This is a genomic window from Ruegeria atlantica (assembly GCF_013033965.1).
Lineage (GTDB): Bacteria > Pseudomonadota > Alphaproteobacteria > Rhodobacterales > Rhodobacteraceae > Ruegeria > Ruegeria atlantica_D.
In genome coordinates this window covers 1-115,343 of record NZ_WQFE01000006.1, presented here as the reverse complement: position 1 = coordinate 115,343, position 115,343 = coordinate 1, and the positions used below count along the sequence as shown (strand labels likewise).

104 protein-coding genes and 1 pseudogene (1 of these 105 running past the window's edge) are annotated in these 115,343 nt (G+C 56.1%); 46 read left to right on the top strand and 59 right to left on the bottom strand.

What is annotated here, in order from left to right; genetic code table 11:
* On the top strand, window positions 1–806 hold the 3' portion of the coding sequence (locus GOW16_RS12860; protein WP_217354605.1) for a coniferyl aldehyde dehydrogenase. It extends 634 nt beyond the left edge of the window; the window shows 806 of its 1,440 coding nt (coding positions 635–1,440); its start codon lies off the left edge, out of view; its stop codon occupies window positions 804–806.
* A 97-nt stretch (window positions 807–903) separates the two neighbouring features.
* On the opposite strand, the gene GOW16_RS12855 is transcribed toward GOW16_RS12860, so the two are convergent.
* The 5 genes from GOW16_RS12855 to GOW16_RS12835 all read right to left on the bottom strand — a co-directional run bounded on the left by GOW16_RS12855 (window position 904) and on the right by GOW16_RS12835 (window position 5,931).
* The gene (locus tag GOW16_RS12855; protein ID WP_170415576.1) at window positions 904–1,605 is read right to left on the bottom strand and encodes an ABC transporter ATP-binding protein; all 702 of its coding nucleotides are present in this window, start codon (window positions 1,603–1,605) and stop codon (window positions 904–906) included.
* The gene (locus GOW16_RS12850; RefSeq protein ID WP_170415574.1) at window positions 1,605–2,369 is read right to left on the bottom strand and encodes an ABC transporter ATP-binding protein; all 765 of its coding nucleotides are present in this window, start codon (window positions 2,367–2,369) and stop codon (window positions 1,605–1,607) included. The genes GOW16_RS12855 and GOW16_RS12850 overlap by 1 nt, the downstream gene beginning before the upstream one ends.
* The gene (locus tag GOW16_RS12845; RefSeq protein WP_170415571.1) at window positions 2,366–3,652 is read right to left on the bottom strand and encodes a branched-chain amino acid ABC transporter permease; all 1,287 of its coding nucleotides are present in this window, start codon (window positions 3,650–3,652) and stop codon (window positions 2,366–2,368) included. Before GOW16_RS12845 ends, GOW16_RS12850 begins: the two co-directional genes overlap by 4 nt.
* The gene (locus tag GOW16_RS12840; protein WP_170415569.1) at window positions 3,649–4,605 is read right to left on the bottom strand and encodes a branched-chain amino acid ABC transporter permease; all 957 of its coding nucleotides are present in this window, start codon (window positions 4,603–4,605) and stop codon (window positions 3,649–3,651) included. Before GOW16_RS12840 ends, GOW16_RS12845 begins: the two co-directional genes overlap by 4 nt.
* 81 nt (window positions 4,606–4,686) lie before the next feature.
* A complete protein-coding gene (locus GOW16_RS12835) occupies window positions 4,687–5,931 on the bottom strand; it encodes a branched-chain amino acid ABC transporter substrate-binding protein (protein ID WP_170415567.1) in 1,245 nt (414 codons plus the stop codon).
* Window positions 5,932–6,308: 377 nt separating this feature from the next.
* On the opposite strand from GOW16_RS12835, the gene GOW16_RS12830 reads away from it, so the two are divergent.
* The 11 genes from GOW16_RS12830 to GOW16_RS12780 all read left to right on the top strand — a co-directional run bounded on the left by GOW16_RS12830 (window position 6,309) and on the right by GOW16_RS12780 (window position 18,567).
* The gene (locus GOW16_RS12830; protein WP_170415565.1) at window positions 6,309–7,142 is read left to right on the top strand and encodes an FAD binding domain-containing protein; all 834 of its coding nucleotides are present in this window, start codon (window positions 6,309–6,311) and stop codon (window positions 7,140–7,142) included.
* Complete coding sequence (locus GOW16_RS12825; protein ID WP_170415563.1) at window positions 7,135–9,885, top strand: molybdopterin-dependent oxidoreductase; 2,751 nt, start codon at window positions 7,135–7,137, stop codon at window positions 9,883–9,885. Before GOW16_RS12830 ends, GOW16_RS12825 begins: the two co-directional genes overlap by 8 nt.
* Window positions 9,875–11,368 carry a 6-hydroxynicotinate reductase gene (locus GOW16_RS12820; protein WP_170415560.1) on the top strand — a complete coding sequence of 498 codons (1,494 nt, stop codon included), beginning with the start codon at window positions 9,875–9,877 and terminating at the stop codon, window positions 11,366–11,368. The genes GOW16_RS12825 and GOW16_RS12820 overlap by 11 nt, the downstream gene beginning before the upstream one ends.
* Window positions 11,369–11,374: 6 nt before the next feature.
* Window positions 11,375–12,238 carry a UPF0280 family protein gene (locus GOW16_RS12815; protein ID WP_170415558.1) on the top strand — a complete coding sequence of 288 codons (864 nt, stop codon included), beginning with the start codon at window positions 11,375–11,377 and terminating at the stop codon, window positions 12,236–12,238.
* The gene (locus GOW16_RS12810) at window positions 12,231–12,812 is read left to right on the top strand and encodes an amino acid synthesis family protein (RefSeq protein ID WP_170415555.1); all 582 of its coding nucleotides are present in this window, start codon (window positions 12,231–12,233) and stop codon (window positions 12,810–12,812) included. The genes GOW16_RS12815 and GOW16_RS12810 overlap by 8 nt, the downstream gene beginning before the upstream one ends.
* Window positions 12,809–13,390, top strand: a complete 582-nt coding sequence (locus GOW16_RS12805) for an amino acid synthesis family protein (protein ID WP_170415553.1) — start codon at window positions 12,809–12,811, stop codon at window positions 13,388–13,390. The genes GOW16_RS12810 and GOW16_RS12805 overlap by 4 nt, the downstream gene beginning before the upstream one ends.
* Window positions 13,391–13,478: 88 nt before the next feature.
* Window positions 13,479–14,693: an ABC transporter substrate-binding protein gene (locus GOW16_RS12800; RefSeq protein WP_170415551.1), complete on the top strand. Its 1,215-nt coding sequence runs from the start codon at window positions 13,479–13,481 to the stop codon at window positions 14,691–14,693.
* Window positions 14,694–14,760: 67 nt separating this feature from the next.
* Window positions 14,761–16,605, top strand: coding sequence for an ABC transporter permease (locus GOW16_RS12795; protein ID WP_170415549.1), 1,845 nt, complete (start codon window positions 14,761–14,763; stop codon window positions 16,603–16,605).
* Window positions 16,602–17,375, top strand: coding sequence for an ABC transporter ATP-binding protein (locus tag GOW16_RS12790; RefSeq protein ID WP_170415547.1), 774 nt, complete (start codon window positions 16,602–16,604; stop codon window positions 17,373–17,375). The genes GOW16_RS12795 and GOW16_RS12790 overlap by 4 nt, the downstream gene beginning before the upstream one ends.
* Entirely contained in the window at window positions 17,368–18,069 is a 702-nt protein-coding gene (locus tag GOW16_RS12785; RefSeq protein ID WP_170415545.1) for an ABC transporter ATP-binding protein, read from the top strand. Before GOW16_RS12790 ends, GOW16_RS12785 begins: the two co-directional genes overlap by 8 nt.
* 72 nt (window positions 18,070–18,141) lie before the next feature.
* Window positions 18,142–18,567: a MarR family winged helix-turn-helix transcriptional regulator gene (locus GOW16_RS12780; protein ID WP_170415543.1), complete on the top strand. Its 426-nt coding sequence runs from the start codon at window positions 18,142–18,144 to the stop codon at window positions 18,565–18,567.
* On the opposite strand, the gene GOW16_RS12775 is transcribed toward GOW16_RS12780, so the two are convergent.
* The gene (locus GOW16_RS12775) at window positions 18,562–19,674 is read right to left on the bottom strand and encodes a CaiB/BaiF CoA transferase family protein (protein ID WP_170415541.1); all 1,113 of its coding nucleotides are present in this window, start codon (window positions 19,672–19,674) and stop codon (window positions 18,562–18,564) included. The genes GOW16_RS12780 and GOW16_RS12775 overlap by 6 nt on opposite strands.
* Window positions 19,675–19,944: 270 nt before the next feature.
* Here GOW16_RS12775 and fdxA point away from each other — a divergent pair, with 270 nt between their 5' ends.
* Both fdxA and GOW16_RS12765 read left to right on the top strand, forming a co-directional pair.
* Window positions 19,945–20,274 (top strand): ferredoxin FdxA, encoded by a 330-nt coding sequence (gene fdxA / locus GOW16_RS12770; RefSeq protein WP_170415539.1) that lies wholly within the window; start codon window positions 19,945–19,947, stop codon window positions 20,272–20,274.
* 9 nt (window positions 20,275–20,283) lie between these two features.
* Complete coding sequence (locus GOW16_RS12765) at window positions 20,284–21,090, top strand: ferredoxin--NADP reductase (protein ID WP_170415537.1); 807 nt, start codon at window positions 20,284–20,286, stop codon at window positions 21,088–21,090.
* Between the two features lie 76 nt (window positions 21,091–21,166).
* Here GOW16_RS12765 and GOW16_RS12760 read toward each other — a convergent pair whose 3' ends face one another.
* Complete coding sequence (locus GOW16_RS12760; RefSeq protein ID WP_170415535.1) at window positions 21,167–21,937, bottom strand: crotonase/enoyl-CoA hydratase family protein; 771 nt, start codon at window positions 21,935–21,937, stop codon at window positions 21,167–21,169.
* Window positions 21,938–21,946: 9 nt separating this feature from the next.
* Window positions 21,947–22,708: an SDR family NAD(P)-dependent oxidoreductase gene (locus GOW16_RS12755; protein WP_170415532.1), complete on the bottom strand. Its 762-nt coding sequence runs from the start codon at window positions 22,706–22,708 to the stop codon at window positions 21,947–21,949.
* A 208-nt stretch (window positions 22,709–22,916) separates the two neighbouring features.
* Here GOW16_RS12755 and GOW16_RS12750 point away from each other — a divergent pair, with 208 nt between their 5' ends.
* The 4 genes from GOW16_RS12750 to GOW16_RS12735 are packed head-to-tail and all read left to right on the top strand — an operon-like array spanning window position 22,917 to window position 27,976.
* On the top strand, window positions 22,917–24,761 hold the full coding sequence (locus GOW16_RS12750) for a feruloyl-CoA synthase (RefSeq protein ID WP_170415530.1): 1,845 nt from the start codon (window positions 22,917–22,919) through the stop codon (window positions 24,759–24,761).
* Window positions 24,758–26,386 carry an acyl-CoA dehydrogenase family protein gene (locus tag GOW16_RS12745; protein WP_170415528.1) on the top strand — a complete coding sequence of 543 codons (1,629 nt, stop codon included), beginning with the start codon at window positions 24,758–24,760 and terminating at the stop codon, window positions 26,384–26,386. Before GOW16_RS12750 ends, GOW16_RS12745 begins: the two co-directional genes overlap by 4 nt.
* A 16-nt stretch (window positions 26,387–26,402) precedes the next feature.
* A complete protein-coding gene (locus GOW16_RS12740; protein ID WP_170415526.1) occupies window positions 26,403–26,816 on the top strand; it encodes a Zn-ribbon domain-containing OB-fold protein in 414 nt (137 codons plus the stop codon).
* A gap of 11 nt (window positions 26,817–26,827) precedes the next feature.
* Window positions 26,828–27,976 (top strand): acetyl-CoA acetyltransferase, encoded by a 1,149-nt coding sequence (locus GOW16_RS12735; protein WP_170415525.1) that lies wholly within the window; start codon window positions 26,828–26,830, stop codon window positions 27,974–27,976.
* 278 nt (window positions 27,977–28,254) lie between these two features.
* On the opposite strand, the gene GOW16_RS12730 is transcribed toward GOW16_RS12735, so the two are convergent.
* The 12 genes and pseudogenes from GOW16_RS12730 to GOW16_RS12675 form a co-directional block, all read right to left on the bottom strand.
* Window positions 28,255–29,424, bottom strand: coding sequence for an amidohydrolase family protein (locus GOW16_RS12730; protein ID WP_170415522.1), 1,170 nt, complete (start codon window positions 29,422–29,424; stop codon window positions 28,255–28,257).
* Window positions 29,425–29,752: 328 nt separating this feature from the next.
* Window positions 29,753–30,334, bottom strand: a complete 582-nt coding sequence (locus tag GOW16_RS22785) for a hypothetical protein (RefSeq protein ID WP_254429763.1) — start codon at window positions 30,332–30,334, stop codon at window positions 29,753–29,755.
* A 44-nt stretch (window positions 30,335–30,378) separates the two neighbouring features.
* Window positions 30,379–30,549 (bottom strand): annotated as a pseudogene (locus tag GOW16_RS23080) (hypothetical protein); the annotation flags it as partial.
* Window positions 30,524–30,877, bottom strand: coding sequence for a hypothetical protein (locus tag GOW16_RS12715; protein ID WP_170415515.1), 354 nt, complete (start codon window positions 30,875–30,877; stop codon window positions 30,524–30,526). The pseudogene GOW16_RS23080 and the gene GOW16_RS12715, both read right to left, overlap by 26 nt.
* Window positions 30,878–31,017: 140 nt before the next feature.
* Entirely contained in the window at window positions 31,018–32,787 is a 1,770-nt protein-coding gene (locus GOW16_RS12710) for an acyl-CoA dehydrogenase family protein (RefSeq protein WP_170415514.1), read from the bottom strand.
* 12 nt (window positions 32,788–32,799) lie between these two features.
* Window positions 32,800–35,097: a 3-hydroxyacyl-CoA dehydrogenase/enoyl-CoA hydratase family protein gene (locus GOW16_RS12705; RefSeq protein ID WP_170415512.1), complete on the bottom strand. Its 2,298-nt coding sequence runs from the start codon at window positions 35,095–35,097 to the stop codon at window positions 32,800–32,802.
* Complete coding sequence (locus GOW16_RS12700; RefSeq protein WP_170415510.1) at window positions 35,098–36,279, bottom strand: acetyl-CoA C-acyltransferase; 1,182 nt, start codon at window positions 36,277–36,279, stop codon at window positions 35,098–35,100.
* 23 nt (window positions 36,280–36,302) lie between these two features.
* Window positions 36,303–37,952 carry a long-chain-fatty-acid--CoA ligase gene (locus GOW16_RS12695; RefSeq protein ID WP_170415508.1) on the bottom strand — a complete coding sequence of 550 codons (1,650 nt, stop codon included), beginning with the start codon at window positions 37,950–37,952 and terminating at the stop codon, window positions 36,303–36,305.
* Window positions 37,953–37,990: 38 nt separating this feature from the next.
* On the bottom strand, window positions 37,991–39,379 hold the full coding sequence (locus GOW16_RS12690) for an amidase family protein (RefSeq protein ID WP_170415506.1): 1,389 nt from the start codon (window positions 39,377–39,379) through the stop codon (window positions 37,991–37,993).
* 26 nt (window positions 39,380–39,405) lie between these two features.
* Window positions 39,406–39,783, bottom strand: a complete 378-nt coding sequence (locus GOW16_RS12685; RefSeq protein ID WP_170415504.1) for a nuclear transport factor 2 family protein — start codon at window positions 39,781–39,783, stop codon at window positions 39,406–39,408.
* Window positions 39,784–39,831: 48 nt separating this feature from the next.
* Complete coding sequence (gene ribB / locus GOW16_RS12680) at window positions 39,832–40,479, bottom strand: 3,4-dihydroxy-2-butanone-4-phosphate synthase (protein WP_368039895.1); 648 nt, start codon at window positions 40,477–40,479, stop codon at window positions 39,832–39,834.
* A gap of 10 nt (window positions 40,480–40,489) precedes the next feature.
* Window positions 40,490–41,623: an LLM class flavin-dependent oxidoreductase gene (locus GOW16_RS12675; RefSeq protein ID WP_170415502.1), complete on the bottom strand. Its 1,134-nt coding sequence runs from the start codon at window positions 41,621–41,623 to the stop codon at window positions 40,490–40,492.
* Between the two features lie 179 nt (window positions 41,624–41,802).
* Between GOW16_RS12675 and GOW16_RS12670 the strand changes: the two genes are divergently transcribed.
* From GOW16_RS12670 to GOW16_RS12650, 5 genes are all read left to right on the top strand, one after another.
* Complete coding sequence (locus GOW16_RS12670; RefSeq protein ID WP_217354604.1) at window positions 41,803–42,774, top strand: TetR/AcrR family transcriptional regulator; 972 nt, start codon at window positions 41,803–41,805, stop codon at window positions 42,772–42,774.
* Between the two features lie 261 nt (window positions 42,775–43,035).
* Complete coding sequence (locus tag GOW16_RS12665; RefSeq protein ID WP_170415497.1) at window positions 43,036–45,132, top strand: hydantoinase/oxoprolinase family protein; 2,097 nt, start codon at window positions 43,036–43,038, stop codon at window positions 45,130–45,132.
* Entirely contained in the window at window positions 45,132–46,784 is a 1,653-nt protein-coding gene (locus GOW16_RS12660; protein WP_254429762.1) for a hydantoinase B/oxoprolinase family protein, read from the top strand. Before GOW16_RS12665 ends, GOW16_RS12660 begins: the two co-directional genes overlap by 1 nt.
* Window positions 46,781–47,848, top strand: coding sequence for a pyridoxal phosphate-dependent aminotransferase (locus GOW16_RS12655; RefSeq protein WP_170415493.1), 1,068 nt, complete (start codon window positions 46,781–46,783; stop codon window positions 47,846–47,848). Before GOW16_RS12660 ends, GOW16_RS12655 begins: the two co-directional genes overlap by 4 nt.
* A complete protein-coding gene (locus GOW16_RS12650) occupies window positions 47,845–48,582 on the top strand; it encodes a maleate cis-trans isomerase family protein (protein WP_170415490.1) in 738 nt (245 codons plus the stop codon). Before GOW16_RS12655 ends, GOW16_RS12650 begins: the two co-directional genes overlap by 4 nt.
* Before the next feature lie 114 nt (window positions 48,583–48,696).
* On the opposite strand, the gene GOW16_RS12645 is transcribed toward GOW16_RS12650, so the two are convergent.
* Window positions 48,697–49,746: a helix-turn-helix domain-containing protein gene (locus GOW16_RS12645; protein ID WP_170415488.1), complete on the bottom strand. Its 1,050-nt coding sequence runs from the start codon at window positions 49,744–49,746 to the stop codon at window positions 48,697–48,699.
* A gap of 125 nt (window positions 49,747–49,871) precedes the next feature.
* Between GOW16_RS12645 and GOW16_RS12640 the strand changes: the two genes are divergently transcribed.
* Window positions 49,872–50,717, top strand: coding sequence for an alpha/beta fold hydrolase (locus GOW16_RS12640; RefSeq protein WP_170415487.1), 846 nt, complete (start codon window positions 49,872–49,874; stop codon window positions 50,715–50,717).
* 13 nt (window positions 50,718–50,730) lie between these two features.
* On the opposite strand, the gene GOW16_RS12635 is transcribed toward GOW16_RS12640, so the two are convergent.
* The 9 genes from GOW16_RS12635 to GOW16_RS12595 form a co-directional block, all read right to left on the bottom strand.
* Window positions 50,731–51,462 (bottom strand): amino acid ABC transporter ATP-binding protein, encoded by a 732-nt coding sequence (locus tag GOW16_RS12635; RefSeq protein ID WP_170415485.1) that lies wholly within the window; start codon window positions 51,460–51,462, stop codon window positions 50,731–50,733.
* Complete coding sequence (locus tag GOW16_RS12630; RefSeq protein ID WP_170415482.1) at window positions 51,459–52,319, bottom strand: amino acid ABC transporter permease; 861 nt, start codon at window positions 52,317–52,319, stop codon at window positions 51,459–51,461. Before GOW16_RS12630 ends, GOW16_RS12635 begins: the two co-directional genes overlap by 4 nt.
* Window positions 52,320–53,144 (bottom strand): ABC transporter substrate-binding protein, encoded by an 825-nt coding sequence (locus GOW16_RS12625; protein WP_170415480.1) that lies wholly within the window; start codon window positions 53,142–53,144, stop codon window positions 52,320–52,322.
* A 191-nt stretch (window positions 53,145–53,335) separates the two neighbouring features.
* On the bottom strand, window positions 53,336–53,773 hold the full coding sequence (locus tag GOW16_RS23075; protein WP_170415478.1) for a GFA family protein: 438 nt from the start codon (window positions 53,771–53,773) through the stop codon (window positions 53,336–53,338).
* Window positions 53,766–54,215: a MarR family winged helix-turn-helix transcriptional regulator gene (locus GOW16_RS12615; protein WP_170415476.1), complete on the bottom strand. Its 450-nt coding sequence runs from the start codon at window positions 54,213–54,215 to the stop codon at window positions 53,766–53,768. The genes GOW16_RS23075 and GOW16_RS12615 overlap by 8 nt, the downstream gene beginning before the upstream one ends.
* A gap of 77 nt (window positions 54,216–54,292) precedes the next feature.
* Window positions 54,293–54,889, bottom strand: a complete 597-nt coding sequence (locus GOW16_RS12610) for a LysE family translocator (RefSeq protein ID WP_170415474.1) — start codon at window positions 54,887–54,889, stop codon at window positions 54,293–54,295.
* Between the two features lie 5 nt (window positions 54,890–54,894).
* Complete coding sequence (locus GOW16_RS12605; protein ID WP_170415472.1) at window positions 54,895–55,293, bottom strand: RidA family protein; 399 nt, start codon at window positions 55,291–55,293, stop codon at window positions 54,895–54,897.
* A gap of 101 nt (window positions 55,294–55,394) precedes the next feature.
* Window positions 55,395–55,781, bottom strand: coding sequence for a nuclear transport factor 2 family protein (locus GOW16_RS12600; RefSeq protein WP_170415469.1), 387 nt, complete (start codon window positions 55,779–55,781; stop codon window positions 55,395–55,397).
* Window positions 55,778–56,617 carry a PhzF family phenazine biosynthesis protein gene (locus GOW16_RS12595; RefSeq protein ID WP_170415467.1) on the bottom strand — a complete coding sequence of 280 codons (840 nt, stop codon included), beginning with the start codon at window positions 56,615–56,617 and terminating at the stop codon, window positions 55,778–55,780. The genes GOW16_RS12600 and GOW16_RS12595 overlap by 4 nt, the downstream gene beginning before the upstream one ends.
* 122 nt (window positions 56,618–56,739) lie before the next feature.
* Between GOW16_RS12595 and GOW16_RS12590 the strand changes: the two genes are divergently transcribed.
* On the top strand, window positions 56,740–57,186 hold the full coding sequence (locus tag GOW16_RS12590; RefSeq protein ID WP_170415465.1) for an Lrp/AsnC family transcriptional regulator: 447 nt from the start codon (window positions 56,740–56,742) through the stop codon (window positions 57,184–57,186).
* Between the two features lie 13 nt (window positions 57,187–57,199).
* Here GOW16_RS12590 and GOW16_RS12585 read toward each other — a convergent pair whose 3' ends face one another.
* A complete protein-coding gene (locus GOW16_RS12585; RefSeq protein WP_170415463.1) occupies window positions 57,200–58,099 on the bottom strand; it encodes a LysR substrate-binding domain-containing protein in 900 nt (299 codons plus the stop codon).
* Between the two features lie 278 nt (window positions 58,100–58,377).
* Here GOW16_RS12585 and GOW16_RS12580 point away from each other — a divergent pair, with 278 nt between their 5' ends.
* The 3 genes from GOW16_RS12580 (at window position 58,378) to GOW16_RS12570 (ending at window position 60,939) form a co-directional block, all read left to right on the top strand.
* Window positions 58,378–59,229: a GNAT family N-acetyltransferase gene (locus GOW16_RS12580; protein ID WP_170415461.1), complete on the top strand. Its 852-nt coding sequence runs from the start codon at window positions 58,378–58,380 to the stop codon at window positions 59,227–59,229.
* A gap of 6 nt (window positions 59,230–59,235) precedes the next feature.
* Complete coding sequence (locus tag GOW16_RS12575) at window positions 59,236–59,817, top strand: NUDIX domain-containing protein (protein ID WP_170415459.1); 582 nt, start codon at window positions 59,236–59,238, stop codon at window positions 59,815–59,817.
* Between the two features lie 240 nt (window positions 59,818–60,057).
* Window positions 60,058–60,939: a DMT family transporter gene (locus tag GOW16_RS12570; protein ID WP_170415457.1), complete on the top strand. Its 882-nt coding sequence runs from the start codon at window positions 60,058–60,060 to the stop codon at window positions 60,937–60,939.
* Window positions 60,940–61,148: 209 nt separating this feature from the next.
* Here GOW16_RS12570 and GOW16_RS12565 read toward each other — a convergent pair whose 3' ends face one another.
* Window positions 61,149–61,673, bottom strand: coding sequence for a redoxin domain-containing protein (locus tag GOW16_RS12565; RefSeq protein WP_170415455.1), 525 nt, complete (start codon window positions 61,671–61,673; stop codon window positions 61,149–61,151).
* A gap of 57 nt (window positions 61,674–61,730) precedes the next feature.
* Window positions 61,731–62,480 (bottom strand): hypothetical protein, encoded by a 750-nt coding sequence (locus GOW16_RS12560; protein ID WP_170415453.1) that lies wholly within the window; start codon window positions 62,478–62,480, stop codon window positions 61,731–61,733.
* A gap of 86 nt (window positions 62,481–62,566) precedes the next feature.
* Here GOW16_RS12560 and GOW16_RS12555 point away from each other — a divergent pair, with 86 nt between their 5' ends.
* Both GOW16_RS12555 and GOW16_RS12550 read left to right on the top strand, forming a co-directional pair.
* Window positions 62,567–63,109 carry a MarR family winged helix-turn-helix transcriptional regulator gene (locus tag GOW16_RS12555; protein WP_170415451.1) on the top strand — a complete coding sequence of 181 codons (543 nt, stop codon included), beginning with the start codon at window positions 62,567–62,569 and terminating at the stop codon, window positions 63,107–63,109.
* Complete coding sequence (locus GOW16_RS12550) at window positions 63,110–63,808, top strand: MOSC domain-containing protein (protein ID WP_170415449.1); 699 nt, start codon at window positions 63,110–63,112, stop codon at window positions 63,806–63,808.
* Window positions 63,809–63,933: 125 nt separating this feature from the next.
* Here the strand turns inward: GOW16_RS12550 and GOW16_RS22980 are convergent, their stop codons facing one another.
* Window positions 63,934–64,506: a LysR family transcriptional regulator gene (locus GOW16_RS22980; RefSeq protein ID WP_170415446.1), complete on the bottom strand. Its 573-nt coding sequence runs from the start codon at window positions 64,504–64,506 to the stop codon at window positions 63,934–63,936.
* Between the two features lie 128 nt (window positions 64,507–64,634).
* On the opposite strand from GOW16_RS22980, the gene GOW16_RS12540 reads away from it, so the two are divergent.
* Window positions 64,635–65,069, top strand: coding sequence for a RidA family protein (locus GOW16_RS12540; protein ID WP_368039894.1), 435 nt, complete (start codon window positions 64,635–64,637; stop codon window positions 65,067–65,069).
* Window positions 65,070–65,081: 12 nt separating this feature from the next.
* The gene (locus GOW16_RS12535) at window positions 65,082–65,531 is read left to right on the top strand and encodes a VOC family protein (protein ID WP_170415443.1); all 450 of its coding nucleotides are present in this window, start codon (window positions 65,082–65,084) and stop codon (window positions 65,529–65,531) included.
* Between the two features lie 82 nt (window positions 65,532–65,613).
* On the opposite strand, the gene GOW16_RS12530 is transcribed toward GOW16_RS12535, so the two are convergent.
* Window positions 65,614–66,243, bottom strand: coding sequence for a GNAT family N-acetyltransferase (locus tag GOW16_RS12530; RefSeq protein ID WP_170415440.1), 630 nt, complete (start codon window positions 66,241–66,243; stop codon window positions 65,614–65,616).
* Window positions 66,170–67,360 (bottom strand): ABC transporter substrate-binding protein, encoded by a 1,191-nt coding sequence (locus GOW16_RS12525; RefSeq protein WP_170415438.1) that lies wholly within the window; start codon window positions 67,358–67,360, stop codon window positions 66,170–66,172. The genes GOW16_RS12530 and GOW16_RS12525 overlap by 74 nt, the downstream gene beginning before the upstream one ends.
* A 418-nt stretch (window positions 67,361–67,778) precedes the next feature.
* Here GOW16_RS12525 and GOW16_RS12520 point away from each other — a divergent pair, with 418 nt between their 5' ends.
* Window positions 67,779–68,231, top strand: coding sequence for an Lrp/AsnC family transcriptional regulator (locus GOW16_RS12520; protein ID WP_170415435.1), 453 nt, complete (start codon window positions 67,779–67,781; stop codon window positions 68,229–68,231).
* Between the two features lie 122 nt (window positions 68,232–68,353).
* Here GOW16_RS12520 and GOW16_RS12515 read toward each other — a convergent pair whose 3' ends face one another.
* From GOW16_RS12515 to GOW16_RS12500, 4 genes are all read right to left on the bottom strand, one after another.
* Window positions 68,354–69,133 carry an IclR family transcriptional regulator gene (locus GOW16_RS12515; protein ID WP_170415433.1) on the bottom strand — a complete coding sequence of 260 codons (780 nt, stop codon included), beginning with the start codon at window positions 69,131–69,133 and terminating at the stop codon, window positions 68,354–68,356.
* A gap of 11 nt (window positions 69,134–69,144) precedes the next feature.
* Window positions 69,145–70,503 (bottom strand): TRAP transporter large permease, encoded by a 1,359-nt coding sequence (locus tag GOW16_RS12510; protein ID WP_170415431.1) that lies wholly within the window; start codon window positions 70,501–70,503, stop codon window positions 69,145–69,147.
* Window positions 70,503–71,168 carry a TRAP transporter small permease gene (locus GOW16_RS12505; protein ID WP_170415430.1) on the bottom strand — a complete coding sequence of 222 codons (666 nt, stop codon included), beginning with the start codon at window positions 71,166–71,168 and terminating at the stop codon, window positions 70,503–70,505. The genes GOW16_RS12510 and GOW16_RS12505 overlap by 1 nt, the downstream gene beginning before the upstream one ends.
* Window positions 71,169–71,233: 65 nt before the next feature.
* Window positions 71,234–72,472, bottom strand: coding sequence for a TRAP transporter substrate-binding protein (locus GOW16_RS12500; RefSeq protein ID WP_170415428.1), 1,239 nt, complete (start codon window positions 72,470–72,472; stop codon window positions 71,234–71,236).
* A gap of 109 nt (window positions 72,473–72,581) precedes the next feature.
* Between GOW16_RS12500 and GOW16_RS12495 the strand changes: the two genes are divergently transcribed.
* Window positions 72,582–74,177, top strand: a complete 1,596-nt coding sequence (locus tag GOW16_RS12495) for a GMC family oxidoreductase (RefSeq protein WP_170415426.1) — start codon at window positions 72,582–72,584, stop codon at window positions 74,175–74,177.
* A 66-nt stretch (window positions 74,178–74,243) separates the two neighbouring features.
* On the opposite strand, the gene GOW16_RS12490 is transcribed toward GOW16_RS12495, so the two are convergent.
* The 8 genes from GOW16_RS12490 to GOW16_RS12455 form a co-directional block, all read right to left on the bottom strand.
* Window positions 74,244–75,341 carry a M56 family metallopeptidase gene (locus tag GOW16_RS12490; RefSeq protein ID WP_170415424.1) on the bottom strand — a complete coding sequence of 366 codons (1,098 nt, stop codon included), beginning with the start codon at window positions 75,339–75,341 and terminating at the stop codon, window positions 74,244–74,246.
* Window positions 75,328–75,723: a BlaI/MecI/CopY family transcriptional regulator gene (locus GOW16_RS12485; protein ID WP_170415422.1), complete on the bottom strand. Its 396-nt coding sequence runs from the start codon at window positions 75,721–75,723 to the stop codon at window positions 75,328–75,330. The genes GOW16_RS12490 and GOW16_RS12485 overlap by 14 nt, the downstream gene beginning before the upstream one ends.
* Before the next feature lie 65 nt (window positions 75,724–75,788).
* Window positions 75,789–76,193 (bottom strand): DUF2160 domain-containing protein, encoded by a 405-nt coding sequence (locus tag GOW16_RS12480; protein WP_170415420.1) that lies wholly within the window; start codon window positions 76,191–76,193, stop codon window positions 75,789–75,791.
* An 8-nt stretch (window positions 76,194–76,201) separates the two neighbouring features.
* Complete coding sequence (locus GOW16_RS12475; RefSeq protein ID WP_170415418.1) at window positions 76,202–76,999, bottom strand: carbohydrate ABC transporter permease; 798 nt, start codon at window positions 76,997–76,999, stop codon at window positions 76,202–76,204.
* Window positions 76,996–77,859 carry a carbohydrate ABC transporter permease gene (locus GOW16_RS12470; RefSeq protein WP_085807799.1) on the bottom strand — a complete coding sequence of 288 codons (864 nt, stop codon included), beginning with the start codon at window positions 77,857–77,859 and terminating at the stop codon, window positions 76,996–76,998. The genes GOW16_RS12475 and GOW16_RS12470 overlap by 4 nt, the downstream gene beginning before the upstream one ends.
* The gene (locus tag GOW16_RS12465; protein ID WP_170415415.1) at window positions 77,856–78,932 is read right to left on the bottom strand and encodes an ABC transporter ATP-binding protein; all 1,077 of its coding nucleotides are present in this window, start codon (window positions 78,930–78,932) and stop codon (window positions 77,856–77,858) included. The genes GOW16_RS12470 and GOW16_RS12465 overlap by 4 nt, the downstream gene beginning before the upstream one ends.
* Before the next feature lies 1 nt (window position 78,933).
* Window positions 78,934–79,983 carry an ABC transporter ATP-binding protein gene (locus tag GOW16_RS12460; protein WP_170415413.1) on the bottom strand — a complete coding sequence of 350 codons (1,050 nt, stop codon included), beginning with the start codon at window positions 79,981–79,983 and terminating at the stop codon, window positions 78,934–78,936.
* Between the two features lie 82 nt (window positions 79,984–80,065).
* Window positions 80,066–81,805, bottom strand: coding sequence for an ABC transporter substrate-binding protein (locus GOW16_RS12455; RefSeq protein ID WP_170415411.1), 1,740 nt, complete (start codon window positions 81,803–81,805; stop codon window positions 80,066–80,068).
* A 557-nt stretch (window positions 81,806–82,362) separates the two neighbouring features.
* Between GOW16_RS12455 and GOW16_RS12450 the strand changes: the two genes are divergently transcribed.
* Entirely contained in the window at window positions 82,363–83,622 is a 1,260-nt protein-coding gene (locus GOW16_RS12450) for an aminotransferase class V-fold PLP-dependent enzyme (RefSeq protein WP_170415409.1), read from the top strand.
* A gap of 46 nt (window positions 83,623–83,668) precedes the next feature.
* Here GOW16_RS12450 and GOW16_RS12445 read toward each other — a convergent pair whose 3' ends face one another.
* The 6 genes from GOW16_RS12445 to GOW16_RS12420 form a co-directional block, all read right to left on the bottom strand.
* Entirely contained in the window at window positions 83,669–84,595 is a 927-nt protein-coding gene (locus GOW16_RS12445; RefSeq protein ID WP_170415407.1) for a 3-hydroxyacyl-CoA dehydrogenase NAD-binding domain-containing protein, read from the bottom strand.
* Window positions 84,595–85,335: an SDR family NAD(P)-dependent oxidoreductase gene (locus GOW16_RS12440; protein WP_170415404.1), complete on the bottom strand. Its 741-nt coding sequence runs from the start codon at window positions 85,333–85,335 to the stop codon at window positions 84,595–84,597. Before GOW16_RS12440 ends, GOW16_RS12445 begins: the two co-directional genes overlap by 1 nt.
* A gap of 13 nt (window positions 85,336–85,348) precedes the next feature.
* A complete protein-coding gene (locus GOW16_RS12435) occupies window positions 85,349–86,143 on the bottom strand; it encodes an SDR family NAD(P)-dependent oxidoreductase (RefSeq protein ID WP_170415402.1) in 795 nt (264 codons plus the stop codon).
* Window positions 86,140–87,675 carry a choline-sulfatase gene (betC, locus tag GOW16_RS12430; RefSeq protein WP_170415400.1) on the bottom strand — a complete coding sequence of 512 codons (1,536 nt, stop codon included), beginning with the start codon at window positions 87,673–87,675 and terminating at the stop codon, window positions 86,140–86,142. The genes GOW16_RS12435 and betC overlap by 4 nt, the downstream gene beginning before the upstream one ends.
* A complete protein-coding gene (locus GOW16_RS12425) occupies window positions 87,672–88,811 on the bottom strand; it encodes an aromatic ring-hydroxylating oxygenase subunit alpha (protein ID WP_170415398.1) in 1,140 nt (379 codons plus the stop codon). The genes betC and GOW16_RS12425 overlap by 4 nt, the downstream gene beginning before the upstream one ends.
* A 138-nt stretch (window positions 88,812–88,949) precedes the next feature.
* Window positions 88,950–89,960 (bottom strand): GlxA family transcriptional regulator, encoded by a 1,011-nt coding sequence (locus tag GOW16_RS12420; RefSeq protein WP_170415396.1) that lies wholly within the window; start codon window positions 89,958–89,960, stop codon window positions 88,950–88,952.
* Between the two features lie 268 nt (window positions 89,961–90,228).
* On the opposite strand from GOW16_RS12420, the gene GOW16_RS12415 reads away from it, so the two are divergent.
* Both GOW16_RS12415 and GOW16_RS12410 read left to right on the top strand, forming a co-directional pair.
* Window positions 90,229–91,926 carry a type I secretion system permease/ATPase gene (locus GOW16_RS12415; protein WP_170415782.1) on the top strand — a complete coding sequence of 566 codons (1,698 nt, stop codon included), beginning with the start codon at window positions 90,229–90,231 and terminating at the stop codon, window positions 91,924–91,926.
* Window positions 91,926–93,239, top strand: coding sequence for an HlyD family type I secretion periplasmic adaptor subunit (locus GOW16_RS12410; RefSeq protein ID WP_170415393.1), 1,314 nt, complete (start codon window positions 91,926–91,928; stop codon window positions 93,237–93,239). Before GOW16_RS12415 ends, GOW16_RS12410 begins: the two co-directional genes overlap by 1 nt.
* Before the next feature lie 13 nt (window positions 93,240–93,252).
* On the opposite strand, the gene GOW16_RS12405 is transcribed toward GOW16_RS12410, so the two are convergent.
* On the bottom strand, window positions 93,253–95,304 hold the full coding sequence (locus GOW16_RS12405) for a dockerin type I domain-containing protein (protein WP_170415391.1): 2,052 nt from the start codon (window positions 95,302–95,304) through the stop codon (window positions 93,253–93,255).
* Between the two features lie 210 nt (window positions 95,305–95,514).
* On the opposite strand from GOW16_RS12405, the gene GOW16_RS12400 reads away from it, so the two are divergent.
* The 5 genes from GOW16_RS12400 to GOW16_RS12380 all read left to right on the top strand — a co-directional run bounded on the left by GOW16_RS12400 (window position 95,515) and on the right by GOW16_RS12380 (window position 104,990).
* Complete coding sequence (locus GOW16_RS12400) at window positions 95,515–99,336, top strand: Ig-like domain-containing protein (protein WP_170415389.1); 3,822 nt, start codon at window positions 95,515–95,517, stop codon at window positions 99,334–99,336.
* A 60-nt stretch (window positions 99,337–99,396) separates the two neighbouring features.
* A complete protein-coding gene (locus GOW16_RS12395) occupies window positions 99,397–100,203 on the top strand; it encodes a SapC family protein (protein ID WP_170415387.1) in 807 nt (268 codons plus the stop codon).
* Window positions 100,204–100,352: 149 nt separating this feature from the next.
* On the top strand, window positions 100,353–101,552 hold the full coding sequence (locus GOW16_RS12390; protein WP_170415385.1) for a TolC family protein: 1,200 nt from the start codon (window positions 100,353–100,355) through the stop codon (window positions 101,550–101,552).
* Entirely contained in the window at window positions 101,549–103,696 is a 2,148-nt protein-coding gene (locus GOW16_RS12385; RefSeq protein ID WP_170415383.1) for a type I secretion system permease/ATPase, read from the top strand. The genes GOW16_RS12390 and GOW16_RS12385 overlap by 4 nt, the downstream gene beginning before the upstream one ends.
* Entirely contained in the window at window positions 103,680–104,990 is a 1,311-nt protein-coding gene (locus GOW16_RS12380; protein ID WP_170415381.1) for an HlyD family type I secretion periplasmic adaptor subunit, read from the top strand. Before GOW16_RS12385 ends, GOW16_RS12380 begins: the two co-directional genes overlap by 17 nt.
* 69 nt (window positions 104,991–105,059) lie before the next feature.
* Here the strand turns inward: GOW16_RS12380 and GOW16_RS12375 are convergent, their stop codons facing one another.
* The 3 genes from GOW16_RS12375 to GOW16_RS12365 form a co-directional block, all read right to left on the bottom strand.
* The gene (locus tag GOW16_RS12375; RefSeq protein WP_170415379.1) at window positions 105,060–105,758 is read right to left on the bottom strand and encodes a response regulator transcription factor; all 699 of its coding nucleotides are present in this window, start codon (window positions 105,756–105,758) and stop codon (window positions 105,060–105,062) included.
* Entirely contained in the window at window positions 105,758–107,659 is a 1,902-nt protein-coding gene (locus GOW16_RS12370) for a PAS-domain containing protein (protein ID WP_254429760.1), read from the bottom strand. The genes GOW16_RS12375 and GOW16_RS12370 overlap by 1 nt, the downstream gene beginning before the upstream one ends.
* Window positions 107,660–107,753: 94 nt before the next feature.
* Complete coding sequence (locus GOW16_RS12365; protein ID WP_170415375.1) at window positions 107,754–109,286, bottom strand: sulfatase-like hydrolase/transferase; 1,533 nt, start codon at window positions 109,284–109,286, stop codon at window positions 107,754–107,756.
* 282 nt (window positions 109,287–109,568) lie between these two features.
* Between GOW16_RS12365 and GOW16_RS12360 the strand changes: the two genes are divergently transcribed.
* Genes GOW16_RS12360 through GOW16_RS12345 form a run of 4 tightly spaced genes read left to right on the top strand, consistent with a single transcriptional unit; the run spans window position 109,569 to window position 113,467 of the window.
* Complete coding sequence (locus GOW16_RS12360) at window positions 109,569–110,681, top strand: ABC transporter permease (protein WP_254429759.1); 1,113 nt, start codon at window positions 109,569–109,571, stop codon at window positions 110,679–110,681.
* A 1-nt stretch (window position 110,682) separates the two neighbouring features.
* Window positions 110,683–111,498, top strand: coding sequence for an ABC transporter ATP-binding protein (locus tag GOW16_RS12355; protein ID WP_170415371.1), 816 nt, complete (start codon window positions 110,683–110,685; stop codon window positions 111,496–111,498).
* Between the two features lie 5 nt (window positions 111,499–111,503).
* The gene (locus GOW16_RS12350; RefSeq protein ID WP_170415369.1) at window positions 111,504–112,820 is read left to right on the top strand and encodes an MlaD family protein; all 1,317 of its coding nucleotides are present in this window, start codon (window positions 111,504–111,506) and stop codon (window positions 112,818–112,820) included.
* Window positions 112,817–113,467 carry an ABC-type transport auxiliary lipoprotein family protein gene (locus GOW16_RS12345; RefSeq protein WP_170415367.1) on the top strand — a complete coding sequence of 217 codons (651 nt, stop codon included), beginning with the start codon at window positions 112,817–112,819 and terminating at the stop codon, window positions 113,465–113,467. Before GOW16_RS12350 ends, GOW16_RS12345 begins: the two co-directional genes overlap by 4 nt.
* Before the next feature lie 42 nt (window positions 113,468–113,509).
* Here the strand turns inward: GOW16_RS12345 and GOW16_RS12340 are convergent.
* Window positions 113,510–115,343: vWA domain-containing protein (locus GOW16_RS12340; protein ID WP_170415364.1), on the bottom strand; the 1,834-nt coding region annotated here is incomplete at its 5' end.

The window sequence follows — 115,343 nt, the reverse complement described above, 5'->3', positions numbered from 1 at the left end:
CTGAGCATATGGTGCCGACGACGCTGGAGCTTGGTGGCAAGAACCCCGCCATCATCGCCCCGAGTGCTGATATGAACCTGACGGTTTCTCGGCTTGCGGCTGGCAAGGTTTTCAACGCCGGTCAGGTCTGTCTTGCACCGGATTATGTCTTGGTTCCACGCCCAAAAATGGAAGAATTCGCCATCGCGCTTGCAGCAGAAATTGCTGAACTCTTTCCGACTCTGTCTGGCAATCCGGATGTCACCCATGTCGTGACTGACCGCCAATTCGACCGCCTCAAAGGCCTGGTGGATCAGGCACGCTCGGCTGGGGCGCGGGTGGTTGAGGTCAATCCCGCCAACGAAGATCTCTCAGCCACGAACGAGAAAATTTTGCCTCCGACACTGATCGTCGACGCCGACCCAGAGCTGGATGTTATGCAGGAAGAGATCTTCGGGCCAATCCTACCAATTCTGCCTTATGATTCCCTGGATCAGGCTATCGCCTTTGCCAACACCCGGCCGCGCCCACTGGCGGCTTATGTATTTGCCAAAGACACGGGCGAGCAGGAGAAGGTTATGGAAAGCACCATTTCCGGCGGGGCGTGCATCAACGATACAATCATGCATTCAACCCAGAACACCCTGCCTTTCGGGGGTGTCGGAAACAGCGGCATGGGCGCTTATCACGGCCTTCACGGATTCAAACGCTTCAGCCATGCAAAGGCCGTTTACAAGCAGATCAACATGGACGGTGTTTTCAAGGCTGTTCGCCCACCTTATGGCGAGAAGTTCTTTAAGACGATGGCGCCGTTCCTGAAAAAGTAAACGGGCGCCCCTAAGGAAAAAGGGAACTCCGCACGCGGAAGTTCCCTTTTTTGGCAATGCAAGAAAATCCGTACATTATGCAGAGGCCAAGGCGACCTCAAACCTCCAGCCATTCCTTCCGAATTTCGTCGTTTTCACGCAATGCTTGCGGCGTGCCTTCAAAAACCATATGCCCGTGGCCCATGACATAAACCCGGTTGGTCACGCGCAATGCGATGGTCAGCTTTTGCTCAACCAACAGGATTGAGACGCCACGCTCGGCAATTTGCAACAGCAAATCCCCTACCTGCTCGACGATCTTCGGTGCCAAACCCTCGGTCGGCTCGTCGATCATGATGAAATCGGGATCACCCATCAACGCGCGGCAGATGGTCAGCATCTGCTTTTCGCCGCCTGACATGACCGAGGCATCCACATCGGCACGGTTGCGCAGGTTGGGGAACATCTCAAACATGTCTTCCATGCACCAGCGACCATCGCCGTCCTTCTGGCCCGGTTTCAGACCCAGCATCAGGTTCTGACGCGTTGTGAGGCCGGGAAAGATATCCCGATTTTCAGGCACATATCCAATCCCCGCCTTGGCGATCTCAAAGCTCTTACGCCCTGCGATCTCTCGGCCGCGGAATTGAATTGACCCATGCGGTGCGACCTCACCCATAATGGCCTTGCAGGTGGTCGAACGTCCGACCCCGTTACGACCCAACAGCGATACGATTTCGCCCTCACCCACCTCAAGGTTCACGCCCTGAAGAATGTGACTTTTGCCGTAATAGGCGTGCAAGTCGGTAACCTGAAGCATTACACCGCCTCCTCTTCCAAACTTGCGCCCAGATAGGCTTCTTTCACTTTTGCGGATGCGCGTACAACGTCCGGCGTGTCGGACTCGATGACTTCGCCGTATACAAGCACCGAGATCTTATCTGCCAGATCGAAAATCACGCCCATGTCGTGCTCGACAATCAGCAGCGTTTTATCTTCGGTCACATTGCGGATCAGGTCGACGATCAGGTCGGTTTCCGAATGGCTCATCCCGGCACAGGGTTCGTCCAGCAGGATGATATCGGCACCGCCCGCGATCGTGATCCCGATCTCAAGCGCGCGCTGTTCTGCATAGGCCAACGTGCCCGCCAACTCGTTCCGGCGATTGCTCAGATTGATCTGCTCCAGAATTTCCTCGGCCTTTTCGGTCACGTCCAACTGTCGGCCGATCATATGCCAAAAGGAATAGCGATACCCCATTGTCCACAACAACCCGCACCGAATGTTTTCGAAAACGGTCATGTTGGGAAAAATGTTGGTGATCTGGAACGACCGGCTAAGGCCGCGGCGGTTGATCTCGAACGGTTTCAATCCGGTGACATCTTCGCCGTGCAGGAACACCCCACCAGAGGTCGGCGCGAACCGCCCGGTGATCAGGTTGAAAAGGGTCGATTTCCCGGCCCCGTTCGGCCCGATGACGGCGTGGCGTTCACCTTTGGCAATCTGCAGGTCCACACCCTGAATGATCTTTGCCAAGCCAAAGCTTTTCTCGAGTTTTTTCAGCTCGATAGCAGGAGCGCTCATACCCGGTCCTCCGCATGGTTTGCACTATCCCATGCTTCACGGATTTCCGGCAAAACGCGGGATACAAGGAATAGTGAGATTGCAGCGATTATTCCCGCCAGCCCGACGGCCTGATAAGCGCCACTGTCAAAGGCAATGCCATAAAGATGCATCTCGTGACCGCCCCCGTAACCATGGCGCTTGTGGAACAGTATTTCCAGAATGGCGGCCAGAGACAGAACACTTGTGATCGCGGGAACCGCTACTTTGAGATACGGCTTGATCAGCAGTTTCAGGTTGCCCAGTGCAAGGGGACGTCGATGCATCGCGATCAACCCGGCAAATCCCGACGGGAAGAACATCACGCATGCGACGAACAAAATGCCGAGATAAAGCGCCCAGAGTTCGGTATGCAGACCAAGAACCGTTTGGAGCAAGGTGAACACGACCGCGCCGATGATCGGCCCGACAAAGAAACCCGCCCCGCCAATGAAAGTGACCAGCAGAATCGAGCCTGAGGTCGCAAGGTTGAGGTTCTCTTCGGTCAAAATTTCAAAGTTAATCGCAAACAATGACCCGGCGACACCGGCAAAGAAGCCCGAGGCGCAGAAGGAAATCCAGCGAACGTTGCGTTGGGAATAGCCCACAAACTCGGCGCGTTCTTCATTGTCGCGCACCGCGTTGGCGATCCGTCCGATCGGCGTACGCGAGAACAAGTACATCAGCAACGCCGCCACCAACAGCCATACGACAGTCAGATAGTAGACTTCCTGCTGTGTCAGGAATTCATACCCAAACACTGGCGGTCCCATGGTCCGATCACCCGAGATGCCTTCTTCGCCACCAAAGAATACGACGATGATGACCGAGCAGGCTGCGATCAGTTCGCCAACCCCCAGCGAGATCATGGCGAATACAGTGCCCGCACGGCGGGTCGAAAAGCTGCCGATCAGGAAAGCAAAGACCAGACCGAACAGGCCACCGACAACCGGCAGGAAGGGCAAGGGCAGCCATAGCCCGTCCTCGACCATGTTCATGACATGCATGGCAAAGAACCCGCCAAGCCCCATGTATACCGCATGGCCAAAGGACAGCATGCCCCCCTGCCCCAGCAGCATGTTGTAGCTAAGTGCGAATACGATTGTGATTGCCATCTGGTTCATGATTGTCAGCGCCGAGCTGGACTGGAAGACAAACGGCAAACAAAGCAGAAACAGTGCGGCGAAAGCCCAGGGCATAGCGTTCGAAAGCGATATCAGGCGCGTAGTGCCCGCGGTTAGGGGCGTCTTACTAGCGATACTCATGATTCACGGTTCCCCATAAGACCTTGCGGGCGCAGAACCAAAACAATGATCATCAGCAGGTAAGGCAGGATCGGACCAAGCTGCGGCAGCGTCAGCGTCCACAGGTCCTGCAGCGGGTGATCCCAGATCAACTCAGGCTTGGTAAAGCCGATGGCGGTCAGCACCTGTTCTGCCGTGATGTCATATGCGGTGGCAAAGGTCTGAAGCCAGCCGATGATCAGTGAGGCAACCAATGCGCCCCAAAGCGAACCCAACCCACCAATTACGATGGTCACGAAAACGATGGAACCAAGCTGTAGCGCCATACCGGGGAACACCCCCAGCACCGGGCCAGCGATGACACCCGCAAGACCGGCCATCGCCGTGCCGACACCAAAGACGCACATGAAGACCAAAGGCACGTTGTGACCCAGGTTCTGCACGGTTTCGGGATAGCTGAGCGCGGCCTGAATGGTCATACCAATACGGGTCTTGGTCAGAATATAAAGCAGCGTCAGGAAGATCCCCATCGCAACGGCGATCATGAATACCTTGTAAGCAGGAAAGGCGTTTCCGGCGATGGCAAAAGCGGCGAAATCCAAGGCGGCAGGTTCCGAGAAAGGAAGCTGACTTTTGCCCCAGAAGAATTGAACCGTTTCCTCAATCAGCAGGGCAAGACCAAAGGTGAAGATCAATTCCGGCACATGCCCATATTTGTGAACGCGCCTCAACCCATATCGCTCAATCAAAGCCCCGATGACCCCTACGATCAATGGCGCGATCAGCAATCCGGCCCAAAACCCGGTGACGAGGCTGATCTGATAGGCGAAATAGGCACCCAGCATGTAAAAACTGGCATGGGCAAAATTCAGAACGCCCATCATGGAAAAGATCAGTGTCAGACCGCTGCATAGCATGAACAGCAACAATCCGGTCACGAACCCATCCAACACGTTCACGAGGAACAGCGCCATAACGTGTCTCCCTGTATTTTTAGAGTGGTAACCTGATGGCCCGCCCGTACTTTTAGACGGACCACCAGAGTGGTTAGAGCGTTATGGGCGCTTCATCTCGCAAGTGGTGGGCGCGTCATTGGACGCCAGTTCGACGACCGTCTCTGCAACCATACCTCGACCGGATTTGTCGTATTCGAACGCGGCCTCGGGTGTCTGGCCCTGTACGGTCACAGTCTGGATCGCCTGGTGATCGCTTTCGCGCATCACCGTTTTGCCGGTAACGATGCTGTCATACTCCATACCTTCCAACGCGTAGGCAATCGCCTTGATATCCGTGGCATTGCCAACTTCGTTGATTGCGGCTGCCAGCATCGGTGCAACATTCGCCATCTGCGGCTGACCGAAGTCCAGATCCGGGAAGCTGACGTAGAAGGCCTCGATGAACTCCTGCGCTTCGGGCGTTGGAGCCGGGTTTACTTGACCTGCGCCAACCAGCTTAACGATTCCGTCGCCTTCTTCACCAAAGGCTGCGGTAATGCCCGAGGTGGCGCCGTAGTAGGTATAGATTGGCTTGTCGAAACCCGCGCCCATGACGGCCTTACCCAGACCGACCATGTCGCCGCCCCAGTTTCCGGTGATCACAGCATCAGCGCCCGAGCCAACGATCTTACGCGCATACGGCGTGAAGTCTTTGACTTTGCCGATCGGGTGCAACTCGTTCCCGACAATCTCAATGTCAGGGCGCTTTTCCTTAAGGAAGCGCTGTGCTGCCGCGGCGACGGCCTTACCGAATGAATAGTCCTGACCGATCACATAGACCTTTTTGATGTCCGGGTTGGCCGCGATATCGTCGGTCAACGCGTCCATCTTAATGTCAGCATTGGCGTCAAATCGGAAATGCCAGAACTGGCACTTGTCATTGGTAAGCGCCGGGTCAACGGCCGAGTGGTTGAGGAAGATTACAGGATCATCGGGATTGCGGCGGTTATGCTTGGCAACAGCTTCGGTCAACGCGTTTGCCACACCTGATGATGCGCCCTGAGCGATGATACGAATGCCCTGATCCATAGCGACCTGCAACTGGATGAGCGATTCCTTTGCGCTGATCTTGTTATCGAAGGGCACCATCTCGAATTCGGCCTGTCCATCCAGCAGCGCACCGGGCTCGTTCACCAGCTCTTTTACGCTGTGGCGATAGATGGCCAGACCCTGTGTACCAGTAGTAGCAAACGGCCCGGATAGCGGATCAATGAACGCGATTCGTACTTTTTCCTGTGCCACGGCGGCCCCCGCGGCAAGACCAGCGGCAAGTGCGGTCGCCATCATCAAATTGAACTTATTCATTTCTTCCTCCCTATTGACACCAGGCGGTAGGTTTCAGCCTGTCGAAAGATCCACACATTGGTGAGTGATCGATCACTATCTTCGTTTCTGTTTGTTAGTGTGTCAACGAATTACTGACGAATTTCGAAACTTCAGAACCATCGCCAATCAAATTGAACAAAGCGCTGAAAAATTGCTCAGATTCACCGCGCCCAAAGCGAAAGTTTTTTCTGCTCTTTGAAAATAAAGGAAAAGACTAAGCGTTCGCCTGTATCTGAACACGTTACCCACCGCCTTTCCGGACGAGAAAAATCGACCCAAACAAATCGTTGACATTTTTTTTGTTCGCGTAATATCATTTGTGTACTAACGAGAAAAATCTCATCAGGACAGACACTTTGCGGTATCTATCTCCCAACTCGCTCGATGATGCGCTTGAATTGCTGGCAACCCATGATTTGACGGTTGTCGCTGGCGGCACTGACTTTTTTCCGTCCCGGCAGCGTCATGAACTGCATACCGACATACTGGACATCACGCGCATTAACGGTCTTTCAGGAATCACGTTTTCGGATGGACGTTGGAAAATCGGTGCCGCAACAAGCTGGACGAACATTGCCCGTGCTAATCTGCCTGATGCGTTCAGGGGTCTGCAATTAGCCGCTCGAGAAGTCGGTAGCTTGCAAATCCAAAATAGCGGCACGATCGCAGGGAACCTGTGCAACGCTTCGCCCGCTGCTGACGGCGTACCGCCGCTACTGACACTTCAGGCCAGCGTCGAGCTCGGCTCGGCCCGTGGATTTCGTGAAGTGCCCTTGTCAGAGTTCATAACTGGTGTCCGCAAAACGGCGCTGTCTAACGGTGAGATTGTGACAGCCGTCTATCTCCCCGCCCCTCCCAAAGGAGCCGTTGGCCACTTCGAAAAGCTCGGCGCGCGGCGCTATCTTGTGATCTCGATCACGATGACGTCGGTTATTGTCGGCCTAGATGAAGACCGCCGGATCAACTATGCCCGCGTCGCCGTGGGGGCCGCCTCAGCCGTGGCACAAAGGCTGAACCGCCTCGAAGCGGACTTGATCGGTAAGCCCATCGACGCTGTTGAAGTTTTACCCAATCATTTGGCGCCTCTCAGTCCGATTGATGACGTCCGCGGCGACGCCGCATTCCGGCTGGACGCTGTGGCTGAACAATGCATCCGGGCAATTGCAGAGGCAGGGCAACACCATGGATAAACGCGCAGATGAGTTCACGACCGAATTCACCCTGAACGGCACCCCCGTCAGCGCAGTACCGCGTGCAGGTGAACGCCTTTCGGAAATGCTGCGCGAGCGGCTTTCAGCCCGCGACGTTAAAATCGGATGCAATGCCGGCGATTGCGGTGCTTGCACGGTTCTGGTCGATGGTGATCCGGTCTGCGCCTGCCTGGTTCCGGCGCAGCAGGCTGCCGGGAGGTTTGTGGAAACGGTGTCCGGCTTGACGCAGGACGACCAGATTGCCAGGCGTTTGGCGGACAGCTTTCAAAATCACGGTGCAGCGCAGTGCGGGATCTGCACACCTGGCATGATGACCGCCGCCGTTGCGTTGCTGCGCCAGACCTCCGAGCCGGACACCGAACAGGTTCAGGATGCCCTTGGCGGTGTTTTGTGCCGTTGCACTGGATACCGCAAAATAATCGACGCTGTTGTGACCGCCGGTGCGCCTGCCCTGCAAGCGGCGACCGCTGGACATGCTGGTGATGCGATTTGGCGCGTTGATGGGCACGACAAAGTTAATGGCGCTGAGCTATTTGGCGACGATGTTGCCCCGGCAGGCACGCTGGAAATCCAGGTGATCCGATCCCCTTACCACCGTGCAGGATTTTCATTTGGCGATCTGGACGCATGGGCCAACGAAACTCCAGGGGTCGAAGCGGTCCTGACTGCGGCGGACATCCCCGGGCGCAACAATTTTGGCGTTATACCCGATTTTGCAGACCAACCTGTATTTGCAAAATCCGAAGCTCGGTTCCGTGGCGAGGCCGTCGCCGCGATTGTTGGCTTGCCCGAGGTTCTGGCTACCTTCGATCCTGCAAGTTTCCCTGTTACGTGGGAAGAACGACCCGCCACGCTGGATTCGCTTGATGCAATGACGCCCGAAGCCGCTCAGCTGCATCCAGGTCGCGACGACAACATCATGTGCAGCGGGTTTGTGAAATGCGGCGCACCAGAAACCGCGCTGGACGACGCAGACGTTGTTGTCGAAGGCCATTTCCGTTCGGGTTTTGTTGAACACGGCTATATCGAACCCGAAGCCGGTTTCGCCGAGATCGTGAACGGTCGGGTTGAGGTTCATGCCTGCACTCAAGCTCCGGTGATGGATCTGGATGCGCTTGAGATCATTTTGGGGATGCCGCGCGATCAGATCCGTATTGTTCCGACCGGCGTCGGTGGCGGGTTCGGCTCGAAACTTGATATCTCGGTGCAGCCTTTTCTGGCGCTTGCAGCGCTCAAAACCGGCAAACCGGTGCGGCTGACATACTCCCGGACCGAGTCCATGCAGTCTACCACCAAACGCCACCCCTCGGACCTTCAGGTCAAGATAGGCGCAACCAAGGATGGTCGCATCAGTGGAATGACCTTTGACGGGTTGTTCAACACTGGCGCCTATGCCAGTTGGGGACCGACCGTGGCCAACCGGGTGCCCGTCCACGCCTCGGGTCCCTACAGAATTGCCAATTACCGCGCCGAAGCCAAAGGCATCCACACACATTGCCCGCCATCCGGCGCGTTCCGTGGGTTTGGCGTGCCTCAGTCTGCTATTGCGCAGGAAAGCCTGTTTGATGAACTGGCGGATAAACTGGGCATCGACCCGCTTGAATTCCGCATCAACAATGCGCTGGAGAACGGGGTGCCCACCGTTTGTGGGCAGATTTTTGAACAAGGCGTCGGCATTCGTGCGTGCCTCGAAGCGCTGCGTCCTGCATGGGCCGAAGAAAATGCGGCGGTTGAGACATTCAATGCCCAAAATGGCATATTGAAACGCGGCGTCGGACTGGCAGCAGGCTGGTACGGATGTGGCAACACCTCGCTGCCCAACCCGTCGACGATCAAATCCGGTATCCGGTCGGATGGCAGTTTGGTCCTGCACCAAGGGGCCATGGACATCGGCCAGGGCGCAAACACGGTAATCACGCAGATTTTTGCCACTGCGCTTGGCGTGCCAGTTTCACAGATCGAAATCATCGGCGCAGATACGGATGTGACGCCGGATGCCGGCAAAACCTCTGCTTCACGTCAAACCTATGTCTCGGGCAGCGCAGCGCGCCTGTCGGGTGAAGCGATGCGGGCTCAGATACTGTCCCGCGTGAACGCCGGGCCGGATGCGGTGATTTCGCTGAACGCAGGTGCGATCGGAGTGGACGACAGCGGGCGGAAACATTCCATCGACCTGACAGCGCTGGAGCCGGACGCCGAAGGTTACGTTCTGCGTGCCGAAGAAACCTATGACCCGCCAACTAAACCGCTGGACGAAAATGGTCAGGGCATTCCTTATGCACAGTTTGGTTATGCCGCGCATCTGGCGGTGGTCGAAGTAGACACGAAGCTGGGTACGGTGAAGCCGATCAAGTTCGTGGCGGCGCATGATGTCGGCAACGCGATCAACCCGATGCTGGTTGAGGGTCAAGTACAGGGCGGTATCGCACAAGGTCTAGGCATGGCGCTGATGGAAGAATACCTGCCTGGTCGTACCGAGAACCTGCATGACTACCTGATCCCGACCATCGGCGACATTCCTCCGATCGAAACCCTCATCATCGAGGAAGCGGATGCCCACGGCCCCTACGGCGCCAAAGGGCTGGGAGAGCACGTGCTGATCCCCACAGCCCCGGCCCTTTTTAACGCAATCAAACGCGCCTGTGGCGTCAGACTGACCCAAGGCCCCGCCACGCCCGCAAAACTGCGCGCAGCAATCAAGGAACTGACAGATGGCAACTGAACGCGCCACACCAGAGAAAATTCGCTGCGATGCCTGCCCGGTGATGTGCTACATCGCAGACGGCAAGGCCGGTGCCTGCGACCGATATGCCAACCATGGTGGCGATCTGGTCCGTCTGGATGCGCTGACCATCATCGAAAGCACAGAAGACACACGGCTTGTCCCCTTTCTGAAGGATGGCAAAGACCCGGAAGATTGGGACGGCGATATCGTGCAGGGCAGACGGCCCTTTGTGACCGCCGTTGGCGCGGGCACGACCTACCCCGACTACAAACCCGCGCCTTTTATCGTCAGCCAAGACGTGGCGGGCGTGGATATGGTCACTGTCGTGACCGAGGGGATTTTTTCGTATTGTGGCGTCAAGGTGAAGATCGACACAGACCGACATATCGGCCACGAGCGTGATGTTGTTCGCGTCAATGGTGAGCCGGTCGGGCACGTCATGACATCGGAATACGGCTCCAAGATGTTGTCATTGGGTGGTGTTGAACACCTGACCGGCGGCAGCAAGAAAGAAGGGCGAATTACCTGCGATGCATTGCTTCGGCTGTGCAATCGCGAGGCCGTCGAGATGGTGATTGGCGACGAAGGCCATGAAACCACGGTTGTGGTTCAGGCTGGCAAAGCGCCCGTCATCAACGGGATCGAAGAAAAACTGATGCGGGTGGGCTGTGGCTCGGCCACGATTGGGATGTTCGCCAAACAATGGGTTGAACATGTGGATGACGTGGTTGTGGTCGACGACCACATCACCGGCGTTTTGTCCGAGCATCAGGCAGGCAAACTGCTGGATGTCGAGCCCACCGGCATCAAGATCAATGGCCGTCGCTCCACCCCGGGTCGGTATTTTCAGGTCGCAGAACCCGGCACGGGCTGGGGCGGCACGGATATTGAAGACCCCTTGAAGATCCTAGGCGATTTCAACCCGAAACACGCCCGTGAAGGTATGAGCCTGCTGATGGTCTCCACCACCGGTGAGCAGTATGGCTATTTTGAACTGGATGCCGAACTGAAACCTCAGCCCGCCGATATCCCTGCGGCGCTGAAAGCGTCTGCCGAGCTGATTGCGGAAAACTGTGAACCTTCGGTCTGCTCGGTCCTGTTCATGGGCGGCGCGGGCGGCAGCCTGCGGGCAGGCGTCACGGAAAACCCGGTTCGGCTTACGAAATCCGTCAAGGATTCGCTGACTTTTGTGTCCTGTGGCGGGGCCGAGGCCTATGTCTGGCCGGGTGGTGGCATCACTGTGATGGTTGATGTTCTGGATATGCCCACCGGATCGTTCGGATACGTGCCGACCCCAGCACTGGTCGCCCCCATCGAATTCACGATGCGCGTCAGCGACTATGGCACGCTTGGCGGACACATGGATGAGATCAAGCCAGTTGCCGATGTCGTCTCGGACGAGGCCCGCAAAGTGGATCAGTTCGAAAACCAGCCTGACCCGATGGCGTCGACAAATTATCGCTGGGCGAAAGGGGCATAAGGCCAGATGCAACCCACCTCTGTCATATTGCCGTGCGGTCGCAGATTGCATCTGCAACACGGACCAATCGACCTGATTGTCGAGGCGGAGGGCGCGCGAGATATTGCATTTGAAGCTGCGCGGGTAAGGTTCGACACGATCCTGCAAGATTTGGTTGACGAACTGGCACTGTTAAAATCGCCTTTGACTGCTAACACCACCCACCCAAATGGACGGGTGGCGCGACGCATGGATGATGCTGCCCGACCCCATTCGAATGTGTTCGTGACCCGCATGGCCGCTGTTGCCGGAGCCGTTGCCGACGAGGTTCTTGCGGCAATGCTACACGCCACGCCGCTGAGCCGCGCGTCGGTCAACAATGGTGGTGACATAGCTATACACTTGGAGCCCGGTCAAGAATTCCGCATCGCCATGAGTGGGCTAGACAGCCGCGACCTAGGTCGCATTGCCATACGCGCAAACGACGGAATTGGCGGCATCGCCACATCGGGTCGCGGCGGGCGCAGCTTGAGCCTTGGAATTGCCGACAGCGTGACAGTACTGGCCAGCAACGCAGCAATGGCCGATGTTGCGGCTACTTTGATCGCCAATGCGGTCGATCTGCCCGGCCATCCGGCCATCCGGCGCGTTCCCGCCAATCAACTAAACGATGACAGCGATCTGGGCGACCTGCCCGTCCCGGTCTCTGTCGGTCAACTCTCTGCCGAACACATGCGCGACGCCCTGTCACACGGCCTGAACACTGCCGAGACCATGCTGAAGCGCGGTTTGATTACTGCCGCTCATCTGTCTCTTGGCGCTCACTCCTGCCAGACGGGTGCATCCCAACTGGTGATTTCCAGCACACAAAAGGTTCCAGAATATGCCTGACGTTCAACTGCGAAAAAAGCTGTTTTCGCTTGAAGAAATCTATCACGAAGGCGGACCGGTGCCCGACACGCCGCTGGTGCGGGTGGCCGCAATGGCCGTGATCGCCAACCCATTTGCAGGCCGGTACGAACCCGAAATTCAGGGCTTTATGGAAGACCTCAAACCTCTGGGTCTGGAAATGGCACAAGCCCTGATCGACATGCTGGGCGGTCCGGAAAACGTCCAGGGCTATGGCAAAGGTTCCTTGGTTGGCGAAGGTGGTGAACTAGAACACGGCGCGCTGTGGCATGCCCCTGGCGGCTACGCGATGCGTCAGTTGCTGGGCACTGCTAACGCGATTGTGCCGTCGTCCAAGAAAGTCGGCGGTGTGGGTGCGCGACTGGATGTACCGATCACACATATCAACGCCTCATACGTGCGCAGCCACTTCGACAGTATGGAAGTCGGCTGCAATGACGCCCCTCGGGCGGGCGAGCTGGCTTTTTCGCTGGTCATGACAACCGGACCGCGGGTCCATTCGCGCTCGGGCGGGCTTGAAGCCTGGGACATCAAAGGAGAGGACGGCCTAAGATGACAAAGATCCGGAAGATTGCAGTCAACGTCGAGGAAACCCATATCGAGGCGGGCCGTGCGATCGCGCCTGCCACACGCAAAGCGGTGGCCGTGGCCGTCATCGAAAATCCGTTTGCCGGGCAATATGTCGAGGATCTGACCCCCTTGATGGAGACCGGCGCAGAACTGGGTACCCTACTGGGCCGTCGCTGTGTCGAGGCCCTTAACATCACGCCGGAACAGGCCGAAAGCTATGGCAAATCGGCGATGGTGGGCGAAAATGGTGAGCTGGAACATGCCGCCGCGATCCTGCACCCCAAGCTTGGCGCGCCGTTGCGCAAAGAGGTCGAAAAAGGCGCTGCGCTTGTGCCCTCGTCCAAGAAGATGGGCAGCCCCGGCCAAGTTCTGGACGTGCCCTTGGGCCACAAGGACGCGGCTTATGTCCGCAGCCACTTCGACGGGATTGAGGTGCAACTAAACGACGCCCCCCGCGCAAACGAAATCATGGTTGCCGTAGCCGTCACCGACAGCGGACGACCACTGCCACGTGTAGGTGGGCTGACGAATGAGGAGGCAGAAGGCAAAGACGGGCTGCGCTGAATGTAGCAGTTACGCTCTTTAGGGCTGACAACACATTAAGAAGCCGGGATAACTGGCCGTGAACAATGATCATTGGGAGGATTTTGAAATGAACCTGATCAGACGCACGGTACTGGGCGCGCTTGCTGCGATGCCCCTCACCGGTTTGACGACTGGGATCAGCCTGGCACAGGACACAATCGTGTTGGGTGAGGTTAACAGTTATACTCGCCTGCCCGCTTTTACAGAGCCCTACAAGAAGGGTTGGCAATTGGCGGTCGAACAGATCAACGCCGCAGGCGGGATCGACGGCAAGCAGCTTGAGGTGATCAGCCGCGACGACACCGGCGATCCGGCAACAGCGATCCGTATTGCCGAAGAGCTGGTCTCAAAAGACGGCGCCGTTCTGATCTTTGGCACTTTCCTGTCCAATATCGGCCTGGCCGTTTCCGACTTCGCCAAGCAGAAGGAAGTTCTGTTCCTCGCCTCCGAGCCTTTGTCTGATGCCATTGTCTGGTCCAAGGGTAACAAATACACCTATCGCCTACGTCCCTCCACGCACATGCAGGCCGCAATGCTGGCCGAGCAGGCTGCAAAACTGGACGCTGTGAAATGGGCCACGGTCGCGCCAAACTACGCTTACGGGCAGGATGCGGTGAAAGCCTTCAAAGCGGAACTGACCAAACTGCGCCCGGATGTCGAGTTTGTCGAAGAACAGTGGCCGCCGGTCTTCAAAATCGACGCGGGTTCTACCGTCCGCGCGCTTGAGGCTGCGAAGCCAGATGCCATCTACAACGTGACCTTTGGTGGTGATCTGGCCAAATTCGTGCGCGAAGGTTCGCTGCGCTTCCTGTTCGAGGACCGCGATGTGGCGTCTTTGCTAACTGGCGAACCCGAGTATCTCGACCCTCTGGGAGCAGAGGCACCCACGGGCTGGATCGTCACCGGCTATCCATCCACCGACATCGAAACGGATGAGCACAAGGCCTTTGCTGATGCCTATATGGAGAAGTTCGGCGAAGCGCCCAAAACCGGTTCGATCGTCGGCTACAACTCGATCCTCGCCATCGCTGCAGCGTTGGAAAAGGCCGGATCTACAGACACCGACGCGCTGCTGACCGCGATGGAGGGTCTGATCGTCGAAAGCAGCCCGACCGGCCCCTTCACCTTCCGCGCAGCGGATCACCAGTCCACGATGGGAGCTTATGTTGGCAAGACCGGCATGGTCGACGGCAAACCGTCCATGGTTGACTGGGCCTACGCGGATGGTGCGGATTACCTGCCCAGCGAAGACGACGCAGCAGCATTGCGCCCAACCGAATAAGTCGGCTTTGGCGGGGCGGTGACCGCCCCGCCCCACAAAAAGAACACAAACAAGGGACGGTGGCCCGATGGGGTTCTATTTTGCACAGCTACTGACTGGACTGGCGAACGCATCTTCGCTGTTTCTGATCGCATCCGGGCTTTCGATCATTTTTGGCGTGACCCGGATCGTGAACTTTGCGCATGGCTCGTTCTATATGGTGGGCGCATACATCGCCTACACGCTGGTTTCACTCTGGAGCGGCAGCATTTTCGGGTTCTGGGTAAGCGTCCTTTTGGCTGCGATGGTCGTCGGGATGATCGGTCTCGTGATCGAGCTGACTATCCTACGGCGCATCTACCACGCCCCTGAGCTGTTCCAACTGGTCGCAACTTTTGGCGTTGTTTTAATTTTTCAGGATGCCACGCTGGCAATTTGGGGCGCTGAGGACCTTTTAGGTCCCCGCGCTCCGGGTCTGAACAGCGCGGTTCGCATAATGGGAGAGCCAATTCCCGAATATGACCTCGCCTTGATCGCCATCGGACCCGTTGTTCTATTGGCCATCTGGCTGCTGTTTCACAAAACTCGCTGGGGTGTTCTGGTTCGGGCCGCCACGCAAGACCGCGAGATGGTCGGAGCGCTTGGCGTCAATCAGGCCTGGTTGTTTTCGGCCGCCTTCGTGCTCGGCTCGTTCCTGGCGGGACTGGGAGGTGCGCTGCAAATCCCACGCGAGGCAGTATCGCTGCAGATGGACCTTTCCATCATCGGCGAGGCATTCGTCGTCGTCGTCATTGGCGGTATGGGCAGCGTATCCGGCGCGTTCGTCGCTGCGGTCCTGATCTCGGTCCTGAATGCCTTTGCGATCCTGATCTTCCCGCAGATCTCAATCGTGTTGCCCTTCGTCATCATGGCGATCGTCCTGATCTTCCGCCCTCATGGCTTGTTCGGCAAACCAGGCAGCGAAAAAGGAGCACCCGAAGAGCCAGACCAACCACTGGCGCTGATGGATCAGAAATCGGCAATGGTTCTGATGGCTGCTTTACTTGTTCTCGCAATCAGCCCCGTATTCACCGCTGACTTCACCACGGTTCTGATGGTGGATGTCATGGTCGCGACCCTGTTCGCCGTATCGCTACATTTCATGATGGGCGTTGGAGGCATGGTCAGTTTCGGACATGCCGCTTACTTCGGAGTCGGAGCTTACGGGGCCGCAATGGCGGTCAAGTTCCTTGGGTTTGGCATGATCCCAGCGATGATCTTCGGACCAGTTTGCGCGGTGCTGGCGGCCCTGTTCTTTGGTTGGTTCTGCGTACGGTTGTCCGGCGTTTACCTTGCCATGCTGACCCTGGCAGCAGCCCAGATCCTGTGGGGTGTCACATTTCAATGGCAGGAATTCACTGGCGGCGATGACGGCATCTTAGGTGTCTGGCCAGCCAAATGGGCCAGCGCGGACAAAGTCTACTTCTACATCGCTTTCGTCTTTTGTATCGGAGGAATATGGGCACTGCGCCGCGCTGCGTTTTCTCCGTTCGGATATATTCTGCGTGGCATACGTGACAGCCAGACCCGGGCCGAAGCTATCGGCATCGACACCCGGTTTCATCAATGGATGGGCTTTGTTTTGGCGGGCGGCTTTGCTGGTCTTGCAGGGGTAGTATTCGCCTTTTCCAAAGGTAGCGTGTTCCCCGACACTCTCGGCATCGCGCTTAGTATTGATGGGCTCATCATGGTTCTGCTTGGGGGCATTCATGCGCTTGCCGGACCAATCCTTGGGGCCGGAGCATTTGTCCTGATTGAAGACTGGGTCACACGGCTGGACTACTGGCGCTTTATCTTCGGAGCGATCATTCTGATCGTCGTCCTGCTGGCACCGGACGGTATTGCAGGCGGCATTCAACGCCTGTTGCGTGGCCTGAAAGGAGGCCGGGCATGACTAACGTTCTCGAAGTCCGCAACCTGTCCAAATCATTCGGCGGCGTGCAGGCCGTGAAGGATGTTCATTTCGATCTGAAGGAAGGGGAATTCCTTGCCCTAATAGGTCCGAACGGCGCGGGCAAAACCACGTGTTTCAACATGCTGAATGGCTACCTGAAACCAAATGCAGGCTCAGTATCCTTGCGTGGTCAGGCCCTGATCGGCCATCCTCCACGCAAGATCTGGCGCATGGGCGTTGGCAGAACATTCCAGATTACGGCGACATTCCTGTCGATGACTGTTGTCGAAAACGTCCAGATGGCGCTGATCTCGCATCATCGGCGGGTGTACGATCTGTTTTCACGCGCGACGCGGCTGTACGTGGACGAAGCGATGGCGCTATTGGAATTGGTCTCGATGCAGGATCAGGCCGGTCGGGCCTGTTCAGAACTCGCATATGGTGATCTCAAACGGCTGGAACTGGCGATTGCATTGGCCCATGAACCTGCCCTGCTGTTGATGGACGAACCAACCGCCGGCATGGCTCCATCCGAGCGGCTCGCCCTGATGGCGCTGACTGCTGAGATCGTGGCCAAAGGGGGCGTGAGCGTGGTGTTTACCGAGCACGACATGGATGTGGTGTTTGCCCATGCCCATCGCATTCTGGTCCTGAACCGGGGTGAGTTGATCGCCGAAGGCACCGGATCGGAAATCCGTACCAACCCATTGGTCCAAGAGGTATATCTGGGCGGCGGTTCAGTTTTTGAAGCGGAGAGCGCGCATGCTTGATGTCACAAACCTCGGGGCTTGGTACGGCCGCGCGCAAATCCTAAACGGTGTTTCGCTGAGCGTCGGTGAAAACGAAGTGGTTGCGCTGATGGGCCGAAACGGCGCGGGCAAATCAACCACCATGAAGTCCATTATGGGATTGGTGCGCCACATTGATGGCACCATCCGCTATGCAGAAAATGAGATTCGGGGGAATACCCCGCATGCGATCTGCCGCCTTGGTATGGGCTACGTCCCCGAAGACCGCCGGATTTTCGGAGATCTGACCATCGAAGAGAACCTTGAGGTCGGGCGTCGAGAAGCGCGTCCGGATGCGCCCGAATGGACCCAGAAACACCTGTTTGAGCTGTTTCCCAATCTGGCCGAACGCCGCAAAAACCTGGGCAAACAACTGTCGGGTGGGGAACAGCAGATGCTGACCATCGCCCGCACGTTGATGGGTAATCCGAAGCTGGTTCTGTTGGATGAGCCATCGGAGGGGATTGCTCCGGTCATTGTCGAACAGATGGCTCGCGTTATTGCGGAACTGAAAAGAGAAGGCTTGTCAGTGTTGATCAGTGAGCAGAACCTGCATTTCGCACGTATCGTGTCGGATCGGGCTTATATAATCGAAAAAGGGGAAATGCGGTTCGAAGGCAGTTTCGCAGACCTAGACGGAAACCCTGAAATTTCAAACACCTATCTTGCCGTCTAGCACCAAAACCTTGTCGGAAGGGTATGCCTTTGTTTATTATAATACAAACAATTGAATCAGGCAGGGGCTGTCATGACTGAATCCATTGAAAGCTATGCGCTGGACGAGCAGGTCGGCTATCTGCTGCGGCTAGCGAACCAGCGCCACGCGTCGATTTTTCAGTCGCACACACTGGAAGGTCTAACGCCTACGCAGTTTGCTGCGCTGATCCGTATTGCCGAATTGGGCAAATGCTCTCAAAACCGGTTGGGGCGACTGGCAGCGATGGATGTTGCGACGATAAAGGGTGTCGTCGACCGCTTGCGGCAAAAGGGATTGACGGTTGTTGAACCTGATCCGGATGACAAGCGACGCACGCTGATTTCGCTATCCCCTGAAGGCGGGGAAATGGTCGCGCGGATGAAGGATGTCGGCCAGCAAATCACCAACGAAACACTCAAGCCTCTGACGGCCGCTGAACAACGCAACCTGATCCGGATTCTACGGAAAATCTCATGATTTGACGGGCCGTTTGGCCGACGCTTTGTTCAACTGCAGTTCGGACCGGGAAAACCGGATCGGGGTCCGCAGGCCGGGCACGCCTTCCGGGTTGATCTGCATCCCGCGATGCTGAATTTGTGGGTCGCTCAGCGCTTCGTGGACGGAATTGATCGGACCGCCGGGCACACCGCGCTGTTCCAAGGCCGCCAAGAGGTCGGCCTTGGTCCATTCCTTGCAGGACGTCGTCAGCAGTTCTGTCAACACGGCGCGGTTTTCCACACGGTCCGCATTGGACACAAACCGCGGATCTTCAATCAAACCGGGAAGGCCCAGAATCTCGCACAGGCTTGCATATTGCCGATCGTTTCCACAGGCGATGATGATGTGCCCATCCTCCACCGGAAACACCTGATAAGGTACAATGTTGGGATGGGCATTGCCCAACCGCGTCGGGCATTTACCCGAGGCCAGATAGTTCATCGCCTGATTGGCCAGAACGCCCGTCATACAATCCAGCAGGCTCAGGTCCACGTGTTGCCCCTGCCCCGAGCGCTCTCGTTCAGCAAGCGCGGCCTGAATGCCGATCACACCGTAGAGACCCGTGAAGATATCAGCAAAGGCTACACCGATCTTTTGCGGCTCTCCCTCGGGGTCGCCTGTCAGGTCCATGATCCCACTCATGCCCTGGATCAGAAAATCGTATCCCGCCCGATGGGCATAAGGGCCATCCTGACCGAAGCCCGTGACAGACGCGTAAACCAGCCGGGGATTGATCTTTTTTACGCTGTCATAGTCAAGGCTGAATTTCTTCAGCCCTCCGACCTTGAAGTTTTCAATCAGCACATCCGCATCGCGGATCAGGCCCAACAATTTTTCCCGATCATCTTCTTCCCGGAAATCCAAGGCGATACTGTCTTTGCCCCGATTGGCCGAATGGAAGTATGCAGCCGTCCTGTCGCCATCGCGGTCGATAAACGGAGGACCCCACTTGCGGGTATCATCACCCTCCGGGCTTTCGATCTTGAGGACATCCGCACCCAGATCAGCCAATGTCTGTCCGATCCATGGCCCGGCCAGGATGCGGGCAAGCTCGATCACTTTTAATCCTTGCAAGGGTGCGCTCATGGTCTGAACCTTAAGAAAATTGTTGCTATCTTCCAGTCTGCAATCGGAATCGAATCCGACAATTCACACAACAGCACAGGCGCAATCTCTTGGCACCCTGAACGTCTGTCATATCGTCCCGACAAAGTGTCCTAATTTTGTTTGTACACTAACTTGTTTTGCCGCCTGGTCAAGAGTTTCGGATCAGGAATTTTTCGTTTGTATAAAAACGTATTGACAGGCAGGCAATTCTCACAATATTCATTCGTATACTAACGAATAGGTAGCCCCATGACTTACGTCGTCACCGAAAACTGCATCAACTGCAAATTCACCGATTGTGTGGAAGTTTGCCCCGTGGACTGCTTCTACGAAGGGGAAAACACGCTGGTCATTCACCCCGACGAGTGCATTGACTGCGGCGTGTGCGAACCGGAATGCCCCGCCGATGCAATCCGCCCGGACACCGATGACGGAATGGAGAAGTGGGTCGAATTAAACGGCAAATACGCAGAGGCGTGGCCCGTCATCACCGAAAAGAAAGACCCGATGCCCGACGCAGACGACTGGAACGGCAAAGAAGGCAAACTGGAGCTTTTTTCTGAAGCTCCGGCAGAATAGGAGACCAATATGTCGCTGGATTCCACGACCAAAACCGAATTCCCCATTCCTGCGGGCGTGTTTGCCGAAACCGTGACAGAGGTGAAGCATTACACCGACCGGTTGTTCAAGTTCCGCATCACCCGTCCGGCATCCTTCCGGTTTAGATCCGGTGAGTTCGTGATGATTGGCCTGCCGAACGCGGAGAAACCTGTTTTCCGCGCCTATTCTATCTCGTCACCTAGTTGGGACGAGGAAATTGAATTCTATTCGATCAAGGTTCCCGGCGGCCCCCTGACCGAACACCTGCAGAAAATCCGCGAAGGCGACACGATTTTGATGCGTAAAAAGCCCACGGGCACACTGGTCAACGATGCCTTGTTGCCGGGCAAACGGCTTTGGATGTTTTCCACCGGCACTGGCATTGCGCCATTTGCATCGCTGATCCGCGACCCCGAAACTTATGAAAAATTCGATGAAGTGATCCTAACCCACACCTGTCGGGAAAATGGCGAGTTGGATTACGGCAAAGAACTGGTCGCCGCGCTCAAATCTGATCCTCTAGTTGGCGAGATGGCGCAGAATTTGCGCCACTACTGCACCCTCACACGTGAGGACTATCCGTTTCAGGGTCGCATCACCGATCTTATGGCATCGGGCAAAGTTTTCGATGATCTGGACCTACCGCCAATTTCACCTGAAACAGATCGCGGAATGATCTGCGGCTCGATGGCGATGCTTCAGGACACCAAGGCCGCGCTGGAAGGGTTCGGGCTGGAAGAAGGCGCGAACAACAAGCCTGCAACATTTGTGGTCGAACGCGCTTTTGTCGATTGACCAACCGGGGCCCTGCCCCACCCGACACCGGGATCTGGTGAAACGCTCTCACACCAGATCCCGCGTGTCTCGGGACTTACTGATTGTCCCGCTTTCCAGTTTTTTTCAGAAATGCCTCCATCCCGGCTCGCGCTTCTGGTGAGGACTGGGCGATCGCCGCCGCCAGACTTTCGGTAAAGAAGCCATCACTGGCTGACATGTCGTTGATACGCGTGATCGCCTGCATCATCATATAGTTAGACAGCGGCGCATTCTCGGTCACACGCCGGGCCAGTTCCATCGCCTTGTCGAACGCGGTCCCGTCGGGTTCGACATAATGCGCGAGCCCCAGTTGCAGACCTTCGCCCGAGTCATAACGGCGGCCCGTCAACATCATCTCCATCATCCGGCTGGCCCCGATGATCCGGCCAACGCGCACGGTTGCGCCGCCGCCGACAAAGATCGCGCGCCGTCCTTCGGGCAGTTCATAGAACGTATCCTGTTGTGAAACCCGAATGTGGGCGGTCATGGCAAGTTCCATTCCGCCGCCCAGAACACCGCCGTTCATCGCGGCGACAACCGGAACCCGGCCGTATTCGATCTTGTCGAAAATTCGGTGCCACAGGCGGCATTCATGCATCGCCCCTGCGGCATCCCGCATCGAGTGTTCAAGTAGGTCCAACCCGGCACAGAAATGCTGACCTGAACTTCGGATCACCACCGCGCCGATCTCATCGGGAAGGGTGTCGAAGTAATGCTCGATCTCGAACAACAGCCCGTGGTTGATCGCGTTGAACTTTGCAGGCCGGTCCAGTGTCAGGATTCCGATTGCGCCGTCTGTTTCTGAGTTGATATGTGTGTAGTTCATTGCAAAGCCTTACTTGGGTTCCAGACGGATCGCGCCGTCCAGACGCACGCATTCTCCGTTCAGCATGGTGTTTTCGATGATATGTCCCGCCAGCCGCGCGAATTCGGCAGGTTGCCCAAGACGCGAGGGGAAGGGAACTTTAGCGCCCAGACTGTCCTGAATCTCTTGCGGCAGCAAATCCATCATTGGGGTCGAGAAGATGCCCGGCGCAATCGCCATAACCCGAATGCCGGAACGAGCGAATTCACGCGCTGCAGGCAACGTCAAACTGGCGACACCCCCTTTTGAGGCGGAATAGGCCGCCTGCCCGATCTGCCCTTCGAACGCGGCAGCCGACGCAGTGTTTATGATGATCCCCCGCTCATTGTCATCAAGAGGATCGTTCTGCATGATCCGTTCAGCGGCCAGTCGCATAACATTGAAGGTGCCGATCAGGTTGATCTGGACCGTACGGGCGAATCCCTCCAGCGCGGCCGGGCCATCGCGCCCAACGATCCGCTCGCCATGTGTGACACCAGCGCAATTGACGACAATACGGGGCAGACCATTGGCGGCAATCGCAGTCTCCAGCGCGTCCGTGACCTGAGCCTCATTGATGACGTCGCATGGCGCGGCGATAGCCTTCAATCGATTTGCCGCCTCATCCAGCTTGTCGCCGGGCAAATCGAATAGCGCGACCTTCGCCCCGCACGATGTAAGAAACTCAGCCGTCGCGAACCCCAAACCCGAGGCACCCCCAGTCACAATCGCTGATGCGTTTTTGATTTTCATGAATTGTCTCCTTGTGCGGTTCGGGTGCCATGACGCAACGAAATCGAACTACGATCTTGCACAATTTCCTGTCGCATCTTACCCGTCAAAATTGAACTTAGTGAACGATCAATAATACATTTGCATACTAACAAGTTTTTGGATAGCCTGATTTTCAAAAGTTGCATCATGTCGCGTCCGAAGCGGCCAGATGGCAGGGAGAGAGAAGATGAGCATTTCAGCCCGACATAGCGAAGATGGCGTGGTGCATATCCAAAAATTCGCGCCGTCACAGGTATTGCACGAAGATCTGGGCGAAGGCGCATTCGTATTGCGCAGCCCTTACCCGTTGAAAATAGATGTAAAGTGCGTTTCCGAATATTTGGAACGCTGGGCGGATGAAACACCCGATCGCCTGTTTTTGGCAGAGCGTGGACCGGACGGTGAATGGGTCAGCGTCACCTATTCCGAGGCTTTGGCACAAACCCGTTCACTGGCTGCATTTTTATTGAACAAAGGGCTGAGTAAAAATCGCCCACTGTTGATTCTGTCGGGCAATTCGATCCGGCACGGCCTGCTGATGCTAGCGGCCATGCATGTAGGCATTCCGGTGGTGCCAGTATCTGTCCCATATTCTCTGCTCGACGAGTCTCTGGCCAAGCTTCGCCATATCGTCCAGACCACCAATCCTGGTATGGCGTATGCCGATAATGCCGAAAGTTACGCCCGAGCTTTTGAGTTTCTTGGGTCAAAAGGCATCGAGCAACTGTCGGATAACGGCGCTTTGACGTTTGAACACGCTCTGGAAGCCAAAGCTGGCGAAAAAGTTGCCCTGGCGCGCGCCACAGTGGATCACGACACATTGGCCAAAGTTTTGTTCACCTCTGGCTCGACCGGTTTGCCAAAAGGGGTCATCGTTACACAACGCATGATGCTGGCCACTCAGGAAGCTGTGGTGCAGATTTGGCCGTTTTTGGAAGCCGCCCCGCCTGTCGTGGTGGACTGGTTGCCTTGGAATCATACGTTTGGCGGCAATTTCAACTTCAACATGATGTTGCGCAATGGCGGTAGTTTCTATGTCGATGACGGGAAGCCCGTGCCGGGTGAGATCGAAAAGACGATTCGCAACGTGCGCGATGTCTCACCGACCCTGTTCTTCAACGTGCCCCGCGGCTTCGACATGCTGTTGCCGGTCCTGCGCGAAGACGCAGCCTTTCGCAGCGCCTTTTTCAAGCGACTTGATCTGATCTTTTTCTCAGGAGCAGGCCTGCCTGACCACCTATGGGAAGGTCTTGAACAGTTGGGCATTCAGGAACAGGGGGAGAAGGTCCCCTTTGTCAGCGCCTGGGGCCTGACCGAGGCAATGATGGCCACATGTGTGCACTTCCCAATCGACAAAGCTGGCGTCATCGGGGTGCCGGGGCCAGGGTCCGAGCTCAAGTTCCTGCCCAATGGAGCCAAGTTGGAAATGCGCGTCCGCGGGCCGCATGTGACAACGGGTTATCTGAACAACCCCCAAAAGACCGCCGAGGCGTTTGATGAGGAAGGATACTTCCTGACTGGCGATGCAGGACGTCTGCAGGATCCCGATGATCCCTCGAAAGGCATCGTGTTCGATGGCCGCATCTCTGAGAATTTTAAACTGATGACCGGAACATGGGTCGCCGTAGGGAATCTGCGTGTTGCCTTGCTGCAAGCCCTCAGTCCGATTGCATCTGACGCGGTCATTACCGGGCATGACCGGACCGAAATAGGTGCGCTGCTGTTTCTGAACGCAGATGAGTGCAAGGCACTGACCGGACGGGACGACACTCTTGCGGGTTATGCCAACGATCCTACTCTGCGCGCCTTCATTTCTAAACGGTTGGCCGCATACAACGCTGGACAAACCGGCAGCGCCACGCGCGTGAAACGCGTTCGCATCGAACGCGATGCTCCGTCGGCCGAGAAAAACGAGATTACGGACAAAGGATATATTAATCAACGGCTTGCGTTGGAATTGCGAGCCAAAGCGGTTACTGAATTGTATAGCGGTGCCAACGATGTGATCTTCTCGGGGAAGGCCGCCACATGATCGACTACACCGCCTCTGAAGCCGAGATCGCATTTGTCCTCAAGCATATTGGCCGACCTGAACGCCTGCCGGATTGGAACGATGATCTGGCCGAGGCCGTGATCCCTGCCTTGGGCCGCTTTATCAATACCGAAATCGCACCTCTGGATGTGATCGGTGAAGAACAAGGCGCGCGTCTGGAAAATGGCCGGGTGCGAATGCCACCGGGCATGGTCGCCGCCTATAAGCGCTATGCCGATGCCGGATGGCCGGGCCTCTGTGCGCCTGAAAAATATGGCGGGCAAGAGTTACCACACATTCTGGGCGCGGTTCTGGCGGATATGCTGGCTGGCGCATGTATCTCCTATGAGATGGTCTTAAGCCTTGCACAGGGGTGCATTCGAACCGTGAATGCCTCGGGCAATGACGATCAGAAAGCGCGGTTGCTGCCGCCGCTGATCTCGGGTGAGTGGATGGCATCGATGTGCCTGACCGAACCGGACGCAGGGTCTGATCTGGGCCGGATCAAGACCTTAGCCACACGCGACGGTGACGAGTATGTACTTAGTGGTACGAAGATTTTCATCTCGGGCGGTGACCACGACTATACCGAGAACGTGCTGCATCTGGTCTTGGCTCGAACACCGAACGCAGCGCCAGGTGTGCGTGGACTGAGCCTGTTTGCCTGCCCTGCGGTGATGCCGGACGGAACGCGCAACCGGGTGCAAACCGTCCGCATCGAAGAAAAGATGGGCATGCATGCCTCACCCACCTGTCAAATGGCATTCGATGGCGCGAAGGCTGAATTGCTGGGCAAGGAAGGTCAGGGCCTGGCTGCCATGTTCACGATGATGAATGCCGAGCGTCTGGATGTGGCCCTACAAGCAGTTGGCCAAATGGACGTGGCTTTTCAACGCGCGCGGACACATGCCGTAAGTCGGCGTCAGGGCACAACAGCAGAAGGTACGGCACTGATCACCGAACACGGGGATGTCCAGCGCATGTTGCTGGATATCTACGCCTACACGCTCGGATGTCGGGCGATGGTTTATCGCACCCTTGTGGACATGGATCTGGGCGCAGATCAGGGTCTGCTGGATATCCTTACCCCAACCTGCAAGGCTTTTGCCACCGACGCCGTAAACGCGGCTTCTAGTCACGCGGTGCAAATTCACGGTGGCTATGGGTTCTGCAAGGAATACCGCGTTGAACAAATCATGCGTGACAGCCGGATCATGGCCATTTACGAGGGCACCAATGGCGTTCTGGCCACTGGGGTGGCCCGCCGCGCGATCCGCGCAAACGGCGGCGCGGCAGCAGATGCATTTGCCGAGCTGGTTGCAATTGGACCGACGTCGCTGGAGCTGGCCGACGCAATCGGCGCTTGGCAAGCGGCCACCAAAACCATGCAAACATGCGCTGATATCGGGCCGTCCGTCTCGGATTTTATGCGCCTAACGGGGCTGGTTTACTTTGGCCGCGTCTGGGCCAATCTCGAGGCTGTTGCGGATCACGCCCCGGAACCCGAGTTGTTGCGCGCCGCTGCCGCCCATGTCCGCGCGCGCATCCTGCCCGAAGCCGGATTGCTGCGGCACCGTATCCTCAATCCAGAACCTACGCATTCTGCGGCGATCTTTGCCGCGTGAACATCAAGGACGAAACATGACTGACTTTACCCTCCCCGAAGCCAGCCCTCAGGCTGACGCGGCATTCCGCGCGGGTCTGGCCGCCGGAAAATTCCTGATCCAGCGCTCAAAAACCACCGGAGAATACAACTTTTACCCCCGCGCACTGTCGCCCACCACCGGAGCCGATGATCTGGAATGGGTCGAAGCCTCAGGCCGCGGCACTGTCTACGCCTCGACCATCATCCGGCGGCCAGCGAAATACGGCGGCGATATCAACAACGTGCTGATTGATCTGGACGAAGGGCCGCGCATGTTTAGCCGTATCGTCGACGTGGACAACGAGGCGATCACCATTGGAATGAAAGTACAAGCAGTCGTGATGACCCCCGACTTTGGCCCCAATGCAAAATCCGGCGAAGCCGCCGTGTTCTTTAAGCCCGCGGAATAAGGATTTCAATCATGGCACATACACTTCGCGGCAAATCCGCAGTCGTCGGCAAAGGATATTGGGGTCTGGGCAAAACACCAAACACCTCTCCTATGGAGCTTATCGCCAAGGCGACACAAAACGCGCTGGCCGATGCCGGCATGGACCTGTCCGAGATCGACGGCGTCTGTGGCGGCACTTTTTACCACTTCTTCCCAACCCTCTCGATCGCTGAATACCTGGGCATCAAGCCGACATGGGCAAACTCAGATATGGTGGGCGGGTCGTCCTTTATGTCCTATCTAGTCGAAGCGACCATGGCGATTCAGGCCGGGCTGTGTAAGAACGTTCTGATCTGCTACGGCTCAAACGCCAAATCCGCGCGCGATCTCAACGGGTTGATCGAAACCCCGCAGTGGGAACGCGCCTATGAGCCGATGGTGCCGGTGCCAGGGTATGCCTTTACCGCGCAGCGCTATATGCACGAGTTCAATGTGCCCAAAGAGCATTTCGGCCATGTTGCCATCTCGGCCCGGAAATGGGCGCAGCTGAACCCGGACGCCACTATGCGCGACGAGCTGACGATGGAGGAGTACCTGAACTCGCCGATGGTCGCTGACCCGCTAGCAGTTCTGGATTGCTGCCTAATGTCAGATGGCGGAGCGGCGATCATCGTGACTTCGGCCGATCGCGCCAAAGATTATCAGGAAAAACCGGCCTACTTCCTGGGTGGCGGAAATGCGATTTCGCACCGCGAGATCAGTCAGGCCGCAACGCTGACCACAACCTGTGCAGCAGAAAGCGCGAAACGTGCGTTTGAGATGGCAGGCTTAACCACCAAGGACGTGGATGTGGTCGAGCTGTATGATGCATTCACCATCAACACGCTGCTGTTCCTCGAAGACATGGGCTTTGTGAAAAAGGGCGAGGCCGGGGCTTTTGTGGCCGATGGCAACATCGCGCCGGGCGGCTCGCTGCCGGTGAACACCAATGGCGGCGGCCTCAGCTGTGTGCACCCCGGAATGTACGGCCTATTTTGCCTGATCGAGGCGGCGACTCAAATCCGCGGCGACGGCGGTGATCGCCAGATCGACGATGTGAATATCGCGATTGCGCACGGCAATGGCGGTACGTTCTCGAACGAGTTCACGACCATCCTAGGCAGCGAAGCTGCGCTTTAAGTAACCAAAATGGGGGGCATTCGTGCCCCTCAACGCTCGAAGAAGTGAAAGACCGTTTATCGAACGGGCATTAAAAGGTTGGTGCAACCGTCAACTGAAACGTCCGTATCATTTTGGATTTTGTCACCGCGATAATGCGATCTGCCAAAGACGAACCCTCGGCAAAGGTCAGGTATCGGCGTAAGCAGACAATTGTAGATCAGGTCATTGTATTGGGTATTGGCCGACCGCCAATCCAGCGGTCGAACCCAGTTTTGAAACTTTCTTATCTAGCGCCTTTAGACGACCGGCACGCGCGAGGCAGGTGGCGTTGAACGCGAACGGCCGGTGCGCATCTTGCCATCTATCATAACTGCCCCGACGCCGGGGATGTTGCCAACGGACATGCCCTCCAAAACGTTCTTGCCGTCCGAACCTTCGGGGCGATCCATGAACACCAGATCGGCTGGACGGCCGGCCGCAATGATACCCTGCGCAAGATCCCGTCTCTTTGCCACGTTTCCTGTGCCACAGCACCAGGCTTGTTCGGCTGGCAAACCACCAAAACTGGCCAGCAGAGTTGCCATACGCAGCATTCCGTTCGGCTGCACGCCAGACCCCGCCGGTGCATCTGTACCAATCAGGAAGTCTGCAAGACGACCTTCAGCCAGCGCACCTTCCAGCGTCACAATTACGGACTTTTCGTTGCCATTATGTACCGCTTCAAGCGCACCTTTGGCGTGACGGCACAGCTCTCGGATTTCATCCTGCGAAATTGAGGTCGGTCCACCGTTGATATGGCTGACCACATCCGGCTGCGCCTCAAGCACGTCCTCTGCACGAACATCGTGCGAGCCCGCGATTGAAGGGCCGCCCGTATGCATGATCGTTTCAATGCCCAATTCACGACACCACCCGGTGACACGCGCCGCGTCGGGACCTTTGGCCACAGTTCCGAGGCCAATCTCACCGATATGCTGGATACCTGCCGCTTTTATTGCTGCGTAGAAGTCGCGGTCAAAATCAAGTTCCGGCACTGGCGCGCCCGCGAGCACCTTGGCGCCCGCCGGTCGGAAGTTCGAATAACAGCGTTGCGCTACGATCGCCAATGCCTTGACGCCTTCGGCATCCTTGGGGCGACCGGGCAAATGGACTTCACCAGCGGATACGAAGCTGGTGACGCCACCGTTTACGTTCATTTCGATCCAGCCAAGCTGGCTTTGGCGCGGGGTCCAATCGCCGAATACCGGGTGGCAATGTCCGTCAATCAGGCCCGGTGCGACTGCACAACCAGAGGCGTCGATGACGCGGTCAGAGGCACCGTCCTCAAAGCCCACAATCACTCCGTCTTCGATGAGAAGGCTATCGCTGTCCGCAACTGGCGAATCCAGATCACCGGTCAGTAGCAAACCGATGTTGCGGATTAGTGTGCGACCCTGTTCCGGCATGTCTTTTGGTGCGTCAGCCATCTGATCCCCCATTTGGTGTGTCAAATCGTTTCTAGTATCCGACCCCAAAAAGCACGCCCACAGGCCATCTGGCGGCCATACTTCCCTTGTCGATTTTCATTAGTATACAAGCGATATTCAGGCGCCTGTGTCAAGACCTTCCAGTCGTGCCACGCTGGAAGCTGCAACGCTATCAATCACGCCTATACGTCGGCCAATGCCGCCTTGGCATTCGACAGCCGCGCCCTGACGCATTGGGCCGACGGCGAATGTAGTCCCAGCTGGTTTCCCCTTGCCTTGAACCCCGGTTCCTGCGGTTGGGGACTATCGCCCCCAACTGTTCCCCAGCTCAGGAAAACGCTTTGATAACTTTCGCGAAATTTTCCAGCATCTCAAGCTCCTCTTCCTGCGTGAAATATCCGACGTGGTGCCAAACAACGAATTCTTCTGTCCCGTATTTCTTTTTCAATGCGCCGACCTGATCAGTCACCTGGTTCACGGTGCCAATCCAGACCCGCCCCATCGGCACATGATATGGTGGAGCCTTATAGGCGAAATTGAACGGTTCCTCAAAATCGCGATAGTGCTGTTCGGCCTGCGCGTCGGTCGATCCGATGGTCAAATGCCCGCCCAAAACCAGGTTGTTTCCAACCGTCAGATCGGTATGGCCATGGTGGTGCGCTTCTTCCAGATAGATCGGCATCGTCATATCCATGAACTCATCCTTGGACACAAAAGACACCAGCTTGGCACCTTCCTTGGCCCAGAACTTCGCCGTCTCCATCGACCACGAAAACGGCACGTAAAGCGGTGGAAAATCCCGCCCGTCGGTCCGCTTACGCGGGCACGGAACAATACCCATTTTGCGCAACGTGCCATTATCGTACACCGCGCCTTCGCCTCCATACTTTGCGGTCGGGGGGAGGGCCACGTGATGTTGTCCGCAGGGATGTTCCAAAACTCGCCATGATGATTAAAGGTTTCGTTGGTCCACGTCTTTTTGACCACGGCCCAACTTTCCTCCATCAATCGACGGTTCCGGGCATCTTCCTTGGATCGGTCAGATTGGGTTGTGGTGATATCCAGATGTTGCGCCAGTGTATTCAGCCAGCGTGGCGTTTTACCTCGGACAAAGCCACCGGACATGTGGTCGATCATTGCCAGATCTTCGGCCAGACGCATCGGGTGATGCACCGTCAGCGCCACACCTACCTACCTGCCCCACCATCAGGTTCTTTGTGTTGGCTGCAATGTGCAAGTTCCACAAAAGCGGGTTGGTCGTGATTTCGATCCCTTCCACCTGAAAGTGATGCTCGGTCATGCAAAACCCGGCATATCCATTATCATCGGCTAATTTCATCTGCTCGGTTGTCCGCGCCAGCAGCGTTTCATACCGATCCGGGTCCGAGCCCGGCAGGACGACATCTTCGCCTTTGGAATGCATATAGGGCTGCACGAGGATATGGGTTTTCATTGCATTACCCAAACTTAGTGATCGTTCACCAATTTCTATTCCCCATTCTGCCAGCGAAACTTGATTTGCGTCTAAAACGCAAAAAGGGCGCTCTGTTTCCAGAGCGCCCTTTAGCACCGCTGTCCGTGTAGAAGGAGGAGTTATAGACAGCGATCAGCCCGACATACAACACCAGGTTCACCGGCCTGCATGATCAATTCGTGGCTGACAGCACGGGGCAATGCCCGCGCCATAAAGGCGCGCGCTGCATCCACCCGATCCGCATAGTATTCTGGCGATTGAGAACCTGCTGCAGCCTTAGCCACCCGTGCAATCCGGGCGGACATCCAGGCCGATACGCTCAACGCCACGATTTCCAGATAGTCGCACGCCCCGGACAGCACGTCACCTTGCGCCGTGCCCAGCACCCAATCGGTCGCACGCCCAAGCCGTGATGCCGCATCGCGCAAGTTATTCTCTAAGTCAGAGAGGTCGTCGCCCAGTTTGCCCGCCTCGTCCAGCATATCGCCCACCAGACCCTTGATGACGGCACCATTGTCGCCGCGCACCTTACGCATAACCAGATCACGGGCCTGAACGGCATTGGTACCTTCGTAGATTTCAGTGATCCGCACATCACGCACTAGCTGTTCGACGCCGTAATCCTTGATGAAGCCATGCCCGCCATGCATCTGCACAGCCTCATTCGCCATTCGTGATCCCATGTCCGAAAGGTAGGACTTGATGACCGGCGTCAGTAGCGAAAGGCGCGCGTCTGCCACTTTGCGCTGCTCGGACGTAGCGGCACGATGAGCTTCGTCCAACAGGCCCGCTCCGAAATAGGCCAGCGCACGGCCAGCATCCATTTCGCCTTGCGCAGTCAACAGACGGCGGCGCACGTCCGCATGGGCGATCAGCGGATCGGCTGGGCCAGTCGGGTTCAAAGGTTCCCCGTCCGCGCGGCCCTGAAGGCGTTCATGGGCATAAGTAGTCGCGGTCTGAACCGCAGCTTCGGCCACGCCCAACCCTTGCAGGCCAACCGACAGGCGCGCGGCGTTCATCATCACGAACATCGCAGCCAGGCCCTTGCCCTCTTCGCCGACAATCCAGGCTTTGGTATCCTCGAAGGAAATGGCGCAGGTGGGTGATCCATGGATCCCCATCTTGTTCTCGATCCCGGCAATGGTGATCGTATTCTGCTCGTCCGTCGTGTTGTTATCTGCGTCCAACATGTATTTGGGCGCCAGGAACAGCGACAGCCCACGCGGTCCGGGCTGAGCGCCCTCGATCCGTGCAAGGATCAGATGGGCGACATTTTCCGACATGTCATGGTCGCCCCACGTGATGAAGATCTTGTTGCCGGTAATGGCATAAGATCCGTCATCATTGCGTACAGCCTTGGTGCGGATCAGACCCAGATCGGTGCCGCAATGCGGCTCGGTCAGGTTCATGGTCCCGGCCCAGTTGCCGGACGTCAACTGAGGACAATAGACAGCCTTTTGTTCATCCGAGCCATAGGCCATCAACGCTTCTACAACGCCGAAGTTCAGTTCGTGGATCAGAGCAAACGCCAGATTGGTTCCGGCCATCCCCTCCCGCAACGCGGCGTGCAGGACGAAAGGTAGCTGTTGGCCACCATATTCCTCTTCCAGTGCCAGCGCGTTCCAGCCGTCTTCGCAGAATACCTTATAGGCATCGCCAAAACCGGGGGCGGCATAGACCTGACCGTTCTCAAGCCGCGCGCCGGGGCTGTCGCCCGCCTCGTTGCAGGTGGCGAGGTTGTCGCGCACAAACCCGTTGATCGCGTCAACGACTGCAAAGAACGTATCCTTGTCGCAATGCTCGTACCCAGGCAGTGCCAGCGTCTTGTCGAGGTCCAGAACCTCATCCAGCAAAAAGGTAATGTCCCGCTGTGGGAGTTGATAGTCCATGCCTATGATCCCTCAGTTCTGCAACGGTTTGCGGGTGGTCATGGTGTGACGCATCCGCTCGATCGTCTTGTCCTGACGGATCAGGCGCATCATGCCTTCGGCTTCCAGCCTGTGCAGCGCCTCTTCGTCCAGAACGCCGCCCTCGCCGCCAGCCAGAACGCGCGCGGTTTCACGAGCAATCTCGACTGTGTAGGGGGCGTCGGGCATGGCCTCTGCCAGCGCGACCAGCTTCGGCTCCAACGTGGCGTTGATGGCTGCGGCACCCAGCGTGATCTCGGCCTTGGGCGTGGGCTTGTACCCATCGGCCAATTCCAGCGCCGCCGCCTTGGCCTCGGCCAGAAGACGGTCGCGGTTCATGACAACGCCATCCGTCGCGCGCAGATAGCCCGCGTGCTGCGCCATCGGGGCAGAGTCGGTCATCAAAGCCTTGGAAATCACATCGAAAGCGGCCCCGGCCCCTTTGACCGGGTCGCCCAGTTCTGCGGTTTTGCGCAACAGCAACGCAGTTGTGCCACCCCATGCGGGTAAAAGACCGACATTCGCCTCGACCAGCCCAATATTGCTTTCCAAAGCGGCCATGACCCGATCCGAGTGCATCAGGATTTCACAACCGCCGCCCAAAGCCAGCCCACAGGCGGCCGAGACAACCGGGAACGGCGCGTACTTGATCTTGCGCATCGTGGCCTGACCGATGGCCAGTTGCCCTTCGACCAGATCCAGCTCGCCAGCATCGGCACGGTCCAGCGCCTTTTTCAGGTTTGCGCCCACCGAAAAGTGGTTGCCGTCCGACCCGATGACCATCGCTTTGAAATCTCGACCCACGACGTCCAGAGCTTCACTCACTCCGGTCATCACCTGATCGTCCAAAGCCGCATTGGGTGCCAAGATCGTCAGCAGAGCGACACCATCACCCATATCGCGCAGCGCCACCGCCTCGGTCTTGAAGACCGGAGCATCCGTCAGGTCCGAAGCAAAGATCACCCCGGACCCACGCGGCACGTCCGCCTGTTCGCCCGAAGGCAACAGCACCTTACGATCACAGCCCTGACCCGAATAAATCCCGCCACGGTCTGCCGCAAGCGCCAGCAAGGGCGGCACATCCTGACCCTCGGTCTTCAAGCGAGCCACAATTTTGTCCGCACCGATCTTGTCGATCAGCTTGAATGGACCCATACGCCAATTGTACCCCAGCTCCATCGCTGCATCGATATCCGCCGGGTTGGCGGTAATCTCGGGCACGCAATAGGCCGCGTAAGACAAAGTCGGCCCCATTACGGCCCAGGCATAGTCGGCCAACCGATCACCGGCCTGATCAATGAAGTCCACACCAAAGCTTTTGGCCAGTTCCGGACCTTTGGCCTGCGCACGATACTCCAGCGTTGCCAGGTCAACGGCTTCGGCGACTGGTTTGCCATTTTCGTCCTTGGATCTGCGATAAAATCCCGCGCCAACCTTGCGACCCGCCAAACCCTTGGCGACCATCTGATCGAACAACTCCAGACCGTCGGTGTGGAATTGCTGCGGATCATCAACCTCAAGCAGGTTGCGCATAGACAGGCGCGATTTGCCCATCAGGTCAATCCCGATCAGGTCCATCAACGCGAATACGCCCGTACCGGGCACGCCGAAGGGGCGGGCCAGCACGGTGTCAGCCTCTTCAACCGTGATGCCACGCTCCACAGCCTCGCGGGTGGCGGCGTTCATCCACAGCCCGCCCAGACGGTTGGCGATGAAACCGGGGCGGTCGTTGCAGGGAACGACGGTTTTGCCCAAGCGTTCATCGCTGAACGCACGTGCGCGCTCGGCCGCCGCCGGATCGGTATCCGGCCCGGTGACCAACTCAATCAGGCGCATATAGCGCGGTGGATTGAAGAAATGCACGATCACAAAGCGCTTGCGCAGCCCCTCGTCCATCTGACTGACCAGATCGGCCAGCGGAATGGTCGAGGTGTTCGAGCTGAGCAGTGCGTCGTCGCGCAGGTAGGGCGCGATCTTTGCATAAAGCGCGTGTTTGACGGTTAGGTCTTCCAAAACGACCTCTACCACCCAGTCACAGTCGCGCAGCTGATCCAGATCATCGTCCAAATTGCCCGCCGTCAAACGGCTCACATAGGCCGGATCTGCCAGCTGCGGCGCGCGACCCTTGGTCATGCGCACAATGGCACCCTTGGCCAGCATCGAACGGTCTTCGGCGTCCTTGGGCACGATGTCCAGCAGAACAACTTCGGCACCGGCATTGGCGAAATGGGCAGCAATGCCTGCCCCCATCACGCCCGAACCGATGACGGCAACTTTGTTGATGGTGCTCATTTACAGCACCTCAAACAGACCAGCCGCACCCATGCCGCCGCCGATGCACATGGTGGCAACGATGTATTTCGCACCGCGTTTCTTGCCTTCGATCAGCGCGTGGCCGACCATACGGGTGCCCGACATGCCATAGGGGTGGCCCACGGAAATCGCGCCGCCATCGACATTCAGGATCTCATTCGGAATGCCCAGCTTGTCACGGCAATAGAGCGCCTGAGACGCAAAGGCCTCGTTCAGTTCCCACAAGCCGATATCTTCCATCTTCAGGCCATTGCGTTCCAGCAGTTTCGGCACGGCATAGACCGGACCGATGCCCATTTCATCGGGTTCGCAGCCTGCAACGACATAGCCCATGTAGCGACCCAGCGGCTCGAGCCCGCGCTTTTCTGCCAGCTTCTCTTCCATTACAACCTGCGCCGAGCCGCCATCGGACAGTTGCGAGGCGTTACCAGCGGTGATCCACTTGTCCTCACCCATCACCGGGGCAAGACCCTGCAGACTTTCCAATGTGGTCGAGGGGCGGTTGCACTCATCCTGGGTAAGCGTGACCTCTTCATATGTGATCTCGCCGGTTTCCTTGTTCTTGTTCGCTTTGGTGACGGTGATCGGCACAATCTCGTCGTCGAACTTGCCAGCAACCTGCGCCGCGGCGGTGCGCTGTTGCGACTGCAAGGCGAATTCGTCCTGCGTCTCGCGGCTGATGCCATAGCGCTCGGCCACGGTATCGGCGGTTTTGATCATCGGATCGTAAAACCCACGAATGTTCTGATCTATCCAGTCCTCTTTGAGGCGATATGTGTTGTCCCGACCCATCACCAGCGAAATGCTCTCAGCTCCGCCGCCGACAACAACGTCACAGCCATCCACCATGACCCGCGAGCAGGCGCGCGTCAGCGCCTCAAGACCTGACGAGCAGAACCGATTGATCGTCTGACCCGACGCGGTGACGGGCAGACCCGCGCGCATGGCAACCTGACGCCCCAGATTGCCGCCATTCGCGCCTTCGGGTACGGCGTTGCCGATGATCACGTCCTCAATCTCGGACGGGTCGACACCGGCGCGTTTGACCGCCTCGGCAACGGCGTGGCCACCGTAGACAGCGGGGTGAGTGTCATTGAAGGCACCGCGAAAGGCTTTGCCAATGGCGGTACGGGCGGTCGAGACGATTACGGCAGAACGCATGTTTCTTATCCTTGAAGCCAGAATTAGTTGTCTGTGGGCAGTTTGTAGTCTGCGTATTGCTCACGCAGATGCAGCTTTGAAACCTTGCCGGTCGCGGTGTGCGGAAGTTCGGCCTGGAACACCACGTCATCGGGTGTCCACCACTTGGCGACCTGGCCGTCATACAGCGCCAGAATGTCCTCGCGGCTGACTTCAGATCCCTCACGTTTTACGGCAACGATCAATGGTCGTTCGTCCCATTTGCGGTGTTTTGCGGCGATACAGGCAGCCTCCAGAACATCCGGATGACTCATGGCGACATTTTCCAGATCGATCGAAGAGATCCATTCGCCGCCCGACTTGACGACATCCTTGGTTCGGTCGGTCAGGCGCAGGTAGCCTTTCGGATCGATCGCAGCCACGTCACCGGTGATGAACCAGCCGTCATCGGTAAAAGCATCTGTACCCGCCCCGCCCCAATAGCTGCTGGCGACCCAATGGCCACGCACCTGCAACATGCCAGAGGCAACGCCGTCATGAGGCAGCAACTCGCCGTCGTCGTTGACGATCCGCATTTCGACACCATAAAGCGCGCGCCCTTGTTTGGTTTTCAGAGCAAGACGGTCGTCGATTGGCAGCTTGTCCTCGCCCCATTTGGGAACAGAAAGGGTGCCGACCGGGCTCAGTTCGGTCATGCCCCAGCCATGTACCACGTCAATGCCGTGGCCCTTTTCGATCTGCTCGATCAGAGACAGCGGTGCCGCAGAACCGCCCATCATCGCACGTTTGACCGTTTTCAGTTTGGCGCCCTGCTGATCCAGATATTCGAACAAGCCCAGCCATACAGTCGGCACGCCCGAGATCATCGTCACCTCTTCGTCGTCCATAAGTTCGCGCAGGGGGGCCGGATCCATACCTGGTCCCGGCATGACCAGTTTATTGCCATTCATCAGCGCCGCATAAGGAATCCCCCAAGCGCAGGCGTGGAACATCGGCACAACCGGCAAGGTGGCGTCCCGCGAGCTCAGCGCCAGCCAGTCGCCGCCAGATACGCCCATTGCGTGCAGGACGGTCCCACGATGGGAATACAATACGCCTTTGGGATTGCCGGTGGTGCCAGATGTGTAGCACAGCGCCATGGCCGCGTTCTCATCCAGTTCGGGCCAGTCATAAATCTCGGGCTTGCCTGCGATCAGGGTTTCATAGTCACTGACCGGAGTTTTCATTTGCGGCACCTGCCCCGGGCCGGTCAGGCTGTACCAGCCCTGAACCGTCGGACACCGCGCTGATACTGCGTCAATCAGCGGCGCAAATGTAGTGTCAAAAAACAGATGCGTGTCTTCAGCGTCATTTATTATGAAGGCAATCTGGTTGGGGTGCAGGCGCGGGTTGATTGTGTGACAGATCGCACCGATGCACGCCAACGCGTAGTATAGTTCCAGATGCCGGTTGTTGTTCCAGGCCAAAGTTGCCACCCGATCACCGGGCTCGATGCCCAGTTCGGTTAGTGCATGCGCCAATTGCTGGGTCCGCCGACCCATATCCGCAAAGCTGTAGCGGTCAATTGTCATATCCGAGTTGCGCCAAACAATCTGTGCCTCGGGATGGGCGCGCATACCATGACGAAAAATACTGGTCACCGTCAGCGGCATTGTCATGATCTGACCGGGAATCGTCGTTTTTTCTGCGCTCATTTTTTGCCTCTCAATGTGTTTTTCTGCATCTGCGTCCGTCACAGAGGCGCAGGCGGCATTTCTCCGATGTCCCGTTCGATCCGCCACGACATTTGCAAAACGCCCAGATCGTCAAAGCGGCGTCCGACCAGTTGCATACCGATCGGAAGCCCGTTGCGGTCTAGTCCGACCGGAATACTGGATGCCGGTTGCTCAGTGAGGTTGAACAGGAAGGTATTAGCCCAGCTTTCGAACGGCTTATCGGGATCTGATCCCGGCAGTTCGGCAGCAAAGGCGGTGTCCGGTGTCGATGGCAGCAGGACAAAATCATGGCCGTCAATCAGCGCCAACGCACGTTCGCGCAACGCCTGCGTGTGGTCGAAATTCCGCTGATGTTCAACGGCAGACAAAGCGCGTGCATCGTTGGTCCAGTCGCGGATATAGGGTGTTTTTGCCTGTTCGGCCTCGGGTTGGCGCATCAGCTCGGACAGGGTACGTATTTTATAGAACGCCTCGGCGGGTTCCCAATCCGCTCGGCTGAACGGCGCGGTATCAAGATAGGTGACCTGAACACCCATATCCCGCAAAACCTGCGCCGTCCGCTCCAACGCTGCCTGAACATCTTCTGCCACCGGTTCGCCCAAGCCCAGCTCGGGGATAACCAGAACCGATATGCTTTTGCGGTCGCCGCGCGTCAGGCGCGAGACATAGTTCACGCCGTCCCGCGCCAAAGCCGCGAAATCGCGCGTATCCTCACCGGTTAGCACGTTCATATGCAGGGCGACATCGGCAAAATTGCGCGCCAGCGGACCCGCCGTGATCGCCGGGCTGTTGCAGACGTAATAGGGCACACGCCCCTGGCTGGGCTTCAGCCCGGCCAGGCCGCAATACGAGGCTGGCAAGCGAATGGATCCCACGATGTCGGTCCCAATCGAAACCGGCTCGATCCCAGCGGCAACACTGGCCGACGCCCCCGAAGATGATGCCCCTGTCGTGCGCGATACATCCCATGGATTGCGGGTAACCCCATGCTTTGAGCTCACTCCGCCTGCAAGAATGCCATAATCGCACATGGTGTTCTTGCCCAGGATCACCGAGCCCGCCTCACGCATGCGTGCTACCGTAGGATGATCGGTTGTGCTGACCGATGCCTTACCTGCCGCCGATCCGCGATAGGCGCGCATACCGATGCAATCCATTGCGTCTTTGACCGTCGTCGGCACGCCATCTAGAGGCCCCAGTGGCTCGTTGTCATGCCAGCGCTGTTCCGATACGCGGGCGGCCTCCAGCGCGCCTTCGGCATCCACATGGTAAATAGCATTGATCAGCGGATTGACTGCTTCAATGCGATCCAGCGCAGCCTGCGTGACTTCGACCGGAGACAGCTCCAGCCGGGCAAAGGCCTGCACCATGGCACGCGCCGAAAGTTGGGAATAGGGGGCGGTCATTCGGGGGCTCGATCAGATAAAGGGGATCAGTCTTCGGTGCGCTGGACGTAATAGACCTTGGCCGCAATCTTCCAGCCCTCGCCGGTGCGGACCAGCGACAGGTAGTCGATGAAGTATCGAGGCTGCACGGCGCAGTCGATCTTGACAAAGGCTGTATTCGGCCCTGATTGATCGATCGAGATTGTATGACCATAGACCGGATAGCCTTTGGATTTCGGGCTTTCGCGACCGCCGATGACCTCTTTGTATTTCTCCAGCGTCATGTGGATATAGCTGCCATCCTCATTGGCGCAGGTCAGATCACATTCCGGCAGAAACATCTGGTCGGTCTTACTGATGTCTCCGTCATGCAGGTTTTCGATGTAAGCCTGCATCAGGGCTTCGATATTGGCGAATGCGGTCATGGAGTATCCTTGGTCGTGAGTGTCGTGAAGTGCAGATGGTCTCGGCCGTCAGGCGGCCTTGTCGGCAAGCAGGTCCTGACGGTACCGTTTGAGGTCTTCGATCGTGCCGACCTTAAGGCCGTGCCGGGCCCCAAATTCCAGCAGATCCGGCAGGCGCGTCATTTCACCGTCGTCATTCATGATCTCGCAGATCACACCGGAATCCCCCTGCCCGGACAGGCGGGCCAGATCGACCGCAGCCTCGGTGTGGCCTTCGCGTTCCAGAACGCCATCTGGTTTCGCTACCAGCGGAAACAGGTGCCCCGGCGAAACCAGGTCCGCAGAAGAGCCGTTGTCGGACGCCAACAGCGCAATGGTCCGCGCCCGGTCGCCGGCGGAAATACCGGTGGTCGTGCCTTTTTTAGCGTCCACTGAAATGGTGAACGCCGTATGATGTGGATCCGTGTTCAACGCTGTCATGGGGCCAAGGCTGAACTGCTCGGCCCGCTCGGGAGGAATGGCCATGCAGATCAAACCCCGGCCAAAACGCGCCATGAAGTTTACGGCGACCGCATCCGCGCGGGCGGCGGGGATCACCAGATCACCCTCGTTCTCGCGGTTTTCATCGTCGACAAGAATTACCATACGGCCTTGTTCGCAATCCGTAATGATTTCTTCGATGGGCGACAGCTGGTAAACTTCATGCAGGTCGAACACGGTCTTCCCCTTATCCGTTCAGAGGTTTGATGACGCCTTCGGCAAATTCGATCAGGGCTTCCTGCTCGATCTCGTCGCCAAAGTAGTTCACGTGGTGCCAGACAAAGAATTCCTCGATCTGATACCGCTCGGCCAGTTCACCGACCTGGTCCAGAACCTGCTGGCGCGAGCCGTCCCAGACACGACCCAGGGGCACGTGATACGGCGGTGCGTCATAGGCCGAGAACCACAGGTTATCGAACATCTCGCGATACTGTTTTGTTTTGGCCGGGGTCTTGCCCATCATCAGATGCGCGCCCAGTGCCAGAACATCGTTGTTGGTGGTCTGAGGTAGACCGTTTTCATGCGCGGCCTTCAGGCAGTTCTCAAGGATCACCGGCATGAATTCTTCTTTGTCAGCGGTCACGAAAGAGACCATCTTTGCCCCTTCCGACGCCCAGAACTTGGCAGTTTCCATCGAGTAGGAGAACGGCGCATACACTTTCGGGTGCGGTTTCTGCAGCGGACGAGGAACGATGCCCGATTTGCGCAGGATCTTGTTCTCGTCAACCGGGTTGTCCCCACCCCAGAGTTTGGTCGGATTGAACTCCCACTCGACATTCGACGGGAAGTTCCAGAACTCACCCTGATGTTCGGTCAGGTCATCGGTCCAGAGTGACTTGATCAGACGCCAGTTTTCATACAGAGCGCGCCGGTTACGCTGGTCGGCCTCGGACTTGTCAGACTCAGCCGAGGTGATGTCCAAATGCTGACCCATGGTAGCCGTCCAGCGCGGCGTGTTCCCACGCGAGAAGCCTGCGAAGACGCGACCGCCGGTCATGTGATCCAGCATTGCGATATCTTCCGCCGTTTTGATTGGGTTCATCGCGGTCAGGTTCATCCCTAGCTGGCCCACCGTGAAATTCTTGGTGTGCTGGGCGATGTACATGTTCCAGAACAACGGGTTCGTGGTGCATTCAACGCCTTCAACCTGCATGTGGTGTTCGGTCAGGCAGAAGCCGTCATACCCAAGCTCCTCGGCCAACACCATCTGATCACGCAGGGTGACCATCATCTTGTTGAACCGCGCTGGATCACGTCCGGCAAGCTGAGTGTCCTCGCCATGCTGGCGTGCGAATGGAATAGCGAGAATCTTGAACTTCATACAGGCGTCTCCCGGCATGTTACTGAACGTTCACTAACATTCCCATATGGCTGGTAATTCCGTCAAGCCCCGAATTAGTTTTCCCTACGTCGCAACGACACTGCGACGATTTCCAACTGGACAAGACGTAAGCGTTTCAACATGTTGCCCTGAAGTAAGGTTCCATGGAGGCAAACCGCGTGTTTTTGTATTCCGCCACGCAAGTTGATGAATTTATTAAGAAATCGCAACTGGATGGAGTGTGCGTGGCGCTTGCTATTGAGGCCGCGCGTGAGGAACTCAAACGCCTTGGCGACACGTTACATCCAACATTGGTCAACACGTCGGCCACGAATCTGACGGTCGCCGGTCAAGGGCAGATCGAAGCTCAGGCGATGCGCATGTCGCCAGAGGATTCGCCGCTGACCTCTTACCGTGTCTCGATCGTACAGGCCGGGCACAATCCCAGCGAAACTGTCACGCTAATGGAGGTAACCTGCACGTTCTCGGTCGATGCTGAACTGGCAGGCGCGCCAAAAACCACTTTGACCGAAAAACCGGCGCGCGCCCTGTCCGACACTGCCGAAGAACGGCGAAGACAGATATTTGACGGGGCGTGCAAAGTGATCGCCAAGCGCGGGTTCGGAAACGCATCCATGCGTGAAATTGCCAAAGAATCCGGGCTGTCCGTTCCGCTGATGTACAAATACATCAAAGACAAGGACGATATCCTTCACCTGATCACCACCATGTGCATGCAGGACATTATCGACTTTTTTGACACCGGAGAGCTGTTCACCGGCCCTGCTGATCAGAACCTTGAAAAAGCGGTTGACCGGTACATCGATTACATCGGAGAAAACCGGCGCTATATCAATCTGGTCTATTCCGAAACGCGTTCCATGTCCGCCGAAAATCGCGCGCGCGTATTCGATATGGAGCGTGATTTCATGGGCCGTTGGAAAGGTATTCTGGATAAAGGCGTCGAGCAAAAAGTGTTCCGCCCTATGAACACTGAGCTGATGGCCAACTATCTGTATTTCCTGTGCAATGTCTGGTCACTCCGGCATTGGAGCATCGGAAAGTTCCCCGAGAATGAGATCAGGACCAGCCTTAAGGCGCTCATCATGGATGGTGTGCTTGCAGAGGCGGGTTCTACAAAGAAAGCCTGAGCAAACCACAGATTGATCGGGTGTCTGGCATCTATACGCCAAGGCAGTCAATTCGCATGTTCCTGTCGCTTCCGGGCAATTTGGTCGCAAAAACACTTGCGACCCTTCCTGGTCGTGCCAAACTGCACCTATGAAAATGCCCAAATGTCCAATGTCTCAGAATCGTCGCACAACCGGTTGTGACCTCGTCGTCAGGCGATAATCGCGGGCGCTCTGCGCCCATTGCCTGCGGCTCAGACAACGGACAATTTGGACGATCTCATGACATCTCAAACCTTGCGCCTGGCCATTGATATTGGTGGCACCTTTACCGATACGGTACTGGTCTCGGGTGACGAAACCATATTGGCCTCGGCCAAGACACTTACGACGCACCAAAATCCCGCGGAAGGCGCGATGGAGGGCGCAAAGCGTGTCATGGCGCAATCGGGTCGGTCGTTGAATGAGGTTACCGGTTTCATCCACGGCACCACGTTGGCGACCAATGCCTTGATCGAACGGCGTGGCGCCGTTGTGGCGACCGTGACGACCGAAGGGTTTCGCGACATTCTGGAAATCGCGTACGAGCGGCGATATGCGCAATATGACATCAATCTGAAAAAGCCGGACCTGCTGGTCGCGCGCGAGCGCGCGTTGACCATTCGGGAAAGAATGGCTGCCGACGGAGATGTACTTATCCCACTAGACAACAGCGCGATCGACCATCTTCTGGACGAACTGGATGTCAGCGGGGCTGATGCGGTCGCGATCTGTTTGATGCACGCCTATGCCAATCCCGCGCACGAACGCAGACTGCGCGACATTCTCACCGAACGAAGACCGGGCCTGACTGTTTCAATTTCCTCTGACGTAAGCCCGGAGGCGCGTGAGTTCGACCGGCTTTGTACCACGGTCGCCAATGCCTACATCCAGCCGCTCATGGAAAGCTATCTGTCGCGGTTTACCTTTCAGTTTCAGACCGAAGGCGTGATCTGTCCGATCCTGATGATGACGGCAGGTGGCGGCATGTGTACCGTTGAAACCGCTTCGCGTTTTCCAATCCGGCTGGTTGAAAGCGGACCGGCGGGTGGTGCCATTCTGGCCGCTCGTATCGCCGCGCGGACAGGAATCAACGAAGTGTTGTCATTTGACATGGGTGGGACAACCGCGAAACTCTGCCTGATCGACAACGCACGACCCCAAACGTCGCGCCAGTTCGAAATTGCACGCGCAGCGCGGTTCATCAAGGGATCGGGCATGCCGGTGCGCATCCCCGTTGTTGAAATGATCGAGATCGGCGCAGGCGGCGGCTCAATCGCCGGGGTTGATCGTCTGGGGCGGCTGACCGTAGGCCCTAGATCGGCCGGATCAGAGCCCGGTCCTGTTGCCTTTGGTCGGGGCGGCACTGAGCCAACTGTGACCGACAGTGACATCACCCTAGGCTATATCGTGCCAGACACATTCGCCGAAGGGTTTATCAAGATCGACCCCAAGGCCGCCGAAGCTGCGCTGAGCCGGGTCGTTGGCGTGCGTCTGGGTGCGGACCCCGCAGGGGCCGCAGACGGCATCAGTCGTATCGTCGATGAAAGCATGGCCAGTGCGGGTCGGATGCATGCAGTGGAATCGGGCAAGGACCTCGGTCCGCGTACGATGATCGCATTTGGCGGCAACGGCCCCCTGCACGCAAGCCGTGTGGCCCGATCCGCAGGGGTTAGCCGCATCGTAGTACCCCCTAATCCGGGCGTCGGCTCCGCGGTGGGGTTTCTGTTTGCCCCTGTCAGTTTCGAGATCGTCAGATCCCACTATTCTCTGCTTGAATCGCTGGAGTTGGAAAGGATTAACACCCTGTTTTCCAACATGATCGACGAGGCAAGCAGCGTGGTGGCACAAGGCGCAGGTGATGCACCCACTGAAACGCAACGCACGGCGTTCATGCGCTACAACGGTCAGGGCCACGAAATCGAAATACCCCTGCCCGATCGAGACTTGACCGTGAAGGATATGGGACCACTTACCGCTGCGTTCGAGACAGAGTATCGAAAACAATTCTCGCGTCCAGTGCCGGGAATGCAGATCGAGATTCTGAACTGGGCTGTCCGCGTCGCAACGCCAGAAACGGTTGTTCCAGAGTTGCCGGAAACACCGCCACTGACAACGATCACACCCGCCCAGACCCGCCCTATCACCTGCGATGTTGATGGTCAGACCAAGCTGGCCGGCTTTGTATCCAGGGACAGTCTGAACCCCGGCAACCGGGTTTGCGGTCCCGCGCTGATCACAGAGCCGCAGACCACCACTTTGGTTTCAGCTGACTTCTCAGCGTATGTGGACGCCATTGGAAATCTCATCCTTATCCAGAGCCAGAAAGGAGACGCATGATGACTTCCGATCTTTCCCCCGCCCGCCTGCAAGTCATGTGGAACCGACTGCTTGCGGTGGTCGAAGAACAGGGCCAGACCCTAATCCGCGCCGCTTTTTCGCCCATTGTGCGCGAATGCGGTGATATCTCGGCCGGAATCTTTGACGCAAAAGGTCAAATGCTGGCACAGGCGGTCACTGGTACGCCGGGGCACATCAACACAATGGCCGAAGCCGTTATGCACCTGCGCGGCCATTTCCCAGTTCAGGACATGAAGCCCGGCGACATCTACATGACCAATGATCCGTGGCTGGCTTCAGGGCACCTGAACGATTTTCTGCTGATGATGCCGGCGTTCAAAAACGGGAAGGTCGTCGGCTTTACCTCATGCACATCGCATCTCGTGGATCTGGGTGGCCTTGGCATGGGACCGGAAGGGTCGGATATCTATGATGAGGGCCTGCTGATCCCGCCCTGCAAACTGGTCGAACAAGGTGTCCCGAACGCCTTGCTGTTGGATATTGTCCGCGCCAACAGCCGCGAGCCCATTGCGAATGAGGGCGATATCTACGCATTGATTGCCTGCTGCGAAGCGGGCGCAAACCGTCTGCTCGATATGATGGATGAATTCGGCATCAACGATCTGGATCAACTGGGCCGCTACATCATCGACACCTCGCGCCGTGGCACGCTTGAGGCCATCGCCGAAGTGCCTGCGGGCACCTATAGAAACGTTCTGAAGATGGATGGTTATGAAAATGAACTGGAACTTCACGCGACCCTGACGATCAGCGAAAAAGGCATGCATGTGGATTTCACCGGAACCTCGGGTTGTTCGGGCAAGGGCATCAATGTGCCGCTGAATTATGCCACGGCCTATACCGTCTTTGCCCTGCGCTGCATCGTCGGGTCCGACATCCCCAACAACGCGGGATCACTCGAACCGTTTACGGTGGACGGGCCAAAAGGCTGCATCCTCAACGCACAGCGCCCCGTACCCGTTGCGATGCGGCACACTCTGGGACAGGTGACACCAGATCTGGTGCTGGGCTGCCTGCATCAGGCGCTACCTGATCAGGTGCCTGCCGAAGGCGCATCCTGCATGTTCGATCTGCCAATGCGGCACACGCCTGAAGTAGCTCGTGATGGGGGGCGGGAATTCGCAATCGAACCGGTGCACAATGGCGGTACTGGCGCGCGGCCTCACGCGGATGGCCTTTCTGCCACGGCCTACCCTTCGGGTGTGTTCGGGTCACAGGTCGAAATCACGGAAAGCGTTGCTCCCGTAACCATCTGGAAACGCGAGCTTCGCCCGGATTCAGGAGGCGCAGGCAAGTATCGCGGCGGTCTTGGCCAACGGATCGAGATGACATCGGCCAATGGCGCACCCTTTATCGTGTTCCTGTCGGTTGAGCGCCTCAAGTTTCCCGCCCTTGGTCGATTGGGTGGACACCCCGGCGCCCCCGGACGCATTCGTTTCCGCGACGGCGAGGAAGATATCCCGGGCAAGGGAGAACTGCGCGTCGAAGCTGACGACTATCTGATCTTTGAAACACCCGGTGGAGGTGGTTTTGGCGACCCGACTGAGCGGGATCCTCAGGCAATCGCCCTAGACCTCAAACGCGGCTTGATAAGTGAAGAAGGCGCAAAATCCTATCGGGGCGCATCATGATCCGCCCGGTTCCTCATGTGAGTGGAATGGCGGCTTACGCACTGGCCGATCTTGGTGGCGAAAACACCGTCTCGCTGGCCCAGAATGAAAGCGCCTTCCCCCCAAGCCCCGCAGCCATTGCGGCGGGTCGGGACGCAATGGCCAATCTGTCACTCTACCCCGATCCGGAATGGACGGAACTGCGTGCGGCAATTGCCGAAGTGCACGGGCTTGAACCCACACGGGTACTGTGTGGGACGGGTTCGATGGAACTGATCGGCTGTTTGATCCGCGCATATGCCGGACGCCGCGACCGGGTTCTTGGCACGGACTACGGGTATGCGTTTGTCGCTTCAGCGGCAGCTCAATGTCAGGCCGATTACGTCAAAGCCCGTGAAGTGGACCTGACAGTTTCCATCGACGATATCATCGCTGCGTTGACACGTGAAACGCGGATCGTCTTTGTGTGTAATCCCGGTAACCCGACTGGCACCCTGATCCCCAATTCCGAAATCCTTCGTCTGCGAGACAGGCTGCCCGCCGATGTTCTGTTGGTCGTTGATCAGGCTTATGCTGAATTCTCAGACGACACCAACGATCCATCCGAAATCTTTGCGCTGACCGACCGAGGCGACACCGTGATCTTGCGCACTTTTTCCAAGGCATATGGTCTGGCAGGCGCGCGCGCTGGTTGGGGATACTTCCCACCCGAGGTTGCGGCTGACCTGCGCAAGCTGCTCAACCCGAACAATGTCTCCGTCGCTTCGCAGGCAACAGCCGTCGCCGCCATTCGCGATCAGGCATATATGCGGAATGTTGTCTATCGAACAGCTGAAATCCGAGACCGCTTTGCCGAGGACTGTCGTGCGTTGGGTCTGATCGTTCCCCAAAGCCATACGAACTTTGTACTATTGCGGTTCGCTTCAACCCTGGACGCGCAACGGGCAGACGCGGTGCTGCGGGCCAACAATCTTCTGATGCGCGGCATGGGCGGATATGGACTAGACAACTGTTTGCGCGCCACAATTTGTGAGGCACCGGTCATGGATCGTTGCCTGACCGCCCTGAGGGGAGTGCTGAAATGATCGAAACACGGGCTGCGGCAAAAATCGGTGTTCTGGTGCCGTTCACCAACACCAACCTAGAGCCGGACATGGAGTTGCTGAGGCCACCCAACACCACGGTCCATTTTCAACGTATGGGTGGGTATGACGTGGATGAAGTTCCCGGCTCGGACCAGATGGCGGGATTGGGGGCCTCGGATATCAGTCATGACCTGCGGATGATTTCCGGGGTGCGACCAGACGTGGTTCTATATGGCTGCACCTCTGCAACTTTGACCCACGGGCCGTCCTTCGACACGAACTTAGCAGAACGGATCAAGGCGGGCTCGGGCGCGATTTCGCTGACCGCTGCGGGGGCGCTGATCGCAGGTATCAAGGCGCTCGGCGCAACAAAGGTCGGCTTTTCATCGCCCTACTTGGGCGAGATCAATGCACAAGCGATTGACTTCATGGCCCGTAATGGCATCGAAACCGTCAAATGTGCCGATGTGGGCCGTGAGCTTGGCAATTATGGGCAAGGCGAACTCACACCGGACGACGTGTATCAGCTCGCCTGCCAGGCCGATCACCCAGAGGTGCAAGTGATCGTGTTGAGCTGTACGGACATGCGCTCGGTCGAAGCAATCGAACGTATTGAGGCCGCTCTGAACAAACCCGTTATCACGTCCAACCAAGCGATGGTCTTCGGTCTGTTGAAGGCGTTGAACCTTCCGCGGCACGACGCGTTACCCGGACGTCTATTTGACAATTTGTGAACCGCTGCAAGGTACTCAATCATTGAGTTTGCTTGGTGAAGTTTGCGGGGTTTTTTGTTGCGGATTTTCGAACGAACGCTGATAGCAACCAGACTGCCATTCGGGAAAACTGGCTTATTGCAATTTTTTGCCTTGGGCTTTGGCGATAGGAGCTTCTGCACGCGCATTACTTCGAGTGTCGGACGGAAGTTGGCCAAAGTGAGTCTGGTAGAGTTTTGTAAACTGGCTCCAACTCCAGAACTCATGCCTTGCGGCAATATCCCCAATGGAAACGTCGAATTGCCCAGGATCACTAAGCGCGCATCTAGCCATATGCAGGCGCAATAGACGGTGATAACTCAGCGGCCCTAAGGAGATCTGCGACGTAAAAGAACTCTGCAGAGTTCTGCGTCCGCTGCGTGTTATGGCCAACACGTCATCGACACTGTGGATGTCGTTCCAGTTTTTGTGAATGGCGTCGCGCCCCGCAAGAAACTGTTCATAGGATATAGGGCTGAGCAGTCGTGACAAAGACGCGCCGTGCCCGGAAAACTCCAGCGATAGTTTTGAGGCCACACCGGCCAACAAGGCGTCACCAATGAGTTGAGCGGTTTTCTCCGGCCCCTTTTCAAAACTGGCTGCTTGAATAGCCTGAACCACATCTTCCCGGATGCGCCGGGCCAATTGCGGAGCATTTAGAAGTTGCGCCCCAAAGTCAGGCGCAAACAGCCATTCCTTTGCTGGTGCGGACAGGCCGGAATGATCACGCAGGTGATCCGGGTGGATGACTATGGCGATAACTGCACCCTCGACCGGGCTACGCAGATGCAAATCTGCATATGGCATCGCCACCAAAACACCATCTTGGTCAAAAGAACTGCCATTGAGCAAGAAAGGCTCACCCTCGCTTGCCAAAACGCCGATAGTGATGGCTTGTGAATGTCCGGCCACAGTCTGTTCAAGTGCCTGGTTACAATGTTCCAGGTGGACGGACAGATTATCACCCAAAAAACAGGACAGGAAACGCCCCGAAAAGGTGCCAGGTGTCAGTTGCAAATAGGACTGATCAAAACCGGTCAGTCGTTCAGCCTGCTCGTCAAAATCGTGGTATTGGCGGTCCAGGATGACGGAAGGATCTGCGCTCAGCAAGTAGTTTGGCGCACAAATGTTTGATAAAACGCGCATATTTGCTCTTTCCCCGCCAAGGTAGCCCTGCACAGACCTGTTAACGGTGTTTCGCCGTACGCTTTAAACTAACCGAGCGCGAAGCTTCAGAAAAGCTGCGAGACGTGAATGACAGGGGTAATGCTATGCTTAAGACACTTACAACGACGCTGGCGTTTGGCTTGGGTACAAGCGCCAGTGCTGAAGACGCATGGATGTCCATTCCAGCGCCCGTTCCAATGCCGGAAGCGGCGCAAAGTGGGCAGGCCGATGTTAACGGCATCTCGATGTACTTTGCGACCTTTGGGGATGCAGACAATACTCCGATATTGATGATTCACGGAGGGCTGGCTCATGCAGATATCTGGTCTGCGCAGGTTGCGGATCTATCAGCTGACTACCGTGTGATTGTGGCCGACACCCGAGGCCACGGGCGGTCCACCAACGATGGCAGCGACTACAGCATCGAGCTCCTGGCCACCGATTACCTCGCTTTGCTGGACACGCTCGACGTTAGCAAGGTCCACCTTGTTGGTTGGTCTGACGGGGCCAATATTGGTTATGAGATTTCCAAGACTGCGCCAGAGAGACTGGCCAGCCATTTTGCCCATGCAGGCAATGTGACACTTGCCGGTGTTGACCCTTCAGTTGAGACAAACGAAGTGTTTGGCGGCTATGTCAACATGATGGCCGGGGACTATGTGAAAATGTCTCCCACACCTGACGGTTTTGAAGGTTTCGTTGGCGGGATTTCTAAGATGTGGTTCGCAGACAAAGCCGACGGGCTGCAGCAAGTCGAAGCGGTGACGGTTCCGACGCTAGTTGTACAGAGTGAACATGACGAGGCGATCCTTGCGGAGCATTCCGCAGCAATCGCCAATGCCATCCCGGATGCCAAGCTTATGACCCTCAAAGATGTCAGCCACTTTGCCATGTTCCAAGACCCCGCAGGCTACACCGCCGAGATCAGGGACTGGCTTGAAGAACAGTGAGGCGGGCGCGACGTCACAGTACGCGCGAAAGGAAGGCCTTGGTGCGCCGTTCACGTGGTTCCGAAAACAGCACCTCCGGAGGGCCTTGTTCAAGGATGCGGCCAGCATCAAGGAAACAAACTTTGTCCGCCAATTCACGTGCAAAGCCCATTTCGTGCGTCGCAAGTACCATGGTCATGCCCTGCTTTCTCAGGTCCCTAAGCACATCCAGCACTTCGCCCACCAACTCAGGGTCCAGCGCGCTTGTAATCTCGTCAAACAGCATGATCTGCGGCTCCATCGCCAGCGCACGGATGATTGCCACGCGTTGCTGCTGACCGCCCGATAGCTGGTCCGGATAGTGCTCCATACGGTCGCCCAGCCCAAAGCGTGTGAAAAGCTGGGTCACTCGCGGGCGGAGGTCTTCCCTGCTCAACCCCCGCACGCGACGCGGCGCAAGCATCACGTTTTCGGCCGCCGTCATGTGGGGAAACAGGTTATAGCTCTGGAACACAATGCCGATCTGCTGGCGCACGGGCTGAGGGTCCAGTCCCGGCTCTGAGATGTCCTTTCCATCCAGCCAAATCGTTCCGTCATCGATGGGCTCCAGCAGGTTCATGCAGCGCAGAAGCGTGGATTTGCCCGACCCTGAAGCCCCGATAAGACAAACCATCTCGCCTTCGGCCACATCCAGATCAATGCCTTTGCATACCTCGTGATCGTCGAACCGTTTCCGCACCCCACGCAAGGATAACTTCGCAGTCATGAGCGCGCCCTGTTCTGCTTGTTCATAAGGTAATCTGCATATCGCGTTGCTGGAATGGTCAGCGCCAGAAAGATAAGCGCGGCGCCCACATAGGGCGTGAAATTTGCATATAGTGACTTGTAGACGCCAGCCTGCCGGAAAATCTCAACCGGGCCGATAAAGGACAAAAGTGCTACGTCCTTCTGCAAGGCGATGAACAGGTTCATGTTAGCCGGAACGACGTTGCGTATAGCCTGCGGCAGAACCACAAAGCGCATTGTGTCCTGGTCGCTCAGCCCCAGTGAGGCCGCAGCGGATCGCTGCGACTGGTGAATCGAGTCTATGCCCGAGCGGATCACCTCGGCCACATAAGCCGAATAGACCAGAACCAGAGCCAGCGTGCCCCAGATATAGGGACTGTTCCAGGGTCTCGGCAGGCCCAACCCCGGAATGCCGAACCCGATAATGTAGATAACAAGTACCACCGGCAGGCCACGGAAAACGTCCGTATAGGCAATTCCGAACAATCGCAGTGGAAAGAGCGCAGGCGCGCGCGTATCCCGGCACAATGCGATGGCAAGGCCCGTGATCGCGATAAGCGGCGCAGACCAGGCAAAAATCATCACGTTCATAAGAAAGGCTTCAAGCAGTCCGGGAAATGTTTCGGCGAAGACCCTGCCGTTAAAAAATGAGCGCTGGACGGCTTCCCACCCGGGGGCGAGCGGGACAAGGACGACGATGGCCAGGATCACGCTGACCGTCGAGATCAGCGCGATGCGAATTGAGCGCCGCCGAACCCCGGCTTCGTAAACCTCGCGACGCGTTGGCGTCGTTGCAGAATGCTCAGCCGGGTCTTTTTGCAATGGCGTTTCTTCCATCTACTTGAAGACCGGTACACCTGTAGCCTCGGACAGCCATTCAGCTTCAATCGCGGCAAGCTCGCCGCTTTCGGTCAACTCTGTGATGGCGTCGTCAACGCATTCCTTCAGCGCGTTGCCTTCTTCCATCAAAAGGCCGAACTGATCGGGACTTTCGGATTGCCCCGGAGGGAATTGGCCAAGCAATGCACCGTTTTCGACCACCACAGCCGAAAGATAGAGTGCGGTGGGCAGATCATAAAGCGCTGCATCGATCTGGCCGGCCATGATGGCGGCGTTCACATCGGCATTGTCGTTGTAAAGCAACGGTTCATCCGAAGGCTGAATCACGTCATTCAGCATCGGGATCGCAGTTGTCGTGGCCACAGCCCCCCACTTCAAACCCTTGAGGCCCTCCAACGTCGCTTCGGCACCGGAATCGACAACATTCTGGGTGGTCAGAACCGCCATGGCGGAGGTGTAGTAAGGCAGGCTGAAATCAACCATTTCTTCCCTTTCGGGCGTGATCGAGTACTGCTGCATGTTGAAATCAAAGTTCTTCGCACCCGGCTGAATCGCCTCATCAAAACTTGTGCGCACCCAAGTAACATTGTCCTGCCCGAAGCCCATTTTCTCGGCGATGGCATAAGCAACAGCCGCTTCGAACCCTTCGCCGCTTTCAGGTGCATCGTTCATAACCCAGGGATAGTACGCCGGGTTGCCGGTCGCGATCGTCAGAGTGCCCTCTGTGAGGGTCTTCCCCTTGGCGCAGGCCCCATCGCCTGCGGCAAGCACTGAGGTTGTTGAGAAAATCAAGGCTAGAGCTGTGCCAGCAATCAGTTTCATCCAATCGTCTCCCTGTTTCTGTTTGCCCACAGGTTCTTATGCGTGGAGGAATTTGTCTAGGTGTTTGATGCCGTTGAACATTGGTCGCGTCTATTCGTCAAGTCATAGGGATGCGCCATGCGCCTAGTTCGTCATGGCAACGCAATGTGAATTCACTCCTCCACCAAAACGACAAAAAGGGCGCTAGATCCTTACTGAGCTGTCGGCAGCTCCGCAACGCAGGGCATCTTAGCGTGTTGCGGCAACTTCGGGTCGGGACGATGCCAGGATTGAGCAGAAGAAACCCACAAGCTACCCTGGCTTTTATAAATCGATGGATCCTTCAGCGTTCCGACTTTGATTGCTTTGTACTCTGGTGCTGCGCTGTTCCAGGATATGACGTGCACTCCACAATCCGGACAGAACTGCCGAAAGACATCGTTTCCGCTTTCGACTTTACGCCTGAATGTCGTTGGCGTTCCCTGCACAACGGTCACCGCTGATGCCGGAAACATTATTCCATGGGCTTCCGCACCGCCTGAGGTCTTCTGACAGTCACGGCAGTAGCAAGCGCCCGATATGATTGGAGCAGCATTTACGCTGTACTTAACGGCACCACAAAGGCACTCTCCCTCAAAGACTTCAATCATCCTTCGTCTCCTTTTCTGCAAATCCTTCAATCATCGCTTCTGCGACGCGCACAGTTGTCGCGATCTCTTCGGGTGATAAGCGTTCTGAAACGCGCGCGATGTTAACCGCCTCGCGTGCCAAAACAGCTCCGATCAATTCGGCCCCGATTGGTGACAGCGCCAAGAGCTTTGAACGACGATGAGCAGTATTCTGGCGGCGTTCGACCAACCCTTTTTCAATCAGCGCATTCGCGGTCTTTTGAACAAACTGCCGCGGTGCGATTAGTCGGTCAGCAATCCGCGGCACAGGAAGTGGTCCATGGTCATAGAGTTGCTCTAGCACGGCCCGTTCAGTAACGGTCAGTCCGGTGCCACCCAATTCACGTGCAACAGCGCTTTCCAAAACCTTGTAGAGCGGGCGCACAAGCCGAATGAAGTTATAGAGGTTTGTCGAGTCATCCATAATGTCATTAAAGATGTCATAATGACATCCATGATGTCAATCATGCTTTGTGACTTAGCCTAGTGGGAGTAACCTACTCAAACCCACAACTGCACGATTGAAGCCGTTAGCAGGAGAGCCATGGTACCGTTGAACAAATGCCAGTGCCATTCGGCGCTCAGCCAACGGGCAACGAGGCCGCCAGCCAGCGCCCAGATCGTCAGGGAAAGATAAGCGGAAAGAGCAAATACCAGGGCCAGGATGCCACCCAGCACCAAGGGGCCGCTGGCCAGCTTGGAAAACGACGAGGCAACGCCCAATGCCATGGCCCAGGCTTTCGGATTTATCATGAGCAGTATAATGCCACTCACAAGACCGATTGGCGTTTCCTCATCAGATTGTGTCGGCAAAGGGGGACCGGCCAAGCCAATCCTCGCGGCAAGCCATATCAGATAAATGGAACCGACTGCCTTTACGCTCAACTCCAGCACAGGTGCTGTTTGAAGTGTTGTAGCCAAACCGACCCCAGACACCGCCACTAACCCTGCAAGCGCAAGAGCCATGCCAATGATCAGTGGAACACTGCGTCCATATCCAAACCGCGCTCCGGATACCGTGGCGAGCGTGGTCGCACCACCTGGAGAGCCAGTGGCCACCAAGGCAAACACTACAAGCGCCCATATCTGATCAGGCATCGCGTTTACCGTGCGGCGGTTACTTCGATCTCAACAAGAAGGTCAGGTGCCGCCAAACCGGCCACAACTAACGTGGTGACTGCAGGGGCATGCCCCTGGCTCCAACGTGCTTGACGGGCATTGGACAGGGTCGGCAGAAACTTTGCATCGGTCACATAGTAGATGACACGCAAAATGTCAGCGGTGCCCAGCCCGGCATCGGCAAGTAGCGCTTCGACATTGCTCATCGCTTGATAACATTGTTGCTCGAACCCTTCACGGGTCTCGCCATCGGGTGAGACACCTATCTGCCCCGAAAGACAGACCAGTGTCTTCGGCGCCGAGATCTGAGTGCCATGTACATAAATACCCTGATACTGCTCCGGTACAGCGCGCAGTGTGTTTGGGGCCAATCGCGTAATCATTTTTTTGCTCCGTTTCCAAATCGCCGTGAAGGCCCCAGCCGGTTAGCTGGAGTTTGCCGTCAGAACCAACAAAACGTCATTGCCCAACATCAGTCCGTTTTTTAGCTGGGCTCGCTTTGGTCGACGATACTGAAGATCAACCCGCCCGCGACGCGAAATGCCGATCCACCACGAAACTCCAACTGCTGCCCGGCCTTCCATCCGTTGGGCAGGTCGACTGCCACCACGGCAGAGTAGTCGACCTCAATCAATGTGATATCTGCGACGGATATGACATTCACGACCTTTTGGTGGCGGCTTGCAAAAGCCTGAACGCCAAGACTTGCCAGTTCCGCAAATGCCTGTTTGCCAGAGGTCTCGGACGTGACTTCCCCACCGGAAACATCGCAAAATGTGACGTCATCCGAAAGGCAAGCCACCATGGCCGCCACATCCATTTGGTTGTAGGCATTGATGTAGTTTTGGATGATACCGGGCAGGTGTTTCATTTGATTTCCCTCGTCCCACCCGAGACCCGCACCGAAGCGCCTTTCGTGTTATCCAATGAGACTTTGATTAGGGACGGGCAACCCATGTCTTCGCCCTGGCGAATGGTGAAGCTGCCGCCATGGGGCCATTGGCTGTCGCGCAGGTAACCGGCGAAGGCTGCTGCGGCGGCGCCGGTCGCCGGATCCTCCAAAACACCGCCCGAAGCAAAAGCATTGCGCACCACGAAGGATTGGTTCTCCTCGATGTACACCAACATCACTGTGACCAGATCATGTTTGCGCATCACCACGCGGCCTTCGTCCAGATCATATGTCATCGCCGCGAGCCGCGCGCGGTCCTTAAGGGTAAGCACAATATGATTGGCACCACCATGAATGTACGCCGGCAGCAGTCGAGGATCGAGATCTTCAGTCGTCAGGTCAAAAAGCGCCAGGATGTCCCCAACCTCGCCTTCGGTCATTGTACGACTTTTCGTTGGCGGCGATGAAAGGGTAGCGAACATGCCGTCCGGCGTGGCCGCGGCGTCGACAGAAATTGTGGCGTCGTTCAGAACGAGGGTATAGGTACCTTCACCGTTCTGCTCACCCAGCGCTGCACCAAGGGCAATTGTGGCATGGCCGCAAAACGGCACCTCAGATTCCGGTGAGAAGTAACGCACCCTCCAATTTTTGCCCCCATCATCCTGCGCCACGGCAAAGGCGGTCTCCGAATACCCGACGTCGGACGCGACGCGTGCCATTTCATCTTCGCTGACCGCGTTCTCCAAAAGTACAACCCCTGCCGGATTGCCGCCCTCTGATCCTTGGCTGAACGCTGCGATTCGTTGAATGTTCACGGGAAACTCCTGTCTATCGTCGTCAGAATCCTAATGGGGGGCCGTACGGTTGTCCCAGCACTAACGATTGCAGTTTTCTAAAATTTCTTTTGCATCAATGCTCTTTTGGATAATCTTCCTTCATGTCGAAAGAACTGGATCAAACGGACCGCCAAATTGTAGAGATCCTCGAATCTGATGGCCGTACCCGCCTTTCCGATATCGGCAAGGCGGTCGGTCTCACTGGCCCGGCCGTCGGTGAACGCCTGCGCAGCCTGCAACATCACGGTTTCATTGCTGGGTTTGGCGCACAGGTAGACTTACGCCGCTTTGGCTATACAATTCAGGCTCTTGTCCGGATCAAACCACGAAGCGGGCAATTGCACATCGTTGAGAGAATGATCGAGGAACAACCCCGTTTTTCGTCCTGTGACCGTGTCACAGGTGACGATTGTTACGTCGCCCGTCTGCTGTTGAAAGATGTGGCAGAGTTGGACGACATTCTTCTGCCGTTCCACGACCGGGCGGAAACGAACACTTCGATCGTGAAGTCATTCGTCTTCGAACCCAGGTTACCGCCCTTGGACTAGGCAGTCAGCCCGATCAGGTGCGCCAGTCCCGCGTTTCTCTGTCCAACCATTTCCTAAATGTTTTGATCTTTTGCGAATGTCGATGGCTTTCGGGAAAGACCAGCCAGTATCCTGACCCATCCTCACACGTCAAATCAAACGGCTGTATCAACCGCCCGCTTTTCAACTCATCCTGAAAAAAAGCGGGCGTCAGCATAGCAACGCCCTGCCCTGCAATCGCGGCACTGGCTTCCAGCACCTGAGGACCAAAATGTTGCCGGACTTCGCCAGTCAGATCGGTGCCCTCTAGTCCAGCGGCCGCCACCCAACGATTCCACCATGGATCTGCGGGTGAGAGGATATGCAGCCGCAAAAGATCCTCAGGCTTGTGGACGCCCCCGATCGTTGCAGCCAGATCCGGGCTGAGCATCGGGGTAAATCGGGTTGGGATCAAAAGATGGCTTGCCAGTCCGCGCCAATTTCCCTGCCCGCCGCGAACGGCCACGTCAAAACCGCTGGCCAAGAAATCAACCAGGCTTTCGCTGACCTCGACTCGAACCGCGACGTTCGGGTTTTCCATTTGAAAACCACCCAATTTTTGCGCCAGGAAGTTGGTGGCGAATGTCGGGATAACACTAATGGCCAATGTCTGTTGCGAGATACCCTTAGCTTCAGCAAAGGCATCGCTCAGGATGTTGAGGGCATCGGTGGCTTTCTCAGCAAATGCATCCCCGATATCTGACAGAGACACGCCGCGCGCTTCACGTATGAAAAGCGGCGCACCCACACGTTCCTCGAGAATCTTGATCTGATAGCTGACCGCTGCCTGCGTCATCCCGAGTTTGTCCGCCGCAAGGGTGAAATTCTTGCACCGCGCGGCCTCTTCAAAGACTCGGATTGCGGCCAGCGGAGGAAGGGTGGCCCGATCAACCATAAATTTTCCTTATGCCTCGGAATCAATACCGATTTGTTTGTCTGATATTTTTCTGTGCTGATCAGGATAAACGATCAGCCCATCAAATGGGAGGGCGAAATGACTACACCGCTGCTACTGAAACAAATACTAACTTTGCTCAAAGTTAACTCCCTTGGTTCTCCAAGCCGGAGCCCCCAGCCAGAAGATATTCAACATTGGTCGAGTCATATGAAAAAAGACATCGGTATGGACTACGCTGATCCTCCGAAGCGCCCATTGTTCTACGGTGGCCAAAGTTGGTAACGTTGAACGCTAAAATCAAAACCGCCGAGCACGTCTCAGATGACGTCCTGCGTCGGGCGATGAACACGGCATTTTCGGATTACGCGGTACCGATGGAACTATCGGGTCGGGCATTTGCCCTTATGATGCAGCAGCGCAGGTTGAGCCGCGCGGCCTCACGCGTTGCCATCATCGGAGGGGATGTCGTGGCAATCTGGTTGATGTCTGTGCGCGGCCGCCGTGCCTATCTGATCTCAAGCGGAACATGTCCTGAGTTCAGGCGTCAGGGGCTGGCCCGTCAACTTGGCCAAGACTGTTTGGTCGGCTTAATAAATGAACACATCACCAACTTTCAAACCGAAGTTCTGACCAGTAACAAAAGAGCGTTCGATCTTTACGCTGCTTTGGGGACGGCAATCACGCGACAACTTGAGTGCTACGAACTGCCGTCCTTGCCCGGATCACCCAGACATGATGTGCGACAATCGCCTTGGGCAGAAGTCAAAGGCGAGGCGCACACGTTGGCAGAGGTGCTGCCATCCTGGCAAAACAGTTTCGGCGCGATTGCGGCGATTGCCAATGATGTAAAATGCTGGACCGTATCAGACGCCCGCGGTCTGGCGGGTTATGCCGTAGTAGCCCCCGAAACGCGAACTCTGGTTCAGATTGGGGTTCGCAAGGATCGCCGTTGCGAGGGGGTTGCCCAGTCTCTGATCAAAGCCTGCCATCCAGGCGACAAATTGCACCTGTTAAATGTCGACGCTCAGTCGGAGGAATTCCGCGCGTTTCTGCAAGCAATAGGTGCTGAACCTACCGTATCGCAGTTCGAATTGAGCATGCGCATTACAGACGCAATCGAAAGATGAAAACGGATGTTTCGGCTAATCTCAGGTGAGGTCTTATCGGATAACTGGGGGACTCTGACAAAATACGAATTCGAACTGCGCCTCCGAAACGGTGAGTGGCAACACCAGACGCGCGAAACCTACGACCGGGGCAATGGCGCAACCTGCCTGTTATTCAATCCCGAAACGACTTGTGTCCTGTTGACCCGTCAATTCAGGCTACCGGTGTTTCTGAATGGTGGGATAGAGGCCCTGATCGAGGCACCCGCCGGACTGCTGGAGGGCTCGGATGCCGATGGGCGGATGCGCGCTGAACTGCTCGAAGAGACAGGATTTCAAACGCCGACACTGACACATTTGTTCGACATCTACATGAGCCCTGGTTCCGTCACCGAGTATCTTTCCTTCTTTAAAGGTATCTATTCAACATCGGATCAAATCGCCAGCGGCGGTGGCAAGTACGATGAAGGAGAGGACATTGAAGTCTTACAGGTTCCCCTTTCTGACGCGATGAAGATGATTGAAAGCGGCGACATTCGTGACGCAAAGACGATCATCCTGCTCCAGCATCTGATGATAGAGATCCTCCAAAAAAATCTTGAGAGCTGACTACCTGTTCTAGCGACAACTGTGTGATTTAGCACCATGAGAAGCGGTATTGGCCGGCTCCGATCCAAGTCCAGATTGACCAATCGGGAGATGTTCTCGAAGCAACATTGGCGGGCCGCATTGCGGAATATCGTAGCGCCCGCACAGTCAAAACCTGTTCAAACTAGCAAAGCAAGGGATCAGTTTACCTTTCAGAAACCCCCTAAAGACACATCCGTTATCGCATGATAGCTCCGATACATGACAAAAACATCGACGCAAGATAAGCCATCCATTCCTTATGCCCTGCCTATGCTTGGTGTTCTCTTTGCGTCTGTTTGTTTCGGGCTCGTTCCCTACTTTAGTCGGGCCCTGACTGAGCAGGGCATCGCACCTTATGCAGTTGCATTCTATCGCTACATTGTTGCGGCAATCCTGCTCCTTCCTGTTCTAATCTCGCATCGAAAAGCATGGCGCGTGATTGTCTGGGGTTTATCTGCAGGCGCGGTGATGGGGCTCGGATGGATCGGATACGTTACAGCGCTAGAGACATTACCTGCGTCAACCGTGGGCGTACTCTATATGACTTATCCGGTGTTCACGCTTGTAATCAGTTGGGCAGTGTTTGCTGATGCGCCCACACAGCGCTCAGTGTTTGCGTCCTGTCTGATCGTGGTGGCGGCAATCATCGCAGGATCACCCGCATCTGCATCCAAAGAACACATACCAACATTGCTGATTGCTCTAGCGGCTCCGTTTGGGTTCGGATTTGGTATTTGCGTCCTGGTGCACCGGCTGTCTCGGATCGCGCCACTGGCGCGTATCGCCTCAGTTTCCCTTGGCTCCATTGTCGGTCTTGCACCACTTATGTTGAGTGCTGAAATGAACGAGATATTTCCGCAGGACCGGGCCAACTGGCTGTTGATTGTTGGAATTGGGGTAGTCACTGCGCTAGTCCCTCAGCTTATCTACACAGTTTGTTCACCATTGATTGGTGCCTCGCAAACTGCGATTGTCGGCAGCATAGAATTGCCCACCATGTTTGCAGTAGGATTTTTTGCTTTTGGCGAGGCAATCACCGCGCCCCAGGCCATTGCCTGCGCTTTTGTACTGTCCGCAATTGCGATCATACGAGGCAAGTAGACACACGACGGCTCGGCTTTGCTTTTAAAGTTCCAAGCTATCACAGAAGGCAGCGCTATATAGTCCTTTGCCGCACATCTGACGGATCTCAGGGCTGGTCAATCAGGTCAGCGTCGGGATGCTGTTGCGCGGCCTTTCAAAGTTTCCGCGGATGCATCGTGCGGCGACTTCGAAAATTCGTTTGCAAGCTACCGCATCGGGCCACAGATTCACACTGTGCAGCCATTGTCGTCGCACCTTCCAAGGCCGGCGGCCCGGTGTTCTGTGTGCATAGCAGCGGCCTTACTGCCAAGAAGACCGCCGATCTCAGCTCCTACCTGCAATTCCGCGACCTGACCGAAGTGGTGTGCGGCAATCCGGCCTGTCTGATCTAGCAGTACCAGGCTGGGTGTTCCGCGCAGGCCGTATGCGGCCATGGTTTCAGGCAGCGGTCCTGCCCCCTGTTTGTCGATCGCCACCGGAAAGGTAATGCGGTACTCGTGCAGAAAGGCCTTCAGCGATACCGGGAGCATGGCTTCGTGGTGCTCGAAAACAGTATGCAGCCCGATCACCACGACCTGATCGCTGGAAAAGTGCCGCTGCACGGCTTGCGCAAGGGGGATGCCGTGGACAACACAGCCAGGGCACAGCATCTGGAAGGCCTCGATCAGGACGACCTTTCCCTGGAAATCCGACAACTTGAGGTTCCCCTCAGCGTTGAACCATTCAGTTACCTGCAGTTCCGGCGCTTGCATATTGGTCTCTCCTATAATGTAGCCAGCCGCCTGTTTGGAGCGACCGGCTTTTGTCGTTCACTGAAGTTTGCCCGGCAGGCTCAGGTCACCTGAAGCAATGTCAAAAACATCCGTGACACACAGCAGCGGCGCGTGAATGCTGGCGTTCACACGCAGCGCAGAGGTGACGCCGTCATAAGCAACATCATCCAGCTCCACGTCGCTGGCAAACCCGGCATTCACCTTGATCTCTGGGCCGTCGAACAGTGGTGTGAACCCGGGGCTGTCCAGGTAAATCGGGAACCCCGGCCAGGTCGCAGGTAGCTTGGGCATTGTTCCCTCCGGGATGTCGCGCACCGCGAGAGCACCCGGTCCGCAATCCTCAGTCGGTGTAAGTACAACCCAATGGCTGTGCCATTCGATACCGTCGTTGGCCGGATCACCATCGCCGTTTTCATCAAATAGAGGAGTGTCGTCAAAATCCGGATGGCTGGTCGCGGCCATTGCCAGAATGCCGGTGCCACGCTCAAAACCCACTGCAGACGGATCAAGAGATGTAGGCCACACATAAGACCAGACATCAGACCCGCCCACCGATCCGGTTGCAGCCGGAACCGACGCCCCGGCGATACCGCTGGTGGTCATGTGGAAGGTAACAGTGTTGCCGTTACGGTGCGCATGCGCCGCAAGGATGTCGAAATCAGCCACCTTACCGGCATCTGCCGGAGAGATGACAGCCCCCTCCTGATGAAGGGCATGATCGCCGTCCCCAACAGCGGACGAAGCGCCAAGAACAATTGCGGTGAGCGATATCCAGGGAAGTTTCATTTCTCATCTCCTGTCTTTTACTAGCGACTCGCTATCACTTGGAAGAATATATTGCAACTTTAATTTCGACTCGCTACTTTTGACATATGAAAAACGACCACGGCATCCGCATCCTCATCAACCGCCTTGCCCGGATAGATTCCGCTTCCGGCTGGACCGGCGACCTGAACCCGACCCAAAGGGCAGCGCTGGAGTATCTGTCTGAGGCAAATCAGTTTTCCCGCTCGCCGTCACATGTTGCCGAGTACCTGGGAACAACGCGTGGAACGATGTCCCAGACGCTGAAGGCGCTGGTGCGAAAGGGCTACGCCATAGAACACCGGAAAAAATCCGATCAGCGGTCAATTTCCTATGAGCTGACCGAGGCAGGCGTATCCGCTGTGACAGGGTCCAATCCGATTGCAGATGCCATTGGCAACCTGCCCGTTGGCGTTCGGGCGGCGCTCGAGAGCGGCTTAGTTCAGAGTTTGAGGCTGGCTCTGGCAGCAAACGGCGGCCAGTCGTTCGGGAAGTGTAAGACCTGCGCCTACCATGACGCCAGTAATGAAAACGGCTTTTGTACCCTGCTAGGACTCGGCCTGGAAGCAGGTGAAAAAGACAAAATCTGTATCGAACACAAAGAGGCCTGAATGACCCTTCCTGAACTATCAGCAGAAATCAGCGGTATTTTCCTGGGCAACGTTCAGGACCGCTGGCAGGGGAAACCGCCTTCTGCCATTCAGAAAGACCGGGTGTCCGGCCGCCAGGCCATTACGTTGACCGGTTTTTCAAAGGATGCTCAGGCGGACCTGACCGTTCATGGCGGCAAGGAAAAGGCCATTCACCACTATGCTCTCGATCACTACGCAGACTGGCAGAGCGAGGGGCACATGGCCACAGGAACGAAACCCTCTGCGTTTGGCGAAAACATCGCAACTACAGGTTTGACCGAAGAAAATCTCTGCATCGGCGATATCCTGAGGCTGGGCACAGCAACCGTTCAAATCAGCCAAGGTCGCCAGCCCTGCTGGAAGTTGGGAATGCACACCGGAAATGAAAGGATGCCATACTTATTTCAGAAAACGGGCCGCACCGGATGGTACTACCGCGTGCTGGAGCCTGGCGAGGCTGAAGCAGGCGACCGGATAACACTTATTGAAAGACGCAATACAAACTGGAGTGTCCTGCGTGTAACCCGTGCCCGACTAACACGCAGGGTTTCCCGCGAAGATGCCAAAGCCCTGTCACAACTGGCTGATCTCGCCCTCGGCTGGCGGCAAGCATTTGCACGCATGACGGACGGTGAAATAAAGGAAGACACACGGGAAAGGCTTTTTGGTCAGGAATGATGCCGGCGCATTTCGGTCAATTTGCTAAGCCCAAAAATGCTGCATTTGCAGCCTGCATTGCAAACTTTTGCAACTATGTAGTTTCCAAACATTGACTAGCCCAATTGCAATGAACTCAGGTCCTATTACTTCAAAGCTTCAACGATAGCGCGCGATTGACGGCATTCAGCCAAACCTGGCCGAGTGACAAAAAAGATTGGCGCTTTCTTAGCATTTGGAAAGACAGCTTGTTCGACGAGACCGGCGTGTCTGGTTCGCTCGGCCAAGAGCAAAGCATCAAGTTCATTGTTCCAGATCAGCTCGACATTGTCAGTTGCCCGTGTCTCGCGAACATAAGGCTCCAGCTCATTCGAATGACGGGGCCACCGTTTAGGAAGCCGGTCAATGATGCGCGGGTCGAGACCGATACTAAGCTTGCGACCGTTGAGAGCAGGCGCAACCGCTTCGGTCGCGTCTGTGAGAATATCGAAAGCACGCGAGATATCTGGGAGGTAGGTCGCGCCCTCTTGTGTCAACAATAACCCTTGGGGAAGACGCCGGAAGAGCGAGATGCCGAGAGACATCTCCAAGCGCTTGACCTGCTGGCTAACAGCACCGGCCGTTACGCCAAGCTCAGCTGCTGCCGCTTTGAAACTCAGATGCCTTGCAGCTGCCTCAAATGCTTTAAGGCCGTTAAGGGACGGAAATCGATAGGTCATGGTGTCTCCTCAGGCGCGTATTAGCACGGACGATCTGCGCGGAAGGCCGAGATATTCTAAGTCTCGCGCTCAATTTCTATCGTTTGAGTAACACGGGGATATTCGTTCAACTCTTCTTAATCGACAAGATGAGGACATCCATGATGATAAGATACAATCCCCCGACGGGGTGGCCACAGCTTGGCCGTCCCTTCCACCACGGCGTGATCGAACCGAAGGGCCACGTGCTTCACATGACCGGACAGGTGGCGTGGGACAAAAACGCCAACATCATTGGCAAGGGCAATTGTGAAGCTCAGGCGCAGCAATGCTTCGACAATGTTGAAAACATTCTCAAAGCTGTCGGCGGGCGAATGGAGGATATCGTCTCACTGACCGTTTTCTATCTCAATCAAGCAGACATGCCGGCGATCCAGAAGGTCAGAGCCGAGCGTCTGCAGTTAGAGAGTGGACCGGTTAGCATTCTCATCCAGGCCGCGGGTCTAATAACACCAGACCTTCTGGTGGAAATCGCACCAATTGCCGTAATCCCCGACGATCGTTTTCACGAACCGAAGTACTGAGGTTGTCAAAACATGAATAAATACAGCGACTTCAAAGCCATCCGCAGCTTGGACTATGTAATCCTTCTTTGCGACGACCTCGCGAAAATGAAAGCCTTCTACGAACGGTTGTTCGAGTTCCAAATCGAAGAATACGTTCCAGAACGGATGATCTTTTTTCGGGTTGGAGTCCTGTTTCTCGGTCTCCGCAAACGTGGGCGCGTTTACGATGGACCAAGTGTCCCGTCCTCATCTGCGTCGATCCAGATCAGCTTTCGCGTGCCGCCCGGTGATGTCGACCTCGCCCATGAAAAACTTGTCGAATATGGGATAGACGTCATAGAGCCGCCAACAAACCAGGACTGGACGCACAGGACATTGTTCTTTCGGGATCCGGAGAACAACATCATTGAAATTTTCGCTGACATTCATCCCCGTGAGACAGAGGCCAGGCCTTCGGGAGTTCATCAGATTGTGGTGTGACCACCTCCGTAAAAGGTGCAGTATCCTACCGCTGCCCGGTCGTGAAAGCCATTTCTCACAACGCATAATGGACGGCTTGAAATCAGGTTACCGCCAATAAACGTTTTTGCATTCTAAAAACTTCAAAACGCACATTGTCTTTGGATTGAATTTCAACGCTTTCAACTGTCTCAAATCCACATGAAACGTAGAGAAGTTTGCCAATTGGCGTTGCGAGCAGTTCCAGTTCACTGTGACCCGAAAGCCGCGCAGAAGCTTCGCAAACAGCCAGAATTGCGCGGCCTAAACCCAGTCGCGCGTAGACAGGATCAGTATACATGGCGCGAATTCGCGCGGGTCCCAACGGATCGGGACAGATGGTTCGGTCAGCCGGCTGATGGATCATTGCCGCGCGTCTGCTCCATCCACCTGATGCTCGGACAACGCCGCCCAATTCAGCCACAAAATACGTACCGTCGGTAACAAGCCAAGGGTCGAACGGCGTAAAATCTAAAGAGCTTGCTCTCTGCTCAGCACTTAGAAACGGTCCCAGGAGATCGCGTGTGGCTGAAGTCGCGAGCTTGTCTAGCACTGGCAAATCTGCTTCTGTCGCCGGGCGTATTGTAGGCACAACCAAACCAACCCGCAGATCGCTTGAATCAGCGTATTGCAACGGTTTTGAACCCATCTTCTGTAAAGACAACTTCTCGATAAGTTCCGGTTGCGTCACCATCTGGAGTAAACTCCACTGAACTCGCCCCGACGTAGTCTATTTCGCCGCCTTCTGCCAAAATCTTCAGACCTGTCTCGATTTCGCTGTGACCAATTTCTACTCCTGGTGCGTTCGCCACACGCATCAATGCACTTGAAAGAGAGGTACCTTCAGAATGATGCGCTGCCTGGAAGGCAAACGCCAAGAGCGCAGCCGCATCGTAGGCCTCGGCGCGATACGGAGCTTGCCCCGGAATCCCGTTTTCGAGCAGCATGGCATCAAATGCCACGGCATCTTCGGTTTCGGATCCGGGCAACGTTCCGATCGAGCCAACCAAAGCATCGCCGAACGTGGCAACCAGTGAGGCCGCCACCATCCCATCAGGAAAGACGAAACGATCAAATGCACCTAGATCAAGTGCCGAGCGCACGATCGCCTGCCCGCCCTGATCCGCATACCCCGCCACAAGCAGAATTTCGGCTCCACTAGCTGCAAGCGTTGCAACTTCGGCAGAATAGTCTCCGGTTCCGTCGACATGCGGGACTTCCACCAGTACCTCACCGCCTTTCTTGGAAAAAGCCTCGGAAAACGAAACCGCCAGGCCCTTGCCATAGTCATTCGCAGTATAGGTTACCGCTAGCGATCGAATTCCATTGGCAATAAGAACATCGGCAAGTACTTCCCCCTGTCGTGTGTCAGACGGGGCTGTGCGAAAAAATAATCCATTGTCTCTAAAGCTTGTGAGGTTGGGCGACGTGGCTGTAGGTGAGATCGACAGGATACCATTTGGAACGGTGACACCACTTGCCACCGCACCCGCGACCCCTGAACAGTCAGCACCGATCAGAGCATCAATCTGGTCTGCTGTTACCAGTCGCTCCGCTGCGGCAACCGCGCGAGGTGCATCCACACAGGTGCTGTCCGCGCGAATAGTTTCAATTTGGCGTCCGTCCAGAAACAACCCTGTCTTGTTCGCCTTTTCCAACGCCAGTTCAGCGGATGCAGCGATTTCAGGTGCCATGGACTCGATTGGCCCGGTGAAACCAAACAGCAATCCAATCCGAACCGGTTTCTCGGACGCCGCAACCATACTTGCGCTGAATGCAAGCAATGCGGTCGTTGATGTTAGTCTGAACATTGTGTGTCTCCGTAATCTAAATGTGGGTGATTGAGACTTGCGGATAAGTAACCCGGTGTGTTTGCAGGCGCGGCGGGTGCAAACCCAGGTGCCCGCGAAGAGCCAAGTCGATTTCCGGACGCGTCAGTCCGACATCCGCCAGCAAATAGTCAGGCAGCGCTCGAAGATGTCGGGCATCTTTGTACTGTAGGTGGCGCAGAGTTACCCTATTCATCAGGCGCCAAATTCGGCTTCTTCGGGGGTTTTGCATCGAGTTGAGCATTGCAAACTCCACAGTTGACGATGCCCAAGAAAGTAAATTGCCCGCCTTCGAACTATTCGCAAAGAATCCGGTCAACTTGCGTGTGCTTCGCGTTCTTGCAGCAACTGTGCGAAAATATCGCGCTTAGTGAGGTTAGATTGATTCCCGGAGGGTACGATGGAAGATCTCGACTCATTTGATCGTCGGTTGCTGGAGCAACTGCAGTTAGACAGTCGCCAAACTGGCCGTGATTTGTCTGAGAAAATTGGATTGTCCGCGGCAGCCTGTTTGCGGCGGGTCCAGCGGTTGCGAAAAATTGGTGCGATCGAGCGTGAGGTGGCAGTCGTTTCCGCCCGGTTCCAAGGTGCGTCCACGCGCGTGATCGTTCTATTGCACATTGCGCGCGACAATCCCCAGCGCATCGATATCTTGAAACAAAAGCTTCGGCGCCTGACAGAGGTAGAACGACTGTTTTATGTTACTGGGGACGCAGATTTGGCGATCATCGTCAACTGTGCCTCGATGGAAGACTATGCCGCCTTCACCGAGAAACACCTGTTTGACCCACCGATGACCGGGTTTGAAAGTTTGGTTGTTCTGAGGGAATACCCGAAAGAATTGGACGATTAGAGAGACCGCATTGGATCGTAGTGGTTCTGAATTTCACCCAGCTACGCAGCCGACTCAAAAATTTTCAGACAACTTAAATCTGCCGCTGATGATCCAATGACTAACACAGAGTTCCGACTGATCTACGAGCTGAGCAACCCTGAGAGTTTTTTTGCTCCGACCTGCAATACGCTCAAAAACTGGATTAAACTTTTCAAATCATGGCGCTGGGTTGGTGCGTGGACAGACAGAGTTGCCACAAGCCTTTGGCGTTCATCCAGAACCGGTACGGCAACGGCAGCCATTCCCGGCATGAATTCTTCGTCGTCTGTTGAATACCCTCTTTGCCCGATCTGAATAATTTCGGCACGTAAAGCGCCAGAATCCGTAATCGTTCTTTCAGTATTTGACTTCAGCGCGCGCGCCGATAGGAACCCGTCCAGTGTGTTTCGGCGCAGTGTCGAAAGATACATTTTACCGCTTGCCGTACAATGGAACGGAACCTGTGTCCCGATCGGCAATTGAATGCGCAAGGGCCATTTTGTTTCTACCCGGTCCAGATAGATCATGCCTTCGCGGTCAGGGATCGCAAGGTTGCAGGTTTCACCGATTTCGTCCGCAACCCCGCGCAAAATCGCAAGGCGAGCGGTGCGTAAGTGTTCCGATGAAACCGTGTTTACTGATAGCTCGCGCAATCGCGGACCGGGTCCATAAGACCTGCCATCCAAGTCGCGTTGCAAAAAGCCTTCAGCTTCGGCCGTTTGAAGCAAACGGTGGATTGTTGGTTTCGCCAGACCCAAGGATTCAATCAGGTCTGACGGTTTGACTGCAACCCCGCGCTTGGCAACCTCTTCAAGGATAATCAGCAAACGCAGATTCGTCGGGATTTGGGATTCTTTCTCTCGTGCATCTGCGTTTACCATCCCGCCACACTCTAGTTGTTTGGCAGCAGGATCAAGGCCAGATCAGGAACCAGGGATACCAAAATCCAAACAGACAGCAGAGCCACAAGATAAGGCACCGTGTAGCGTAACAGCCGGAAGTACGGCACGCCTGTCACCCCTGATGCCACATAGAGGTTCAATCCATAAGGCGGTGTGATGAAGCCAATCGATGCGCCAACCAGGAAGATCACCGAGAAATGGATCGGATCGACACCAACTGATGCCGCAATCGGTGCAAGGATTGGTGCGAGGATGATGGTTACCGGCAGGCTTTCCAGCACCATGCCTGAGAAAAAGACGATGACCATCGATGTGAACAGAACCGCGTAATAACCACCCATCGAGGTCACGAAATCACCGATCGTTTGTTGTGCGCCAAGCAACGACAGAATTTGCTGCATAACTACCGAAATTGCGATTAGCGGTGCGAGAATACCCGTTATCTGCGCTGAACGGATAACGATTGAAGGTATCTCGGGGATTGTGAACCCTTCAACAACCAACATTTCGGCGAAGCTCTTGTCAGTCGGAGAAATGTCATCCCGCGCGCCCATGATGCGGTTGATCGGATAGCTGACCAGGCCAGCTATGACACAGAAACCAACGGTAACCCCTGCCGCTTCGGTCGGGGAGAATTTGCCTGTGTAGATGCCCCAAAGAACGAGACCGATGGCAAAAAAGCCGAGCCAGGCGCCAAAGGCGGTTTTTAGGATCCGGTTCAGTTGCAGCGGGATCAGATGGCCCCAACCGTTGATCCGGCAAATGATCCAGCATGCAAACTGCATGCCGAAGACCATCAGTGCGCCCGGCAGGATACCGGCGACAAACAACTCAGAAATGGGAAGGTTCATCAGGAACCCGTAGACGATGAAGATGATTGATGGGGGGATAATGATCCCGACCGTACCACCCGCCGCCGCGGTGGCCGCGCTGAAGCGTTCGTCATAGCCGCCTTTGACCATTTCGGGATGCAGCATTGAGCCGATGGTCGCGGTCGTGGCCGAGTTTGACCCTGAAATCGCAGCAAACAGACCGCACGCGCCAAGCGACGCCATAGCCAGCCCGCCGCGTATCCAGCCCAAACAGGAATAGGCAAAATCACTCAGCCGTCTGGCAATCCCCGATTTGTTGATCAGGTCACCGGTCAGGATGAACAAAGGCATCGCCAGCAAGGCAAAACCCTTGTTGAACACATTCAGCAGCTCGGCACCCATGTTGTCGAGGGTCAGTCCCAGAACGAATGAGCATCCAATCACCCAGTATCCGATGACCAGCAGCACCGGGACGCCCAACATGAACAGAAACGTCACGCCCAGCGAAATAAGTGTAACCAAAGTTCCGTCTGTCATCAGTCTGCCCCTATCACGGCCTGCTTGATCAGCGGCTCTCCGGTTTTCCAATTGTGCAAATCGTCAGCAAGGTTCTGAAACACCCGACCGACCATCAAAAAGAACGAGACAGGCGCTGCCAGCAAAAACCACCATTGCATGATGTTGTCTGTCCCAAGCACGATCTGAAAGTTCGAGGCGGACAGAGCGACCAGACGCGTAGTAGTCACGATCACGATGACCGCGAAAATGAACCATAGTATGGCATCCAGGAAGAGGCAGGCCAGCTGGCCGCCGCGCGGCATCGCGGTGCGAAACTCGCTGAAACTTAGATGTGTGCGCAGGCGAACGTTATAGGACGCGCCAAACCAGGCCATTACCATGAACAGAAGCGGTGGAATGGTCGTGGACCATGGCTCCTGATCATTAAAGACAAATCTGTCAATCACACCCCAGAATATGATCAGCGCAATGGCGAGGTAGGAATAGACCATGACAGAACGCTCGAGTTGGCGTTCGACAAAGGGTACCTTGCGATAGATTAGCATCACGAGAAGGCCCCCAATGGCGGCAACAATAGTGCCGACAACCCAAGCGGCATCAGATTCCAAGGCTATTTGAATCTCGAATGAATCTCGGGTGAGCAATGCGCTAAAAATAGCACCAATATCTGCCCATAATGACATGAACCCCGTCCTCCCAGTCGGTGTTTAATAAAACCGGCCCGTGAAGGGCCGGTTCTAATGTTAGATCAGGCTTCGCCTTTCCACCAACGGCGGGGCTCAACATTTTCGGGCAGTGTATCCGCCGGAATCTCGCGCGCGATGTCGTAGATTTCCTGATAGGTATCGATGCCACCGGCCCATTTGTTCAGCCGCTCACGCCACTGCGCCCATGGTTCCGGGTTGAAATTCGGCGCACACATTTCCTCGGCCAGTTTGATCTGGTCATCCGCCAGGAAGGCCGGGCGTACACCGTTTTCCGCGAAGATCGTATCAGGCAGTTGTGGGTCCGAGAAACCAACTGTGTTTAGCAGTGCGGCTTCGTTCGCACCCTGAATAAGCGCCTGCGTGAAGTAGGACGATTCCATAACTGCGTCCTGCAGCTCTCCGCCAAGACTGTCGAACACTTTGGCCGACATCGACGTATGTTCAGTGCCGCAGAAGAACTTAAGGTTCACGGACTGCGAAACCACAGGTGCCATGTTGGCATATGCAACGGCGGACGCCCAGGTCTCGGCACCGTCTATCAGTCCGGTTTTCAGAGCATCCAGCGTTTCTTCCCACGCCACTGGAACAGGGTTCAGGTTCAACAGCTGCATGGCAATGCGACCCAACTGAGTGCCCGTCACACGGTTCTTAGTTCCGAACAGCTCTTCCAGCTTTGTCACAGTTGGCTTGTCAGAGAAGGTCGAGCCCATCTGCAGACCGCGCAGTTCACAATGGGTGAACAGGAATTTCAGTCCATGCCGTTTTTCAAGCGGCTCACGCAGTATGCGCTGGCTGGCGGGGCTGTAGAAGAAATGATACTGTGCCGCCCGGCTGGGGAACATATAGGCATAGTCCAGCACGTTCAGATAGGGCGCACCACCGGCGGAGTTCTGTGTCGAGGCAGCATAGATGTCGACAATTCCCTGCTGAGTCTTTTCAACACAGCTCAGCTGTCCGCAGATCTGGTTATCACCGATAAACTCGATCCGAATCTCACCATCGGTGCGTTCTTCCAGATCCCGGGCAAATTCAATCGCGCCTGCGCGCTCAATCAAAAGGTTGCGCGTGTTAAATCCCGAAGCGCCAAATTTCAGCGTGTGCTTTGGTTCTTTCGAGAACCGTTTTTCGTACGTGGACTCAGCAGCATGCGCAAGATTAGCCAGACTCATCGCCCCGCCAAACCCACCTGCCGCCAACAGCGTCGAGCTCATGCCATAACGCCCGGCCACGCGGAAAAAATCGCGCCGTGAAATTCCACTTAGTTTCTTACCGATCTCCATTGCTTACCTCCCTGATCGCAATTATTGAGACGTTTTGTATCAAAAAAGGCTAGTATAGTTCCGGCAATTTGCATAGAGTTTTTTTCAGTAACCTTGGGAGGAGATCGTCATGGAGGTGGATTATGCAGTCGTCGGAGCGGGCTCTTCGGGCTGTGTTATTGCCAATCGCCTGAGTGCCGATCCCAATACGACCGTGGCTTTGCTTGAGGCTGGCGGGCCTGACACCAATCCGTGGATTCACATCCCGGTTGGATATTTTAAAACCATGCACAACCCATCGTTGGACTGGTGTTATCGCACTGAACCCGACCCGGGCCTTAACGGGCGCTCGATTGACTGGCCTCGCGGAAAAGTTCTTGGGGGATCATCCTCGCTGAATGGGCTTCTCTATGTTCGTGGTCAGAAAGAAGATTACAACCGCTGGCGTCAGATGGGAAATGTAGGCTGGGGTTGGGACGACGTACTGCCGCTATTCAAACGCAGCGAAGATCAGGAACGCGGCGAAGATGAATTTCACGGGACCGGTGGGCCTTTGTCAGTCTCAAACATGCGTATCCAGCGACCGATCTGTGATGCCTGGGTTTCTGCCGCGCAGGCGGCCGGTTACCCGTTCAATCCTGACTACAACGGGGCCGATCAGGAAGGCGTCGGTTACTTTCAACTAACCACTCGGAATGGTCGACGTTGTAGCGCCGCCGTTGCATATCTCAAGCCTGCCAAGAACAGGTCAAACCTGAACATCATCACCCATGCGTTGGTGACCCGGATCGAGTTGGACGGTAAAAAAGCAACCGGACTGCTGTATCGCGACCGATCAGGTGAAGTGAAGTCGATCAAGGTGCGACGCGAAATCATTTTGTCCGGCGGTGCCATAAACTCACCTCAGATTTTGATGTTGTCCGGAATCGGCGATCCTGACCATCTTAAGACCAACGGGGTCGAACCAGTTCATGCGTTGCCCGGTGTTGGAAAAGGCCTGCAGGACCATCTTCAGGCGCGCTTGGTTTTCAAGTGCAATGAACCGACTCTTAATGATGAAGTGCGCAGTTTGTTCAATCAGGCGCGGATCGCACTGAAATACGCTCTGTTTCGGGCAGGACCTATGACAATGGCCGCAAGCCTCGCCACCGGATTCCTAAAAACGCGCCCCGAAGTTCAAACGCCCGATATTCAATTCCACGTTCAACCCTGGTCCGCTGACAGCCCTGGTGAGGGCGTTCATCCGTTTTCCGCGTTCACAATGTCCGTCTGTCAACTTCGGCCGGAGAGCCGGGGAGAACTACGTCTGGATGGCCCCGATCCAGCTAGTTACGTCAAGATCATACCAAACTACTTGTCTACCGAAACAGATTGCCGAACGATCGTCGACGGAGTTAACATCGCTCGCGATATTGCCAAGCATAACCCTCTGGCTTCCAAAATTTCGGAGGAGTTCCGACCAACGTCCGATTTATCACGTGATGACTATGATGGCACCTTGGATTGGGCGCGGTCGAACTCAGTCTCTATCTACCACCCAACGGGAACTTGTGCGATGGGCACATCCGAATCCGCGGTCGTGGACCCCAGCCTGAAGGTCAAAGGGATCGATAATCTGCGTGTTGCCGATTGCTCGATCATGCCGGAAATCGTCAGCGGAAATACCAACGCTCCTGCGATCATGATAGGCGAAAAAGCCAGCGAATTGCTTACAGCCACGCCTTGATGGTCAGCTGTCGGCATTTGTAATACGTGGCAACTTGCCCATTCAAAACCCGGACGCCGTCGCTTGTCAATTTCCCTGAGTGCGCGCCTCAAGTCGTTCCAGATTGACAACTGTCGAAAGCATCAAACGATCGTGGCTCCAATCCTGCGTTTGACGCACTGAAGCCGAGCCTATGGCAAGAACTGTTGCCAAAGACAGTGTCAGCCCAAGGAATACAGCAGGCAGAGGATGAGATGTTGCCTGTGCCTCGGTCAGGGCAATCACGCGCAGACGCAAGACATCCTTTGCCTTAGTTCCATTGACCAAAGCAACATGCAAAATACGTGGGCAATTCATGGTGAGGGATCGCGAACAGTAGTCCAGCAAACAGGCCGTATAGTCTTTGGCGTCTATACCCTTGCGTGAGACAACAGACTGGTCACAGGCCAACTCGCGTAGCCGGTCAAACTGGTGCTTAATGACCAAATATGCCGGGTTCCAGAATAAAAGTGGGCGCATAAGCTCAAAGCCCAATTCCCATTCAACATCCATAGCACGGATGTGCTGAAACTCGTGTGCCAGCGCAAACCGCAATTCGCGTGGTGTATTCAGCAGGTGACTGGGCAAGACAACATGACGGCGACGCAGGCCTCGTACGGCGAAGGGCACGGTTATCCGGTCTGACAAACGAATGTCCACTTTGGGTGATTGCCGCCAAAGAAAGCTGGACCTCACGGCCTTGCGAATAGCCCACGCATCCCGCAGCACCCGAATTGTCAGAATTACAGACACCAGAACGAATGCAATGAACACGCAATTCACTATGAAAGAAGAACCGGAAAGAACGTGATCGAGCCAACGTTCGCGCGTGTTCAACAGGGTTTCGAATTGCGCGGCGGGCATGGCGATGTCACCGCGTAGGTAGGCTGCGACAGCAATATCCCCCAATGCGACTGCGCGCCCCGGCCAAAGGAAACTGACTAAGGTTGATACCCCTACCGCCAGAACCGGGCTCAGCATAACGCAGATGCAAAGTGCTTTGAGAGATCGAAGTTGCGCGATAAATCCATATCGCATCGATGATCCCGCCAACACGGTGCGAACCGCCAGCCAGATAAGTGCCGACAATCCGAGCACGACATTAAACTCGAGAAAAGCATCGAGAACCGGTTTAACCGCCGTCATTTTGCAGTCTCCTCTCTACCAGTGCTCGAATTTCCTCCAGATCATCTTCTGTCAGCCCCGCATCGTCGACCAGGCGCGCAACCAAAGTTGCGGGAGTGTCGTCGAACAACGTCCGGGACAGATTTTGCAGCGAACGCGACTGATACCTGTCTTTTTCCAGAAGTGGTCTATAAATCAGTGTTTTGCCGTTCTTTTCGCTTTCCACAAATCCCTTGTCATCGAGAATGCGCAGAATTGTAGCGCCGGATGTGTAGGCCAGATTGCGATCAGGTGGCAGGCGATCAAGGACATCACGGACCGAGCCCTGACCCAGCGCCCAGAGCTCGTTCATGAACTCAAGTTCCACTTCGGTCAGCAGGTTTGTTGTTTTTTTCTTTCGCATCAGTCTCGGTGTCGCCATTTTTAGTATGCCTGACAGACAAGCATCCTTTCTGTATTTCGCAAAGCCTAAACTTTCCAGAAGACGAAGATGCCCCAGCCTATGGACAGAAACAGCGGCATCCAAACCGGCTGACCAACCAGCCCGAGCCAGGCCAAAAAGATATAGGCCGAACCCAGAAGCGTGATAAACAGACGGTCGCCGAGCGTAGTCGTCAGACCCAGCACGCCGCGCCGCTCAATCCCGTCGCGATACTTGAAGCCTTCCAGAATACCAATCAGCGCGATGGCGGAGAATATCCCAACGAAAACTGCAAGTGTCGCGGGCGTCCAGGCCATCCAGAAATCGGGCCACAGAGGGTCGGTCCAGGAAAATCCCTTTTCCTCTTGTTGACCGACGTTGCCCCACCCGGTCTGAGCCTGAGCAAAGGCCGTCGTAGGTAGGAGGGGGAGGATGAGAAGAAGTTTACGCATATCGAACCTCACACACGGCCCATCGCGAACCCACGCGCGATGTAGTTGCGAACAAACCAGATGACGATGGCGCCAGGGATGATTGTCAGGGTGCCGGCAGCGGCCAGCAGCCCCAGTTCGTACCCCGCGCTTGAGGCGGTTCGGGTCATAACGGCGGCGATGGGCTTGGCCTCAACCGCGGTCAGTGTTTTTGCCAGCAGCATTTCTACCCACGAGAACATGAAGCAGAAGAAGGCCGCAACGCCAACGCCCGCTTTGATGTTTGGCAGAAAGATGGTCACGAAGAAGCGTGGGAACGAGTAACCATCCACGTAGGCGGTCTCATCCAGTTCTTTGGGGATCCCGCGCATGAAACCTTCCAGGATCCACACCGCCAGCGGTACGTTGAACAATGTATGAGCCAGAGCCACAGCCAGATAGGTGTCGAACAGACCGATGGAGGAATAGAGCTGGAAGAATGGCAGCGCGAAGACCGCAGCCGGGGCCATCCGGTTGGTCAGCAGCCAGAAGAACAACTGCTTGTCGCCAAGAAACCGATAGCGCGAGAACGCATAAGCGGCTGGCAAGGCAACACACACCGATAGCACTGTGTTAATCGTCACGTAAGCTATCGAATTGATGTAGCCCCAATACCACGTCGGGTCCGTGAAGATCGTGACGTAGTTTTCCAGCGTAAAAGTCTGGGGGAACAGGGAAAAGCCCGACAGGATCTCATTCGTTGTCTTGAAGGACATCGCGACCAGCCAGTAGATCGGCAGCATCAGGAACGCGATATAGAGGATCGGGATAAGGGACCGCTTCTTCATTGCGCGTCATCCTTTGTCATCAGAGTGTAGAAGACCCAGGAAACCAGCAGCGTGATGGCGAAGTAGATCAGGCTCATCGCAGCGGCAGGACCAAGGTCGAACTGTCCAAGTGCGATCTTCACAAGGTCAATCGAAAGCAAGGTGGTGGAGTTACCGGGGCCACCGCCGGTCAGAACGAAGGGCTCGGTATAGATATTGAAACTGTCCATGAACCGCAGCAGTACGGCGATGGTCAAAACCGTCTTCATCTTGGGTAGTTGGATATAGCGGAACACCGACCAGGGGCTGGCACCATCGATTTTGGCAGCCTGATAATAGGCATCGGGGATCGACACGAGACCCGCATAGCACAGCAGCACGACAAGCGAGGTCCAGTGCCAAACGTCCATGACTACGACGGTGATCCAGGCGGACAAAGGCTGTTGCGTCATGTCGTAGTTGATACCCAGCACGTCGTTCAGAAAGTACCCCAGCAGGCCGATCTTGGGCAGGGTGAAGATGTTCCACATCGACCCGACCACGTTCCACGGGATCAGCATCGGCAGGGCCATCAGAACCAGACAGACCGGGACCCAGAAGCCTTTGCGAGGCATCGACAAGGCGACGATGATGCCTAGCGGTACCTCGATCAGCAGGATCAGGAAGGTGAACAGGAATTGCCGTCCTAGCGCGGCCTGAAAGCGATCCGAGCGCAGGATTTGCTCAAACCAGCCCAGCCCTTCCCAGAAGAACTGGTTGTTGCCAAAGGTTTCCTGCACCGAATAGTTGACCACCGTCATCATCGGCACCAGCGCGTTGAATGCGACCAGCGCCAGAACCGGCAGGACAAAGAACCAGGCTTTTTGGTTTTCGGTTCTCATTGCGCCCGCTCCTTGGTTGCGATCCAGCCGTCGCGATAGACGCGGGATTGTTCGGGTTTGAATTGCAGGAATACTTCTGACCCCGGCTCGGGCACGCTGTGTTCGGTCACGACCTTGAGGGCGGTGTTGCCGACCATCGCGCTGACCACATAGTGGCGACCGATGTCAGAAACCTTGGTGACATGCGCGGGAATGCCTGTGTCGCCAAAGCCGATGTATTCCGGGCGGATTCCAAGATCTGTACGGCCTCCGTCGCCGTGAGTTGACCCTTCCAGCACTACCTCGTGACCTTCGAAAACTGCGCGGTCACCTTTGGCCTGGCAGGGAAGGACGTTCATGCCGGGCGAGCCGATGAAATGGCCGACAAAGGTATGCTGGGGACGCTCGAACAGTTCGACCGGGGTGCCGATTTGAACCACTTCACCTTCCTGCATCACCACGACTTCATCAGCAAAGGTCAATGCCTCGGTCTGGTCGTGGGTTACATAGATCATTGTGGCCTGCACGCGTTGGTGTAGTTCTTTCAACTTGGACCGCAGCTTCCATTTCAGATGCGGGTCGATCACGGTCAGCGGCTCATCAAACATCACCGCGTTCACGTCGTCGCGGACCAAACCGCGCCCCATCGAGATCTTCTGCTTGTTGTCCGGGCTCAGCCCCGAGGCCTTGGTGCCGAGCATATCGGTGACATCCAACATCTCGGCAATCTCATCCACGCGACGTTTGATGGTCGCCGGATCGACACCCCGGTTCTTCAAGGGAAAGGCCAGGTTTTCGCCTACGGTCATCGTGTCGTAGATCACCGGAAACTGGAACACCTGCGCGATGTTGCGCTGATCAGGGGGCAGCGCTGTCACGTCGTGGTTATCAAATAGAATCTGCCCTTCCGAAGGCGTTAGCAGGCCCGAAATGATGTTGAGCAACGTCGACTTGCCACAACCCGAAGGTCCCAGCAGCGCGTAGGCACCACCGTCGCGCCAGGTCACGTCGATTTCTTTCAGCGCATAGTCTTCCGGGCCAGCCGGCGTCGGCATGTAGCTGTGTTTTAGGTTTGAAAGCTTGATCTGCGCCATGTCAGGCCACCCTTTTGCCGTCTTGGCCGAAATACCGGCAATGGACCGGGTTCATGTAAAAACTATGGTCCTCGCCCACCTGATACGGGTGAACACCTGCGGCCAGCGAGACCCAGGCATCGCCTCCATGCTGAAAGTGTGCGCTGGAATCCGATCCGGATAGCTCGGTCACGATCACACGGCCGGTCAGTTCCACATCTGCCTCCGAGGTGCGGAATGGCGTCACGCGATGCGGGCGAATTGCAACTGTGTATTCACCGTCCGACATATTGGTGACTGCCCAGCCACCACCACCTGCAAGCTGCGCTTGTGTGCCAGAGACAGTGACATTTGCAACGTTGATCGGAGGGTCAGAAAACACGCGCGCGGCGGCAAGGTTCTCCGGATTGCGATAGATATCGGCGGTTGGACCGAACTGGGTGACACGGCCATCTTCCATCAGTGCGGTATTGCCGCCCAGCAACAGCGCCTCTTCGGGTTCCGAGGTGGCGTAAACCACCACAGCTCCTCGACCGGCGAACAGATCGGGCAGTTGCTCACGCAGTTCTTCGCGCAGCTTGTAGTCGAGGTTGGCCAGCGGTTCGTCGAGGAACACGGCGCGGCTCTCTTTCGCAATAGCACGGGCCAGCGCTGTACGTTGTTGCTGCCCGCCCGACAACTCATGCGGGCGACGGTGCAGCATTGGACGCAGTTGCAGCAGATCGGCGGCCTCTTCCACGCGGCCTTCGATTTCGGATTTCGCCATGCCCGCCACGCGCAGCGGCGAGGCAATATTGTCGAAAACGGTCATATGGGGGTAGTTCACGAAGAACTGGTGCACCAGGCTGATCTGCCGCTTTTGCGTGTTCAGCTTTGTCACATCCTGCCCATCCATCAGGACCTTACCTGACGCGATCGGGTCCAGCCCGGCCATCATCTTGATCAGAGAGGTCTTGCCCGATCCCGTCGCCCCCAGCAGCACGTTGAAATGGCCGGTCTGCAGTGTCAGGCTCGTGGGCTTAATATGGATGACGTTACCGACCCGTTTGGTCGCGTCTTGTAGTTCGATCATGTCCGTGGGTTCCGGTCCTTCAGTGCGTCGCACTGGTCTTGAGGTGGGGGTGCCTGACGCGGCACCCCCGGGTTTCACTGGCTTACTGAGACTGCCAACGCTGAACCAGTTCGTCATAGTTGACGGTCTGGCCTTGCGGCTTTTCGTTCTCAAGCTTGGCCTTAGGCGAGCCCGCTTTTTCCAACCAGAAGGCAGGATCCTGCGGCTCGTTCAGGCGTGGGCCGCAGCCTCCGTAGACACCGGCGCTTTCATCCGCGGCCTGCATACGGGCCATGGTAATGTCCATCTCTTCAGCCAGACGATCCATCGCCTCTTGCGGGGTGAAGGCGCCCGAGTTCACGTCACCAATCTGCTGCCACCAGATCTGGGCCAGCTTCGGATAGTCAGGCACGTTGATGCCGGTAGGCGACCATGCCACGCGATCAGGCGAGCGGTAGAACTCGACCAGACCACCCAGCTTGGGTGCGCGTTCGGTGAACGACTCGTGGTTGACCGAGCTGTCGCGGATGAAGGTCAGACCCACATGGGACTTCTTCACGTCGACAGTCTTGGACGTCACGAACTGAGCGTACAGCCACGCGGCCTGGGCACGATCCGCCGGGGTCGATTTCAGGAAGGTCCAGGAACCCACGTCCTGATAACCAACCTTCTGGCCTTCTTCCCAGTAAGGGCCATGCGGGCTGGGCGCCATACGCCATAGCGGCGTGCCCTCGTCATCCACGGTGTTATTGCCTTCGGACTTCGGCTTCACCATGTCAGCGGTAAAGGCGGTGTACCAGAAGATCTGCTGGGCCACGTTGCCCTGGCTGAGCGCCGGCAGCGACTGGTAGAAGTCATAAGACGCAGCACCCGGAGGCGCATAGGCCCGCAGCCATTCATCCCATTTGCGGATCGCATAGACCGCAGCCGGACCGTTGGCAGCACCACCACGAGACACGGACGCACCAACCGGGTTACAGGTGCCCGCTTCCATGCGGATGCCCCATTCGTCGACAGGAACGCCGTTCGGCTCACCCACGTCACCGGCACCGGCCATCGACAGCCAGGCGTCGGTCATACGCCAGCCAAGGTCAGGCGCGCGCTTGCCGTAATCCATGTGGCCATAGATCGTGGTGCCATCGACTTCCTTCACATCATTGGTGAAGAATTCGGCGATGTCTTCGTATGCGGACCAGTTGACCGGGACGCCAAGGTCATAGCCGTATTTTTCTTTAAACGCGGCTTTGTTGGCTTCGTCATCGAACCAGTCTTTGCGGAACCAGTAGAGGTTGGCGAACTGCTGGTCAGGCAGCTGATACAGCTTGCCATCCGGACCGGTGGTAAACTGAATGCCCATGAAGTCATCCAGATCCAGCGTCGGCGATGTCGTCGCCGCCCAATCGCCGCCCATCATGTCGGTCAGCGGATAAGCCAGTTGCAAGCGCGAGTGGGTGCCGATCAGGTCACTGTCGTTCACATAGCCATCATACAGGTTCCGACCTGTCTGAAGTTGCGTCTGAACGGCCTGAACCACTTCGCCTTCGCCAAGGATCTGGTGATTGACCTTGATGCCGGTGATTTCCTCGAACGCCTTGGTCAGAACCTCGGATTCGTAGGAGTGTGTCGGGATGCCTTCGGACAGGACGTTGATTTCCATGCCAGCGTAAGGCTGTGCGGCTTCGATGAACCACTGCATCTCGGCCATCTGTTCGTCTTTCGACAGGGTCGATGGCTGAAACTCGTCATCGATCCAGCGTTGTGCTGCGGCTTCGTCGGCCCAAACGGGACCGTGCCCCGCAATGACGGCAGCCGCCGCCACTGCGGAAAGTAGATGTCTCCGCATCTGTCTCCTCCCAAAGTGTATGGTTTTCCGGCGCGAACCGGATAGCAGGTAGCATCAGCGATTTTCTGCACATCTGTCAAACTAAATTTTTAGTAATTGACAAAATCGGGAGAGATTTTTTTCAAAATTCTTATTATTATCTTCAGTTTATAGCGTTTCTCAACAATCAAAATATGTTCAGTCATGGGTAAACTCATCCTGTGGAGAGTTGTCACAAACCGACTAAAACCTTTGTCGAGAGTATGAAAAACGATCACGATGCCCATCGTGTTCTTCATCATGCAATCAACCCAACAGAAGACACCATTCTCAATTGTATCACCCCTTCAAAAGCGCAGAATTTTGTAACTGAATAGTCCGATAGCGACACTATACGACGGTACTGCCCAATCACGCCGAGCTGTTGCTTGACAGGATGGCAGCATACGGCTTGATCAATTCAGGTCGCGGAACCTTCGATGACGTTTTCGGCGGTTTTCCGAACACAGCCCTATCGCGGTGACCAAACTCTGCCGCTCGTTCATGAACCGCCCGATGACTATGCACAGGACAAATCTATGATCCAAAACAACCCCGCACTCATCGACGCCATCCGCGACCGCTTTGCCCATGTCAGCGCCTGCCCCTTTCAAGGCGAACGGATTTTCTTCGAAAATGCGGGCGGAGCACTGACTTTGAAATCTGTCGCTGAGACCTCGGCCTTTTATGCGGCAATCCCGGACAATCCCGGGCGCATAAATCCGGCGGGTCAGGGAACCCATGGTGTAATCAATAAGGCCAAGGACGACCTGGCCGTGTTCATGAATGCATCCTCCGGTCAGTTCTTTGCAGGCGAAAGCGGAACCGAGCTGCTTTTTCGCATGATCCGCACCGCTTGTCTTGTCGCGCCGAAGGGGTCGAAAGTAATCGGTTCGTCCATCGAACATCCCGCGACACGCAGCGCGGCACACCGCTGGGCTGAAATTGCGGGGCTGGATTACGTGAATGTGCCCCACAACAACGATACCGGACTGGTTACAGCCGGGGATTATGCCGCGCTGATGACGCCAGATGTGGCGGTGGCAACGATCCTGCATGCATCGCCCGTGACAGGCATGGGCATGGACGTGGCCGCAATTTCTACGGCGATCCGTGCTGTGGCACCGGACTGTTTGATCATCGTCGATGGTATTCAGCATGCGGCCCACGGGCAGTTGGACCTGGATGCCTACGACATCGACGGATACGCAATCTCGCCCTACAAAGTATTTTCACGTCATGGATATGGCATCGCCTGGATTTCTGACAAACTCAGCGAATTGCCCCATGATATGCTGATCGATGCACCCGCAACCGGGTGGGAGTTCGGAACCCGTGACGCGGGATCTTATGCAACTGTATCGGATGTCGTGACATATTTTGACTGGTTAGGTGGCGAAGTCTCGGGCGAGACCGAGCCGCGCAAAAGGATCGAGGCTGCAGGCCTTGCCATTCAGGCCTATGAGACCCACCTGACCAATACCGCCATCAATGGCACAGGCAATCTTCCGGGGCTGCGCGATATGGATCACGTGACCATTCTGGCAGGCGCAGACAACCCGGCGCGTGAGGGGCTGGTATCGATTGTGGTCGAGGGTCATGCCTCAGAAGATGTGGTTGAAATCTTGAACCAACAGGGCATTCGGACACACACGCGAAAGGCCGACCACTATTCCGGCAACGTTCTCACTCCGCTTGGCCTGTCGGATTGTATCCGAATTTCTTTTTGTCACTACAACACGGAACAGGAAATCGCGCGGTTGCTGGGCGCAATCAAGGTTTTAGGCGAAAGCGGCTGACCAGATCGGCTTCGGTCGTTCCAAACCGTTCAGCGGACAGCAGTCGTCAACGCAAACCTGCAACGGATTTTTGCAAGGCTACGATCAAGGCGTCGCGTTGCTGCGACAACTCGGCCGGTGTACGTCCACGTGCTTCGGATTTGACGCCGTTCACCAATTGCCGGGTCACGTCCTCTGTCAGGTAGACATCTCCCAAATCTTCCCACCAGCCGTTGAACGTTTCGGTAAAGTGATCGCAAAAGGTCTGAAGCCCGCCTTCGCCGGCGCCAAGGTTGAACAGCATTGTCGGACCCATCGCGGCCCAGCGTAAACCGGGACCTGCCCAGACGGCCTTGTCAACATCTTCGACTGAGGCAACGCCCGTTGTCGCCAGATGGATCGCTTCGCGCCAGATTGCGGCTTGCAAACGATTGGCCACGTGGCCAGGTAATTCTTTGTTCACGCGGATCGTCGTCTTACCAAGGTTTTCATAGAACGCTTGCGTCGCCTCAACAACTCCGTCCACAGTTTTGTCATTCCCCAGAACTTCGACCAGCGGGATCAGATGCGGCGGGTTGAATGGGTGACCCAGAACAAAGCGTGCAGGATTCTTCCATCCCGGTTGCATCTGACCGAGCGTCAACCCAGAGGCGGAACTGGCAACGATGGCCTCGGGGGCCAGCACGGGTTCAATCTCGGCAAAAATCGCGTGTTTTATGTTCAGGCGCTCCGGCACGTTTTCCTGCACAAATCCTGCGCCTTCGACAGCGCTGGCAGCGTCGCGGCAGAATGTAATCGCATCCGGTGTCCCTCTATCTGCCAGCCCCAGTTCAATTAATGCTGGCCATGCGGTTTCGATATACGCGCGCACTTTCACTTCAATGTCCGGATCCGGATCAAACATCGCCACCGAACGGCCCGAGGCCAGAAACAACGCGGCCCAGCTGGCACCGATCACGCCTCCGCCAAGGCAGGCAGTGTGTTGTGCATCCATCAAAACAATCCCGGATTTAATGGCGAAGCAGCCGTCATTCCGCCATCCACTGTGAATAATTGGCCGGTTGCAAACGCAGCCTCATCTGAGGCTAACCAAACGGCCATGCTAGCAATGTCTTCGGGCCGGCCAAAGCGGCGCACTGCATGTCGCGCCAAGGCATCCTCTCGGGCCGCAGCCGGATCTGACGCCAATTCAAACCCCGCATCCAGCATCCCGGTCTCAATCCAACCGGGGCAAATCGCATTGCACCGGATTTTGGGGCCATGGTCGACGGCAATTGACCGCGTCAATCCGTGAACAAACGCCTTGGAGGCGTTATAAAGCGCCATCGACGGGTCTGCGACCCGGCCAGAGATCGACCCAATGTTAATGATCGAGCTCCCCTCGGGCATCCGCGGGACGTAGGCACGGCAAAGGTTGAACACACCGCGGCAATTTGTGCCGATCACGGCCTCCCAGTCGGCATCTGTACTATTGGCCACAGTATTTTCGACCTGAACACCTGCATTGTTGACAAGGATGTCTGTTCCGTCGGTCGCTGAGGCCAGCTTTTCGACTGCGTCCGCGTCTGCGACATCCAGCGGATACCAGATAACATCGTCAGGCAGATTGTCGGGCCTTGGCCCGCGACCGCAGGTGGTAACCGCTGCGCCTTCTCGTCGAAACGCTTCAACAATCCCGCGCCCGATCCCTTGCCGACCACCGGTGACCAACGCTCTTTTGCCAGCCAACCGCATCAGAGCACCACCATCACAACTTCATTTGCTGAACTTGCGCGCTCAGTCCTCCGTCAAGAACCCAAAGCTGCCCGCTGGCATAGCGCGCCTCGTCCGAAGCCAGCCAATTCACCAGATTAGCGATGTCTTCCGGCGTACCAAAAGTACGCATCGGGTGCACGTCACGCACTGCTTGCTGCAGCTGATCAATCGACTTGCCGCCCGCGCCTGACCCGTCGCCGGTGAAGAAACTCTGCAGCATGGGTGTATCGACATAGCCAGGGCAGATCGCGTTCACACGGATGCCTTCGGGTCCGTGGTCACAGGCCATTGCTCTGGTCAAAGCGTGCACCGCGCCCTTGGTTGCGCAATAGGCCGCAAGGCCGGGATCGGCGATGAATCCGTCGTAGCTGCCAAAATTGATGATTGAGGCTGATGCTCCGGACGCAGCCGCCTTGCGCATCAGTGGCAGGCTGTGTTTCGAGGCCAAAAACGTGCCTGTCACATTGACCGCGAAGGATAGATTCCATTCTTCAAGCGACGTCTCTTCGATAGTTTTCTCGATCTCAGTCCCAGCCGCGTTTACAAGGATGTCCAACTGCCCTGCTTCACTAGCGACCTGCTCCAACGCAGCAACTGCGTCTGCTTCTTGCGTAACGTCGAGCTTTACAAAAATGCTACCGTCATCGTCATGCCTCGCCAAAGATCCTTCGGGTGTCAGGTCCGCGGCATAGACGCGCGCGCCCTCGCGCAGAAAGCGGGAAACGATGGCGCGCCCGATGCCACCGCGACCTCCGGTCACTAAAGCAGTTTTGCCTTCCAGCTTCATTCGTCATTCTCCTTCAACGGCGGATAGCGATAGCGGGTTGCCGCCACAGTCCAGTCCAAATGGTTGCGCACATATTCCTGCGATGCATCTCGCGGCGGGCTGTAATCCCAGGCCTCACCAGCGCCTGCCTCTATTGCGGCGTGCAGTGCGCGGCGAGATTTCTGTGTTGTGATAACGTCGGCGCGCAACTTTTCGCTGTCCCACCTTTGCTCGACTTCCTTAGCAAACGCGGCTACCTGATCTGCATACGCCGGATCATCGGCGAGATTTGTTTTTTCCAGCGGATCGGCGGTCAGGTCATAAAGTTGTGGTGGATCCGGGTCGCAATGGATGTACTTCAGCGACCCGCGTCGGATCATGAAAACCGGATACGGCGTCATCTCGGCGCAGTATTCGCCAATCGCTTCGTCCGTCGGATCGGGTTCCCCACGGGCTAACGGCATCAGAGATCGACCGTCGACCGGCTCGCCATAGATCTCGTCCGTGCCACCAGCGATTTCCACAAATGTGGGCAACAAATCCAGCAGCGAACAGGCGTTTGGCGCATTGCTCCGCACTATGCCCGGACCGGCCATTATCAAGGGCACTCGGGCCGAGTGTTCGAAGAAGTTCATTTTGTACCACAGGCCGCGCTCACCCAACATATCGCCATGATCAGCCGTGACGATGACAACGGTGTTGTCCAGCTCTCTGATATCTTCCAGTGCTTTGACCATCGCGCCAACCTTGCTGTCGAAATAGCTGACATTGGCAAGATAGGCGCGGCGGGCCCGGCCAACTTCTTCTTCGGTCAGAGGAACATAACTCGCCTCAATCCCGTCCATCACACGGCGTGAAAACGGGTCCTGCTGTTCGGGCGTCAAGGAAAACTCTGGCATCGGCACATCTGCGTCTGAATAGAGGTTCCACCATTCCTGTTTGGCCACATAAGGATCATGCGGGTGGATAAAACTTGCCACCAAACAGAAAGGCGCATTGTCCCCTCCAGCGCAGTCCCTGCCCCTGTCGATTAACCAGCGGCGCGCGGCAAATTCGACCTCATCATCATAGTCGGTCTGAAAGGTCGCAATGGCTTGACCGCTTTCCTTGACCGTTTGCATGTTGTGATACCATTTGTCGATTCGTTCGTCCGGAGCCTCCCAATCTGGGGTCCAGGCGAAATCGGCGGGATAGATGTCCGTCGTGACACGATCCTGAAATCCGTGTTTTTGGTCTGGACCGATAAAGTGCATTTTGCCAGACAAACATGTGCGATACCCCAACGCCGTCAGATAGTGCGCGAAAGTAGGAACTGAGGCCCGGAACTCGCTGGCGTTGTCATAGGCCGCGATCCGACTAATCAATTGGCCAGACATAAAGGCGAAGCGCGATGGAGCACACAGGGGTGAGTTGCAATAGGCGGCATCAAACCGCGTGCCGCGCGCCGCAAGCGCATCAATGTGTGGAGTTTTGACCGTCGGATGACCGTATGCCCCACAGAAATGCGGCGCCAGTTGGTCTGCCATGACCACTACAATGTTGGGCCGTGTCACGGGGCCGCCTTTGCGTATGCATCCAAAACCAAACCGTGGAAATGATGCACAGCGTGCTCGGATTTGCCCGAGCCGTTCGGGTCATGCACGATACGCCCTTGCGTGAACGCAGGTGTGCTCATCCCCCGCTGAACGCTTTCGACGATGTCGATGTCTTCACGTTGCAGTACCTCATCCAGATAGCGGATCGCTTCAAGCTCTGCTTCGTCCGGCTCTGGGGTCTCAAGGAAGAAGTCATAGGTCTCAAGCGTCCGGTCGGGACCGATGGGGATTATGTTCAGAACGATCATCGAGGACCGTCCCGGGTAACGCATCAGGCAGGTTGTAGGCCACAACCACCAGACCGCGTGGGTACGAACTGTTGCATTCGAGACGTCGTAGGCGGTGTTCGCACCCTTTCCTGCCTCGGCCATATGGCTGGAATAGATGCCGTATGTCGTCACCTTGTAGGTGTCCATATCCACCAAGTCGCAGAAGTCTTTATGCGCAGTCGGGCAGTGGTAGCATTCAAGGAAGTTGTCGACCACGTTCTTCCAATTGGACTTGATGTCATAGGTCAGGCGATGGCCAAAAGTCAGTTTTTCGATATCCGGGGCCCAATGACGTATTTCCGTCTCAAGTTCTCCGGACATCTCGCGCAACGGGCGCGCAGATGGATCGAGGTTGACGTAAATAAAGCCCGCGAACTCTTCGACCTGCACCTGATCCAGACAAATGTCCTTGGTGTTGAAACTAGACAGATTCTCGGTCTCGGGCGCGCGAACAAGCTGACCATCCAATTTGTAAACCCACGCGTGGTAGGGACACATGATCCGCGTTGTCTGGCCTTCACCGGTCAGCAAATGATGTGCCCGATGCTTGCAGACGTTATAAAAAGCGCGCAGTTCGCCTTCTCGGTCACGCACAACCGCAATGGAACGGCCAGCAATCTCGACCGTAACATAAGATCCGGGCGCGCGAAGTTTTTCGACATGACACACCCATTGCCAGGTCTTTGCGATGATTTCTTTTAGGTCGACCTGATTCCACGCAGGGTCAACATAGGCTTCGGCCTTCAAAGAGTTCGTGTTGAAAGGATCTGGACTGAAACCTTCGGATATCCGTTTGAATTGGTCTTTTGACGGCAGATCGCGCATCGGCAACTCCACGGCTCGGGGGTAAACAACGACCCATTGGCTGGCTCTCGGCGTCAATAGTCAGACCATTTTCGCATGTTTTCTTAACTTTTTTCGCCACTTTTTTTACATTTTGCGCCAATCGGAAATAACCCATGTTTATCCCTTGGATTTGCGGTGCATCGGCCATGCCCGAAACTCAAACGGCACCCGACCATCCACCCTGTCGCGGGTCGGCGGTAACCCGAACCGCTCTTTATACGCACGGCTGAAATGCACCTGGCTGGCAAATCCGGATGCGACAGCCACTTCGGCAATAGGCAGTTCCGTCTGCGTTACCAAGCCCCGCGCCCGGTCCAGACGGATATCCCGGTAATACAGGGCGGGCGTTTTCTTGATGTAGGTTCCAAACAATCGGTCCAACTGACGGTGGGATATTCCAGCCTTCTTGCAAATCTCGGGCACAGGTATCGGATTTTCCAGATTGGCTTCCATCTCCTGAATGGCCGCCCTTAGCTTGGCAGGAACCGTTGAGCCCAAAGGTTCGCTGTGTTCTGGCTGCTGCAGGTCCGAAGGTCCTCTAAGGCGATCGTGAAAGATGTATCTGGCAGCCGCATTTGCCAGAGCGCTGCCGTAAACGCCCTGCACAATCTGCAATCCAAAATCCCCTGAGGCGCTGCCACCACAACAGGAAATCCGGTTTCCATCCAGCACGAACAGGTTTTCGACAACGTTGACATCAGGGTAAAGCTCCTGAAAAGCGTCAATATGTTCGTAGTGAACGGTCGCCCGGCACCCCTTCAGCAGTCCGGCCCGCGCCAAGATGAATGCTCCGGTGTCCAGCCCACCTAACGTGGCACCGCCACGCGCCCACTGTCGCAGAGCGTTACCTGTTTTCTGGGTCACGTGCTTTTCAGGCGTCCAGCTTGTTGAAACCACCACGATATCGGCTGCATCGACATCGCCAAGCGCCACCGTATTTATCCCGGCCCCATTGCTCGCGATACAATAGCCGCCATCCTCGGACACAAAGTCCCATTTGAAATAGAGCGTGCCATCCAGATAGTTGGCCGCACGAAACGGATCAATAAATCCCATTGTAGCGGCCAAATTAAAGCCGGGCGCAACCACGACAAGAACGCGGGTCATAGGGTCTGAGATGTTTTTCATATGGACTCTGCCTCAATTGCGCTACGTGAAGATCAAGAGAATATCATTTCAATCAGCGCGCAAGTCAGCTGCAAAAAAACAACGCCTAATAAGACGGTTACGCGCTCTGTCGGCGGCATATGGACTATCGGCAACAACACGCATTTCCACTGTTGGGACATCAGTCTAGGATGCGCGCGAATGTTAGCATTCGAAATCCGAGCAACAAAAACGAGAAGCTTCGTTCGTGAGTATTGAGAACCGCATGGCCGCCCAGCCTAGACATGAAATGCAGTCAGCGCGCAATCAGGGGATCACATTTCTGGCGTTGGCGTTTCTGTTCAGTATCTTCGTCAATTTGCTGATGCTGACCGGACCCTTGTTCATGCTGCAGGTCTATGACCGCGTTCTTGGATCGCGGGCGGTCGAGACTTTGGCGGCGCTGTTCCTTTTGGTGGCGCTTTTGTACGGCCTTATGGCTATGCTCGATTTTGCCCGGGGCCGGATCGTGGCGCGTTTCGGTGCGCGGTTTCAATCGCAATTGGACGAACGCGTGTTTGATGCAACCCTGCGCCGATCCCTGCACCCGCGCGCGCGCGCTGCCCCGGCAACAGCCTTGCGCGATCTGGAGTCCATCCAAAACCTGTGCTCCTCTCCGGTGCTGCTGGCTGTAATGGACATCCCTTGGACACCAATCTTTATTGCCGCCATCTTTCTGTTCCATCCCCTTTTGGGCTGGTTGGCCGTTGGCGGCGGTTCGCTTTTGGTTGTGATTGCGCTGCTGAATCAGGTCCTCACCCGTCGCAAAGTCGCTCTGGCCCAATCCGCGTCGGCAAAAGCCAACAGCTTTTCAGAGCACGCCCGGCAAGCGGCCGAGGTCGTCCGCTCTCAAGGTATGCAAGAGGACATCACCCGCAGATGGCAGCGACAGCGCACAAGCGCTCTGCAACAGACAATTGCCGCCAGCGACTGGACCGGCAGCTTTTCGTCCGTGACCAAGTCACTGCGACTGTTTCTGCAATCTGCAATGCTGGCGCTTGGGGCATTGTTGGTTCTGCGCAATGAACTGACCCCCGGCGCGATGATTGCGGGCTCGATCCTTTTGGGTCGCGCTTTGGCACCGGTCGAGCAGGTTGTCGGTCAATGGGCCATGGTTGAACGCGCCCGAACCGCATGGACGTCGCTGAGCCGTTTTCTGGATGCCACGCCGCCCGAAGCACAGCGCACCAAGCTGCCTACCCCTCAGGCCCGCTTATCGGCCAAAGGGCTGACAGTCATCCCACCCGGCGCGGATACTCCGACTTTACGCAATGTCACATTGAACCTAGAGCCCGGACGAGCGCTTGGTGTTATCGGAAAGAGTGGGTCAGGAAAATCCACACTGGCCAAGGCGCTTTTGGGTATTTGGCAACCTGCAGCAGGCGAGATCCGATTGGGTGGCGCAACGCTGGATCAATATGATCCAATCGACCTGGGACAGCATATCGGATACCTTCCGCAAGAGGTCACGTTGTTCAACGGAACGGTCGCCGAAAACATCGCGCGCATGTCAGAAGACCCGAACCCCGAAGCAGTTGTGCAAGCTGCAAAAAAAGCCAACGCACATGAGCTGATTCTGACACTGGAAAAAGGTTACGACACTATTCTCGAAGGCAATGACAGTCAGCTGTCCGGCGGTCAGAAACAACGGATCGCGCTATCTCGCGCGCTGTACGGTGATCCGGTCTTGTTGATCCTGGACGAACCGAATTCGGCGCTGGACGCCGACGGAACCGAGGCGCTGAACGCCGCCGTCCGGGATATCAAAGCGGCAGGAAAGTCTGCGATCATTATGACTCACCGTCCGCAGGCGATCTCGGAATGTGATGATCTGGCGGTTGTCGAGCGCGGACAGGTGGTCAAATCCGGCCCTCGGGATGAGGTATTGGGCGCTGTCGTTCAAAACGCCGGATCGATCAAGCGCAACCTTAGCAAGGCGGGCAACTGATGCAGGACGCAAAAAATAATCCGCGCCCGGTTTGGCGCATTACGATCCCTGCCCTGGTGGGTTTTGCCGCCCTTGGTATCCTTGTCGGCGGCTTGGGTGTTTGGGCGGTCAAAACGCGTTTGGCCGGTGCCATCATATCTCAAGGTATTATCGAGGTCGAAAGCAACCGTCAGGTCATTGAACACCCGGACGGCGGCGTTGTTGGCGAGATCTACGTGCGCGATGGCGATGCCGTCACCAGTGGCGATCTGCTGTTGCGACTGGACGATACCTTTCTGTCGTCCGAGAAAACTATTGTCGAAGCCCAACTGTTCGAGCTGCTGGCCCGCCGGGCCCGTTTGGTGGCCGAGCGCGATGGCGCAAATGCAGATGTCCTAGCCACCAGCCTGGCTGAAATTCAACAGCAGGAGAACATCGGCCCTGATCTGATCGCCGGTCAGCAACGTCTGTTCGAAGCGCGATTGAACACCCTGAAACAGCAAACACAGCAGCTGAGCAAACAGACCATTCAAATTGAGAGTGAAATCGACGGCACTGAAGCACAACTTGTTTCGCTGCGCCGTCAAGTCGAACTGATCCAGGCAGAGTTGGATGATCAGCAAAGCTTGCTTCAGCGTGGCCTCACTCAGGCCAGCCGTGTTTCAGCGTTGCAGCGCGAAGAAGCCAGCCTGACTGGAGATATCGGTCGCCTGGAAGCCGCCGCTGCGCGCCTGAGAGGTCAGATCTCAGCAACAGAAATCGCGATTGTCGAGCTTGAGGCAACGAGGCGAGAAGAAGCTATCTCGACCCTGCGTGATATTCAGTCCCAAATTTCAGAGCTGGCCGAACGCCGCCTGTCATTGGACACCCGCCTGTCGCGACTGGATATCCGCGCGCCTGTTTCGGGAACTGTTTACGGCAGCCAGGTTTTTGCGTTGCAGTCAGTGATCCAACCCGCAGAACCGATGATGTATTTGGTGCCACAGGACACACCCCTGTTGGTTGCCGCGCGTGTTGATGCGATTCACGTTGACCAGCTACATGTTGGTCAGCCGGTTCTACTACGGTTTCCCGCGTTCAATCAGCGTGAAACGCCTGAAATTGACGGACAGGTCATCAATGTCTCGGCAGACACGTTTACCGACGATAACACCGGCCAAACATTCTATCGCGCGGAAGTTGTCCCTCAGGACGGGCAGGTTGATCGCCTCAACGGTCAGGAGCTTTTACCTGGAATGCCGGTCGAGACGCTGATCAAAACCGACGAACGTACACCGCTGTCCTATCTGGTCAAACCGTTGGCAGACTATTTCAACCGGGCATTCCGAGAGTGACCGCCCAGTTACACTAAGGTGCTTCGAGGTTTCCGAGCAGGATCGAGGTCATGTCGGTGGCGATCACACCATCGACAGCCACCACATTGGCCCCGGTCTCGTATGTGACATTGCTGCGTATGATCCCCGAAAGGTCAGCGTCACCGTCGATGAAAACCCATTCCGGCTGCCGGGATGTGGGCTGACCAACCGCAACTTGCAGGATCGACAAAGCGTCGAACGCATTCACCGAACCATCCCGGTTGAAATCCGCTGCGATCAAGTTCTCAGGCGAGGCTGGGCCCCATGTCGGATCAAGACCGACCGAAATCCGTAAAACCTGCAGCGCGTCCAATGCATTAATGTCCTTGCTCGCTGTGGAATACGTTTTGATGACGTCGAACTCACCTTCAAAAGTTCCATCCGGCAAGCTCAGATCGAACTGCCCATTGCTGTCCGCTCGGACGCTGATTGTAGCCCCACCCGTTGGGGTAAAGCGTATCTCAGCGTCACTGAGGCCGGGATTTGCGGTTTCAGAATGGATTGAAACATCCCCCGAAACCCCATCGGAACTGCCCGGTTCAAGCCCCCCGAAGTCATCAAAATTGACTGGAACGTGATCGGGGCCACCAAAACCCGCGCCAAACACCTGACCACTACTCAGCGGGCCGCCGGTGGCAGAATAGAGGTTTATCACCTCATCGAAGTATTCAATCCGAGCGCCCAGTGCTGTCGAAGAAAACGTCAGCTGTCCGGGCGTTCTAAGAAGCGGATAGTCGAACATATCCAACCGGTCGACACCGACCTGAAAGTCTGTGATCGTTGTGGTATCCGATCCGTATTGCATTACAAAAACGTCCGCACCGGCTCCGCCTGTCATCGTGGTCGCGGCAGGACCGGCAATCAAAATGTCATCCCCGGCCGCACCGATAAGGGTCGTCGGAAGGATACTGCCGCTGAGCATATCATGCCCGGCTGTGCCGTTAACGGTTCCAAGCCCGCTGCGCACGATACCCAGGTCTGCAACATCCACAGTGAGCTGAGTCAGTCCTGCATCCTGTTGCGAAGCGACCAGTATCTGCAACTCATCACCAACCTGGGTGGCGCTGAACGACTCGACATTTTGCAGGCCGCTCTGGAGCGTATCGGCAAAACTGTCCAAATGCACCAGGTGCCCGTCGGGTGTCATGGTGAACAAGGTTATTCCATCATCACTACCGCCGGCGACAACGAATACATGCCCCTCTATCTCGACAACTGATAAGTCCTGAACGGCCTCAAACCGAGTATGCAGCGAATCCAGGACATGATCGGTTGGAACAAGCCGGCCATCAGCCGTCAGTTCCATCACACTGATTGAGTTGCTCTGGGCGCCTGCCACCACAACCCAGGACTTTCCATAGGCCTGCACGACTTCGACCGCAGTGGGCGTCCCTATCCCCAAAGTCGTCAGGGTCTCGCTATTGTCCAACGTTGTAATCGCGCCCGATCCACCGTCCACCCTGTAGGTCGAGACCATGTTGCCGACCCCGTCGGCGGCAATCACAAAACTATCTTCACCAGTCTTTAGGGCCTGCATCAAATCGGATCGTGCCACGATTACGCCAGAGGATGTAAGCGTGCCGTCACCGTTTACAGTATAGGTCACAATCCGTCCGGTATCTTCATGCGCCATCATCAGCAATTCACCGGACCCGATCGACAATTTCACCAGGGCAGAGATGTCACCACCACCTGTCAGTGTCCCGGTTTCCCTCAAGGTCCCGACGGTACCATCCGGGTTCAATTCATAACCCACCAGCCCATTTGCAGTGTCGATATCCAAAACCAGCTGATCACCACCACCGAACGAAATTGGAACTCCGGTGTCACCCACCTGAAATGTGATTGAACCACTGAAAAACTCGGTATCAACGAGTTGAGGAGCAGTACCATCGACAAGCTTCCAAACGGCAACACCGCCCCCTGGACCGGTCAAACTGTACAGGTACGTGGTCCCGTTAAGCGTTTTTAAAGCCGTATCACGGATACCTGAATCGAGCGCTGCGCTCCCTGTTGCAACCACGCCTTCGAACTGAAGCATCATACCAAATCACCCCACGCCAAACCTGGCAATGACTACAGGATGATCTGATGCCCGGCCCGATACCAAAGCGGAATTGTGGTGAAAACGAGGAGTTCGGTTTCAGTTTAACGCAATTTTTCCTGGTCCGACTGCATGAGTCACAAAAGCGAAAGACTGATGAACAAAACCTGGCCCGCCCGGGCGGACGCGAACATCACATGTGAGGGTAATATGACCAAAGAACATGATCCCAAAGTGACAACTGAAAAAGTTGGATCAGAAACCGGTCGCAAGGACCATATTCGCCGGTGGATTGATGGCAAAATGCGACGCTGGGCCGGGCGTGGAATCGCCGGTGGGCTCAGTTCTACACTCATGGCGCTGCCTGCATTGGCCCAGGCAACTATAGAAGAGCTCTATGCCTTTCAGTTTGCGGAAACGATTCCCGGCGTCCGGTCAGTAAAGCTGTTGGAGAACGGGGATGTGCAGCTAAAAATGATCGATGGCACCACGATGGTTGTTGCAGCCGAGAACGTACAAGTTCTGGACAGTGGCGCCATTATGATTGCGGAAGACGCAGTGACTGAAATTGCGCAATTCAGTCTTGCCGCCGAAGCAGGCGGGGCCGCTGCAGCAGGTGGCGGCATCACTGGCGTCGGTGCTGCACTTGGCGGTTTGGGTCTGGCTGGCGCGGCCGCGGCAGGTGGCGGAGGAGGAGACAGCGGTGGCTTTCAACCGGCACCCCCGACGGCGCCTCAGGTCTTGAACCTAGCGCAAGCGCAATCCACAGCACTCAGCAGCGCGGAAACGAACATCCGGATCCCGAATGGGACCGAAACTGTGGAACTGACGATCGGGTCTGTTGTCAAGACAGTGCCCCTAAATCCCGATGGAAGTTGGAGCTTTTCGCTGACTTCCACCGAAGCCGCCAGCCTGCCGCAAGGGGTACAGAACGTAACGGTTCGTCACTTGGGCAGCAGCGGGCAGGAATTGTCGGTCGAAACGGTATCCTACAACATCGACACTATCCCCCCCACTCTGACTATTTCCGGACTGTCGGACGGCGCGGTCGTCAATGCTTCGGAAATGGCAACAGACCTTACTGTATCCGGGACGACAAACGCAGAAAATGGCCAGACCGTAACAGTCGCTATGAACGGTCAGACATATTCTGGCACCGTGAGCAACGGGCAATGGGCCGTCACTATTCCCGCCGGCGATCTCGCCGGACTACCGGATGGCGAAACGGTCATTTTGACCGCAGATGTTTCAGATCTGGCGGGCAATCCGGCAGCACAGATCAGTGAGAGTTTTGAGACCGACTTTACCGCGCCCACCATTTCTCTGGACCCGCTACCTGTCGATAAAATCGAATTGGTCGACGTTCAGAATGATATGGAACTGGGCGGATCGACAACAGCAGCTGATGGCCAGACGGTTACGGTTGATTTCGGTGGGCAGACCTATTCGACAACCGCTTCCGACGGCAGTTGGAGTGTCACTGTTCCCGCCGCTGACCTTGCAAATCTGCCTTCAGGTACTCCGGTGTCAGTGCAGGTCATTGTCAGCGATGCCGCAGGAAACATTTCGGTTCCGGCAACTGCGTCGGTCCCGGTGGATCTGACTGGCCCTTCGGTTGCCATATCGCCGCTTTCGGTAGGATCCGCTTTGAACGCGGTTGAGGTCGTTTCGGACCTGACCGTTTCTGGCATCACCGGCAACGTAGAAGACGGCCAACAGGTCACAGTCGTACTGGACGGTCAAAGTTACTCAGGCATCGTTTCCGGAGGCAATTGGTCCGTTAACATTCCGGCGTCCGACCTCGGGGCATTGGCGGATGGAGATTCGTTCACCATCACTGCGGATGTGTCAAATGCAGATGGGGTTGCAGCCAGCCAGGCCAATACATCTGTTTCCAAGGATGTCACAGCTCCGAGCCTGTCCATCGATAGTTTTTCCGATGGTGCCGTCATGAATGCAGCTGAGCGTGGCACGGACCTGACGATCTCCGGGGCAACAGATGCGGAGGATGGGCAATCCGTGATCGTGTCGCTAAATAGCCAAGACTATGCTGGCACCGTTTCTGGCGGGGTCTGGAGCGTAACTGTGCCTGCTGTAGATCTGGCCGGGCTTTCCGATGGTGCTACAATCTCGGTAACCGCAAATGTGTCAGACGCAGCAGGAAACCCTGCCGTACAGGCAAGCAGCAGTTTTGACACCGACTTTTTGCCCCATTCAATCGCTGTCACCACCGTATCCGACGGCGCGGTAATGAATTTGGCAGAACGTGGCACAAATCTGACCGTTTCAGGCACTTCCGACGCCCCGGATGGCACCAGCGTGACCGTTGAGATCGTCAGGGCAGATGGCACAGTTGACCTGAGCAATACCACAACCGTCAGTGGCGGGGCGTGGACGTTTGTCGCACCCGCAGCCAGCCTAAGTGGCCTGCAAGACGGTGAAACCTACAGTGTGAACGCAACGGTTTCAGACGCCGCCGGAAACAGCGCCAGCGCCAGCGCAGGGTTCAGTACAGATTTCACTGCGCCAACCGTGACGATAAACCCATTGTCGGTCGGGATGGTCCTGGACGTCTTGGAAAAGGACAACGACCTGTCCGTTTCAGGGGCAACATCGGCGGAAGACGGGCAAACGGTCACTGTCATGCTGGATGGTCAACCGTATACCGGTGTCGCCTCGGGTGGCGCATGGTCGGTCACTGTACCTGCCGCAGATCTTGCCGGTCTGTCAGACAGTACAAACTTCACCATTTCAGCGGCGGTCGATGACTTCGCTGGCAATAGCGCCTCTCCGGCAACCGTAACACTCGCCACGGATTTCCGGCCGCTATTGGACCTGAATTCTGTAGGGACAAACAATTCCGTATCACTCAGCGACGCGCAGAGTTCCGGAGTAGTTGTGTCTGGCACATCCGTTGGCCTCAGCGCTGGCCAATCGGTGAATGTAACACTCAACAGCAACTCCGTCGGCACCGCTATTGTCGCAGGTGACGGCACTTGGTCGTTGACAGTTCCATCGTCTGAGTTCACGGGCGTTTCAGCGGGTGATGACCTGAACTTTCAGGCGCAGGCGACGGTTTCTGGTGGGCCTGATCCACTGCCCGCCAATGGCGAGGCGACGGCGCATGTACCAGGCGCTTACGTCATTACCGAAGCTGGCCGGAGCGGATCGACGATCACCTTCCAGGTTTTCGCCGACGCCGATCGCGACATTTCCAGCGGGCTGGCGATGACGATCGAGTTGGGATTTGATCCGTCTGTTGTGACCTTCGACACCGGCTCGGATGTGGGTAACGGTGCCTTCGGCCTTTATCTATCCAACCCGGTTGGAAGCAATGTGGTCAACTTTGCAGGTGTCGCAACCAGCTTTACGGATCTGAACCAACCACTGGTGACGTTCACCATGACAGTTCAGGATCCCAGCGAGCCTGTCGAGCTGACGCTCACAACTCCGGATGGCGGTCCGTCTACCGTTGTTCTTGGGACCAATGGAAATGACACATTGGTCGCGAGCGATGTAGACAGCTTTATCCGTGGTCAGGACGGCGATGACTCAATCGACGTCTCGGATGCGGGTCGCGATGTTGTGGTTTTCGAGGCGGACCCTGCGGTCAACGGTGTGGATACGGTTACGGGCTTCGCACTCGGCGCCGAGGCGGACGTAGCAGATGCGTTGATGTTTAGCGGCCTCGACCCCTCGACTTTGCGTGGTGATGGCACCGGCGTTGAAACAATGAATGTCGGAAGCGCAGTTGGTGCCAACACGGGCATCGTGGGTCTAACCACGGTCCTGGCTGATCTGTCGCTCGACACTATCGAAACCGCTGTCGAAAGTCTGACCGGAATACAGGCGGGCGATGAAATCTACGTATTGGCAACGGATGGAGACGACAGCGTTCTGGTCAAAGTCGACTACTCTGCCCCGGCCACGGCCACCGTCGAAACCATGGCGCATTTTTCGGGGTTAGACGACCTAAGCGGATTGAGCGCGGACAATATCCTGATCAGCGACCCAACCGGGGCAACGGCCTGATCAAAACACGGGCTGCCGGTTTCTCGACCAGCGGCCACTCCATATACCAAAGGATCACACATGGCACAGAACGGCCTGTTTCCAGTCACCTATGCGCGGCACCGTGACCGATATTGGAAGCGCTTTTCGTCTTATCACTTTGCGAAAGCCCAACATGCTTGCCCGATCGTGGAAAAAGAGGTTCTCCTAGTCGCTGCCTCTTTTCCAATGTTGTTTCGCGAAACTGAGGGCGGAATTGAACCCGTCGCGCTGTTTTCGTTGGCCCCAGGCGCGCCGACCCCTTTCGTGTCCGACGATGGCCGATGGTTGGCCCCCTACATTCCATCCGCGTTGCGATGCCCGCCTTTTCAAGCAGGATTGAAGGATCACAATGAATGTGACTTGCAATTGCTGATCGATGAGACGTCCGGATTGGTCACCGCCTCTCCGGAAGACGAACCATTCTTTACTGATGCAGGAGAGTTGACCCCTGAACTTTCCAACGTATTCAGATTTATGCGCGCACGTGAGGCCTCTGCCATTGCCACTCAGTCGATGTGCAACGTTATCCGAGGGATGGACCTTTTCAAGCCAATGACAATCCACGACAATATTGCGCTGCCAGCCGGGTATCGGAGCGTGGATTTCCAGCGCCTGAATGCGCTTTCTCAAACCGAGAAACTTGCGTTGCTCGATGCCGGTGCAATTCAATTGCTGCACGCCCACCAGGTTTCTCTATCACACATTGCCTGGTTGTCGCGTGCGCAAAAGCAGTTGGTGCAATCAAAACCGAAAAACCAATGTACTGAAGATTCAGATTTTTCGCGTTTCCTTACCGCTATGGCACACGCGCAATGCGACGAGCTGCTAGAGATTGGCGAGATGTGAATATGCCCATACTCAGCCGCATCCGTACTCACAAATTCCTTGCCTGCTTGCTAACTCCCTTGATGGCAGCTTGCGCGCCTCCACCTGACCTCATGGCTGTAGAGGTATCTCTGTCCAAGGGCTCTGTTGGGGTTGGTGCGCAGCCCCCGATGCCGCGCCTTGCACAAAGCGAATTTGGTCAACGGGTGCGGGAGGCGGTTGAAACCAACCCCAACCTTGCCCAAAGCGAAACACGACTCGAGATCGCAGGTGCCAACGAAAAAGCCGCTAAAGGTGCTTTCCTTCCCCGTGTCTCAATGGGCATCAATGCCCGGTCACAACGTGTAAATTCTGATATTGCGGACCTAACGCCGTATCTGCGAGTTTCGCAGCTTGTGTATGACGGCGGCGCCGCGTCGGGAGAACTGGCTGCCGCTCAAGCACGCGTGCTTGAAAGCCGGGGCGGTCAACTGCAAACCGCAGCGGCTTTGGCTCTTGCCGCGATCGAAGCGTATGTCGTGGTTCTTGATCGACGCAAAATTCTGGAAATTTCGACCCAGAACGTAGAAGTGCACACAGAGATTGTACGCCAGATCACTGAACGCACCGAGCAGGGCGTGGGGTCGAGTGCCGACGTGTTAACCGCACGTTCCCGCATGGCGGATGCGCGTACACAGCTTGCCGATGCTGAGGCGCGCGTAGACAGAGCAGAGGCACAGTACCACGAAATTTTTGGTCGGGCGCCAGGTGCGCTTGCTGCGCCGGTTGCTGCGCCCAAGCTGCCAAGTACCGACGCACAAATCGTTTTGGACAGCCCGCAAGTGCGGCGGGCGAATGCCGCTTTGATCGCGGCGCAGGCTGAGCTCAACGCGGCAATTGCGCGGCGGCAGCCAGGTGTGGAAATTGCGGCCTTTGCCGATCGCAATGACAGCAATGACGCCAATTTCGGTGTTGATTTGTCCGTAAACTACGAATTGGACAGCACGGGCCAACGCCGGGCCGCCATAACTGCTGCACAAGCTCAGGTAAGAGAGGCCGAATTCGCACGTGAGACGTTAATTCGAGAAATCCGTCGCGAGTTAGAGTTTATCCGTTCAGATCAGAATGCGGGCGCAGTTCGCCTTCAAGCGGCGCGTTTGGCGGCCCAGGCCAATGCCGAAAGTGTGGAAGCTGCGCGCGCTCAATTTACCATCGGCCGGCGCAGCCTGATCGAGATTCTGGACGCTCAGCGAGACTATGTGAACGCGCAACAAAGGTTGATTTTGGCGGAACAGAGCTTCTTCCTCACAAATTACGCTGTTCTCAGTCTTACCGGGGACATTTTGGATTACCTCGGGATTTCAATAACAAGCAAAGGTGGAGGTTCATGACCGCGTTGAAGTCATTGACAGTTACACAACAGCTTTCTCCATTGGAAAAATGCCTACTTCATGTAGCCGCGCATCTTGATCGTTCGCTTACTGTTGCGGCACTGCACGCGGCTCAATCTGACGCCGCAGGCTTTCTGACAGCGCGAGATGCAATCGAGGTCGCCCATAGTGCCGGGTTGCAGGCGGGTTTCGGTTCGCGAAAGCTTGCGGATTTCGATGAAACCCTGGTTCCAGCGATTTTGCTTATGGAAGGCGACAAGGCGGTTGTGTTTCATGGACGTGCAAAGAGTGGCCTTCTTCTGATTTTCGATCCTGCGATGGGTGAGGGCATCGGCGAAGCTGACGAAAAAGATGTTGCCAAACGCTACACCGGATACGCTCTTTTGTTTCGACGCAGTCATAAAGAGGAAACGTCAAACAGAAATACGTCCACATCCGGGCATTGGTTCTGGTCGGCTATGTTGGCAAACCGCTGGTCTTATGCGCAGGTGGTTCTTGCCGCGGCAGTCGCGAATTTGCTGGGCCTTTCCACATCCGTTTTCATAATGGTTGTCTATGACAGGGTTCTTCCCAATGAAGCGACAGAATCCCTGATCGCGCTGACTGCTGGAGTTGGTCTTGCCCTAGCTTTTGATTTTATCCTCAAGCTCTTACGCGCCGGTTTCATCGATCGAGCCGGGAAAAAGGCCGATATGTTCATAGGGCGGCGCATTTTTGACCAAGTTTTGAACATAAAAATGAAATCGAAATCCGGATCAACCGGTGCCATAGCAAGCACCATCCGTGAATTCGAAACCCTACGTGAATTCTTTACGTCGGCAACTCTGGTCGCCCTGGTGGATCTGCCTTTCATCGTCCTGTTTATTTTGGTCATTCATCTCATTGGCGGACCTTTGGCTGTGATACCTGCCCTCGCTGTTCCGATTGTGTTGATTGCGGGCCTGGCCGTTCAACCAGTACTCTCGCGCCTGGCCGAAAAGAGTTTTGTGGACGGCCAGTCAAAACAATCCGTTCTGGTCGAAACTGTTTCTGGCCTTGAGACCATCAAAACAACGGCAGCATCCAGACAGATGCGTGCGCGCTGGGACGATGCCATCGAGCGTCAGTCTTCGCATGGAATCCGCAGTCGTACAGTAACTCAATTCGCATTGAATCTGACGGGCTTCACACAACAGGCGGCGCAAGTCCTGACTGTATTCTACGGCGTGTTCTTGATCACCGAAGGTCAGGCAAGTATGGGTGCGCTGATCGCGTCGGTGATGCTAACTGGACGCGCTCTGGCACCGCTGGGACAACTTGCCCAAACACTCACTCGCGTGAACCAAGCGCGCAGCGCGTATCGAAATCTGAACACGCTGATGCAGGCGGAAAATGAACGACCAGAAGGGCGCAATTGGATCAGCCGTCCGCATGTGAAAGGCCGCATTTCGTTCAAAGATGTGCATTTTGCCTATCCGGAGCAAGCCGAAGATGCCCTTTCAGGTGTCTCGTTCGACATAGAACCGGGTGAAAAAGTCGCCATTCTGGGCCCGATTGGATCTGGAAAAAGCACCATTGGGCGTCTGATGCTGGGTTTATTCGAGCCGAGGACAGGTTCGGTGATGCTGGATGGCGTCGATATACGGCAGATTGATCCGGGCGACCTACGTCGCAATGTCGGTTCGGTTTTACAGGAAATTTGGCTGTTTTCCGGTTCAATTCGCGACAACATTGCAAGCGGCGCGGTACGCCCCAGGGATCAGGATTTGATCAGAGCAGGACGGATCGCTGGAGTTGAAGATTTTGTAGCGCATTGCCCCAACGGGTATCACCAGCAACTGGCTGAACGTGGCGAGGGGCTATCGGGTGGCCAGCGTCAAGCTATTGCGCTTGCTCGGGCACTGATTGGACGCCCACCGGTACTGCTATTGGATGAGCCAACCAGCGCGATGGACGTGAAGACGGAAGCGGAGGTTATCGAGCGCCTGAAACAGGAAACCAAGGACACCACAATGGTAATTGTCACACATCGAACCAGCCTGCTCGGGCTGGTTGACAGGGTCATCGTGATCGAGCGTGGCCAGGTCGGCGCCGACGGCCCCAAAAGCATACTGAACCGACACAAACGCGCAACTGGGAGACACCTGAATGTCGCGGCATCCTGATCTAGCCACAATGGCCAAGGAGATGCGTGGGAAATCTCCGTTGGGAGGGTCTCTCTTGTTGCTTGTTATCCTTGCTTGTCTGGTGTCCGCTGGACTGTGGGCATATGTGACAGAGCTGGACGACGTGACACGCGTAGATGGCCGGATTGTTCCATCGGCGGACGTTCAACTGATCGAGGCGACCGAACCCGGGGTTCTGGAATCCCTGCACGTCGCCGAGGGGCTGGTTGTCGAAAAGGGAACGTTGTTGATGGAATTCGACACAACGCAGATCGACAGTCAGTTGAGCCAGGAGCAGCAGCGCGCCTTTGGATTGATGGCGCGCGCCCAAAGACTGCGCGCAGAAATCAACGGCACCGAGCTTACATTCTCAACAAGTCTTCTTGAAGGCGCTCCGGAAGTTGTGAGGTCTGAAACTGCTTTGTTCCAGGGGCGAGAAACGGAGCTGGCAGCTGAAATCGCCATTCTTGAACGCCAGCGTGAACAACGTCATCGGGAGTATGAAGAAGGGCAGGTCGACGAGGTAACGGCCGAAGAGACGCTCCGGATCCTGGCAGAAGAGCACGCAATCATGGCACCTTTGGTGGAAAATCAGATGGAGCCAGCAACAACGCTATTGTCACTACGCCGTAGCTCGGCCGAGTGGGAAGGGCGCAAGGTTCGTGCAATGGCAGTGACGAACAGACTGAAAACCGGACTGGAAGAAATTGACGATCGAATCCGAGCCGCACATAGCAGATTTCGGAGCGCAGCGTTGACCGACCTTGCAGTTACAACAGCTGAGCTTGCAGCACTTCGACCGACTCTGCCAGCTTTGCAAGACCGCGCGGACCGCGCGCAAGTCAGGTCTCCAGTACGCGGAATTGTAAATCGCATTCACCGGACAACCATCGGCGGGTTGGCACGTAGCGGTGAAGAACTGATTGAGATAGTTCCGATGGACGACAGGCTTCTCGTTGAAGCCTATGTGCGCCCAGAAGACATCGCGTTTTTGCACGCAGGGCAGTCTGTAAAGGTGAAAATCACCGCTTATGATTTCGCCCGCTACGGCGCATTGGACGGCGAAATCACCCGAATTGGCGCGAACACAATCACAAGGCCGGAACGTAATGACGAAGAAGTTTTTGTCATCGAAGTGCAAACACGTCACGCGATACTTGACGCGAACGGCGTAGCCGTCGAAATCATTCCCGGAATGATTGCAGAAGTGGATATCCTGTCAGGCAAGAAAACGGTACTGGAGTATCTTCTGCAGCCCGTGATCAAAATCAAGGACCGGGCGCTGCGCGAATAGATGAGCACTGCTGAAAAACAAACCGTTGACTGGTGTTTCTGCGTGGCAGGTCGCCCTTTCGGCCGCCGCTTACCATTCGACGTCGCCCAAGAATATATATCCGGCGCCATATATGGTCTTGATTAAGCGGGGGTTTTTGGGGTCTTCACCCAGTTTGGTCCGCAACCGAGATATTCTGACATCCATCGCACGATCAAAGCTTTCGCCAACAGCGCCACCCAGGGATTCTTGCATTTGAGCGCGGCTGATCAAACGTTTCGGGCTTTCCAGAAACAGCCTCAGCACTTCCCCTTCCGCATGGCTGAACGGGGTCTCGACACCGGACCCGTCTTTCAGGATGTAGCGGTCGAAATAGGCCGTCCAGCCGTTAAACCGCGCCACGTCCGACTGCGTGGTCAGCGCTCTGGGCGATCGCAACCGCGCCCGAACGCGCGCCACAACTTCGGCCGGGTCGAATGGCTTGGTTATGTAATCATCTGCCCCCAATTCTAGCCCGGTGACCCGATCCTGCACCTGCGCGCGACCGGAGATAATGATAACCGCAGCCCCCTGCTCCAGTGCCAGCCGGTGGACCAATGCCAAACCGTCTGTATCCGGTAAGGACAGATCCACCAGGCAAACGTCCGGCGTGACACGCTTGAGCGAAGCTTCAAATTCTCGCGCGCGCGAAAAGCTCTGAGTGCGAAAGCCTGCTTCTTCAAGCGCATCAGTCAGAATACGCCGTATCTCGGGTTCATCATCGACAATGGTCACCAGCGGTTGGGTCATCAGGCAGCCTCGTCTCGGATCAGGGCGGACAGTTGCGCCCGCGTGAATGGTTTGCGCAAAACCGGAGCGCGTTTCAGCGCCTCACGATGCAATGGATCGGCATAAGGCAACGAAGTCATCAAAATGCGAGGCAAAGCGGGGTCCAGCATTGCCAAAAGATCCAAACCCGTCTTCTGACCTTCGAGGCGAATATCAGACAGAACCAAAGCAATATCTTTGACATCAGTTACCAAGGCGACGCCTTCGTCATAAGATGTAGCCTCAATCACCGCGAACCCGATGTCGACCAACATATCGCGGAACTGGCTGCGCAGATCGTCGCTGTCTTCGACCAAAAGAACCAACCCTTCCTGTACCGGGGGGGCTGTGCGGTACGGCAGGCGCAAGATAACGGATGCACCTGACGGAGTATTTCGCAAACTCAGGTCGCCACCGGTCAGTTTGACAGTATCGTAGACCATCGGCAAACCGAGTCCCGACCCTTTGTCGCCCTTTGTTGTGAAAAATGGGTTCAGGGCCTTTTCCAACGCATCTTTCGAAAACCCGGGGCCAGTGTCCGACACAGCGATCTCCGTCCAAATCTCACCGATTGTATGGGCGCTTATTGTGATCTGCCCGGTTTCTCCACAAGCATCGCGCGCATTCAGCACGAGGTTCAACAACGCGTCCTGAACCATTCCCGGGTCAAGCATAAGTGCTTTGTCTGGCAACGTGTTAACGACCGACAAGCCAACCCCGCGTGGCAGGGATGGAGAGGCCAGAATACGCAGATCTTCGAGCAACCCGCGCATGTCCGTTGCTTTTGGTTGTGGCGTCCGGCTGCCTGTCATATCGGCAATACGATTCAGCAATTGTCCGCCCCTGCGCGCTGTCTGCTTGGTCGCATCTATCAGTTCGCGCGCATCTTCGGGCAAATCCATCTTTTCCAACCGGGACTGCATGCCCAGAATAATTGTCAACAGGTTCGAGAAATCATGCGCCAATCCGCTGGTCATCTGGGCGGCCATCGCGCGGCGGCGGGTTTGCTGCAACGCGACACGCGCTTGCGTTTCCTCGGTAATGTCGACGGACATAATGTAAACGCCGCCTTGTCCATCAGGTGTGAAGGATACACGAATGCGTCTGGAGTCCTGATCTTCAGTAAACTCGAAAACTGAGGTCTCTCCGTTATAAGCCATTTTCAGATGCGTCTCGACGCGAGAAAAGGCGGCAGAGCCCAATGCCTGAGAAATATGCATACCCAAAATCTCGGACGGGCGACCGGGCATGACCGAATTGAGCCGGCGGTTCGAATAGTCGTAACAGCCTTCGGCATTCAGATGTGCAATGTGGGCTGGCATCATCTCGGTTGTCATACGGGTGCGCGCTTCGATCTCGGTCAATTGGCGCTTGGCTTCTTCCAGTGCCGAGTTCGTGGCCGCCAGTTTTCTATTCGCTGCCGACAGCTCCTCGGCCCGGTCGAGCAATTGACCGGAAAGCTCTTCGGAACGGGCGCGTAACAGGGCTTCGGCCTGTTTCGTATTGGTGATGTCCGTATAGACCGCCACCCAACCGCCTTTGGGCAGGGGGGCACCCTCAACCGAGATAACCTGACCATTAGAACGAACACGCTCGATGTAATGAGGTTCGAATGTCAGTGCCTGATTGACACGCAATTCGACGGCCTCTTCGACGTCATCGACATCGCCATATTCGCCACTGGATGCGAGGTATCGGATTGTGTCACGGAACAACGCGCCGGGCTGGACAAGATGGTCCGGCAAATCGAACATTGTCTGAAACGGACGATTGCTGACCACCAACCGAAGCTCACTGTCATAAATCGACAGGGCCTGGCCGATCAGGTTCAGACCAGCCGTCGTCATGGATTTTATCTGTTGCTCTGTTATTTCCAAATCCATCCTCCCCGCGACACATGCGTAACACCGGATCTGTTGCAGGTGTAGGGGGCAAGAGCGCGACAGATTGGGACGACGGGTCGCAAGTGCTGTGCGTTCAATACCTCGGTTTGGTCTTTGGACCATCCGCTGTAATGGAATCCAAGGACAGTGTATGATCCATATTTTTCATGCGATGGCGCAACATTTGTCTGGATAGCCGCGTCAAGACCACCATATATTCGGGATCTTCCGCTTTGTTTCGCAATTGTCCGCCATCCTGGTGATCGAACAGGATGGGCGGAAGGTCTGCGGCGAATTCGACCAGCGTGAAACGTTCATCTCTCAGGATGCCCAGACACGAGTCGCTATTGCCCGTCCCCAAAACCTGTTGCCATATTGTGGGTTTTTCGGGCTCTGCAAAATCCAATTCGCTGAAGGAGTAGGCGCGCCAATCGTCGGGGATTTGTCCTTTCATCAGCGGCAGCAACGACCGGCCATCCATAGAGTTTGGGATCGTCTGGCCAATCCAATCCAGTATCGTCGGAGTTACGTCGATGGATTCCGTTGGTACGGAAATCATCGATCCGGCATACTTTTGACTTTTAGGGTCCCTGATTATCAATGGCGTTTTGTAGGCAGCATCATAGACCGACATCTTGCCCCAGCTATGTCGGTCGCCCAGCATTTCTCCATGATCCGCAGTGATGACAACCAACGTGTCGTCGTATTGACCGCTATCCTTCAGAAACTGGATTACACGCCCGACGTGATGGTCGACCTCGGTCGCCAGGCCCAGATAGACGGCACGCAGCGTTTGGATGTTTTCCAGCGTCGGCTCGACACCGTCAAAGCCCAGAACAAAGTCACCGGCCGAAGTATTGTCAATTGTCGGGCCAAGAAACGGGTGCATCGCCCGCTCATCCAACGGATCGGAAAACCCTTCGGGACGGGGCAATGTCGATGGGTCATACATGCTGTTATAGGGCGCCGGAGCGACCAAAGGCGGGTGTGGGCGAATATAAGTGAGATGGGCAAACCAGTTTTTTCCAACATAGGGTGCCATGCTGTTGAGGAACACATCCGTAAGGAAAGCTGTGTCGCTGTCTTCAGCCCGGTACATCGCCGGGTCGTTCAACCGGGGCTGCCCGCCTTGCGGCGCAACCGGTTTGTGGACATCCCAATAGTCCTCAAACTTATACCCCTTTTGCATCAGATGGCCGCGCCAAGGATACGATTCTTCCAGCCGCATTTCGAGAACCTCGTGAAACCCCTCCATGGGGTGTTCATAGGATTTCAGAATCGGATCGTTGCGATCAAACACCCGAGGGTCCGCGGATGTATCTGTGTACCCAAACAGCATCGGCAAATAGCCCGCTTTACGCATTTCAGTTGCGATGTTCGGGGTATCATGCCGCAGTGGGGTTCCGTTCCGAACCGATCGGTGGTTCATCGCATATTGCCCGGTCAAGATTGAGACACGTGATGGGCCGCAGGGATTGGTCACTGAAAAATGCCGTTCGAACGTCACCGCCTCGCCCATGAAAGCACGCATGTTTGGCAGATCGACATGGTCCGCTAAGGCTCCGTTCAGACAATCGGCGCGCAACTGATCGATGATGATGAACAAAACATTTTTGGCCTGCCCCATTTAGCTCTCCCTGATTCCACAAAAGTGGTGCCAGAGCGAACTCTGTCTTGCTTCGCAAAGCCGGGCAACTGCTGAGTTTCGGCCCGCCAACAGAAAAACAGATTAAACTGAAATGATCTTGCGGCGGACAGCTGGTTTTATTGCATATCCTGCTGCACCCACAGTATTGGCAGCCAGACGTGTCACTCAGACGCTATTGGGCGACAAGAATTACGATGTGGTTCGCAAAAATCCGTTGCAGGTCAATGTCCTTTGCCATCACATACGCACATGACGCAGCCAATGATACAGTCGGACCGTGACGCCAATGGCGTTTACCTGCGGGTTTCGGGTGATCTGCTGACTCAATCCCTGGACATTGTCGAAAAAGCGTTTGAAGGATTTCAGACGGATAGCGGCACTCTAACTGTCGATCTTTCAAAGGTCGAAGCATTGGATACCGGTGGCGCATGGCTGATCGCCGATGTTGCGCGTCGTGCAAAGGCAAGTGGCGCGACGGTGCATTATGAGGGGCTTAGTCCCGCCCATTCCGCGCTGCTGGAGACTGTGGCGGAAAACATCTCGGACGACCGCGTCGCCGAAGTCGAACACCGCAGCTTTACCGATTGGGTCGCGAGCGTCGGGGAACGCACTGCGCAGGCCGGAAAAGACCTGCTTTCCCTGTTAGAATTCTTGGGTCTGACGCTGCACCGATTGGTTCGCACATTTCTGATGCCGTGGCGCTTACGCAAAGCTGCGTTGGTCTCACAAATGGAAGAAACCGGATTCAAGGCTATCCCGATTGTTGCCCTCATGGGGTTTCTGATCGGTGTCGTGCTGGCCTTTCAGGGGGCAACCCAGCTGAAACAATTCGGGGCAGAGATATTCGTGGTCGAGCTGATCTCGATTTCGGTCTTGCGTGAGCTGGGCATTTTGCTGACAGCCATCATCGTCGCGGGCCGGTCCGGGTCGGCCTTTACCGCCTCGATCGGTTCGATGAAGGTTCAGGAAGAGATCGACGCCATGCGCACATTGGGTTTGGACCCGATCGAGGTGCTGGTGATCCCGCGGGTCGTCGCGCTGTTGATCATGTTGCCTATCCTTGGCTTCATCGCTGATCTTGCTGCGCTGATCGGTGGCGGATTGATGAGTTGGATTGACCTTGGCGTTAGCCCCGGCATGTTCGTTACGCGTCTAAAAGAAAACACAGGCATTTGGCAATTCGCCATTGGAATGATCAAAGCGCCCTTCTTCGCTTTGGTCATTGGTGTTGTCGCTTGTTGGCAGGCGATGCAGGTTAAAGGTTCAGCTCAGTCCGTCGGGCAAAGAACCACCGCTTCGGTTGTTCAATCCATTTTTTTGGTGATCGCATTGGATGCTCTGTTCTCGATCTTTTTCTCGGTGATGGAGGTCTGAGATGGACGGCACGACGCTGAAACAGACCCCTAAATCCGGCGCTCAGCGTGAGGCAGTCATCCGTGTCCGCAACCTGACCAACCAATTTGGCCCGCAGGTCGTGCATCAGGACCTAAACCTGGATGTTTGGCGTGGCGAAGTCTTAGGCATTGTCGGCGGGTCTGGAACCGGTAAGTCGGTTCTGCTTCGCACAATTGTGGGCCTGAACAAACCCGCGGCAGGCAGTATCGAAGTTCTGGGCGTCGACGTACTGAACGGCCCGGAACAGGAACGACGCCGGATCGAGCGTCGGTGGGGCGTTGCCTTTCAGGACGGCGCGCTGTTTTCCTCGCTGACGGTTTTGCAGAACGTGATGGCCCCGCTGCGCGAACATACAGGCCTTAGCGAAAGCCTGATGTGCGCGCTTGGCAGTCTGAAGATCAGCCTTGTTGGTCTGCCGCAGCTCAGTTGTGGTAAGCTGCCTTCCGAATTGTCCGGTGGGATGCGCAAACGCGCCGCCCTCGCCCGCGCCTTGGCACTGGATCCTGAGATTGTGTTTCTTGATGAGCCGACCGCTGGCCTCGATCCAATCGGCGCGGCGGCTTATGACGAGTTGATCGGTGAGTTGCAGCATGCTTTGGGCTTGACCGTCTTTATGGTCACGCATGACCTCGATAGTCTTTACGCCATTTGCGATAGGGTCGCAGTGCTCGCAGAAAAACGCGTCCTGGTTGAAGGTCCGATTGAAGAAATGACCAAAGTCGACCATCCTTGGGTTCAAGAGTATTTCACCGGCCCCCGGGCCCGCGCGGCGCAAGAGAAGGGGCAGGACAGGTAAAGGCAATGGAGACCCGGGCAAATTATATCCTCATCGGCGCGTTCACAATCGCGGGCATCCTGGGTGCCTTTGGATTTTTCCTATGGCTCGCAAAGTTCGAAGTGTCGCGCCAATACGCATATTATGACGTTTTGTTCGATAACGTTTCCGGTCTCTCTGCCGCTGGTGGCGTGAGCTTCAACGGTTTGCCCGTTGGACAGGTGATTTCGTTGAACCTGGACGAGGAAGATCCGTCAAAGGTTCGTGTGAAGCTTGAAGTAGATGCCGATATTCCCGTGACCGAAGACACAATTGCTCAGCTACAATCCCTGGGCGTCACGGGTGTCAGCTACGTTGAGCTGACCGGTGGCAAAAGCGGTGACAAACGCTTGGCCGAAAACAGCGTGATCAAAAGCAAACGCAGCGCGATTCAATCTTTGTTTGAAGGTGCCCCGAAGGTCTTGGACGAGGCGGTTACCTTGCTGGAGAGCCTGAACAAGGTTGTCGATGACAAGAACCGCCAATCCGTCAGCGAAATATTAGACAACCTGGCGTCTGCCTCGGGCCGGCTGGACAAAACGCTGTCGGATTTTGAAAACTTGTCCACGGATCTTGGCGGCGCGGCCAAGCAACTTGGAAACTTCACAACGCGGCTTGATAAACTGGCCGACACGGCGGAAACCACGCTGACGACCGGGACCGAAACCCTCAAAAGCGTAAAAACCGCATCCGAGTCGGCAACAGAAGCTCTGGCCAGTGCCAAAACCACAATTGAAACGGCCGATCGCGTACTACAGGACGACGTAAAACCCTTTATCGATCAGGCCTCGACATTGGCAGAGCGTCTGACCGGTTTGTCCGACGAAGGCAGCGTTGCATTGGCAACCGCCACCGAGACCTTTGTGAATGCAAACAAAACGCTGGGGTCGATCACTGCCGCGATGGAAACGGCCAACACAACATTGGCTTCGGCAGAGCGCGCTTTCGACTCGGTCAATGAAGTGATCAACAAAGACGTCGGCGCCGTCATGGACGATATCCGCAATGCGGCCAATCAGGTCGCCACAACAGTATCCAATGTGACAAGCAAACTGGACGAGATTTCGGCCGATATTCTCAGCGCATCAAGATCCGCATCCGAGTTGCTGGGAACAATCGACGGCATTGTCCAGGACAACCGGCGACAATTGTCCGACTTCCTCCGCGTCGGCCTGTCGCAATTCACGCGTTTCGTAGAAGAGTCCCAACGACTGGTGATCAGCCTGGATCGGTTGGTGGACAAGGTTGAACGTGATCCGGCTCGCTTCTTACTGGGAACCCAAGCTTCGGAGTTTCGCCAATGATCAGGCTTTTTCTTTTGATTCTGGCGTTGGTGTCGCTGGGCGCGTGCACCGGCTTGGGTACGCTGAGACAGGCATCCAAGCCAAACGACTTATACCTTTTGACGCCCAAAAGCACCTTTTCGTCTTCCTTACCGCGCGTACAAAAACAAATCGTTGTGCAGGAACCGACAGCAACCGCCGCAGTCAATACTGATCAGATCGCCATTCAACCGACCCCGTTGCAGGTTCAATACCTTCCGCGCGCCAGATGGGTCGACCGTGCGCCGCTTATCGTGCAGGCACTATTGGTTGAAAGCTATGAAAACAGCGGCAAGGTGGCTGCCGTTGGCCGGTCTACTGTGGGTCTGCGCGCCGACTATGTCATCGTTCCGGATCTGCGTGAATTTCAGGGGCTCGTTGTCAGTGATGTTGAAGGGACAAAAACCATACGTGTCGAAGTGCGCATGAACATCAAAATCATTGATGAGTTTGAAGACAAGATCATTGCGTCCAGCTCGTTCCGGGAGTTTGTCGTATCTGCAAGTGATGCAACGCCTGATCTTGTAGAAGCCTTTGATGACGCGCTAGGCAAAACCATGCGAGACGCTGTTGAATGGAGCGTACGCCGGATCAACACGCATGCGGCCAACAACCAAAGATCGTATTGATGGAACGAGGGCGCTGCGAACGCAGCGCCCAATCTACCCCCATCATCGTGACAGCGTGTCCGCAAGCCGCATGAGTGTGGCAGCTTCGGCCCTGTATCCAAAGGGATCATCACCACGGGCCGCATTCGCCAATCTGATTGCGTCCTTATAGGACCAGCTGCCTAGGTACTCGGCTCCGCGCAGCAATTGCCCGAACCCGGCGATGGCATAAGAAAAGCGTACATCGTCCGTGGCTTGGCCCTGTGCCGACAAAATGGGCTGCTCAATCAACCGACTCTGGTCGGACCCTGGCAATTTGTAACGCAGTTTGAAAAACCCGATTTCATCCGAACCGTCGCTCACTGACGTCGATCCATAGCGCAACGGATCGTTTCGGATCGCATCTGAACCAACCGGCGTGATCTCGTAAATAGCCGTGACCGAATGGCCCGCGCCGATATCACCGGCATCCACTTGGTCATTAGTGAAATCTTCACGACGCAGCGCGCGGGTTTCGTATCCGATCAGGCGATACTCGGCGATTTGCGACGGGTTGAATTCGACCTGGATTTTGACGTCATTGGCGATTGGGAACAAAGCACCTGTCAACTGATCCACCAGGACCTTTTGCGCCTCGCTCAGCGTGTCGATATACGCGGCCTGTCCGTTTCCATTTTGCGCGAGCGCCTGCATTGTGGCATCGTCCAGATTGCCGCGGCCAAAGCCGAGGACACTCAAAAATGTACCGCTGTCGCGTTTACGACCGATGAAGTTCTTCAATGTATCGGGATCAGACAAGCCGACGTTGAAATCCCCATCCGTTGCCAGAATAACGCGCGTGACCTCTTCTTCGGCACTCATGCTTTCAGCTACCTGATAAGCCTGCTGCAACCCGGCCTGACCTGCGGTCGAACCGCCTGCCTCCAGCTGATCGAGCGCGCCGAGGATTTTATCGCGCTCCACCGCTGCAGTAGGTTCCAACACCTGCCCGGCGCTGCCAGCATATGTCACGATCGAAACTTCATCCTCTGCACGCAGTTGCGACAACATCAAACGGAACGATTGCTTGAGCAGAGGTAGTTTGTTGGCATCCTGCATGGATCCGGATGTGTCGATCAGAAAGACCAGGTTCAGCGGCGGTCGTTCTTCGATCTGCGGCAATGCCCCCTGGATACCGATATGCACAAGCTGAGTACCCTCATTCCAAGGCGTCGGTGTCACTGTGATCGTCGGCCGGAACGGCGCGTCCCCTTCAGGCGCGGGATAAGAGTACGGAAAATAGTTTATCATCTCTTCCACCCGCACAGCATCTTTCGGCGGAAGTTGACCACGCATCAACGAGGAACGGACGATCGAATAAGAGGCTGTATCAACGTCAATTGAAAAAGTGGAAACCGGCTCTTCACTGGTGACTTTCAGCGGGTTGTTTTCGGCGTTAGCAAAAGCCTCAGTATCCGGCAGCTGCAGAATTCCCACCTCTGGTCGAACCACCTTATGCGTAACATCGCCCGACGTGACACCAAAGCGCGCGCCGTTTTCAACGCCTAAGCCCGAAATGCTTTGCTGAGGGGCGGCGGTTTTGGATCGCACCGGAGCGGCATACTCTTCAACAACGACCGGGGCCTCAACGACGGGTTCTTCCAAAACCGCAGAATCTGCTTCTGGTGTGGGCGCAGGGCTTTCACTGCGCGAAAGCGGCTGCACGACGATGTCGCGGGATTGCGGCACGATCATAAACAGCGCGACTGCAGCAATTGCGGTTGTAGCGGTCAGGGCACCGCGATGTGACAAAGCATTCAACATAGATTTCGCTCCTTCTGTCATGCGGGCCAATGGGCCACGCTTAACAGATGGGGTGGTTGCCGCCCTCATCAAACGGCATCGCAATGTGCCATAA

Coding starts and splice junctions, on each gene's coding strand:
- GOW16_RS12855 (WP_170415576.1), bottom strand. CDS start 1,605: ATGCTTCAGGTTACCGACTTGCACGCCTATTACGGCAAAAGTCACATT.
- GOW16_RS12850 (WP_170415574.1), bottom strand. CDS start 2,369: ATGAGCGCTCCTGCTATCGAGCTGAAAAAACTCGAGAAAAGCTTTGGC.
- GOW16_RS12845 (WP_170415571.1), bottom strand. CDS start 3,652: ATGAGTATCGCTAGTAAGACGCCCCTAACCGCGGGCACTACGCGCCTG.
- GOW16_RS12840 (WP_170415569.1), bottom strand. CDS start 4,605: ATGGCGCTGTTCCTCGTGAACGTGTTGGATGGGTTCGTGACCGGATTG.
- GOW16_RS12835 (WP_170415567.1), bottom strand. CDS start 5,931: ATGAATAAGTTCAATTTGATGATGGCGACCGCACTTGCCGCTGGTCTT.
- GOW16_RS12825 (WP_170415563.1), top strand. CDS start 7,135: ATGGATAAACGCGCAGATGAGTTCACGACCGAATTCACCCTGAACGGC.
- GOW16_RS12820 (WP_170415560.1), top strand. CDS start 9,875: ATGGCAACTGAACGCGCCACACCAGAGAAAATTCGCTGCGATGCCTGC.
- GOW16_RS12815 (WP_170415558.1), top strand. CDS start 11,375: ATGCAACCCACCTCTGTCATATTGCCGTGCGGTCGCAGATTGCATCTG.
- GOW16_RS12810 (WP_170415555.1), top strand. CDS start 12,231: ATGCCTGACGTTCAACTGCGAAAAAAGCTGTTTTCGCTTGAAGAAATC.
- GOW16_RS12805 (WP_170415553.1), top strand. CDS start 12,809: ATGACAAAGATCCGGAAGATTGCAGTCAACGTCGAGGAAACCCATATC.
- GOW16_RS12800 (WP_170415551.1), top strand. CDS start 13,479: ATGAACCTGATCAGACGCACGGTACTGGGCGCGCTTGCTGCGATGCCC.
- GOW16_RS12795 (WP_170415549.1), top strand. CDS start 14,761: ATGGGGTTCTATTTTGCACAGCTACTGACTGGACTGGCGAACGCATCT.
- GOW16_RS12790 (WP_170415547.1), top strand. CDS start 16,602: ATGACTAACGTTCTCGAAGTCCGCAACCTGTCCAAATCATTCGGCGGC.
- GOW16_RS12785 (WP_170415545.1), top strand. CDS start 17,368: ATGCTTGATGTCACAAACCTCGGGGCTTGGTACGGCCGCGCGCAAATC.
- GOW16_RS12780 (WP_170415543.1), top strand. CDS start 18,142: ATGACTGAATCCATTGAAAGCTATGCGCTGGACGAGCAGGTCGGCTAT.
- GOW16_RS12775 (WP_170415541.1), bottom strand. CDS start 19,674: ATGAGCGCACCCTTGCAAGGATTAAAAGTGATCGAGCTTGCCCGCATC.
- fdxA (WP_170415539.1), top strand. CDS start 19,945: ATGACTTACGTCGTCACCGAAAACTGCATCAACTGCAAATTCACCGAT.
- GOW16_RS12765 (WP_170415537.1), top strand. CDS start 20,284: ATGTCGCTGGATTCCACGACCAAAACCGAATTCCCCATTCCTGCGGGC.
- GOW16_RS12760 (WP_170415535.1), bottom strand. CDS start 21,937: ATGAACTACACACATATCAACTCAGAAACAGACGGCGCAATCGGAATC.
- GOW16_RS12755 (WP_170415532.1), bottom strand. CDS start 22,708: ATGAAAATCAAAAACGCATCAGCGATTGTGACTGGGGGTGCCTCGGGT.
- GOW16_RS12750 (WP_170415530.1), top strand. CDS start 22,917: ATGAGCATTTCAGCCCGACATAGCGAAGATGGCGTGGTGCATATCCAA.
- GOW16_RS12745 (WP_170415528.1), top strand. CDS start 24,758: ATGATCGACTACACCGCCTCTGAAGCCGAGATCGCATTTGTCCTCAAG.
- GOW16_RS12740 (WP_170415526.1), top strand. CDS start 26,403: ATGACTGACTTTACCCTCCCCGAAGCCAGCCCTCAGGCTGACGCGGCA.
- GOW16_RS12735 (WP_170415525.1), top strand. CDS start 26,828: ATGGCACATACACTTCGCGGCAAATCCGCAGTCGTCGGCAAAGGATAT.
- GOW16_RS12730 (WP_170415522.1), bottom strand. CDS start 29,424: ATGGCTGACGCACCAAAAGACATGCCGGAACAGGGTCGCACACTAATC.
- GOW16_RS12715 (WP_170415515.1), bottom strand. CDS start 30,877: ATGAAAACCCATATCCTCGTGCAGCCCTATATGCATTCCAAAGGCGAA.
- GOW16_RS12710 (WP_170415514.1), bottom strand. CDS start 32,787: ATGGACTATCAACTCCCACAGCGGGACATTACCTTTTTGCTGGATGAG.
- GOW16_RS12705 (WP_170415512.1), bottom strand. CDS start 35,097: ATGAGCACCATCAACAAAGTTGCCGTCATCGGTTCGGGCGTGATGGGG.
- GOW16_RS12700 (WP_170415510.1), bottom strand. CDS start 36,279: ATGCGTTCTGCCGTAATCGTCTCGACCGCCCGTACCGCCATTGGCAAA.
- GOW16_RS12695 (WP_170415508.1), bottom strand. CDS start 37,952: ATGAGCGCAGAAAAAACGACGATTCCCGGTCAGATCATGACAATGCCG.
- GOW16_RS12690 (WP_170415506.1), bottom strand. CDS start 39,379: ATGACCGCCCCCTATTCCCAACTTTCGGCGCGTGCCATGGTGCAGGCC.
- GOW16_RS12685 (WP_170415504.1), bottom strand. CDS start 39,783: ATGACCGCATTCGCCAATATCGAAGCCCTGATGCAGGCTTACATCGAA.
- GOW16_RS12675 (WP_170415502.1), bottom strand. CDS start 41,623: ATGAAGTTCAAGATTCTCGCTATTCCATTCGCACGCCAGCATGGCGAG.
- GOW16_RS12665 (WP_170415497.1), top strand. CDS start 43,036: ATGACATCTCAAACCTTGCGCCTGGCCATTGATATTGGTGGCACCTTT.
- GOW16_RS12660 (WP_254429762.1), top strand. CDS start 45,132: ATGACTTCCGATCTTTCCCCCGCCCGCCTGCAAGTCATGTGGAACCGA.
- GOW16_RS12655 (WP_170415493.1), top strand. CDS start 46,781: ATGATCCGCCCGGTTCCTCATGTGAGTGGAATGGCGGCTTACGCACTG.
- GOW16_RS12650 (WP_170415490.1), top strand. CDS start 47,845: ATGATCGAAACACGGGCTGCGGCAAAAATCGGTGTTCTGGTGCCGTTC.
- GOW16_RS12645 (WP_170415488.1), bottom strand. CDS start 49,746: ATGCGCGTTTTATCAAACATTTGTGCGCCAAACTACTTGCTGAGCGCA.
- GOW16_RS12640 (WP_170415487.1), top strand. CDS start 49,872: ATGCTTAAGACACTTACAACGACGCTGGCGTTTGGCTTGGGTACAAGC.
- GOW16_RS12635 (WP_170415485.1), bottom strand. CDS start 51,462: ATGACTGCGAAGTTATCCTTGCGTGGGGTGCGGAAACGGTTCGACGAT.
- GOW16_RS12630 (WP_170415482.1), bottom strand. CDS start 52,319: ATGGAAGAAACGCCATTGCAAAAAGACCCGGCTGAGCATTCTGCAACG.
- GOW16_RS12625 (WP_170415480.1), bottom strand. CDS start 53,144: ATGAAACTGATTGCTGGCACAGCTCTAGCCTTGATTTTCTCAACAACC.
- GOW16_RS23075 (WP_170415478.1), bottom strand. CDS start 53,773: ATGATTGAAGTCTTTGAGGGAGAGTGCCTTTGTGGTGCCGTTAAGTAC.
- GOW16_RS12615 (WP_170415476.1), bottom strand. CDS start 54,215: ATGGATGACTCGACAAACCTCTATAACTTCATTCGGCTTGTGCGCCCG.
- GOW16_RS12610 (WP_170415474.1), bottom strand. CDS start 54,889: ATGCCTGATCAGATATGGGCGCTTGTAGTGTTTGCCTTGGTGGCCACT.
- GOW16_RS12605 (WP_170415472.1), bottom strand. CDS start 55,293: ATGATTACGCGATTGGCCCCAAACACACTGCGCGCTGTACCGGAGCAG.
- GOW16_RS12600 (WP_170415469.1), bottom strand. CDS start 55,781: ATGAAACACCTGCCCGGTATCATCCAAAACTACATCAATGCCTACAAC.
- GOW16_RS12590 (WP_170415465.1), top strand. CDS start 56,740: ATGTCGAAAGAACTGGATCAAACGGACCGCCAAATTGTAGAGATCCTC.
- GOW16_RS12585 (WP_170415463.1), bottom strand. CDS start 58,099: ATGGTTGATCGGGCCACCCTTCCTCCGCTGGCCGCAATCCGAGTCTTT.
- GOW16_RS12575 (WP_170415459.1), top strand. CDS start 59,236: ATGTTTCGGCTAATCTCAGGTGAGGTCTTATCGGATAACTGGGGGACT.
- GOW16_RS12570 (WP_170415457.1), top strand. CDS start 60,058: ATGACAAAAACATCGACGCAAGATAAGCCATCCATTCCTTATGCCCTG.
- GOW16_RS12565 (WP_170415455.1), bottom strand. CDS start 61,673: ATGCAAGCGCCGGAACTGCAGGTAACTGAATGGTTCAACGCTGAGGGG.
- GOW16_RS12560 (WP_170415453.1), bottom strand. CDS start 62,480: ATGAAACTTCCCTGGATATCGCTCACCGCAATTGTTCTTGGCGCTTCG.
- GOW16_RS12555 (WP_170415451.1), top strand. CDS start 62,567: ATGAAAAACGACCACGGCATCCGCATCCTCATCAACCGCCTTGCCCGG.
- GOW16_RS12550 (WP_170415449.1), top strand. CDS start 63,110: ATGACCCTTCCTGAACTATCAGCAGAAATCAGCGGTATTTTCCTGGGC.
- GOW16_RS22980 (WP_170415446.1), bottom strand. CDS start 64,506: ATGACCTATCGATTTCCGTCCCTTAACGGCCTTAAAGCATTTGAGGCA.
- GOW16_RS12540 (WP_368039894.1), top strand. CDS start 64,635: ATGAGGACATCCATGATGATAAGATACAATCCCCCGACGGGGTGGCCA.
- GOW16_RS12535 (WP_170415443.1), top strand. CDS start 65,082: ATGAATAAATACAGCGACTTCAAAGCCATCCGCAGCTTGGACTATGTA.
- GOW16_RS12530 (WP_170415440.1), bottom strand. CDS start 66,243: ATGGTGACGCAACCGGAACTTATCGAGAAGTTGTCTTTACAGAAGATG.
- GOW16_RS12525 (WP_170415438.1), bottom strand. CDS start 67,360: ATGTTCAGACTAACATCAACGACCGCATTGCTTGCATTCAGCGCAAGT.
- GOW16_RS12520 (WP_170415435.1), top strand. CDS start 67,779: ATGGAAGATCTCGACTCATTTGATCGTCGGTTGCTGGAGCAACTGCAG.
- GOW16_RS12515 (WP_170415433.1), bottom strand. CDS start 69,133: ATGGTAAACGCAGATGCACGAGAGAAAGAATCCCAAATCCCGACGAAT.
- GOW16_RS12510 (WP_170415431.1), bottom strand. CDS start 70,503: ATGACAGACGGAACTTTGGTTACACTTATTTCGCTGGGCGTGACGTTT.
- GOW16_RS12505 (WP_170415430.1), bottom strand. CDS start 71,168: ATGTCATTATGGGCAGATATTGGTGCTATTTTTAGCGCATTGCTCACC.
- GOW16_RS12500 (WP_170415428.1), bottom strand. CDS start 72,472: ATGGAGATCGGTAAGAAACTAAGTGGAATTTCACGGCGCGATTTTTTC.
- GOW16_RS12495 (WP_170415426.1), top strand. CDS start 72,582: ATGGAGGTGGATTATGCAGTCGTCGGAGCGGGCTCTTCGGGCTGTGTT.
- GOW16_RS12490 (WP_170415424.1), bottom strand. CDS start 75,341: ATGACGGCGGTTAAACCGGTTCTCGATGCTTTTCTCGAGTTTAATGTC.
- GOW16_RS12485 (WP_170415422.1), bottom strand. CDS start 75,723: ATGCGAAAGAAAAAAACAACAAACCTGCTGACCGAAGTGGAACTTGAG.
- GOW16_RS12480 (WP_170415420.1), bottom strand. CDS start 76,193: ATGCGTAAACTTCTTCTCATCCTCCCCCTCCTACCTACGACGGCCTTT.
- GOW16_RS12475 (WP_170415418.1), bottom strand. CDS start 76,999: ATGAAGAAGCGGTCCCTTATCCCGATCCTCTATATCGCGTTCCTGATG.
- GOW16_RS12470 (WP_085807799.1), bottom strand. CDS start 77,859: ATGAGAACCGAAAACCAAAAAGCCTGGTTCTTTGTCCTGCCGGTTCTG.
- GOW16_RS12465 (WP_170415415.1), bottom strand. CDS start 78,932: ATGGCGCAGATCAAGCTTTCAAACCTAAAACACAGCTACATGCCGACG.
- GOW16_RS12460 (WP_170415413.1), bottom strand. CDS start 79,983: ATGATCGAACTACAAGACGCGACCAAACGGGTCGGTAACGTCATCCAT.
- GOW16_RS12455 (WP_170415411.1), bottom strand. CDS start 81,805: ATGCGGAGACATCTACTTTCCGCAGTGGCGGCGGCTGCCGTCATTGCG.
- GOW16_RS12450 (WP_170415409.1), top strand. CDS start 82,363: ATGATCCAAAACAACCCCGCACTCATCGACGCCATCCGCGACCGCTTT.
- GOW16_RS12445 (WP_170415407.1), bottom strand. CDS start 84,595: ATGGATGCACAACACACTGCCTGCCTTGGCGGAGGCGTGATCGGTGCC.
- GOW16_RS12440 (WP_170415404.1), bottom strand. CDS start 85,335: ATGCGGTTGGCTGGCAAAAGAGCGTTGGTCACCGGTGGTCGGCAAGGG.
- GOW16_RS12435 (WP_170415402.1), bottom strand. CDS start 86,143: ATGAAGCTGGAAGGCAAAACTGCTTTAGTGACCGGAGGTCGCGGTGGC.
- GOW16_RS12425 (WP_170415398.1), bottom strand. CDS start 88,811: ATGCGCGATCTGCCGTCAAAAGACCAATTCAAACGGATATCCGAAGGT.
- GOW16_RS12420 (WP_170415396.1), bottom strand. CDS start 89,960: ATGAAAAACATCTCAGACCCTATGACCCGCGTTCTTGTCGTGGTTGCG.
- GOW16_RS12415 (WP_170415782.1), top strand. CDS start 90,229: ATGCAGTCAGCGCGCAATCAGGGGATCACATTTCTGGCGTTGGCGTTT.
- GOW16_RS12410 (WP_170415393.1), top strand. CDS start 91,926: ATGCAGGACGCAAAAAATAATCCGCGCCCGGTTTGGCGCATTACGATC.
- GOW16_RS12405 (WP_170415391.1), bottom strand. CDS start 95,304: ATGATGCTTCAGTTCGAAGGCGTGGTTGCAACAGGGAGCGCAGCGCTC.
- GOW16_RS12400 (WP_170415389.1), top strand. CDS start 95,515: ATGACCAAAGAACATGATCCCAAAGTGACAACTGAAAAAGTTGGATCA.
- GOW16_RS12395 (WP_170415387.1), top strand. CDS start 99,397: ATGGCACAGAACGGCCTGTTTCCAGTCACCTATGCGCGGCACCGTGAC.
- GOW16_RS12390 (WP_170415385.1), top strand. CDS start 100,353: ATGCCGCGCCTTGCACAAAGCGAATTTGGTCAACGGGTGCGGGAGGCG.
- GOW16_RS12385 (WP_170415383.1), top strand. CDS start 101,549: ATGACCGCGTTGAAGTCATTGACAGTTACACAACAGCTTTCTCCATTG.
- GOW16_RS12380 (WP_170415381.1), top strand. CDS start 103,680: ATGTCGCGGCATCCTGATCTAGCCACAATGGCCAAGGAGATGCGTGGG.
- GOW16_RS12375 (WP_170415379.1), bottom strand. CDS start 105,758: ATGACCCAACCGCTGGTGACCATTGTCGATGATGAACCCGAGATACGG.
- GOW16_RS12370 (WP_254429760.1), bottom strand. CDS start 107,659: ATGGATTTGGAAATAACAGAGCAACAGATAAAATCCATGACGACGGCT.
- GOW16_RS12365 (WP_170415375.1), bottom strand. CDS start 109,286: ATGGGGCAGGCCAAAAATGTTTTGTTCATCATCATCGATCAGTTGCGC.
- GOW16_RS12360 (WP_254429759.1), top strand. CDS start 109,569: ATGATACAGTCGGACCGTGACGCCAATGGCGTTTACCTGCGGGTTTCG.
- GOW16_RS12355 (WP_170415371.1), top strand. CDS start 110,683: ATGGACGGCACGACGCTGAAACAGACCCCTAAATCCGGCGCTCAGCGT.
- GOW16_RS12350 (WP_170415369.1), top strand. CDS start 111,504: ATGGAGACCCGGGCAAATTATATCCTCATCGGCGCGTTCACAATCGCG.
- GOW16_RS12345 (WP_170415367.1), top strand. CDS start 112,817: ATGATCAGGCTTTTTCTTTTGATTCTGGCGTTGGTGTCGCTGGGCGCG.